General features: G+C 36.0%; 97 protein-coding genes (2 of these 97 only partly in view). 55 read left to right on the top strand and 42 right to left on the bottom strand.

Annotated features, from left to right (window positions below):
• Nucleotides 1-819, top strand: the 3' portion of a protein-coding gene (locus tag ACAM30_RS16280; protein ID WP_369615639.1) for a restriction endonuclease. Its footprint begins 1,416 nt before the window's first position; 819 of the gene's 2,235 nt are visible here — the last part of the coding sequence; its start codon lies beyond the left edge, outside the window; its stop codon occupies nt 817-819.
• A 160-nt stretch (nt 820-979) separates the two neighbouring features.
• Here ACAM30_RS16280 and ACAM30_RS16275 read toward each other — a convergent pair whose 3' ends face one another.
• A complete protein-coding gene (locus ACAM30_RS16275) occupies nt 980-1,450 on the bottom strand; it encodes a JAB domain-containing protein (protein ID WP_369615638.1) in 471 nt (156 codons plus the stop codon).
• 161 nt (nt 1,451-1,611) lie between these two features.
• Between ACAM30_RS16275 and ACAM30_RS16270 the strand changes: the two genes are divergently transcribed.
• From ACAM30_RS16270 to ACAM30_RS16250, 5 genes are all read left to right on the top strand, one after another.
• The gene (locus ACAM30_RS16270; protein WP_369618659.1) at nt 1,612-1,803 is read left to right on the top strand and encodes a helix-turn-helix transcriptional regulator; all 192 of its coding nucleotides are present in this window, start codon (nt 1,612-1,614) and stop codon (nt 1,801-1,803) included.
• 23 nt (nt 1,804-1,826) lie between these two features.
• Nucleotides 1,827-2,393, top strand: coding sequence for a hypothetical protein (locus ACAM30_RS16265; protein ID WP_369615637.1), 567 nt, complete (start codon nt 1,827-1,829; stop codon nt 2,391-2,393).
• A gap of 86 nt (nt 2,394-2,479) precedes the next feature.
• On the top strand, nt 2,480-4,012 hold the full coding sequence (locus ACAM30_RS16260) for a S10 family peptidase (RefSeq protein ID WP_369615636.1): 1,533 nt from the start codon (nt 2,480-2,482) through the stop codon (nt 4,010-4,012).
• A gap of 149 nt (nt 4,013-4,161) precedes the next feature.
• A complete protein-coding gene (locus tag ACAM30_RS16255) occupies nt 4,162-4,668 on the top strand; it encodes a GNAT family N-acetyltransferase (protein WP_369615635.1) in 507 nt (168 codons plus the stop codon).
• Nucleotides 4,669-4,908: 240 nt separating this feature from the next.
• Nucleotides 4,909-5,457 (top strand): HutD family protein, encoded by a 549-nt coding sequence (locus tag ACAM30_RS16250; RefSeq protein ID WP_369615634.1) that lies wholly within the window; start codon nt 4,909-4,911, stop codon nt 5,455-5,457.
• 172 nt (nt 5,458-5,629) lie between these two features.
• Here ACAM30_RS16250 and ACAM30_RS16245 read toward each other — a convergent pair whose 3' ends face one another.
• Entirely contained in the window at nt 5,630-6,199 is a 570-nt protein-coding gene (locus tag ACAM30_RS16245) for a Crp/Fnr family transcriptional regulator (protein WP_369615633.1), read from the bottom strand.
• Between the two features lie 218 nt (nt 6,200-6,417).
• Here ACAM30_RS16245 and ACAM30_RS16240 point away from each other — a divergent pair, with 218 nt between their 5' ends.
• Nucleotides 6,418-7,530, top strand: a complete 1,113-nt coding sequence (locus ACAM30_RS16240) for a polysaccharide lyase family 1 protein (RefSeq protein ID WP_369615632.1) — start codon at nt 6,418-6,420, stop codon at nt 7,528-7,530.
• A gap of 237 nt (nt 7,531-7,767) precedes the next feature.
• Here the strand turns inward: ACAM30_RS16240 and ACAM30_RS16235 are convergent, their stop codons facing one another.
• The 3 genes from ACAM30_RS16235 to ACAM30_RS16225 all read right to left on the bottom strand — a co-directional run bounded on the left by ACAM30_RS16235 (nt 7,768) and on the right by ACAM30_RS16225 (nt 10,042).
• Nucleotides 7,768-8,151: a DUF3037 domain-containing protein gene (locus tag ACAM30_RS16235; RefSeq protein WP_017498237.1), complete on the bottom strand. Its 384-nt coding sequence runs from the start codon at nt 8,149-8,151 to the stop codon at nt 7,768-7,770.
• Nucleotides 8,141-8,923: a HipA family kinase gene (locus ACAM30_RS16230; RefSeq protein WP_263360477.1), complete on the bottom strand. Its 783-nt coding sequence runs from the start codon at nt 8,921-8,923 to the stop codon at nt 8,141-8,143. The genes ACAM30_RS16235 and ACAM30_RS16230 overlap by 11 nt, the downstream gene beginning before the upstream one ends.
• Before the next feature lie 273 nt (nt 8,924-9,196).
• Nucleotides 9,197-10,042 (bottom strand): NAD(P)H-hydrate dehydratase, encoded by an 846-nt coding sequence (locus ACAM30_RS16225; RefSeq protein WP_369615631.1) that lies wholly within the window; start codon nt 10,040-10,042, stop codon nt 9,197-9,199.
• A 259-nt stretch (nt 10,043-10,301) separates the two neighbouring features.
• Here ACAM30_RS16225 and gcvT point away from each other — a divergent pair, with 259 nt between their 5' ends.
• The 15 genes from gcvT (at nt 10,302) to ACAM30_RS16150 (ending at nt 41,652) form a co-directional block, all read left to right on the top strand.
• Nucleotides 10,302-11,384 carry a glycine cleavage system aminomethyltransferase GcvT gene (gene gcvT / locus ACAM30_RS16220; protein WP_369615630.1) on the top strand — a complete coding sequence of 361 codons (1,083 nt, stop codon included), beginning with the start codon at nt 10,302-10,304 and terminating at the stop codon, nt 11,382-11,384.
• A gap of 237 nt (nt 11,385-11,621) precedes the next feature.
• Nucleotides 11,622-13,652, top strand: a complete 2,031-nt coding sequence (locus tag ACAM30_RS16215; protein WP_369615629.1) for a S41 family peptidase — start codon at nt 11,622-11,624, stop codon at nt 13,650-13,652.
• Between the two features lie 150 nt (nt 13,653-13,802).
• The gene (locus ACAM30_RS16210; RefSeq protein WP_180909594.1) at nt 13,803-14,516 is read left to right on the top strand and encodes a YebC/PmpR family DNA-binding transcriptional regulator; all 714 of its coding nucleotides are present in this window, start codon (nt 13,803-13,805) and stop codon (nt 14,514-14,516) included.
• 333 nt (nt 14,517-14,849) lie between these two features.
• Nucleotides 14,850-19,574, top strand: a complete 4,725-nt coding sequence (locus tag ACAM30_RS16205) for a hypothetical protein (protein ID WP_369615628.1) — start codon at nt 14,850-14,852, stop codon at nt 19,572-19,574.
• A gap of 1 nt (nt 19,575) precedes the next feature.
• On the top strand, nt 19,576-21,657 hold the full coding sequence (locus tag ACAM30_RS16200) for a fibronectin type III domain-containing protein (RefSeq protein ID WP_369615627.1): 2,082 nt from the start codon (nt 19,576-19,578) through the stop codon (nt 21,655-21,657).
• A gap of 4 nt (nt 21,658-21,661) precedes the next feature.
• Complete coding sequence (locus tag ACAM30_RS16195; protein ID WP_369615626.1) at nt 21,662-22,981, top strand: hypothetical protein; 1,320 nt, start codon at nt 21,662-21,664, stop codon at nt 22,979-22,981.
• Nucleotides 22,982-23,017: 36 nt separating this feature from the next.
• Nucleotides 23,018-24,265: a hypothetical protein gene (locus ACAM30_RS16190; RefSeq protein ID WP_369615625.1), complete on the top strand. Its 1,248-nt coding sequence runs from the start codon at nt 23,018-23,020 to the stop codon at nt 24,263-24,265.
• A gap of 4 nt (nt 24,266-24,269) precedes the next feature.
• The gene (locus ACAM30_RS16185) at nt 24,270-25,433 is read left to right on the top strand and encodes a hypothetical protein (protein WP_369615624.1); all 1,164 of its coding nucleotides are present in this window, start codon (nt 24,270-24,272) and stop codon (nt 25,431-25,433) included.
• Between the two features lie 4 nt (nt 25,434-25,437).
• On the top strand, nt 25,438-26,643 hold the full coding sequence (locus ACAM30_RS16180) for a hypothetical protein (RefSeq protein ID WP_369615623.1): 1,206 nt from the start codon (nt 25,438-25,440) through the stop codon (nt 26,641-26,643).
• 22 nt (nt 26,644-26,665) lie between these two features.
• Nucleotides 26,666-33,238, top strand: coding sequence for a T9SS type A sorting domain-containing protein (locus tag ACAM30_RS16175; protein ID WP_369615622.1), 6,573 nt, complete (start codon nt 26,666-26,668; stop codon nt 33,236-33,238).
• 88 nt (nt 33,239-33,326) lie between these two features.
• Complete coding sequence (locus ACAM30_RS16170; RefSeq protein WP_369615621.1) at nt 33,327-35,777, top strand: hypothetical protein; 2,451 nt, start codon at nt 33,327-33,329, stop codon at nt 35,775-35,777.
• Between the two features lie 35 nt (nt 35,778-35,812).
• The gene (locus ACAM30_RS16165) at nt 35,813-39,070 is read left to right on the top strand and encodes a fibronectin type III domain-containing protein (protein ID WP_369615620.1); all 3,258 of its coding nucleotides are present in this window, start codon (nt 35,813-35,815) and stop codon (nt 39,068-39,070) included.
• 3 nt (nt 39,071-39,073) lie between these two features.
• Nucleotides 39,074-39,535 (top strand): hypothetical protein, encoded by a 462-nt coding sequence (locus ACAM30_RS16160; RefSeq protein WP_369615619.1) that lies wholly within the window; start codon nt 39,074-39,076, stop codon nt 39,533-39,535.
• Nucleotides 39,536-39,542: 7 nt separating this feature from the next.
• Nucleotides 39,543-40,781: a hypothetical protein gene (locus tag ACAM30_RS16155; protein WP_369615618.1), complete on the top strand. Its 1,239-nt coding sequence runs from the start codon at nt 39,543-39,545 to the stop codon at nt 40,779-40,781.
• Nucleotides 40,782-41,100: 319 nt separating this feature from the next.
• On the top strand, nt 41,101-41,652 hold the full coding sequence (locus ACAM30_RS16150) for a hypothetical protein (RefSeq protein ID WP_369615617.1): 552 nt from the start codon (nt 41,101-41,103) through the stop codon (nt 41,650-41,652).
• Nucleotides 41,653-41,764: 112 nt separating this feature from the next.
• On the opposite strand, the gene ACAM30_RS16145 is transcribed toward ACAM30_RS16150, so the two are convergent.
• Complete coding sequence (locus ACAM30_RS16145; RefSeq protein ID WP_369615616.1) at nt 41,765-42,505, bottom strand: hypothetical protein; 741 nt, start codon at nt 42,503-42,505, stop codon at nt 41,765-41,767.
• A gap of 240 nt (nt 42,506-42,745) precedes the next feature.
• On the opposite strand from ACAM30_RS16145, the gene ACAM30_RS16140 reads away from it, so the two are divergent.
• Nucleotides 42,746-42,937, top strand: a complete 192-nt coding sequence (locus ACAM30_RS16140) for a hypothetical protein (RefSeq protein WP_369615615.1) — start codon at nt 42,746-42,748, stop codon at nt 42,935-42,937.
• 452 nt (nt 42,938-43,389) lie between these two features.
• Entirely contained in the window at nt 43,390-45,009 is a 1,620-nt protein-coding gene (locus ACAM30_RS16135; protein WP_369615614.1) for an alkaline phosphatase family protein, read from the top strand.
• A 188-nt stretch (nt 45,010-45,197) separates the two neighbouring features.
• On the opposite strand, the gene ACAM30_RS16130 is transcribed toward ACAM30_RS16135, so the two are convergent.
• Together ACAM30_RS16130 and ACAM30_RS16125 are read right to left on the bottom strand one after the other, a co-directional pair.
• Nucleotides 45,198-46,238 carry a PLP-dependent cysteine synthase family protein gene (locus ACAM30_RS16130; RefSeq protein ID WP_369615613.1) on the bottom strand — a complete coding sequence of 347 codons (1,041 nt, stop codon included), beginning with the start codon at nt 46,236-46,238 and terminating at the stop codon, nt 45,198-45,200.
• Nucleotides 46,239-46,308: 70 nt separating this feature from the next.
• On the bottom strand, nt 46,309-48,369 hold the full coding sequence (locus ACAM30_RS16125) for a S9 family peptidase (RefSeq protein WP_369615612.1): 2,061 nt from the start codon (nt 48,367-48,369) through the stop codon (nt 46,309-46,311).
• Between the two features lie 142 nt (nt 48,370-48,511).
• Between ACAM30_RS16125 and ACAM30_RS16120 the strand changes: the two genes are divergently transcribed.
• Entirely contained in the window at nt 48,512-48,832 is a 321-nt protein-coding gene (locus ACAM30_RS16120; RefSeq protein WP_017498214.1) for a YbaB/EbfC family nucleoid-associated protein, read from the top strand.
• Nucleotides 48,833-48,959: 127 nt separating this feature from the next.
• Here ACAM30_RS16120 and ACAM30_RS16115 read toward each other — a convergent pair whose 3' ends face one another.
• Complete coding sequence (locus tag ACAM30_RS16115) at nt 48,960-49,979, bottom strand: low specificity L-threonine aldolase (protein WP_369615611.1); 1,020 nt, start codon at nt 49,977-49,979, stop codon at nt 48,960-48,962.
• Between the two features lie 151 nt (nt 49,980-50,130).
• On the opposite strand from ACAM30_RS16115, the gene prfB reads away from it, so the two are divergent.
• From prfB to hemN, 8 genes are all read left to right on the top strand, one after another.
• A protein-coding gene (gene prfB, locus ACAM30_RS16110) for a peptide chain release factor 2 (RefSeq protein ID WP_202704231.1) occupies nt 50,131-51,229 on the top strand; the annotation gives its coding sequence in 2 pieces (ribosomal slippage) (nt 50,131-50,193 and nt 50,195-51,229; 1,098 coding nt in all).
• A gap of 97 nt (nt 51,230-51,326) precedes the next feature.
• On the top strand, nt 51,327-51,773 hold the full coding sequence (msrB, locus tag ACAM30_RS16105; protein WP_369615610.1) for a peptide-methionine (R)-S-oxide reductase MsrB: 447 nt from the start codon (nt 51,327-51,329) through the stop codon (nt 51,771-51,773).
• A gap of 355 nt (nt 51,774-52,128) precedes the next feature.
• Entirely contained in the window at nt 52,129-53,127 is a 999-nt protein-coding gene (gene lpxD / locus ACAM30_RS16100) for a UDP-3-O-(3-hydroxymyristoyl)glucosamine N-acyltransferase (RefSeq protein WP_369615609.1), read from the top strand.
• 204 nt (nt 53,128-53,331) lie between these two features.
• Nucleotides 53,332-54,960: an acyl-CoA carboxylase subunit beta gene (locus ACAM30_RS16095; protein ID WP_369615608.1), complete on the top strand. Its 1,629-nt coding sequence runs from the start codon at nt 53,332-53,334 to the stop codon at nt 54,958-54,960.
• Nucleotides 54,961-55,083: 123 nt separating this feature from the next.
• Nucleotides 55,084-55,506, top strand: coding sequence for a DoxX family protein (locus tag ACAM30_RS16090; RefSeq protein WP_017498342.1), 423 nt, complete (start codon nt 55,084-55,086; stop codon nt 55,504-55,506).
• 121 nt (nt 55,507-55,627) lie between these two features.
• Nucleotides 55,628-55,975 carry a hypothetical protein gene (locus ACAM30_RS16085; RefSeq protein WP_369615607.1) on the top strand — a complete coding sequence of 116 codons (348 nt, stop codon included), beginning with the start codon at nt 55,628-55,630 and terminating at the stop codon, nt 55,973-55,975.
• Between the two features lie 111 nt (nt 55,976-56,086).
• Nucleotides 56,087-56,557, top strand: a complete 471-nt coding sequence (locus ACAM30_RS16080; RefSeq protein WP_369615606.1) for a hypothetical protein — start codon at nt 56,087-56,089, stop codon at nt 56,555-56,557.
• A 264-nt stretch (nt 56,558-56,821) separates the two neighbouring features.
• Nucleotides 56,822-58,186 carry an oxygen-independent coproporphyrinogen III oxidase gene (hemN, locus tag ACAM30_RS16075; RefSeq protein ID WP_369615605.1) on the top strand — a complete coding sequence of 455 codons (1,365 nt, stop codon included), beginning with the start codon at nt 56,822-56,824 and terminating at the stop codon, nt 58,184-58,186.
• Between the two features lie 292 nt (nt 58,187-58,478).
• On the opposite strand, the gene ACAM30_RS16070 is transcribed toward hemN, so the two are convergent.
• The 8 genes from ACAM30_RS16070 to ACAM30_RS16035 all read right to left on the bottom strand — a co-directional run bounded on the left by ACAM30_RS16070 (nt 58,479) and on the right by ACAM30_RS16035 (nt 67,206).
• Nucleotides 58,479-59,180: a sulfite exporter TauE/SafE family protein gene (locus ACAM30_RS16070; protein ID WP_369615604.1), complete on the bottom strand. Its 702-nt coding sequence runs from the start codon at nt 59,178-59,180 to the stop codon at nt 58,479-58,481.
• Between the two features lie 108 nt (nt 59,181-59,288).
• Complete coding sequence (locus tag ACAM30_RS16065) at nt 59,289-59,738, bottom strand: FixH family protein (protein WP_369615603.1); 450 nt, start codon at nt 59,736-59,738, stop codon at nt 59,289-59,291.
• 12 nt (nt 59,739-59,750) lie between these two features.
• Nucleotides 59,751-61,169: a cytochrome c oxidase accessory protein CcoG gene (ccoG, locus tag ACAM30_RS16060; protein WP_369615602.1), complete on the bottom strand. Its 1,419-nt coding sequence runs from the start codon at nt 61,167-61,169 to the stop codon at nt 59,751-59,753.
• Nucleotides 61,170-61,176: 7 nt separating this feature from the next.
• Nucleotides 61,177-62,118, bottom strand: a complete 942-nt coding sequence (locus tag ACAM30_RS16055) for a cbb3-type cytochrome c oxidase N-terminal domain-containing protein (protein WP_369615601.1) — start codon at nt 62,116-62,118, stop codon at nt 61,177-61,179.
• A gap of 2 nt (nt 62,119-62,120) precedes the next feature.
• A complete protein-coding gene (locus ACAM30_RS16050; protein WP_369615600.1) occupies nt 62,121-62,315 on the bottom strand; it encodes a CcoQ/FixQ family Cbb3-type cytochrome c oxidase assembly chaperone in 195 nt (64 codons plus the stop codon).
• A 7-nt stretch (nt 62,316-62,322) separates the two neighbouring features.
• The gene (ccoN, locus tag ACAM30_RS16045) at nt 62,323-64,509 is read right to left on the bottom strand and encodes a cytochrome-c oxidase, cbb3-type subunit I (protein ID WP_369615599.1); all 2,187 of its coding nucleotides are present in this window, start codon (nt 64,507-64,509) and stop codon (nt 62,323-62,325) included.
• Nucleotides 64,510-64,511: 2 nt separating this feature from the next.
• Nucleotides 64,512-64,703 (bottom strand): cbb3-type cytochrome oxidase assembly protein CcoS, encoded by a 192-nt coding sequence (ccoS, locus tag ACAM30_RS16040; protein ID WP_017498331.1) that lies wholly within the window; start codon nt 64,701-64,703, stop codon nt 64,512-64,514.
• Nucleotides 64,704-64,821: 118 nt separating this feature from the next.
• The gene (locus ACAM30_RS16035; RefSeq protein WP_369615598.1) at nt 64,822-67,206 is read right to left on the bottom strand and encodes a heavy metal translocating P-type ATPase metal-binding domain-containing protein; all 2,385 of its coding nucleotides are present in this window, start codon (nt 67,204-67,206) and stop codon (nt 64,822-64,824) included.
• Between the two features lie 203 nt (nt 67,207-67,409).
• Here ACAM30_RS16035 and ACAM30_RS16030 point away from each other — a divergent pair, with 203 nt between their 5' ends.
• Nucleotides 67,410-68,090 (top strand): Crp/Fnr family transcriptional regulator, encoded by a 681-nt coding sequence (locus tag ACAM30_RS16030; protein ID WP_369615597.1) that lies wholly within the window; start codon nt 67,410-67,412, stop codon nt 68,088-68,090.
• Here ACAM30_RS16030 and mazG read toward each other — a convergent pair whose 3' ends face one another.
• The 3 genes from mazG to def all read right to left on the bottom strand — a co-directional run bounded on the left by mazG (nt 68,091) and on the right by def (nt 70,203).
• Nucleotides 68,091-68,861 (bottom strand): nucleoside triphosphate pyrophosphohydrolase, encoded by a 771-nt coding sequence (gene mazG / locus ACAM30_RS16025; RefSeq protein ID WP_369615596.1) that lies wholly within the window; start codon nt 68,859-68,861, stop codon nt 68,091-68,093. It abuts the gene before it with no gap.
• 195 nt (nt 68,862-69,056) lie between these two features.
• Nucleotides 69,057-69,542 (bottom strand): DUF5606 domain-containing protein, encoded by a 486-nt coding sequence (locus ACAM30_RS16020; RefSeq protein ID WP_369615595.1) that lies wholly within the window; start codon nt 69,540-69,542, stop codon nt 69,057-69,059.
• A 70-nt stretch (nt 69,543-69,612) separates the two neighbouring features.
• Nucleotides 69,613-70,203, bottom strand: coding sequence for a peptide deformylase (def, locus tag ACAM30_RS16015; protein ID WP_369615594.1), 591 nt, complete (start codon nt 70,201-70,203; stop codon nt 69,613-69,615).
• Between the two features lie 201 nt (nt 70,204-70,404).
• On the opposite strand from def, the gene ACAM30_RS16010 reads away from it, so the two are divergent.
• A complete protein-coding gene (locus ACAM30_RS16010) occupies nt 70,405-72,627 on the top strand; it encodes an FUSC family membrane protein (protein WP_369615593.1) in 2,223 nt (740 codons plus the stop codon).
• Between the two features lie 36 nt (nt 72,628-72,663).
• Here the strand turns inward: ACAM30_RS16010 and ACAM30_RS16005 are convergent, their stop codons facing one another.
• The 3 genes from ACAM30_RS16005 to ACAM30_RS15995 form a co-directional block, all read right to left on the bottom strand.
• A complete protein-coding gene (locus ACAM30_RS16005; RefSeq protein WP_369615592.1) occupies nt 72,664-74,163 on the bottom strand; it encodes a malate:quinone oxidoreductase in 1,500 nt (499 codons plus the stop codon).
• A gap of 112 nt (nt 74,164-74,275) precedes the next feature.
• Nucleotides 74,276-74,692, bottom strand: coding sequence for a Holliday junction resolvase RuvX (gene ruvX / locus ACAM30_RS16000; protein WP_369615591.1), 417 nt, complete (start codon nt 74,690-74,692; stop codon nt 74,276-74,278).
• Between the two features lie 221 nt (nt 74,693-74,913).
• Nucleotides 74,914-75,543: a PAS domain-containing protein gene (locus ACAM30_RS15995; protein WP_070906724.1), complete on the bottom strand. Its 630-nt coding sequence runs from the start codon at nt 75,541-75,543 to the stop codon at nt 74,914-74,916.
• A gap of 287 nt (nt 75,544-75,830) precedes the next feature.
• Here ACAM30_RS15995 and ACAM30_RS15990 point away from each other — a divergent pair, with 287 nt between their 5' ends.
• Entirely contained in the window at nt 75,831-76,646 is an 816-nt protein-coding gene (locus ACAM30_RS15990; protein ID WP_369615590.1) for a 2,3,4,5-tetrahydropyridine-2,6-dicarboxylate N-succinyltransferase, read from the top strand.
• A gap of 70 nt (nt 76,647-76,716) precedes the next feature.
• Here the strand turns inward: ACAM30_RS15990 and ACAM30_RS15985 are convergent, their stop codons facing one another.
• The 3 genes from ACAM30_RS15985 to ACAM30_RS15975 all read right to left on the bottom strand — a co-directional run bounded on the left by ACAM30_RS15985 (nt 76,717) and on the right by ACAM30_RS15975 (nt 79,253).
• Nucleotides 76,717-77,466 (bottom strand): glycosyltransferase family 2 protein, encoded by a 750-nt coding sequence (locus tag ACAM30_RS15985; RefSeq protein WP_369615589.1) that lies wholly within the window; start codon nt 77,464-77,466, stop codon nt 76,717-76,719.
• Nucleotides 77,467-77,474: 8 nt separating this feature from the next.
• Nucleotides 77,475-78,188, bottom strand: coding sequence for a polysaccharide deacetylase family protein (locus ACAM30_RS15980; RefSeq protein ID WP_369615588.1), 714 nt, complete (start codon nt 78,186-78,188; stop codon nt 77,475-77,477).
• Between the two features lie 315 nt (nt 78,189-78,503).
• The gene (locus tag ACAM30_RS15975; protein WP_369615587.1) at nt 78,504-79,253 is read right to left on the bottom strand and encodes a glycosyltransferase family 2 protein; all 750 of its coding nucleotides are present in this window, start codon (nt 79,251-79,253) and stop codon (nt 78,504-78,506) included.
• A gap of 126 nt (nt 79,254-79,379) precedes the next feature.
• Here ACAM30_RS15975 and ACAM30_RS15970 point away from each other — a divergent pair, with 126 nt between their 5' ends.
• Nucleotides 79,380-80,444, top strand: a complete 1,065-nt coding sequence (locus tag ACAM30_RS15970) for a glycosyltransferase family 9 protein (protein WP_369615586.1) — start codon at nt 79,380-79,382, stop codon at nt 80,442-80,444.
• 2 nt (nt 80,445-80,446) lie between these two features.
• The gene (locus tag ACAM30_RS15965) at nt 80,447-81,235 is read left to right on the top strand and encodes a glycosyltransferase family 2 protein (protein WP_369615585.1); all 789 of its coding nucleotides are present in this window, start codon (nt 80,447-80,449) and stop codon (nt 81,233-81,235) included.
• Here ACAM30_RS15965 and ACAM30_RS15960 read toward each other — a convergent pair.
• Nucleotides 81,216-81,986 (bottom strand): Kdo domain containing protein, encoded by a 771-nt coding sequence (locus ACAM30_RS15960; protein WP_369615584.1) that lies wholly within the window; start codon nt 81,984-81,986, stop codon nt 81,216-81,218. The two genes, ACAM30_RS15965 and ACAM30_RS15960, sit on opposite strands and share 20 nt — an antisense overlap.
• Nucleotides 81,987-82,170: 184 nt before the next feature.
• A complete protein-coding gene (locus tag ACAM30_RS15955) occupies nt 82,171-83,049 on the bottom strand; it encodes a hypothetical protein (RefSeq protein ID WP_369615583.1) in 879 nt (292 codons plus the stop codon).
• 52 nt (nt 83,050-83,101) lie between these two features.
• Between ACAM30_RS15955 and glf the strand changes: the two genes are divergently transcribed.
• Genes glf through ACAM30_RS15940 form a run of 3 tightly spaced genes read left to right on the top strand, consistent with a single transcriptional unit; the run spans nt 83,102 to nt 85,533 of the window.
• Nucleotides 83,102-84,214, top strand: a complete 1,113-nt coding sequence (glf, locus tag ACAM30_RS15950; RefSeq protein WP_369615582.1) for a UDP-galactopyranose mutase — start codon at nt 83,102-83,104, stop codon at nt 84,212-84,214.
• Entirely contained in the window at nt 84,207-84,971 is a 765-nt protein-coding gene (locus ACAM30_RS15945; protein WP_369615581.1) for a DUF4422 domain-containing protein, read from the top strand. The genes glf and ACAM30_RS15945 overlap by 8 nt, the downstream gene beginning before the upstream one ends.
• 1 nt (nt 84,972) lies before the next feature.
• Nucleotides 84,973-85,533 (top strand): L-threonylcarbamoyladenylate synthase, encoded by a 561-nt coding sequence (locus ACAM30_RS15940; RefSeq protein ID WP_369615580.1) that lies wholly within the window; start codon nt 84,973-84,975, stop codon nt 85,531-85,533.
• Between the two features lie 57 nt (nt 85,534-85,590).
• On the opposite strand, the gene ACAM30_RS15935 is transcribed toward ACAM30_RS15940, so the two are convergent.
• The gene (locus ACAM30_RS15935) at nt 85,591-86,715 is read right to left on the bottom strand and encodes a cysteine desulfurase family protein (protein WP_369615579.1); all 1,125 of its coding nucleotides are present in this window, start codon (nt 86,713-86,715) and stop codon (nt 85,591-85,593) included.
• An 87-nt stretch (nt 86,716-86,802) separates the two neighbouring features.
• Between ACAM30_RS15935 and ACAM30_RS15930 the strand changes: the two genes are divergently transcribed.
• Nucleotides 86,803-87,783, top strand: a complete 981-nt coding sequence (locus tag ACAM30_RS15930) for a hypothetical protein (RefSeq protein WP_369615578.1) — start codon at nt 86,803-86,805, stop codon at nt 87,781-87,783.
• A gap of 144 nt (nt 87,784-87,927) precedes the next feature.
• Here ACAM30_RS15930 and ACAM30_RS15925 read toward each other — a convergent pair whose 3' ends face one another.
• The 3 genes from ACAM30_RS15925 to ACAM30_RS15915 all read right to left on the bottom strand — a co-directional run bounded on the left by ACAM30_RS15925 (nt 87,928) and on the right by ACAM30_RS15915 (nt 89,739).
• Complete coding sequence (locus ACAM30_RS15925) at nt 87,928-88,479, bottom strand: Smr/MutS family protein (protein WP_369615577.1); 552 nt, start codon at nt 88,477-88,479, stop codon at nt 87,928-87,930.
• Nucleotides 88,469-88,654 (bottom strand): hypothetical protein, encoded by a 186-nt coding sequence (locus tag ACAM30_RS15920; protein WP_017498305.1) that lies wholly within the window; start codon nt 88,652-88,654, stop codon nt 88,469-88,471. The genes ACAM30_RS15925 and ACAM30_RS15920 overlap by 11 nt, the downstream gene beginning before the upstream one ends.
• 383 nt (nt 88,655-89,037) lie before the next feature.
• Complete coding sequence (locus ACAM30_RS15915) at nt 89,038-89,739, bottom strand: DUF1003 domain-containing protein (protein ID WP_369615576.1); 702 nt, start codon at nt 89,737-89,739, stop codon at nt 89,038-89,040.
• A 190-nt stretch (nt 89,740-89,929) separates the two neighbouring features.
• Here ACAM30_RS15915 and ACAM30_RS15910 point away from each other — a divergent pair, with 190 nt between their 5' ends.
• Both ACAM30_RS15910 and cysM read left to right on the top strand, forming a co-directional pair.
• A complete protein-coding gene (locus tag ACAM30_RS15910; protein ID WP_369615575.1) occupies nt 89,930-90,721 on the top strand; it encodes a serine O-acetyltransferase in 792 nt (263 codons plus the stop codon).
• A 1-nt stretch (nt 90,722) separates the two neighbouring features.
• Entirely contained in the window at nt 90,723-91,610 is an 888-nt protein-coding gene (cysM, locus tag ACAM30_RS15905) for a cysteine synthase CysM (RefSeq protein WP_369615574.1), read from the top strand.
• A gap of 303 nt (nt 91,611-91,913) precedes the next feature.
• Here cysM and ACAM30_RS15900 read toward each other — a convergent pair whose 3' ends face one another.
• Nucleotides 91,914-92,963 (bottom strand): sensor histidine kinase, encoded by a 1,050-nt coding sequence (locus ACAM30_RS15900; protein ID WP_369615573.1) that lies wholly within the window; start codon nt 92,961-92,963, stop codon nt 91,914-91,916.
• A 162-nt stretch (nt 92,964-93,125) separates the two neighbouring features.
• Here ACAM30_RS15900 and rlmD point away from each other — a divergent pair, with 162 nt between their 5' ends.
• The 3 genes from rlmD to ACAM30_RS15885 are packed head-to-tail and all read left to right on the top strand — an operon-like array spanning nt 93,126 to nt 95,883.
• Complete coding sequence (gene rlmD, locus ACAM30_RS15895) at nt 93,126-94,538, top strand: 23S rRNA (uracil(1939)-C(5))-methyltransferase RlmD (RefSeq protein ID WP_369615572.1); 1,413 nt, start codon at nt 93,126-93,128, stop codon at nt 94,536-94,538.
• 12 nt (nt 94,539-94,550) lie between these two features.
• On the top strand, nt 94,551-95,096 hold the full coding sequence (locus ACAM30_RS15890) for a DUF6452 family protein (protein WP_089078323.1): 546 nt from the start codon (nt 94,551-94,553) through the stop codon (nt 95,094-95,096).
• Entirely contained in the window at nt 95,068-95,883 is an 816-nt protein-coding gene (locus ACAM30_RS15885) for a DUF6048 family protein (protein WP_369615571.1), read from the top strand. The genes ACAM30_RS15890 and ACAM30_RS15885 overlap by 29 nt, the downstream gene beginning before the upstream one ends.
• Nucleotides 95,884-96,167: 284 nt before the next feature.
• Here the strand turns inward: ACAM30_RS15885 and ACAM30_RS15880 are convergent, their stop codons facing one another.
• From ACAM30_RS15880 to ACAM30_RS15870, 3 genes are all read right to left on the bottom strand, one after another.
• On the bottom strand, nt 96,168-96,860 hold the full coding sequence (locus ACAM30_RS15880; protein ID WP_369615570.1) for an aspartate/glutamate racemase family protein: 693 nt from the start codon (nt 96,858-96,860) through the stop codon (nt 96,168-96,170).
• 15 nt (nt 96,861-96,875) lie between these two features.
• Nucleotides 96,876-97,112: a hypothetical protein gene (locus ACAM30_RS15875; protein WP_369615569.1), complete on the bottom strand. Its 237-nt coding sequence runs from the start codon at nt 97,110-97,112 to the stop codon at nt 96,876-96,878.
• Between the two features lie 245 nt (nt 97,113-97,357).
• On the bottom strand, nt 97,358-98,515 hold the full coding sequence (locus ACAM30_RS15870; RefSeq protein ID WP_369615568.1) for a class I SAM-dependent RNA methyltransferase: 1,158 nt from the start codon (nt 98,513-98,515) through the stop codon (nt 97,358-97,360).
• A 168-nt stretch (nt 98,516-98,683) separates the two neighbouring features.
• Between ACAM30_RS15870 and ACAM30_RS15865 the strand changes: the two genes are divergently transcribed.
• Nucleotides 98,684-99,448, top strand: a complete 765-nt coding sequence (locus tag ACAM30_RS15865) for a class I SAM-dependent methyltransferase (RefSeq protein ID WP_369615567.1) — start codon at nt 98,684-98,686, stop codon at nt 99,446-99,448.
• A gap of 127 nt (nt 99,449-99,575) precedes the next feature.
• Nucleotides 99,576-100,244 (top strand): ZIP family metal transporter, encoded by a 669-nt coding sequence (locus tag ACAM30_RS15860; RefSeq protein WP_369615566.1) that lies wholly within the window; start codon nt 99,576-99,578, stop codon nt 100,242-100,244.
• Nucleotides 100,245-100,601: 357 nt separating this feature from the next.
• On the opposite strand, the gene ACAM30_RS15855 is transcribed toward ACAM30_RS15860, so the two are convergent.
• Together ACAM30_RS15855 and ACAM30_RS15850 are read right to left on the bottom strand one after the other, a co-directional pair.
• On the bottom strand, nt 100,602-102,989 hold the full coding sequence (locus ACAM30_RS15855) for a TonB-dependent receptor (protein ID WP_369615565.1): 2,388 nt from the start codon (nt 102,987-102,989) through the stop codon (nt 100,602-100,604).
• Nucleotides 102,990-103,143: 154 nt separating this feature from the next.
• Nucleotides 103,144-104,292 carry a helix-turn-helix domain-containing protein gene (locus tag ACAM30_RS15850; protein ID WP_369615564.1) on the bottom strand — a complete coding sequence of 383 codons (1,149 nt, stop codon included), beginning with the start codon at nt 104,290-104,292 and terminating at the stop codon, nt 103,144-103,146.
• A 183-nt stretch (nt 104,293-104,475) separates the two neighbouring features.
• Here ACAM30_RS15850 and murQ point away from each other — a divergent pair, with 183 nt between their 5' ends.
• The 6 genes from murQ (at nt 104,476) to ACAM30_RS15820 (ending at nt 108,231) form a co-directional block, all read left to right on the top strand.
• The gene (murQ, locus tag ACAM30_RS15845; RefSeq protein WP_369615563.1) at nt 104,476-105,288 is read left to right on the top strand and encodes an N-acetylmuramic acid 6-phosphate etherase; all 813 of its coding nucleotides are present in this window, start codon (nt 104,476-104,478) and stop codon (nt 105,286-105,288) included.
• A gap of 134 nt (nt 105,289-105,422) precedes the next feature.
• Nucleotides 105,423-105,644 (top strand): DUF6095 family protein, encoded by a 222-nt coding sequence (locus ACAM30_RS15840; protein WP_017498392.1) that lies wholly within the window; start codon nt 105,423-105,425, stop codon nt 105,642-105,644.
• 45 nt (nt 105,645-105,689) lie between these two features.
• Nucleotides 105,690-106,262 (top strand): pentapeptide repeat-containing protein, encoded by a 573-nt coding sequence (locus ACAM30_RS15835; RefSeq protein ID WP_369615562.1) that lies wholly within the window; start codon nt 105,690-105,692, stop codon nt 106,260-106,262.
• Nucleotides 106,263-106,325: 63 nt separating this feature from the next.
• On the top strand, nt 106,326-106,898 hold the full coding sequence (locus tag ACAM30_RS15830; RefSeq protein ID WP_369615561.1) for a DUF1572 domain-containing protein: 573 nt from the start codon (nt 106,326-106,328) through the stop codon (nt 106,896-106,898).
• A gap of 148 nt (nt 106,899-107,046) precedes the next feature.
• Entirely contained in the window at nt 107,047-107,418 is a 372-nt protein-coding gene (locus ACAM30_RS15825) for a DNA topoisomerase IV (protein ID WP_070907134.1), read from the top strand.
• A gap of 33 nt (nt 107,419-107,451) precedes the next feature.
• Nucleotides 107,452-108,231 (top strand): TerC family protein, encoded by a 780-nt coding sequence (locus tag ACAM30_RS15820; protein ID WP_369615560.1) that lies wholly within the window; start codon nt 107,452-107,454, stop codon nt 108,229-108,231.
• 252 nt (nt 108,232-108,483) lie between these two features.
• Here ACAM30_RS15820 and ACAM30_RS15815 read toward each other — a convergent pair whose 3' ends face one another.
• The 4 genes from ACAM30_RS15815 to pncB all read right to left on the bottom strand — a co-directional run.
• Nucleotides 108,484-111,201 carry a DNA gyrase/topoisomerase IV subunit A gene (locus ACAM30_RS15815; protein WP_369615559.1) on the bottom strand — a complete coding sequence of 906 codons (2,718 nt, stop codon included), beginning with the start codon at nt 111,199-111,201 and terminating at the stop codon, nt 108,484-108,486.
• 23 nt (nt 111,202-111,224) lie between these two features.
• Nucleotides 111,225-112,304 carry a YhcG family protein gene (locus ACAM30_RS15810; RefSeq protein WP_369618658.1) on the bottom strand — a complete coding sequence of 360 codons (1,080 nt, stop codon included), beginning with the start codon at nt 112,302-112,304 and terminating at the stop codon, nt 111,225-111,227.
• 44 nt (nt 112,305-112,348) lie between these two features.
• Nucleotides 112,349-114,220, bottom strand: coding sequence for a DNA topoisomerase IV subunit B (locus ACAM30_RS15805; protein WP_369615558.1), 1,872 nt, complete (start codon nt 114,218-114,220; stop codon nt 112,349-112,351).
• 162 nt (nt 114,221-114,382) lie between these two features.
• A protein-coding gene (pncB, locus tag ACAM30_RS15800) for a nicotinate phosphoribosyltransferase (protein ID WP_369615557.1) crosses the window boundary here: on the bottom strand, nt 114,383-115,343 show its 3' portion. It continues 215 nt past the right edge of the window; 961 of the gene's 1,176 nt are visible here — the last part of the coding sequence; the start codon falls outside the window, past its right edge — the gene reads right to left on this strand; it ends in the stop codon at nt 114,383-114,385.

The following is a 115,343-nucleotide window of genomic DNA, read 5'->3' as shown; positions in this document are numbered from 1 at the left end:
TCCATTAAAGACTTCATGTTAGTGCCTATACAGGCAGATAAAACAATCGTACTCTATCTCATTGAAAATTGCATTTTTTTAAATCAGCTTATCTACACTATTCGATATCTTGCGAAAAATTTTCATAATGATGAAGATGTACTGACAAAAATAGATTCAAAAATCTTATCCTTATTCGACAACTTAACACCACAAAGTAATTTATATCTAACTTTAGAGCATAAAACCACACCAAATAATATAACAAAAATCGACGGTCTAAAATTCTATTTATCCATAACAAAAAGTAAAATTTTAAAACGATTTTTCTTTGAAAAATTCAAAGAAGTTGATCTTCAATACATAAATTATTACAACGAAAGGCAATACATTGAATTTTATATTGAATTTAAAGCAGAACTAGAATTAAAATACGAAGATATCCTCACCCAATTTATTTCAAATATAAGTTACTTCGAAAGTGTTGAAAATATAATTTTTTTAAAATCAGTAGACGAAGAATCTTTCGAAGAAGTATTAAATGACAATTTTGAGCTGTTTAACGATAAGGTCTCTGATTCTATACAACGTGAAATCGAATTAATAGACTCAGAAAATAATCTTCACTATTTTAAAGACGTTAGATTGGCTGAATTAAATTTATCCAATTATAGTATATCTTTAGAATATTTTGAGGATCAATTCATTGAAAAAGAAAGTAAGATTCGCGAAAAGGAAATATCGGATAAAATTGAAGCGCTTCCTATTAAAGTGGAGGAAATGGAGTCAAACTTAGATTTTAATGAAGACGAATTGTTTAGAATTGAAATGTTTGACTAACTACAGCTGGTAACACACCCTACAAGCCCTCCGCTAGCGCGAGCGTCCCGCTCGTGAACTTAAAGAAATTCAAAAGCCAATTGAAACGCGCACGAGCGAGACACTCGCGCTAGCGATAGCAATGGTAATTTTATACTCAAATACGGAACTTTCGGACTGTTCACATAATACCATTATCTGCAAAAGAATAATAGCTCTCCCGGGTAATGATCAAATGATCTACTACTTCAATGTCCAAAATAGTACCTGCATCTTTAACTTTTTTAGTCATCACTTTATCGGCAGTAGAAGGAAATGCTTTGCCTGATGGATGATTGTGAAGCATAATAAGAGCAGTTGCTTTTGCTTTAAGTGCCGCAGTAAACAATAATCTAAGGTCAACGGTAGTTGCTGTTATACCTCCTGTTGATGCTTCATAAATTCCCAGCACTCTATTGGCCTTGTTGAGCAAAAGAACTTTAAACTGCTCTAAAAACTCAATTTTATTTGGATTCCACGATTGCAAAGCCAACTTGTAAGTTGCTTTAGACGAAGTGATCTGAGGTCGTTCTGAGGCTTTTACTTTGGTTTTGTAAATCAGTTCAATTTCTGATACAATTCTCCAATCTTGCTTTCCTTTCTTCGTTTTCATAAAAAATATATCAAATTTTAATACAAATATATACTAAATTACAATATTTTACAATACATTTTTATATCATAATTTAACACTCTAATAGAAAAGCTATCAATAAGCAATAACTTTCTATGTTAAATAACATTATACGCAATAGATTAATGGCTGATATCAAAATGAACAGGATTAAAGAAGTACTTAAAGAACAAGGAAGAACACAAACATGGTTAGCCGAAAAAATTGAAAAGAGTTATGTGGTAGTAACAAACTATTGCAATAATAACACACAACCAAGTGTTGAGGTTCTAAGAAAAATTGCAGAGGTACTAGATGTGGATGTTAGAGAATTGTTGGTTCCAACAAAGTAGACAAAAAATAGCAGCTTAGCAGTATGAACAAAAAGCTAAAAATCTTTTTTATTATTCTAATAATAGTGTCTTCATTAGGGTTAGTATATTATTATGGAACCATATTTCTATGCGAAATTAGTGTTAAATGCAAAGATTGTGATCAAACTTCTCAGTCAGAAAAAGAATCAAAAGAAAATAAATTTTATTATGGGTATTATACTTGTGATGTTTCTGAGTTTAATCTAAAATACAATACCGAAAAAATAGAAATCGGAAATATCTGGATCGAAAAAGTTTGGCGTTATAATACTGATGATTGCTTTAGTGATGACTACAATATCAAGGTAATTAATAACCATGGTTATAATATTGTAGTAGATTTTAAAAAATCAGCAGATGAATTTCTATTCGATTTCATTCCTCTCATTAACAATATCAAGGACAATACAAATGGTGGAATTGAAGATAGCAGAAAAACTTTGAGATATAGAAGACTCCCACAAGAGATAAAACTTATAGTTGTTGAAAGAAATCCGGATATGAATTTTGGTTGGACGAAAGAAATAGTATCAGATACATTGACACTAAAACTAATAAAGTATGAATGAATAAAATTTTTATTTTTTTATATCTTTAAAAATTCTAAATGCAGCCACCTGTTTAGAGCATTAATTTCTATTAACACCCTATTTTTATGAAAAAAACATTACTTGTATTCCTTTTAGCCGGATCCATAATTTCATCTGCTCAGGAATCAAAACCTAAAGCAACTCCAGAAGCTCCAGCAAAAAAAGAAGAAAACTCTCCTTCTAATCTTACTTTCAATCCGGATTCAAATGTTATCACGAATCATATGGTTACCATAAAAGGACAAAAAGTTCCTTATAAAGCCACAACGGGTACGATGCCCGTTTGGGACGAAGAGGGAAAAGCCATTGCGGGATTATTCTACACCTATTATGAGCGTTCTGATGTAAAAGATCAGGCTTCGCGTCCGTTAGTTATTTCCTTTAACGGTGGTCCGGGCTCTGCTTCGGTTTGGATGCAGATTGCTTACACAGGACCGAGTCTCTTAAACATTGATGATGAAGGATATCCTGTACAGCCTTACGGAATAAAAGAAAATCCGTATTCTATTCTGGATGTTGCCGATATTGTTTTTGTAAACCCTGTGAATACGGCTTATTCCAGACCTACAAGCAAAGACATTCCTACTACAAAATTCTTTGGCGTAAATGCCGACATTAAATACCTGGCCGATTGGATCAATGGTTTTGTAACCCGCACCAATCGCTGGGCTTCTCCTAAATACCTGATTGGCGAAAGCTATGGTACTACCCGTGTTTCGGGATTGGCACTTCAATTGCAAAACAATCAATGGATGTATCTTAACGGAGTGATTTTGGTCTCTCCAACCGATTTAGGAATTACTCGCGGGGTGGTTTCGAATGCTGCTCTTAAATTGCCTTATTTTGCTGCTACTGCCTGGTACCACAAAATGCTCGGTTCTGATCTGCAAAGCAAAGATTTAACGGCCATGTTACCCGAAGTGGAGGACTTTACTGTAAACGAACTTCTTCCGGCATTAACCAAAGGAGGGTCTTTAGAAGAATCAAAAAGAAAAGAAATAGCCACTAAAATGGCGCGTTATTCCGGTATTTCGGAGAAAGTGATCCTGCAAAACAATCTGGATGTTCCGCTTGATTATTTCTGGAAAGAATTGTTAAGAGATCAAGGCTATACCATAGGAAGACTTGACTCGAGATACAAAGGAATTGACCGCAAAGCTTCCGGTGAAAGCCCTGATTTTAATGCGGAACTTACTTCGTGGCTGCATTCGTTTACACCTGCCATCAATATGTATTTGCGCAACAATCTGAATTATAAAACAGATTTCAAATACAATATGTTTGGTCCGGTGCATCCTTGGGACAGATCGAACGACAAAACAGGCGAAAACCTGAGACAAGCTATGGCTCAAAACCCCTATTTACATGTAATGGTACAATCCGGATATTATGATGGGGCCTGCGATTACTTTAATTCTAAATACGATTTATGGCAAATGGATCCTAGCGGAAAGCTAACGGATCGAATGTCATGGAAAGGTTACAGAAGCGGTCACATGATGTACCTGAGAAAAGCTGATCTGGAAACTGCCAACGAAGACATCAGAACTTTCATCAAACAATCCTTACCGAAAGCGGGACAACCTGCAAAATATTAAATTGAACCTCTTGGGGTGAATTAACAAAAAATGATTTAACACATAGAAACAAAACTTCTCACGCAGATTTAGCAGATTACTTAGATTATTTTATAGTGGTCTTAGAAAACAGTTAAATCTGCGTGAAAAAATTACAACGACAATAATTCATGATTACAAAAACTGTCTTAGAAGATATTCCGGCATTAGTAACCTTAATCAATTCAGCCTACAGAGGTGAAACCTCAAAGAAAGGCTGGACCACCGAAGCCAATTTACTGGAAGGAAAAAGAACCGACGAGCAGGAAATGACCGAAATTTTTCAGGATCCTAAAAACACCATCCTAAAATACACCGAAAAAGACCAAATTATTGGTTCGGTTTTACTGGTCGAAAAAGGGCACCAATTGTATCTGGGAATGCTAACCGTTTCACCGGAACTGCAAAACAGCGGTATCGGAAAAAAGATGCTCGCTGAAGCCGAAAATCATGCTAAATCTTTGGGTTTGTCCAGTATTATTATGACGGTGATCTCGGTTCGGGAGGAGCTTATTGCGTGGTACAAACGTCACGGCTATGTTGATACAGGAGAAAGAGAAGCTTTTCCGGAAAGTGAAATTCACGTTACTATTTCTAAAGAACCTTTGGAGTTTATTTATCTGGAGAAGGTTATTTAGGTTTGTTTGTTTCAGGTTTCAGGTTTGAGAGTAAAAACTAAAAAGAAACTTAGCAACTCAGTACCTTAGAACCTCAGTACCTCAAAAAAACCTTTGAACCTTTGCCACTTAGCCCCTCTAAACCTCCAATTTAGTTTTATTTGTTTCAAGTTTCAGAGTAAAAACTAAAAAAAACTTAGCATCTCAGCACCTAAGAACCTCAGTACCTCAAAAAACCTCTGAACCTTCAAAAATAAAAAAATGAATATAAATCTTCTACCTAAAGAAAATTGTAAAGCCGCTGTTTGGAGCGGTGGATTAACGTATGAATATCTGATTCATCCTAAAACAGCAAACTATGCAGATAGAGATTTTACATTCCGGATAAGCAGTGCTACCATAGAGCAGGAACCATCAGTATTTACCCAATTTAAAGGCTATCACCGATATCTGGTTATGCTTGACAATAGCCTGGATATTGAGATAAACCAAGAAAAAAGAATTTACGAGCAATATGAAATCATGGAATTTAACTCGAATGATAACGTGACTTCTTATACAAAAGGCATCGATTTTAATTGGATGGTTTCTGAAAAAATATCCCGTCACCAACTGATCGTAACGAATTCTAGCCAAAATTGTAATGCTCAAATCGTGCTTTTATATTCTTTAGAAACAACCGTTATTCAAATTAACGAGAAGCCGTACGATCTAAAACCTTATGATTTGTTAGTCTTTGAAAATCCTGAAAAGGAAGATATTAAACTACACTTTTCTAATACATGCCTTTTTGGAGTATTGGATTTTTAATTCCGAAATGAATTTAACCGCAACGTTCGCGAAGGGTTACGCAAAGTTTTTTATAGCTGGTATAGCATATGTTCGCAAAGACGCAAGGTCGCAAAGTCTATGCTTCTTTTTTCTTGCCTCTATTTTTCAAAATCACTATCCAAAAAACTCAGCCCCTTAGCCCCTCAGAACCTTAGCAACTCCTCTTAATCTTTGATAAAAACTCGTGAGAAACTCCCAAATAAGAGGATAAATTTCTGTTATTGATTTTATTTGCTTTGTGCGAATATCGTTTTATGAACTCCAGATACCTTTGTTTCGAAGTTTTGTTCAGAAGGTCAAGAAGTCTTTGCTGAATGGCAATATTGGCTTTCTCTACCATTATAATATGAAACTGAATCAGCTTTGGCACCTGTTCGAACAAAAGTGCTTTGTTTTTCTTACTGATCACCAAAATCTCACTTTCTTCTATTGCTTTGATGTTATAAGTCGTAGGCTTTTGATGGTAAAAACTCTCAAGGTCACAAATCCATTCGTTTTCGAAAGAGAAGAAAATGACACTTTCGGTTCCGTTATCATTTAAAATATAGGTTTTAAAAGTCCCTTTCAAAATAAAGCCTTCATAAGAACTCTTTGAATCCTGAATTTGAAGAAATTCGTTTTTCTTAAGTTTGATAAACTTTACTTTTTCAACTACAAAATTCCATTCCTCATCTGTTAACGGAATCTTGCGTTCGATACTTAATCGTAGGTCTTTGTACATATGGTATTTACTTTTTATTCTTACTCAGGGGCGTAAGTAGGTGAATGAATGAAAAATAATGCAATCGATTACACAAAAATATACTTTTTTGTAATGTAACGGCTACCGAAAACACATTTAACAGTAAATTATTTTCAAAACATTGAACTTGTTCAACTTTTTTCATCCTAATTATAAGCAGATTTGCACTATTAACTATTTAACCAAACTTAATTATTATGAAAATCAAATCAACAATTTCAGTGTTTCTATTGACACTGATTTTCGGTTTTACAGCCTGTAATACTGAAGAAATTGCTGCACCACAAAATAGTGAAAATGCCACTATCGAGACCTCTACAACATCTTCCGGTAATCTAACCGCAAAAATTGGAAACTGTGCGCAGGTTCCGGGATGGGCTTCTCAAAACGGAGGAACAACCGGCGGAGGTTCATCGGCAGAACAAGTAGTAACCACTTATGCGCAGCTTAAAACCGCCATTGAAAACAGTGCTGTAAAAGTGATTAAAGTTAGCGGTACAATCACAGTTACGACAAGATTATCACTACAAGATCAAAGCGGAAAAACGATTTACGGTGCAAGCGGTGCAAAGCTGGTTTCGACCAACCAAACGAAAGACGGTTCGGGAATCATCAACATCAAAAGATGCACGAATCTGATTATCAGAAATCTTATTTTTGAAGGCCCGGGTGCTTATGACACCGATGGCTGGGACAATGCTATTTTAGACGATTGCCAAAATGTATGGGTAGACCATTGCGAATTCAGAGATGGTGTTGACGGAAACTTCGACATTAAAAACAAATCTGATTTTATTACCGTTTCGTACACAAAATTCGGTTACTTAAAACCACCTAAGGCTGGAGGTTCCGGAGGTTCTGATGATCACAGGTATTCTAATCTAATTGGTTCCAGTGATGGTGCAACTGCCGATCGCGGAAAATTAAGAATCACTTTCGCTCGTTGCTGGTGGGCTCCTGGTTGTAAAGAAAGAATGCCTAGAGTGCGTTTTGGAAAAGTACATCTGGTAAACAACTTCTTTAACAGTACGGTAAGTAATAAATGTATTGCCGCAGGTTTTGAAGCAAGTCTAAATGTAGAAAGCAACGTTTTTGAAGGTGTAAAAACTCCTATCGATCTAATGAGCGGTTTTACTGCCGTTACAGCAACAGACAATGTTTTCACCAATACAACCGGAAATCAAGCCGGAAGCGGTACTGCTTTTACTCCACCCTATTCGATCGTAAAACTGAACAAAACTGCTGTTAAAGGGGATATCTCTGCCAATGCAGGAGCAACTTTAGGGGGTAATATCTGCGGATCGTTTTAATAAAAATACAAGTTAGTTTTATTTTGAAACCACGGATTACAGCTTTGTAATTCGTGGTTTTTTATTTAACCGCAAAGAACGCAAGATTTTCTTGTCGGTAATTACTTAATACAAACGCAAAGTTCGCAAAGCTTTATCTAAAAACTTTGCGAACTTTGCGTAATTCTTTGTGTCCTTTGCGGTTAAAAAAACCTTTGTCACTTTGAACCTTTGCATCTCTGAACCTTTGCACCAACTCTAAAGCACCAACTCTTCAAATAGCCTCTGAATTGTTTTCTCTAAATCCTGACATAAGCCCGGATGAGGTCTTGACGTTTGTATTGCCGAGCTTCGAATGGCTGTGAGCCATCGAAAACGTTCTGGAATCTCAAATTCAGCGATTGGTCCGCCGTCTTTGGCTCCATTAACAATTTTTTCTAATGATGTTAGATTACATTCTAGCTGTTCGATGTCAAAATCGGCAGAAAGGGCTTGTATTCTTTCTTTATTCAGATGAAAAAGAACCTTTATGAATTTCTTTTTTTTGCAAAACAGAATGATTCCGATATTCAGAAACTCTTCGCGTTCTACTCTTGGCACCACGCGGATTACGGCATACTCATATAAGTGATTATCTTGCATTTTGTGCCTGATTTACAAAGATTTCTGAATGATTTAATCGGGTCTGTAAAAACTGTAAATACACATTTCGCAAGGTTTCCGGCTCCTCGTCGGTATCTTCCCATTGCAGCCATTCCAGTGGAATTGTATTTACGATTTCTTCTAAAATTTCGTGCGATAAAAGGGCTTTAAATTCAGCATCAACTTCCTTTAAAAGTGAGGCCTGAGGCAATAAAACGTGGTCTTTGATTAGCGCAAACGGACTTTTGGCATGCTGTTCCCAATTGTTCCAGGAATGATGAAAATACAAGCATGCCCCGTGATCAATCAGCCATAACTCCTTATGCCAAATCAACATATTGGTGTTTTTGAAGGTACGGTCTACATTGGTAATATAAGCGTCCAGCCACACAATTTGCGAAGCCAGCTTAGCATCAACGGTAGTCACAACAGGATCGAATGTAATGGCTCCCGATAAAAAATGGAGCGCCAGATTTAGTCCCTGACTTCCCTGCAGTAAATCCTGAATTTCTTCATCCGCTTCCGTTCTTCCAAACGCTTCGTCAAGATTGGCGAAAACCAATTCCGGAAGCTGTAATTTTAAAGCTTTTGCGATTTGCCCGCCCACCAATTCGGCGATCAAAGCTTTTACACCGTGACCGGCTCCTCTAAATTTTAAGACGTATTTAAAATCGTCATCGGCTTCTGCCAAAGCAGGTAAAGAACCTCCCTCGCGCAATGGCGTTATATAACGCATGACGTTTACTGTTCTGAGATCGAAGTTGTTTTTCATGAATACAAACTTAGTAATTTAGAATTTTAGATTATTGGATTTTTAGAATATTAGACTTGCTTAGACTGTTTAGATTTTTTTTACCGCAAGGCGCGCAAAGGTTTTGTCTTTAAGATTCTTGTGAAGCCCAAAGGTTCGCTAGGCTTTGTGTAAAATCTTCGCGAAACTTTGTGTAAAACTTTGCGAACTTTGCAGTTAGGTTAATTTGTAGAGAAAGTTCACAAAACTATATACAAAACCTTTGCGTAAAACTTTGCGAACTTTGCGGTTAGGTTAGCCCAAGCTCAAAAAAGCTTTTCCCAAGTACTTAATAATAGTAGAAGCTGTAAAAGATTCATAACCTGTTTTGGGTAAGGCAATATCGGCTGTGAGTCCGTGGAGGAAAACGCCTAATTTTGCTGCGTATTTAGGTTCGTAGCCCTGAGCCAGTAAGCCTGTAATGATTCCGGTGAGGGTATCTCCGCTTCCGGCCGTAGCCAAAGCTGCATTTCCGGTAGTGTTTTCGTAGATTTCAGCTTTAATGATGATGTAAGTTGGCGCGCCTTTCATGACAATGATTACTTTGTACTTTTCTGAAAAAGCAATCGTTTTTTGAAACTTTTCCGATTCTGAATTCCACTTACCGATTAAACGCTCCAATTCTTTGGGATGAGGTGTCAGAATAGTGTTTTCAGGAACTAATTCCAGCCAGGTTAAATTTTCTGCCAAAATGTTCAAAGCATCGGCATCCAGTACTAAAGGTGATTTATTCACTCTCAAAAATTCAAAAAGCGCTTTTTGAGTACCCAGTTCCACTCCTATTCCCGGCCCAATTCCGATGGCTTGTGGTAATAACGGAAAATGAATACTGGTCAGGAAATTAGTGTTTTCATCGGTTATTACCATCACTTCCGGAATCGAGATCTGCAGAATTTGATAACCGCATTTTGGAACAAAAGCAGTTACTAATCCGCAGCCCGATTTTAAGCAGGATTTTGAAGCTAAAACGGCCGCTCCCACTTTTCCGTAACTTCCGGCAATGATAACCGCATGTCCCTGAAGTCCCTTATGTGTTACAGGATTTACGGGTTTGAGAAATTTTAAAACCTCTTCTTTTGTAATTAGAAACGGATCTTTCATCGGACTGATTTAATGACTTAAAGTTACATAAAAATTAAAAATCAGAACGCTTCATAGGACTCTAAAATTTAAACTCTGCTGTCTCCATTCTATTTCGTCCGTTTTATTCGAAAACCAAAACGTCAAAAACTATTCAAATTACAAGATATTGCTTCGTATGCATAAATCGGGCAAGAATATTGCGAATTTTAATAATTTAGTATATAAATCTTCGATATTTTTTAAATAAATTTGCGACACAATTTTATAAAACAACACAATGAAAAATACTGCGCTTACGCACATACATGAGAGTTTGGGAGCGAAAATGCTGCCTTTTGCCGGATACAATATGCCTATTACCTATGAGGGCGTAAATGCTGAACACGAAACAGTTCGCAACAGTGTGGGCGTTTTTGACGTTTCGCATATGGGAGAATTTTTGTTGACAGGTCCAAATGCTTTGGCTTTGATTCAAAAAGTAACTTCAAATGATGCTTCGACTTTGACTATCGGAAGAGCACAATATTCTTGTCTGCCAAACAACGAAGGCGGAATTGTAGATGATTTGATTGTATATAAAATGAAAGAAGAAGAGTATTTACTGGTTGTAAATGCTTCCAATATCGAAAAAGACTGGAACTGGATTTCTTCGCACAATGATTTGGGTGTTGAAATGAAAAACCTTTCTGATGAGTACTCTTTATTGGCTATTCAGGGACCAAAAGCGGTTGAAGCTATGCAGTCTTTATCTTCTATCGACCTAAGTGCTATTACCTACTACCATTTTGAAGTAGCTGATTTTGCCGGATTCAATGACGTAATTATTTCTGCAACAGGATATACCGGTTCAGGCGGATTTGAAATTTACTGCAAAAATGCCGATGCTGAAGCTATCTGGAATAAAGTTTTCGAAGCAGGTGCCGCTTTCGGAATTAAACCTATCGGATTAGCTGCCCGTGATACTTTACGTCTTGAAATGGGATTCTGCTTATACGGAAATGATATTAACGATACTACTTCTCCATTAGAGGCTGGATTAGGCTGGATTACTAAGTTTACTAAAAATTTTACCAATTCTGAAAATCTGAAAAAACAAAAAGAAGAAGGTGTTACCCGAAAACTAATTGCTTTCGAAATGCAGGAGCGTGCGGTACCAAGACATGATTACGAAATTGTAGATGCTTCAGGTGCTGTGATTGGTGTAGTGACATCAGGAACTATGTCACCTTCTATGAACAAAGGTATTGGATTAGGATATGTTACGGTAAATAATAGTGCTGTTGACAGCGATATCTTTATCAGAATCAGAAAAAATGATGTAGCTGCTAAAGTGGTTAAACTTCCTTTTTATAAGAAATAGATTTTCATCTCTATAAAATTAGAAAATGCATTGCTAATCAAGCAATGCATTTTTTTTTTGAATAGTTTTTTTGCCACAAATTCACAAATGATTGTCTGCAAAAAAGTAAATAAATTTGTGAATTCGAGGCAAAAAACGCTATAGAATAAAAATCATCCGGATGTAAGAATTTTTAGAAAAGAATAAGATTTTCTAAAAAAATAAGCGTAATTTTAGTCTGAACGAAGATTCTGATTTATGAAAAAAATAGCACTGGCGCTGATTCTAACCACAAATATTCTATTTAGTCAAAGTGGCGATCCCACCTGCGAAATAGTCAACAAAATAAATGCCGTTATTCAGGAAGAGCACATCCGACCAAAACCCGTTGATGACAGCTTGTCTATTTTTGTTTTTGATAATCTGATCAACGAATTAGATCCTTCCCGAAATATTTTTTTTAAAACAGAATACGATGAAATGGCGGAGAAATACCGCACGAACTTAGACGATTTTATTCTGAGTAATGATTGCAGTTTTTTAGCCGATATTACTTCTAAATACAAAGAGAGTCTTTTGAGAACAAAAAAGATTCTTGAAAAGATTCAGACTGAGCCTATTGATTACAATACAACGGACACTATCCGATTCTACAAAAAATCATTCCCTTTTTACCTTAAACAAGAAAATCTTGAAAAAGTATGGCTCAAAAAAATTCGCTACCAGATTTTAGATGAGATAGCTGACATAAGTGACAATTTAGATTCGGTAAAGACTAATTTTAAATCGATAGAACTCAAATCAAAGAAACTAATTTTATCCAATGAAATCTGTCGAATCAATACCCTTTTAGAGACAAATATTAAACAGGAAGAAAAGTTCTATAATTTCTTTTGTACGTACTTTGATCCTCACTCTGCCTATTTTAGTGACGATTCTAAAACAAGCTTTGTGGCTTCACTCTCTAAAGAACATTTATCTTTAGGAATGACGGTCAATTTAAATGAAAAGAATGAAATCATTGTAGCCGAAGTTGATCCTAATGGACCCGCCTATCAAACAGGTCAGATCAAAAAAGGCGATCAGATCATTTCAATATCCAATCAGAAAGAAACTTTGCAGGTTTCCTGTGCGTCACTGGAATCCATCTCAACTTTGATTTTATCAGAATCCAATAAAAGCATCACGTTAACCTTAAAACGAAATTCAGGCAAAAGCTTTGATGTTTATATCGAGAAAAAGGTGATGAAAGACGAAGAGAATTCTGTTTTTAGCTTTATTGTTGGAAAGGAAAGTAAAATTGGATACATCAAAATCCCCAGTTTTTACGCTGACTTAGAAGGCAATACTCGCAAAGGCTGCGCTGATGATGTGGCACGTGAAGTGATAAAACTGGAAAGAGACAATATAAAAGGGCTGGTAATCGACCTGATTGACAATGGCGGCGGATCGATGGAAGAAGCGATAAAACTGGCCGGAATGTTTATTGACTATGGACCACTTTCTATAGTTGTAGATCGTAATCAAGGAAAATCAATTATCAATGATCCTTATAAAGGTTTAATTTATAAAGGTCCGATCGTCATTCTGGTAAATAGCAATACGGCTTCGGCAAGTGAATTCTTTTCCTCTATATTGCAGGATTATAACCGCGCTTTAATATTAGGAAGTACTACACTTGGGAAAGCGACCATGCAGACGATTCTTTCGCTTGATGAAACTAAAAACACCGATTTTTTAAAGATTACAATTAATAAATTTTACAGAGTTACAGGCAAAAGTCATCAATATATCGGGGTAAAGCCAGATGTAATTCTTCCTGAATTCTATGAAAATGTGTATCAACGAGAAAGCAATTTCCCTACCGCTATTAAAAATGATAGTATCACACCGTCTTTGAAATTTAAGCCTTATGTAAAAAGAGCTCTGATTGACAAATTGGCCCAAACCAGTACAACACGATTGGCTGACAATTACTTTTTTAACAACATAAAAGAAATCAATAAAAAAATTGATAAAATTGTCAATACTCCAAAAGCAGAAATTCCAATGACTTTAGATGCTGTCTTCAAACAGAAAAAAGCGGTAAGTTCACTTTGGACGGAAATCAATACTTTTAATGATGAAAACAACCCTCTGGATGTGTATAATTCTACGGTAAATCAGTTTCTGCTGGGCGTATACCCTAATGACAAAACAATCAACCAATACCAGATTGACAATCTAAAAACGAATCCTTATTTAAATGAGGCCGTAAATGTTATTAATGAGTTTAATGCGTGGAAGTGAGATGTGAGATGTGGGTTATACCTAGTCTGAAACTTGAAACCTGAAACCCCATAACTCATAACTTAATACGTCACAATAAAAAAGAATACAATTGATTTTGGAAAAATAAGGAATAACCGTATTTTTGCCACACAAAACTAAAAATTAGAAATGGGAAGAGCATTCGAATTTAGAAAAGGAAGAAAAATGAAACGCTGGTCAGCAATGGCCAAAACATTTACCCGAATTGGTAAAGATATTGTTATGGCCGTTAAAGAAGGTGGTCCTAACCCGGATGCCAATTCTAGATTAAGAGCTGTAATACAAAATGCAAAAGCCGCTAACATGCCAAAGGACAATGTGGAGCGTGCGATAAAAAATGCAAGTAATAAAGACACTGCCAACTATAAAGAGATTCTGTTTGAAGGATATGCTCCTCACGGAATTGCTATTTTAATTGAAACAGCATCTGACAACAATAACAGAACAGTAGCAAACATCAGAAGTTATTTTAACAAATGTAACGGAACAATGGGAACACAGGGTTCTGTTGAGTTTATGTTTGACCATACTTGCAATTTCAGAATTGCAAAAGGTGAAATTGATGCTGAAGAATTAGAGTTAGAACTAATTGATTTTGGTGCTGAAGAAGTTTTTGAAGACGAAGACGGAATTTTAATCTATGCGCCTTTTGGAAGCTTCGGAGCTTTACAAAAAGAACTGGAAAACAGAGGTTTAGAAATCTTATCTTCAGGATTTGAGCGTATTCCGCAAATCACAAAAGAACTTACAGAAGCTCAAATCGCAGACGTAGAAAAATTAATCGAAAAAATCGAAGAAGATGATGACGTAATGAACGTTTATCACACTATGAAAGAAGAGTAAAAACCTATATTTCAACACCATACATCAGGCTCCGGATCTTTCCGGAGTTTTTTTTTGCCCTAATGTGGAAACCCGTAAAGAATATCCTTAAAGATTGCTTATGTTTGGCAAAATTTTAACAAAACCTACCTTAACAAAATGAATGTAATGAAAACAAGCCTCTGTATTTTATGGCTTTCAACTTAAAAGCTGATACTCCGAAAAGAAAGTATAGCACCAATACACTTGTCCTTTCCTGTTAAAACGATAATCTGATTAAGGGATTATGACTACTTCGGTCTGAGTTCCTGATGAAATATTATATTGCCTAATACCAACCAAACCTACTAAGACTTGAAAAAAACTACTCTTAAGTTATTTCCTTTTATTGCAAGTATTATTTTATTTTTAGTTAGCATAAACTGCTTTTCTAATACTTCTGATACCATCACCAATTCAAAGAAGGTTTTTATTTCTAAAAATCTTCCAAAAGACGAAATTGGTCTGTTAAACAATTCTCTTAGCTATTATGAGACTCCAAAAAGTGAATTCACAAATGACTTCTTAAAAAAGAACTTTCCGGTTTCACAAGAAACCAATAAAGATCGTGATTTGGCCATGTCTGTTTTTAAGGAAATTGCCAAAAACGATAACCTTACTGATTTATTAGAGCCTAAAAAATTATCTATGCTTCCTCTTGGTATAAAGAAGACCATTGGAGGCATACAATACATGCTAGGTATTAGCAGTGCCAAATTCACTCCTGAATATACGGAACTGACGGCTTTTGTAAAAATCGTAATCCCGCAAAATGATTCGCTTGGAAAACCAAAAGAATTGTTTTTTGGCGCTAACGGTATTAAACTTTCTCATAAAGGAGGATTGGTCGGGGCAACGAATTTAGTTTTACTCGGAGATGTTCCTATTAATATAAATGGTCAAAATGCCTTACTTATTTTAAAAGGAGGTATGGAGATGTCTACAGGAGTTGTGCAAAAAAAGACTTATGTAACGATTGATTGTAATGGTTTTAAGGAACTTGGAATTGCCGCGGATGTTGAATTTTCAAGAAACTTTCTCGAACCTGTCGACGATGATTACAAGCTCATCCCCGCTCCTAATCGGGTACGAGGTTCATTTCAGACCATAGTATCCAATTGGAATGATATTCTGATTGAAATATCACTTCCCAAATTTCAGTTGACTTCTTATCAGGGCAAAGGCCCTGCTTTTGAGTTAAATAATGCTGTAATTGATTTAAGTGATATTAGAAACTCTGATAAAATCGAATGGCCGGATGCGGATTATGTAAAAGATTATCTGGTTCCTGGTAACGAAAATTTATGGAGAGGTTTTTATGTCAAATCCCTAAAAGTTGTATTACCGGAACAGTTCAATAAGAGAGACGAGAACAAGAGGGTTAGATTTGAAGCGGCCAATCTCTTAATAGACAGAATGGGGGTTTCCGGAAAATTTATAGGGGACAATGTTTTTAGTCTTAAAGAAGGAAGTGCTTCAGGATGGCAGTTTTCATTAGACCATATTGAGATGGAATTCAGAGCCAACTCATTAACAGCCGCTGCCTTCAATGGTGAAATCGTTTTACCGGTTTCTTCTGAAGAAAATACACAATGTGACCCTAAATCGAGAGGAAGATTAGCTTACAATGCCATCATAAACCCTGTCGACAACGAATATATTCTTAAAGCTGATGTAACCAATAACATTTGCTTTCAGGCTTTTAAAGCGACGGCTTCTTTAGAAAAAAACTCTTATCTGGAACTAAAGGTAAAAGACGGGAAGTTTTTACCAAAAGCGGTTCTTTACGGAAGTTTGGCATTAAAAGGCAGTAATAAAAATACCACCGCAGCCGAACTTGCCGCATCTCCAATTAAATCTTCCGAAACAACTAATGCTGATGGCGAGAAAAAAGAAGCCATAAATTTTAAAGGAATCATTTTCCAGAATTTAACCTTGCAGACTGTTGTGCCTTATCTAACGGCAGACTATTTCGGTTACAAACACATTCAGGAAAAAGATGCCGCAGTAAGTAATTTTCCTGTTACCATTAACGAAATTTCTCTCGTCGCTACAGATGTATCGGCAAGTCTGAAAGTTGATGTTGCCATTAACATTATGAAAAATCAGTTTAATGGTCAGACTAAATTTTATGTCATTGGATCATTCGACAGAGAAAAAGGAATTCAGAAATGGAAATACGAACGCCTTAAGTTTGAGGAAATAAAAGTTGCTGCCGACTTAGGAGGTGTAAAATTTAAAGGAAGCATTGCCATAATGGACAATGATCCGGTTTATGGAAACGGTTTCAAGGGAAGTGTATCGGCTGATTTTACAGGAGGTATCAAGGTTGAAGCTAATGCTATTTTTGGATCTACTACATTTAGATATTGGTATGTAGATGCCATGGTAGACAACTTAAATATTCCTGCCGGCCCCATTACTTTTAAAGGTTTTGGTGGTGGTGCCTATTATCAAATGAAAAAAGACGGCTTTAGTTCTTCTTTTGTAGCGTCGAAATCCAATTATGTACCTGATGCAGATTCAGGATTAGGTGTTAAGGCAATGATTAAGTTTGCGGGTACTGCAACAGCAAATGCTTTTTGGGGAGGTGCCGGTTTCGAAATTGCTTTTAATAAACATGGTGGTCTTAACAGAATTAGCATTTATGGAGAAGGTCACTTAATGCAGCCGTTTGAAATTCCGGGGGCTGACGAACTAACAAAAGCCTTACAAACGGTTACTGAAAATGAATCTTTAATGGGGCAAATCGCAACTGAAGCCTTAAAAACATCTAATTTATCTGCCGCCGCAGAACAACTTTATCCAAACGATGTAAAAAACAGTATGGGGATCAATGCCTTTGCTGCGATCGAATACGATTTTAGAGCAAAAACACTACACGGTACCTTCGATTTATATATTGATACTCCGGGAGGTTTCATACAAGGCCGTGCTTCAGGAAACAGAGCGGGTTGGGCAGTTTTACACTTCGGACCGGATAAATGGTACATCCGTGCAGGTACTCCTACTGATCGATTGGGTATAAAACTGGCTATTGGATCTGTCGAAGTAGAGGCTGGTGGTTATTTCATGCTTGGAGATGATATCCCGGGCAGTCCACCTCCACCCGATATTGTTGCTAAACTTTTAAGAGTTGATGTTGCTAAACTGAATTATATGCGTGATGAAAACAGCATTGCTTCAGGAAAAGGATTTGCTTTTGGTTCTGACTTTAGCATCAAAACCGGAAACTTGAGTTTCTTAATGTTTTATGCCAATTTCCAGGCCGGATTTGGATTTGACATTATGGTTAAAGATTATGGAGAAGCACAATGTAAGGGCTCAGGGCAAATTGGTATCAACGGTTGGTACGCTAATGGTCAGTCGTATGCCTATATGCAAGGGGAACTTGGAATTAATATAAAACTGTTTTTTATACGAAAGAAAATATCCATTATAAAAGGTGGAGGTGCTGTTTTATTACAGGCCAAACTGCCAAATCCGGTATGGATTAGAGGTTATATGGCGGGTGAATTCAGCTTGCTTGGTGGTGCCGTAAGAGGTAGTTTCCGCTTCAAACTTGAATTTGGAGAACAGTGCGAATTTATATCAGCTAATCCGTTAGAAGGCTTAAAATCTATTGCCGATATTACTCCTGCTCAGGGAACAAAAGATGTAGATGTCTTTACCGTACCTCAGGTTGGATTTAATATGCCTGTAGATAAAAACTTCAACATTGAAGGAGATGACGGCGTTAAAACCTATCGACTCAAACTAGAAGAATATACCGTTAAAAAAGGCGGAGTTCCTGTAATTGGTACTTTAAGCTGGAATAAAACAAATGATTTGGTAAGTTTCAATTCATCTGAAATATTACCTGAAAAATCAGAATTAACCTTAACCGTAAAAGTAAGTTTCCAGGAATATACAAATGGTGCCTGGAAAACCATTATGGATCAGGGTCAGGTGGCAATGGAAACTGAAACCAGAACTTTTACTACGGGTGTAGCACCTAATAATATTCCGGTAAGCAATATTGCTTACAGTTACCCTGTTTTTGATCAAAAGTATGTTTATCAAAACGAAAGTAAAGATGCCTACATCGTACTAAAAACCGGACAGGCTTACTTATTTGATCTTAAACCGGGGCAATCTCAAAAAGCATTCTATAAAACGGGAACTAAAACATCAAATGGTTCTATAAGCTACAACGCCGATTTAAAAAAGGTAATCGTTAGTTTACCAGTTTTAGAAAACGTAAAACCTTATAGTTTATCCTTAATGACACTGGAAACTGCAAAAGATGCTAATGCTAACCTGAATGAAAGTTTTGAGAAACAGGATCTGGGGTCAAATGCTAATGTTGAAGTTAAAAACAATAAACTGGCAGAAACGCTAACAGGCGGTCAGGGTATTGAATTGCTGCAGTACAACTTCAATACAAGTGAGTACAATACTTTTCAGGAAAAAATGGCCGCTAAGAAAGCACGTAAAACTCACATAGAGATTATTGAAGCTGATATTCATGCATTACATGCAGAAAATACATCAACTGAAGCCTTTGATGAGATTGAAATCGCCGGTACTCCTAAATCAATGAACATTCCACTGGTAAGTGTTGAAGCCCTGTTAGATGATAGCTATTTTAAGAATGATATTTATCCATTGATATACCGAGGATATCCTTTAGAAGCCGATTTAACTTTAAACAGAAATACAACTCTTTTAGGAAATCCTCCTGTTAGAGGGGTGGAAATAATCACTTCTTACCTGTCTGATTTAATAAACAATCCGAAAAGTTCTTATTTAAGAGACAGGCTGCCATATCGCTACAACCAGCCTTTTTACTATAAGGACGATTTTATCAAAATTCAGTATAAAGTAGTTAATAAATATTTGAACAGTCAGAATCGGGCTATGATCGATAAGTACAATTACATCATAACAGGAAGGTTTCCAATGATAAAAGACGGCATTTACAATGTCAAATTAAACTATATACTTCCTGGTGGACAAGCTGGTACCAGTTCAATTTTTACATTCAATAAAACAAATTAGCATGAAGCTTAAATTTTTAATTCTCCTTACTTTTATAATAACCGGTACTCACTATGCACAAGAGAAAAATGATACGGGAGAAGCGAATCCAAACGAAATAAAATCGGAAATACAAGTTATAGCCAGAGTGCAAAAGGACAGAATTTTGTTAAGATGGGCTGTCAGCAATGCGATGGCCTGGAAAAAACTAAATACTTATGGCTATACTGTAGAACGTTATACCGTTACCCGTAACAATAAAACTTTACCAACCCCTGAAAAAGTAGTTCTAATTAATGCTTTGAAACCTGAGCCACTGGAAACATGGGAAAAATTAATTGAAAAGAACGACAATGCTGCCATCGTAGCACAAGCCATTTATGGCGAAAATTTCTCGGTTACCGGAACAGATAAACTAGAGAACATCATAAACCTTTCTGAAGAAAACGAGCAAAGGTTTACGTTTGCTCTGTTAACCGCTGACAGGGATTACGAAATTGCAAAAAAAGCTGGCCTTGGATTTGAAGATAAAACGGTTAAACCTAACGAAAAATATGCCTACAGGATAATCTCAAACGTGCCTGAAAAAGAGGCTGCAATTGCTTATGGCGGAATTTTCGTTGGATTAGAGGATTATCAGCCTCTTCCAAAACCAATGGATTTTACGGCTCATTTTACAGACGGCAGCACCATGTTAAGCTGGAATTTTAAAATACTTTCGCATACCTATGCCAATTATTTTGTAGAACGTTCCACCGATAAAAAAACTTTTGAGAGAATTACTGATAAGCCTTACACCAGTTTAAATCAGGAAAACACCAGTAACAGTCAAATTTTCTATGTTGATTCTATTGCGAACAATAAACCGTACAGCTACAGAATTCAGGGAATTTCACCTTTTGGTGAATTAGGCCCTTATTCACAAGTTATAACAGGAAAAGGAACCACGATCTTAAAATATGTTCCTCATCTTACTGTCAAAGAATTTAAAGATGAAAACACCGTTACGTTAACCTGGGAATTTCCGGCAGAAGGTGATAATGAAATCACTGGATTTGAATTAAACCGTTCAGATACTGATACTGACGGCTATACAAAAGTGGTGAAAAATATCCCGGCCAAAAGCCGCTCAGTTACGTACAACAAACTTTTATCGACGAATTATTTTACGATTACGGCGCTTGGAAAACAAGGCAGCAACAGAACTTCATTTCCTATGCTTGTACAGCCCGTAGACTCCATACCTCCTTCTAAACCAGTTGGCTTAAAAGGAGTTATAGACAGTTTGGGTGTTGTGAAATTAACATGGGATCCTAACAAAGAAAAAGATCTGTTAGGTTATCGTATTTACAGAGGAAATACCGCAGAAGAAGAACTTACTCAGCTGACTGTAAGCCCCAGCGAACCAAACTCTTTTCAGGACAAAGTGCTTGTTAAAAGTTTGAACAGTAAGGTTTATTACAAAGTTATTGCTGTAGATTATCATTACAATATGTCTGATTTCTCAGATGTTTTAATTATTAAAAAACCAGATGTAATCCCTCCTACTTCACCTGTTTTTACCAGCTTCAAAATCAAAGAAGGAGCTATTTTTCTGGAATGGGTAAACAGTCAGAGTGAAGATGTGGCAGTACACCAGCTGTACAGAAAAGAAAATGATCAAAAAGACTGGACACTGATTTTGGAAACCAAGAATAAGGAAGAAAAATTTCAGGATAAAACGGCGGTTGAAGGTAACACTTACCGTTATGCCATTTTTGCCAAAGACGAGAGTAATTTAGTTTCTAATCCTTCGCCGGGATTAACTTTATTTGTTCCAAAATATTCTGTAATGCCTGCTGTGAAAGGTTTTTTCGCTCAGCCCAATAAAACTTCCAATACTATTGATTTGTCCTGGGATTACGCAAACAATGAAGTTGACAGTTTCGAAATCTACAAAGCTTCAGATAAAGATCCATTGCAATTGATTCAGATTGTTCCGGGAAAAACACGCTTTTTACCAGATCCTACCATTACCATTAATACAACATACCAATACGGTATCAGAGCAACATTTAAAGATGGAAGAACCTCAAAAATGGATTTTTTCACTGTAAAGTTCTAAATACATGAAACTATTTATTACATACAAAAACATATCTCTAACCTTAAAAATGGCCTGTCTGTTTTTGACTGTTTTTGGTATGCAGCTCATTAACGGTCAGACAACGTACAAGTATAAAGTGAAGTGGGACTTAAGAAAATCACCAAGCACCAGCCGAAACGTTTACTTTTACTTAAACACTGGTGATACATATCCCTTTAACGGAACTTATGCCAATGCAAGTTCGACGGGCTCAAGCAGTTCATTTTCGTATGTTTTAAAAAATTCAGGTGCTAGTCCGATGGATGGTGTCGTTGTTTCCAATACCCCATTGCGTCTTAGTGGAGCAGTTGATAACGTATCTTCGGGATTCTTTCAGAAACATGCACCATTTATGACAGGTCCGTATTCCGGTTACTGGCAATCTAACTTTGCTTATAATTTTGATAACGTTACGGTTACACACAATACTCAGTTTGAATTCTTCTATTTGCAGACACTAGTGGAAGTAAACAATTACAATGTTTCAAATTCAGAGCTGAAACAATGTGAGACTTTTAATTTTACGGTAGCCGTAGTTGGTGAAAGTGGCTTTATGACTTTTGCCGTTGAATATTATGATCCAAACACTGCAAATTGGAAAGAGTTATTACCTTATGCCTCAAGATCGGCACAAAACATACCAATAACATTTACATCCATCCCTAATCTGCAATTGAACCAAAATTTTCAATTAAGGGCGAGATACACCAGAACCGGAAGTGGCGGTGCAAATGATTATTCTGATATTTTAACCTACAAATTTATTCCCTGCTCTCCTAAACTTAATGGTGCCCCGGTAGCTGCTAAGGTTAAATGTTATAACGAACCAAATGGCAGTGTAACTTTAAATTTCCTTTCGGACGTTCCATCGGGCCAAAAGTTGCTTCTTACTTTATATGAAAATGGTGCATTCAGAAGTCACAGGTTTGCAAAAGATACGGATATTACCAATAGAGCCTATACCTGGGAAGGACTTGCTCCCGGTTCTTATATGATAAAATACCAAACACAAAACACTTCTGATCCTAATACCACAATTGGATCCAGTCCGGTAGAAACTCCGATTTTTAAAATAGAAAATACTACGGCGTTAACTTTTAAAGCAACCGCTGTGCAGCCTCAATGCAATACTGATAAAGGTGGTGTTGAGATTTTAGTGGATGGAGGATCACCTCCTTACTACTACATTTTAGATAATGAAAGCAAAAAAGAGCTTACTAAAAATCCTGACATCATACCAATTGCAACCGATGGTGACCATAAAGTGATTGTTCTGGACCGTTTTGACTGCATGGAAAAATAACTTCAAGAAATACGATACTATTCTAAACATTCAATAATGAATATTTTACACAAAACCACTTATATTTTGATTCTAGTCGCTTTTTTTGCGGCTCAGGTCACCTATGGTCAAACCGGTAAAATACTAATTGAAACACAGTTAACGAGATACGGTCCTGACCTCAAATCCAATACGTACAGTGTAAACATCACTGCTAACGGAGCTACGGCTTTCGGTAAAGCCTATGACCTAACGAACAACGATGACGATGTCAAAACTACATATGATCTGGTGCAGTATGATGCGTCTAAATACCCTCTTAAAATTACGATCAATGGTTCATATGTTGTTAAACCAACTCAAATGGGCGGACCGGAATGCCGTCAAAATGATCAGACTACTCTGGTTGCTCCAAAAAACCTATCTATGGGAGTTTGTCATGGCCGCACCAACTTTCTGGTTTTGGACCTGCCGCAAACAAACGGCATGATTGGTAATTGTGATAATCTTACGATTTTAAAACAAATACAGCTGTCAGGTGCAGGCTATTCGTGGCAGTACAAAAAAAGTACCGATACACAATGGAAATACTTTACTTATGGCGCACAATATACCGAAAAAGGGCTAAACTTTAACTTCAAAGATGTTCCGGATTTGAAAAATTATACAGGAAACCTTTTTATTAGATTTGTTGTTGATTATGAAAATCTGAATACCAATAAAATTGAAACCTTTGAGTCAGATATTGCAACCTATTCCATAATACCCTGTTCACCAAAATTAGATCATACCTCGAGTCCAAACCTTACCACTTGCAGTTATGGCAATGGCAGTGTGACCTTTACGTTTAGCAGACCTCTGGAACCGGGCGAAAAATACATATTCAATCGTATTCCTGTAGGCAATGGGGTTCCCAGTTCTGAAACTTCAGATGGTCCTGAGGTAGAAAAAATTTCTGCACTTAGTTATAAATGGAAAAATATACCTGCAGGGGTATATGATTTTAAGTATCAGACACAGTTTGGGAACAATACCCCTTCTACTCCGTCGACAGTGACCAATTTTACCATTACTCCCAGTCCCCCCTTAACTTTTACTGCAACAGCGGTACAACCTGCCTGTAGTACAGACGAAAAAGGGATCCTAATAACGGCTAAAGGAGGGTCAAACTCTTACTATTATCTTTTAGACGGTGAATTACCAGAACAAAAACATGCCTTTACAAGTCCTCATACCATAAAAATAACAACAGATGGCGAACATAAAGTAATCGTCGTAGACGATTCTGATTGTATCGAAAAATAACACTATGAAGAAAATCATTTATCTTTTTTTAGTAACCCTAATGCTCTTATCTGTCAGTAAGAGTTATTCGCAAAAACTGTACATCGTCCGTCATAGTATGGGTACCTGTGTCAACGAATGCGCTGCATTACAGTCCTATTACTTTATGTCCGGCAACACCGTTATTACACCAGTTGCCGAATTTGGAGATTATCATGTCTTTAGTCAGAACCCAACATATGTGGAACTTATTTCGATAGCCGATACCAGTTTTGGCTGTGCCTGGCGTGATCCTATGGCCTGTTATGAACAAAGTACAATTAACATGGATAATTGTTATTGGGGAATAACCAATGCCGTTTTACCCGAACCAACCGTACTTACCAATTTATTTTGCGATAAAAAAACACTTACCGCGGTAAGCTGTCCGGGCCCCTATCGTTTTTCATGGGAATACAGCACTAACGGTGTTAATTTCACTCCTATGAACATTACTACCACACCCAATCAAAGCTTTGAATTTGTTAAAGCTAATTATCCGGCCCTAAACAATTATTCGGGAACTATAATTTTCAGGGTTTTAATTGACTCCGACCCGAGTGCACCTGATGAAAATGTTTATTCTAATGTAGTTACTTACAACATTATACCTTGTTCTCCTACACTTTCTGCTACCTCCGACCCAAATATTACCGCTTGCAGTTACAGCAATGGCAGTGTAATCTTTACTTTTAGCAGGCCATTAGAAACAGGTGAGAAATATCTTTTCAATCGCAATCCTGTAGGTAATGGTAGTGTGACTTCTGCAACTTCAAATGATCCTGAAGTAGAAAAAGTGTCCGCACTTAGTTATAAATGGAAAAATATCCCTCCTGGGCAATACCAATTTAAATTTCAAACACAGTTTGGTAATGGTACTCCTTCCACATTGTCTACTATTAGCAATTTTACAATTACCCCAAGAGCACCCTTAACTTTTACAGCAACAGCAGTACAACCAAACTGCAGTACAGACCCAAAAGGAATACTTATAACTGCTACCGGTGGATCAAACTCCTACTACTATCTTTTAGATGGCGAGCCTTTGTCACAAAAACATCCTTTCACTAATCCCCACACCATCAACATTACAACAGATGGAGATCACAAAGTAGTCGTTGTAGACGACTCTGATTGCATTGAAAAATAACATAATGAACAAAAAATTACTCTTACTCTTATTCTTTTTAACAACCCTCGTCGTTCAGGGGCAGACGGAGTATGGATTATTGATCCGATCTACAATAAATCCCAAAACACCAGGTACACAGACAACCCGATATACTATTGAAGGAAGGAGAAATGAAGGACTGGTTTTTACAACCCGTAATATACTTCCTCTCTCTCAGGAAAAAGTGCAATATGACTTTTTTTACACTACGAATATTAATGAATTATATTTCTTAGCGCTCGAACAGAAAAGCAACGGTCAGGTAAATTGTTCAAAGGAATATACCATTCCATACAATCCGGCAGTGAGCACTCAGGAAAACTTTGGGGGTTGTGTGGGTAATTCAGTAGCGTGGACCATTCATCTTACACAACCTGTTTCCAATAACCTTTGTGCCGACGACGTTGTTACTTTAACCAATGGATGGAACTGGCAATACCAATACGATGCAACGGGATGGAAACCCATGCCTTCTCAATTTCAGGGAAAAAGAGCCATTACTTTTAACCTCAAAGACATTGGCGATTACGATGGTAAATCTCAAATTTTCTTTCAGGCAGGTTATCAAACGCAATTTACAAATACAATCATTTATAATATTATCGGCTGTTCACCAGAACTGGCTGAAAAAAAACCGGAAGCAACCCCTGTTAAATGCAGCAATACAGCAACAGGCAGTGCTACTCTAAAATTTAAATCGGCGCTAAAAACAGGTAACAAACTTCTTCTGAATCTCTTCCATGCCAATCCGGTCGCTCCTGATACAGGTTTTATCTCGAGTATTTATGCCTCAGAAAATGAAGTTTCTAATAAAACGTATACCTGGAATGATATAGCCTCGGGTACTTATAAAATAAAATACCAGGCACAAAGCATATCGGATAACGGTCAAAAAGTAGGCTTAAGCGCTATTGTTACAGATGCTTTTACCATAGAAGAGAAAACACCTTTAACTTTTTGGGCAAAGGCCATGCAGCCTCTTTGCAGTGACAACAAAGGTGCAATAGAAGTACACGCTGCTGGCGGAACCACTCCGTACTATTACATTTTAGACAACCAGACTGAAATGATAAATGGTCAGCCCGTACCAAAAAAAATAGAGTTTTCCGGTTATCACCAGATCCCCATAACCACTGATGGACCTCATACCGTTAAAATCGTTGACAAATTCAATTGCGAAGAACAATAAATTCCCGAACAACCATACCATTATGAAAAAAATCTACTTACTACTACTGTTTCTTACGAGTTTATTGGGATATTCTCAGGCTCCGGACCCTCAACCGGCAGTTAACGGAGCGAGAACCATTACAATCACAACGCCAAAAACAATTACAGTTACATCTGGTACTTTGAGTTATACCAATGCGACAGAAAATGGCAGAGCCAATGGTACGTTTTCTATTATTTTTGAAGGAGGTACAGGCGACTACGTTTATTACTTTACCAAAGATGGGCAGCCTTATACCCCGGTTTCCTGGACTTCTCTGCCAGCCGGAAGCTACGTCATGTACGCGAAAGACAGAGACAGAGTTTGTACAAGTGGTAATATTCCTTTTATAATTTACGAACCCCAAGCGCTAATCGTCAGTACTCCAAAACCAGCCAATATAAAATGCCCCGGAGGAACAGGCAATCTGACAGCTTCAGCTGTTGGAGGTTATCCTTACAGCGCAACACCAATAAACCGAACTTACAATTATACCTGGTACAAATGTGACGCAGCCGGAAATAACTCCAGTAAGATTTCGGGACCAAGTACAAATCCCGATGTCTCAGGGCAAACTGCCGGTTATTATAAAGTTGAAGTTACCGATAGCAAAGGAAATCCTGCTACCGGACCTGTAGTGTTATTAGAGCCTAATCCTCAAATAGAATCAGTGGTACTTTCTAAAAAAGATGTTAGCTGTTTCGGAACAGATGATGGTGAAATTCAAATAAGCTTAAAGGGTGGAGTTGCTCCACTATCAGTGCTTTGGAATGACGGCAGCACAAGTATAAACAGAACCGGTTTAAAAGCTGGTAACTATAAGTACACGGTAACAGATGCAAATTTATGTACGTTTAGCAATAATATAACCACAGAAATTAAACCATCACCTCCTGCACTAGAAATTAAGCTTGATGCAAAAACACAACCTACATCGTCCGGAGCAACTGATGGAACAATAACAATCTCAGTAACTGGCGGGGCAGGTAACTATATTTACTCTTGGACTAAAAATGGCCAACCCTTTACCGCTAACACCAATGCCATTACAGGCTTAGGAAATGGCAGTTACCAAGTCAAAGTAGTCGATAAAAACGGATGTGATAAAACTTCCGGAATAATCGAATTAAAAGCATTGGAAGTAACTAAGCAAGATCAGACCAACATCAAATGTAAAGGCCAGCCTACGGGTAGCATAACCGTAGTAGCAAGTGGCGGAACACTAAACACTACTACCCCTAATTATAAATTTCAATGGTTGTTAAACGGAACTGAAATGCCCGGTAAAGAATCGGCAACTCTAAGCGGAATTTTTAAAGGAGACTATACTGTTAAAGTAACGGATGCTACTAATAACACCATAACTTCAATAATTTATAAGATAACAGAACCAGATGAAGTACTTAATGTAAAAAACTCAGCTGCACAACGCCGTAATGTTTCTTGTAATGGCGGAAATGATGGAGCGATAGACGTTACTGTTTCGGGAGGAACCGGTGCTTACTATTATTTATGGAGTAACGGAAGTACAGCTCCAAGACTAAGCAATGTTCCCGCTGGTACCTACTGGGTTGCCGTTACCGATGACAATGGCTGCCCTGCCCGATTAGACAATATAGTAATTACCCAGCCTGATCCAATAGTTGTTCCAACACCAGTCATTAAAAATGTCGCCATTTTTGGTCAAAATACAGGTTCCATAATATTCCCTGCTGATCCTGCAGGTGGTACTCCGATTTACAAATACAACTGGACCCGTGCCGGTGATCCTACTTTTCCGAGAACGACGAGAGATATAACCGCTCTGAAAGCAGGAACTTATCGCTTAGAAATTAGAGATGCTAGTGCTAATACTGCAGACAATGCGGGCTGTATCGTTACAAAGGACTATACGGTAACCGAATCGGACTTATTGGAAGTTCAGATCAAAGAAACCCAATTTATTAAATGTAATGGAGATTCTAACGGAAAATTGGTCGCTCTTGCTAAAGGTGGAATTGCACCTTACAAATATGTGTGGAAGAAAAATGGAATTGTACTTCCGTCTGAAACTACATCGGAAATCACAAATTATGCTGTCGGAAAGTACAGTGTTTCTGTAACCGACACGGCAAATCCTGAACCAGCGGGTCCTTTTGCAAAAGCAGAACAACTCAACTATGATTTACAACAACCGGATAAATTAACCGTAACCTTAACCAAGCAAACAGATGTTTTATGTTATGGTGCCGCAACCGGTGCTATTGATATTACGATCACAGGAGGAACTGGTCCTTACACACAGCAATGGACTAAAAACGGAGTAAATTATTCCACTTCTGATGATTTGTCAGGACTTACAATTGGTACTTATAATGTTACCGTAACTGATCGTGCCGATCACGGGTGTACAGAAACACTTACTATTCCTGTTGAAATTACACAGCCAAATGCACCATTAAAAATTGAGAGCGCTACCCCAATTGATCTAACCGGTTTTGAAACTCAAAATGGTAGCATAGCGGTAACGGTTTCAGGTGGAAAACCTAATTATACTTATGAATGGACAAAAGATGCATCGCCAACAATAATTGGTTCAACTGCCTCCATACAAAATCTGGGTATTGGAATTTACCATTTAATTGTAAAAGACGCTAATGGCTGTAGTCTTCCAAAAGCAGACTATCAAATCATCCAGCCTGATAAACTTGAAATCATTAGTATCACACAGACTCCAAATACAAATATAGCCTGTTATGGTGATTCACCTGCCGAATTTACAGCTGTAGTAACCGGGGGTGTAAAAGCCTATACATTTGAATGGCTCAACAACACAACCGGAGTAAAATATAGTCATACAGAAAATAATACAGCCAATTCAACCAGCTCAAAAGCGTCAAATCTTGGAGCCGGAAATTATACTATCACCGTAAAAGACCAGAAGAATAATATTCTTTTTGGCACCAATACTTTTACCATTTCGCAACCTGATAAACTGGCATTCACCTTTGTAAAAACAGATGTATCGTGTCATGGCGGAAGTAACGGTACTGTAAAATTAACCATCACAGGAGGTACAAAATTTGCTGACATCACCAAACCCTACACTATTGTAACAAGTGCCGGAACAGTTGATGCTCAAAACGGAATCATTTCAGGATTGTCTAACGGAAGCTACACCATATTTATAAGTGACGCTAACGGATGTCAGACACAAGCACAAACTGTTAATATTGCTGAACCTGCAAAATCTGTTTTCATCAGCAGTGAGACGGTTACCCCAACAACAGGTTTTGGCTTGTCGACCGGTAAAATTGCAATCACCGTAGAGGGCGGAACTCCGGGATATACCTATCAATGGAAAAATAGTTCGAACATGGTAGTAGGAACTAATAGTCCTGTCTTAAACAATGTTCCTGCAGGAGTTTATACCGTTTTGATAACCGATTCAAAATTATGTACAATCACCAACAATTATACAATAGAACAACCTACAAAACCTGTATTGACAGAAACTCATTTACAGGCAAAATGTAACGGTTTATCAGGTACTTTAGAAGCTATTGCAACCGGAGGAGCCACTTTTACACAAAACCAAATTGACAGAATTTACACTTATAAACTAAGAAATAAAACAACCGGAACTGTCGTAACTATCGTTCAAAACACGGCCAGTTTTAAAAACATTCCAGACGGAGACTACTCACTTACCGCTACCGATGTGGGCAATGTAGACTCTAATACGATTGACGTAACATTCAAACAGCCTACCGCCGTTGTGGTAAACTTAATCTCAAAAACTCCCGTGAGTTGTTTCGCGGGACAAGACGGAGCAATTCAAATAGCAGTTACCGGAGGAACACCTTTCATCGTAAATGGTGCTCCTGTTTATAACTATCAATGGAAAAAAAGAAACACCGCCACCAATGCATACGAGAACTTTACACCGGTAGCCTTAAACGCCCTTACTGAAGGCGATTATGCAGTAGAAGTTCGTGACGCCAATTACAATTCTGCTGATGCAACCCATTGTATCGGAATTCTGGAGAACATCATCATCACACAACCGGCAGATTTTGGATTCGATGTTGATAAAATTACCTATATCAACCCTACAGCTCTGAACGGAAATGACGGTGCACTGCATTTTGAAATTATAGGAGGAAAACCAAATTTTGAGTATAAACTCTACACTAAAGATGCACTGGCTAACATAACAGTTGTAAAAACGATTTCAAATACAGCGGCCAAAATGGTCGACTTTACTGGTTTAGTTAAAGATCACTATTATGTATCTGTTCAGGATGCAACCGGCTGTACAAAATACGCTGATTTTGATTTTACTGATAATCCGTTAACCATCACAATCAGACAAACTCAGGACATGACCTGCTTTGAATCCAACAATGCGATTCTTGAAGCAACAATAGCCGGAGGTTTTGGAACCAAAAAAATTAGCTGGTACAGAAACAATGTCTTATTGCCAAATGAGAACAACATCAAACTCATCAATGCTAAAATAGGTACTTACTACGCTGTTGTAAAAGATTCAAAAGCAATTGAAGTAACCACTGCTCCAATAATCATAACTCAGCCTGATTATATAACCTTTACCACCGTTCCTGAACCTGTAAAATGTTTAGGAGATACAAACGGAAGTATTGCTATCACAGCAGCAGGAGGAAATGGAATATTCAGATCCCGTTATTTCCAAAATGGAATATTGGTTAAAAATTGGACAAATTTCACAAACGGAGCAAAAACAGTTATTACTGATTTAGCCGATGGAGAATACACCATTCAGGTACAAGACACACAGCAATGTACAAGCACAGAGGCAACCGTAAAAATTACGTCTCCAACTGCTTTAACAATTAGTAAAATTGTATCAATTCCTGCTACAGGAAAAGGACTAAGTAACGGATCTCTTGCTATAACGGCACAGGGAGCAAACGGTGCCTACACCTATAACTGGTTCAAAAATGATGGTACCGCATTAAATCAGACCACAGCCACAGCAATAAACCTGGCTGCCGGAAACTACTACGTTATCATCAAAGATGCTAAAAACTGTAGCTTAACTTCACAACTATTAGAAGTTACAGAACCTCCTTTGCTGGAAACTAGTGTAGCAGTACAAAACGTTGTTTTATGTAATGGAGATAAAAACGGAAGTTTGAAACCAAATACAATTGGTGGATTCCTAAAACCGGGCGAAAGCTATACTTATCAATGGTTTGCAGAAAATAATGCCACCGTATTAGCAACAACGACTATTCTAACAGGTATCGGAAAAGGTTCTTATTATACAATCGCAACAGATTCAAATGGTAATAAGGCTACCAGCCAAATTTTCATCGTTACTGAGCCTCAGGTTCTGAACAATAACCTCACGGCAGACTATACTCTTTGTGGAGACTTCAACGACTGGACTATTGATACTAATCCATCAGGAGGAACACTACCGTATAGCTACAGCTGGAATACGGGTGCTCAAACCGCTAGCATAAAAAATGTCCCACCGGGTTATTATTTTGTCAAAATCACAGACAAACACGGTTGTACCATTACAAAAGATATTACCATTGTAGCGCCTGTTCATTTAGCAGCAGCCGAAACTATTAAAATACCAACCTGTTATGCCGGTTCTGATGCGACTATTACCCTGACCGCTTCAGGAGGAAAAGCGCCTTATACTTATTTATGGAATACCGGAGAAACATCAAATGTCTTAAAGAATGCTTCGGCAGGAGAATATAAAGTTGTCGTTACGGACATCAAAGGTTGTGTGATCAATCATACCTACACCATTGTCAATCCACCGAAAGATGTTATCAATATCGGAGAAGATGTGACTTTATGTTTTGATCAGACCTTAACCATTAATGCCACAATTGATGACGATAAAGCAACCTATTCATGGACTTCTGATAAAGGTTTCAAGAGCAACAAAGCGATAGTTACCGTTTCTGAACCTGCAAATTATACCGTTGTAGTTACCAATAAATTGGGTTGTGAGGCTACAGATACCATCAAAATTTCAAGTCAGAATACCCCAATTAGTGCCGAATTTGCAGTCTCTAGTCAGGTATTCAAAAACGAGAAATTCATAATCGTTGACATCAGTAATCCGGATGCCGATGAAATCGAATGGGTAATTCCTGCCGGTGCAACCGTAATCTCGAAAAACAAAGATTTTGCCGAAATCAGTTTCAGTCAGGCTGGTGAATACGACATTACATTAAACACCAAAAAAGGAAACTGTACTGCTTTTCAAACCAAGTCAGTCTTAGTAACTGAAGGGGAATACGAAGAAAACAATCCGGACGATCAGACTTTCAAAAAATTCGATCTGAAAATCTATCCAAATCCGTCAAAAGGAGCTTTTACTGTAGATGTATTGCTGGATAAAGTAATGCCGGCACATGTTAAGGTTTATAATTTGAATAACAACTTACTGATAGATTCAAAAACACAGGAAGGTAAAGACAATTACCTGTTCAACTTTAGTTTAACCGGGCTTCCATCAGGAATCTATTTCGTGTTATTCGAGTCACAGCAAGGAAGTAAATTGAGAAAAATCATTATTCAGTAAACTCTAACTTATCCAGCAAGCAAAATTATAAATTTCAAATACTAATGGAAATCAAGAAAACGGTCTTGATTTCCATGGCCCATAAAGAATGATTTTAAAAAGAATAATTTTAATTACACTACTGCTATTCACCGGTACCTTTGCTTTTTCGCAAAACTTTAATGTACAGGAGCTCGGCAAAGCCAAACTTATAAATGTTAGTGGTGGTGCATCAGCCAATACGGTATTCTATTCCGGTAATGCCACACGAGAGCCTTTCAGTTATTTTTTGAACGGAAACATCAATTTCAATATTGCTAATCTGTACAACATACCGCTTTCATTTTCTTATACCAATCAAAAATTCGGGTACAACAAACCTGTTTTAATGAATCGTCTGAGCATACATCCTTCTTATAAATGGATTACTGCCCATATTGGAGACGTCAGCATGACCTTCTCCCCTTACACACTGAGCGGTCATCAGTTTACCGGTTTTGGAGTAGATTTGACTCCACAGGGAAAATTTAAAATCAGTGCGATGTATGGACGCTTATTAAAAAGCAACGAATTTGATTCAGCCTATCCTGATATTCTTCCTGCTTACAAAAGATTTGGATATGGATTTAAAACCGCTTATTCCCTGGAGAAAATAAACCTGGGACTTACTTTGTTTAAAGCAAGAGATCAGATCAATTCTTTAAACAACCCCGTACCCTTTGAACTGGATGTCGCTCCAAAGGAAAATGCTGCCATTAGTTTTGAAACTAATTTTAAACTTTTTCAAAAACTACAAGTCTCTACCGAATATGCCAGCAGCAGTATAACCGAAGATTTAAGAGTTGTAGCAGGTGGAAAAGCAAAAGGGGTTTCTTCTTTTCTATTGGGCAGAAACAGTACTACCACTAGTTATAATGCTTTCAAAGGACAATTGGCTTACCCGGCCGGAAAAGGAACTTTAGGATTAGGTTACGAACGAATTGACCCCAACTACAGAACCTTCGGAGGGTACTATTTTAATAACGATTTAGAAAACGTAACCGTTAATGCGACCCAAAATCTGTATAAAGATAAAGTGTCGATTGCCTTAAACTTAGGACTTCAGAAAGACAATTTAGAAAAGCAGAAAGAAAGCCAAATGAAACGTTTGGTAACCTCAGCTAATGTCGATTTGAGACCCAATCAAAAATTAAACCTGAACCTGAACTATTCTAACTTTCAATCGTTCACCAACAGCCGTAATCAGTTTGACTACATCAATCAGGTTTCCAATTACGAGTATTTAGATACATTAAACTTCAGGCAAGTCAACCAAAATTTAGGTCTGACAGTAAATTATCTGTTAAGAAATGACAAACAGTTAAAAAAAGCAATTAGTGCCAATTTCTCCATGCAGGATGCTGTAAACCAACAGCAAGGAAAAACAATTGCAGGCGGAGCATCGACCTATTACAACTCAGCCCTTACCTATTCTCTTGGGTATCCTCAAAAAGAGCTCAGCTTCAACGGTTCTATAAACAATACCTATGGACAAACGGATGGTGGGAAGAGTTTTATTATCGGACCAACAATTGGAGCTTCCAAACTGTTTTTCGATAAAAAAATGAATGCCAATGCCTCGACAAGTTACAATACTAGCTATGCCAATGGTCAGAAACAAAACGACATCTTCAATTTCAGATTGAACGGGTCTTACATTTATCTTGAAAAACACAATTTCAACATGAGTGTCATCACATTATTCAGTAAAACGGCCACCGGTAAAAACAATGATATGACGGCTACACTGTCTTATTCCTATTCCTTTGACAAAATCAAAATGCGTCCGAAGAAAGAACCAAAAACAGAAGAAGACATGAACCTTACTTCTATTCTGAAAATAAACCTTAACGGAAAAGCTTTTGAAGGAACACGGGATCAGATTACAGCTCAATTAAAAGAAATGCAATTGGCACTAAACCCATTACCGGAAAAAGAAAGCACAAATTTAGAGCATTTACTCACTCTGGCTTCGCTTACACCGGATGACAAACAGTTTAAAGAGAAAGTATTAGATTATCTTGAAGCTTACAATATCGAAGCAGAAAACGTAAAAAAATACAAAGATTATGTTCTCGAAGCTGCCAAAAAATTAGAAACAGAGATGAAAGACAAAGATGCAAGTCTTGAAAATGCTTATGTTTCGGCTTTAGGAAGAGTAAACAGCCACAAACTGCATGGTGTGAATGAAGAAAACGTTACCGATAAAACCGCTTACAAATCCTATCAGAAATTGGTAGAACGAAGTAACAAAAATCGCGATCAACTCACACGTCACCGATGGATGCTCAAAGAAATTTCGGCATTAACCAAACTTCCAGCTGCCGAAATACAGCAAAATCCGGCTGCAGTAGTTTTTAGTGCAGAAGAAATGGAAGAAGCTTTTAAATCGATAAAAGAAAAAAAATCCGGTCCTGAAATAATAGCGGCTATCGAAGTCAAAATGATACCGTTTTATCACGATCTCGCACTTAAAAATGCAAACATTGATGAAATCGATCTTAACCATATTCAAAAATAAAAGGAGTCAATACTTCCCTGCTAACCTGACAAAAAATGGATAAAATTCAATTACCCAAAATGCTGAAAAACTTACACCTGTACCTGCTGCTGCTCTGCGCCTTAATAGGATTTGAAGGCTTTGCACAAACGTTCCCGATTTCGGTTACGACTCAAATTGCGCAGCCATCACCTATTTATTTAAGCAAATATGCCGATGCGACTACGATAAACAGTCCCATTAAAATTCAACTACTGCTTAACGATTTGACCATCTCCAATCGTCAGGTTCGATTAAAAATATACTTTCAGGGCAACGGAGTTGCGTTCAGCAACAACGATTTTGTTGTAGGAGCAAAACCACTGTATCTTGAAGGAGGGTTTCCATTGCAATTAACTAATGTTGATCTGGCGCCCTACTTTCAGTATCAAAACCTGTTGGGCTTAAATCCGAATCAATATGCGCAGCCTTTACCCGAAGGAATCAGTAACTTTTATGTAGAGGTATATGATTTTGCTACAGGAAAAAAACTGTCTCGAAAAACGGGTACAACTACCGTTATTTTTCAAAATGAACCTCCCTTCCTGAACCTGCCTTTGAACAATGCTTCAATCATGCAGCAAAACCTGCAAAACATTGTTTTCAGCTGGACACCGCGAAGCATCAACGTTAGTAATGTCGAGTATGAATTTTCATTGGTCGAAATCTGGGACAATTACACCCCGGTACAAAATGCATTTGCTTACTCACCTCCGTTGTATACCACCACTACCAAAATGACCACGCTGCAATATGGCATGAGTGAACCTCAACTGATTCCCGGTAAAAAATACGCCTGGCGCATTAAAGCAAAAGCTATTCAGGGGGCTGAAGAAATTGGAGTTTTTAAAAACAACGGTTATACCGAAATCTTTGCTTTTACCTATGAAGTATTCTGTACCTCTCCCCTTGCCATTAAAACCGAAAGTATCGGCCAGGATCAGGCTAAGATAAACTGGAGCGGTAACGTCGATAATTTTGACTATCAGGTAAACTATCGTGAGAAAAATTCCGGTTCGGAATGGTACAAAGCGGTAACGCCAAGAGAAAATATTACGCTAAGCAATTTAAAGCCTAACACTACCTACGAATATACCGTAGGGTCGTCCTGCGATGTGGGTAAATATATTCACAGTTCCATATATGAATTCACTACCATTGCCAGAGACGAAATTGTATTTCAGGGCTGTGGTATCAAACCGGATCCAAAAGATCTCACCAACCAAACACCACTTCCGGAACTTTTCCCGAATGATGTCATTTCAGCGGGAGATTTTCCTATCGTAGTTTTAAAAGCAACCGGAAGTAATGGTAATTTCTCGGGAGAAGGTTATGTAACCCTTCCCTTCTTAGAAAAATTCAGGAAACTTATTGATGCTGCTGAAGCCCTAAGCCCAAAAGATGGTGAAGGCAACTCAAAATGGAACTTAAGCGAAAATACCCGTATCAAAATTACCTTTGATAATATCGGGCTTAATACCGATTTCAAATTAATTTCGGGAGAAATTGTAGCCGGTTATGATGCTGGTAACTGGGATAAATTCCTGGATGTTGATAAATTGATGAATGATATTTCAGAAGAATATGATCCAATTATGGAATCTATTTTCGGGCCAAAACCAACACAAGAAGAAGTAGATGCTGCTGAAAAAGAAGAAGCTGTTGAGCCTAATAATCCAACACCTCCTTCGGAAACTCCGATTGAATATAACCCTATTACTGTTGTGGATGTAGACGAGCCTGAACCTACACCTCCTCCAATAAAAGAAACGACTCCTGTAAAAAATGAAACTAGAGAACCGTCAACAACAACCGCAAGTAATGGAACCGTTACTGAGAATGGTTATTTTATAGAATACAAAGGACAAAAATATTATGATGGCGGCAGGATCAAAATACCATATAGACGTCATATGGAAGAAACCTTTGAAATGAAAACGGTACCTAAGGACGCCATAGTAAGCTATAGTATATACAAACCAGGCGAATCAGAAATGGTACGTGGATATGACAGTAAAACCAGTAAGAGTACCTTACCTATTGAAGATATTAAAACTACTAATAACCTATTAAAACAAGATTTACAAGCTGAAGCAAATAGCATTGAAGGTAGTCCAAAAGTACGGGTAGAGGTTGAAAAAATTGTGGAAAAATTTACACAAAATGGATTGACAGCTACTCATATTCCAAATTCAGTTAAATTAAAAAAGAGGGTTGCAAATGCTGGAGAAACACTGTATTATGTAAATAAACCAAGAAAAACAGATCATAGAAATACAGAAATAAAAGCAATTTTAAGTCAAACAAATCTTAACAAAATTCCAAAAGACTATATAAAATGGAAAATTAATGGTATTGATGATGAAAACAAGAATGGAACTACTCAAATTAAAATTCGTCTAGCTGATGATAATAAAGTTTTAAATTCTACCTTCACGAACATTTCAGGTTCACCTGAAATCACAACGAAAGATGTAAGTATTAAATGGGTTGATGAAGGTTATTACAAAAACTCTCTTTCATTAGCCAGCGGGAACTTTAAAAATAAACTAATAGAAAAAGCTTTTGAAGCAACTAAAATGGTTGAGAAAGCAACAAAGTTTTTTGATAAAATACCTTTTATCAAAAAAGTGCAAAATAAAGGTTTATTGAAAGAATCAGGAATTCAGTATTATTATAATATAATTCCTTTTGAAAAAGAATTTAGAAATGTTGAAGATCCTGATTCCAGATTGTACTTTGGAGAAACTAAAACTGGAGGTGGATTTGAATTAGGTATTGAAGGGAAGGCAACTATTTGGTCATTGCCAATATCATTTGAAAGACTTCCTTTACCTGAATGGGTAATCCAAAAAATTAAAAAAGTAGTTACAGCAAAAATAGACATTGTAGCTTCTGCCAAATCTTTTGGTGAAGTTAAGGCTGCAGTAGAAGAACGTTTGTATGTAGAGTCCAAAACTAAAAAAATTGTAAAAAGTGGAGTTGATCCGGCAATCTTAAAATTAGAAATGGCTTTTGGAGTAGAATCGGAATTTAGTCTTGGTGGTGACAATGATTATCTATCAGGAGGAATTGAAGCTTCCGGACTTACTAAAGCTGAATTAATAAGAATTGGTTATTATACAGATGATAATGGAGGTAAATTTGATTATGGTTTGTTACACGACGGAGTTTATTTAGAATTAAAAGCATCTGGATATATAAATACGCTGGGAAAAAAATGGGAAACCGAAAAATATAATGAAAAAATAATGCTAATAAAAGAGAATAAGTAAATTATGAAAACATTTTGTTTAATACTAATATTTTTAGGAGTATCAATAACTGGAATTGAAGTAGCAAATGATTTTACTAAAACCAAGATTTTTTACGCCTCATTTAATCCTCAAAAATATTATCATAAAGATACATTAGTGGTAAGAGAAAAAATACCTCCAATGAGTAGTAGCAGTAATAAAACTTCTTGGATATTTTATGGATATTGCAAATCTGACAAATTAAAGAGTGGCATTACAATTTCTCAAAGCATAATCGAAAATCAAAATACAACTGAAATTCCGATTTGGAGAATAAGCTCTGTAAAAAATAAAATTATATATAGAAGAAAAAATAACATAATAAACAGCCCATTTTCTTATGAAATGCGTGACTATTGGTTTACTCCAATATTTATGTTAGCAGCGATACCCGCCTTATTTTATTACATTAACATCAAAAGGAAAGAACGAAAAAAACTATAAAATTGACATGAGAAACTTAATAATAACTATAATTATCTTTTTTTTTAAAACAGCCTTCTTCGCCCAAGTCAATGTGAAAGAAGGTATTCCTTTAGAATATAATGATATAAAAGAAATCAATTTTAAAATTTTCAACCCGGCACTTAGAATTAATAAAGCGGATTCTCCTTCTGAGATAGATTATACAAGAGTTGAAGGCTTAATACAATCTTATTTTTCTGCAAATGACTCCATTTGGGATAAAAGTGATTATCATGATAAAGAGCATAAATCTGTTAAGGATCAAGAGCACTACAATTTGGTAAAAAAATCAAACAAAGAAAAAGAGTATGTTGAAATTGAATCTATCTACGAGTTTAGTGAAAAAGGAAAAAAGGTGAATTTTGTAAAATATGCAATAACAATAGATGGCTTGCCTTTTCAAATTATAGCAGTAATGTCTTGCGTAGAAATTAATAACCGTTGGTATATTTATGATATGTTTAATCAGGGTAATATTCTAACTTTAATTAAAAGCCTTGATTCCAATAAACTTAATTTTATCTTTCAGAAAAGTAACGAAAGTAATAATCTCTTAAAAGATATAAAAAGAAAAATATCAATAAATAATATTATCGATATTAATACATTCTATACTTATTATAAAACTTGGTACAAAGAAAATAATTCACAATATTTAAAAGAAATAAGGGATGAAAGAAACTGGGTTGAAAATTATCATTATGCAAAAGCAGAATTTGGTATTTCCCCTAAAACAACTAATTTTCAAATCAGTATGCCATTTAGTTTGGATAATTCTATTTTCCATGTCTACAAAAAAGGAGAAGATGCCTTAATTAATAGTCCTGAAAGCCTTGAAAAATATAAAAATTCAGTAGAAAAATTCCTAATTCCATCTACAAATGAGAGCATCAGATTAATCCATAAATTTAAGTTCTCACTAGATGACTCCGTATATTATATTATCAAACACGAAAAAAACGGTAAATTTTACACAGAAACTTTTTTGGAAAACAAAGGAAAGGTAGACAATACTTCCCCTCTGTTTAACACTCTTAATAATCTCCTACTGAAACTGAAATCCAATACTTTTATAGATTTAAACTCGACTGATCCGATTCAAAAAGATCTGGAAAATATTAGATTGCAAGCACAAAATCAGACACAAAAAATGATTAATTTGACCGTTCTAAATCAATTAATAGAGAAAAACAAAGCTTCTCTTTCCAAATATCTCGATCAATAACAGTTCAAAATATAAGCAAAAACTATAAAAAACAAGTGTTCTTTATAAACACCAAAAGCTCTGGAAATCCCAGAGCTTTTTCTATTCAAAAAAACAACAAATCAATCCATTCTCTTGAATCACTTTTTTTCTTCATATAATTAAAAGTGATATTTTAATTATAAATATTTTCATTGAAATAAAATAGTCGGTATTTTCGGATTTTATAGACTAATTTAGATTGAGATACAAGCGAGATGCTCGCACCAGCGACGGAAGTATTAAAACAATTTAATAAAGGTATAATCGAATTTAAATTCATTAAAGAAATTATAAAGTAATGACAGTAGTAGAAAAAATTAAAGATGTAATGGATAGGTATTATATCAAAAAGGAAATAAAAAGTAAAGATCACCTTATTGAAATATTAAACATCGAACTTACGGTAAATCAGTTCAATGAAGCTATAGAACACTCAATGTTAACAAATGATTATAAACTAGTTAACTATGTTTTATATACAGGTTTTTTAATGAAATATTTTAATGCCGAAAATGAACCTACTTTAAGAAAGATACTATTATTAAATTTTCATAAATCACATGAAGATATAGTAAGTCTCTTTCAGTTAAACTATAATAATACTAAAGAAAATATTCCTTCATTACTAAATGCAATCAAAATTATCCCTGATTATTTAAGTCCTTCTGATTTTAAGTATCCATATATTAGAAAAATCATCTATGCTATCGGCGCACAACCAGAACCTGATAATGTTCAAGCATTAGAAATACTTTCACAATCAGACGATGAAGAGATAAAAAAAATAGCTCTGCATCAAATTGAAAAAAGAAAAAAACTTGGCCGATGGGAAGCTGAGGAGAATGAATAATTTTAAAAGCGAAAACTATAAAAAAACTAATTCTTCTATAAAAACCAAAAGCTCTGGAACCTCCAGAGCTTTTTTCATTTAAAAAAACAACAAATCAATCCATTCTCTTGAATCACTTTTTTTGAGAATAATTAATACCTAACCCTCCGGCGATATATACCTTCATCAATTCCTCGGTGTTTATCTTTATGTTTTGATGAAGAACATTTCCTTTCACTTTTTTAATGTCAAAAGGGATCGTTTTCGATAAAAAATAATCTCCGCCAGTGATAGTAATGATAAGGGCTTCACCTTTTTTAGAAACCAGGGACGTAATCGAAAAATCACCCGTTTTCGGATCTATTTTCATAGGAGGCTGTGAATCGTTTACACTAAGTGTTAGATTCGGATAGACTTTACCGTTTAAAGGTCTGTTTGTTTTTGCATCTAACAACTTCCCTTTGAGGATTATCGAAATTTCTTCCTGAACGGTTTGATTAACCGCTATTTTCCCCATAATATTACTTTTAGGTACTGATTCATTTATTTCAGTTTGAACCGGAGTTTTTTCCTGTCCTGTAACATTTGAAGCCAACAGTATAGAGGCTGCTACTGCCGCATACTTCAGATTATTCATTTTAGAGGTTTCCTGCTGTACAAACTCCTCCTCTAGCTGAGTTATTTTCAATCGGGCACAAATGTTTTGGTCCTTATTGTCTGCGATGAATCTGGCTACTTCGGAGTTCGTTTTTCGGCTTAAATCAATTACATTCTTTGCACAGGAACTGCAAAAGGAACCTTGTGAATTAGGAATCATACTATCAAAATTTTCAGAACAAGGGTCGGCTATTTCTAAAGTGAATTTCTTTTTCATACTATACTGTTTTTAGTTTAAATCGTTCAAAGACGATTATACTTCTATAGAGTGTATTTTAAAGGAAAAGGTTGGGAAGAACTAAAAATATTTTTCCTTTTATCATAATTTACCCTTATTGCGAGTATACATATTACCCCTCATCGTTCTATTTATTTTGCAGAAATGATTAAAATTCTTTCAAAGAAGGAATTACAAAACTCATACAGTTTAATATATTTGCAGCTAAAAAAACAAATAATGAAAACATCAAAATATACCAAATTTGCAGTAATTCTTTTGGTTATTGTCTTTTTACTTCTTAGTATCATAAGCTGTAGTGTACATACACACAGTACTCCTTCCGGGAAAATTCCACCCGGGCAGGCTAAAAAAATCTCCGGAAGCAAAAGTGCTAAAGCTTATGCACCGGGTCAGCAAAAAAAACAATAATAAAAAATCAAAAAGCCTTCTAAAGTTATTTTTAGAAGGCTTTTTTACATTCAAAAATCTGCTACAAACTGTCCGGTGGCAATAGCTTTTCACAAGCTCTTTAATTTCATAAATTAGCTGCTCAAAAGCTAATCATCAATTATCCCCTATTCAATTTTCGTTTTAAAAAACAAACAACATTCTGTTATTCAATAAAATATGATTTTTATCATATTTAAATTTCTCTTTACTGCCGAACTTGCACCAAATTTACAACCCCATTCTAAACCTGAAATATGCATCAGAAATGAGTAGTCAATTTGGACTGAAAATCCTGCTGTACAGCTTTAAAAAATTACCAATACAAAAAGTGTGCGGTCAAGATTCAGTCTGTTCCAAAGTTTCTTATGTGTTTCGGGTAAAACAAATATCTAAAACAATTTAAAAGAAAATGAAAAGAAAATGAAAAGAAAATGAAAAGAAAAAACCTACTGAGCTTTGTCATGATTCTGACGGCACTATTTTTAATCACTTCCTGTTCTAAAGACAACTCTGAGCATGAGTCTGAATCTTCTACCCCAAAAACGAAAAAATTGCTTCTTATTGGGATAGACGGCTGCAGAGGTGATGCTTTAATGAGTTCAAATACTCCAAATGTTAAAAGTTTACTCAACAATTCTGTTTACAGCTTTGATGCATTGACCAACTCTCCAACCTGGAGCGGAAACGGCTGGTCTACCATGCTTACAGGAGTATCGTCTTCAAAACACGGAGTTACTGACAATTCTTTTTCGACGCCAAACTTTACCCTTTATCCCAGCTTTTTAAAGCGTTTGGAAATTGGTAATCCGGCACTAAAAACTATATCTATCGTACACTGGTCTCCTATTAATGACGATATTATCGACGGGATTGATGTCGAAAAAAACGTAACAGCTGATCTCGATGTAAAAAACGAGGCCGTAAACGCTCTTAAAAATGATAATCCTGATGCTTTATTTCTTCAGTTCGATGATGTCGATCATGCCGGACACTCCTCCGGATTTTCGGGAAGTGTCCCTCAATATAAAGCCGCCATCGAAACAACAGATTCTTATATCGGAGAGATTTTAAACGCTTTAAAAAGCAGGCCAACGTACAATGATGAAGACTGGCTTATTATTGTTTCTACAGATCATGGAGGCGTAGGTACTTCTCACGGCGGCTCCTCTTATCAGGAAAGAAATATTTTTACTATTTTCTACAATAAAGATTTCCCTACTCAGCAAGCCGATCCGGAAACCTCTATTACCGGAACATTTGTAAATTTTAACAACAATAAAATTTATACCTCAACCACTAATTCGCTTTACAATTTTGGCACCACGAGTTTTACTGTCGAATGCAGAGTTAAAACATCAGGGTTCTCAGATGATCCGGCTATTGTTTCAAACAAAAATTGGGCATCCGGTTCAAACTCCGGTTTTGTTATTGCCGGAAAAGACAGTAGCTGGAAGGTTAATATTGGAGACGGTTCGGGGCGTTTAGACTTATCAGCAAGTAATCCTATTAGCGATGGAAAATGGCACCATCTGGCGATGGTAGTAGACCGTACAGCCAAATTACTAAAAATTTATCAGGATGGTATCTTTGTAGACCAGACAACTATAAATAGTGATTTTGGAAGTTTATCCTCAGGACTGCCTTTTGCAATTGGTCAGGACGGAACTTTGTCTTACGGACCAACTATCAACGGAAATATTGCCGAAGTACGTATATGGAACAAAGCATTGCCGGAAACATCTATCCTAAACAACAGCTGTTCGTCTGTAACCAATGCTCATCCGGATTACAATAGTCTTATTGGATACTGGAAAGGTAACAACGGATCCGGGAATACTTTTACAGATTCAAGTCCAAGTAATGTTTCGCTATCCTTTGTTACTACTCCTACCTGGGTTTCAGGTAACGCTCCTTTAAAATGTGGAAGAACAATCTCGGGAGACGTTCCTAAAATGACAGATATTGCTTATTCATCGCTTAAATGGTTTGGTGTAGACATTGCTTTTGGCTGGTCGCTGGAAGGCCGCTCTCTATTGCCTGCCGGAAAATAATAAACTTATCTGAGGGAATTTGCGCTTTGGCAACCTCAACTTTCAGGCACATTCAAAAATATAGTACTTTTGAATGTGCTTGTTTTTTTAAATCCCTCCAAAATTAGCTATCTAAAACAATTTAGGCATAAAAAAACTCCATCCGTAATACGAATAGAGTCTTATATCTAAAAAAGCAGTTTACTATACTACTTTACAAATTCAATTTTTTGAACTTCCTCTTCATTAACACTGTCAAAGAAGCCTTGCTCGTTCATCCAGTCATCGCTGAATACTTTACTCATATAGCGAGAACCGTGATCTGGAAAAATAGCAATAATATTACTTTCTTTAGTAAATTCTCCTTCTTCTGCATATTGCTTAATAGCCTGCATCACAGCTCCTGACGTATATCCTACAAATAAACCTTCCTTTCTGGTGATCTCTCTTGCAGAATGAGCACTTTCTTCATCCGTCACTTTCATGAACTTATCGATGATATCAAAATCTGTAGCCGAAGGAATTAAATTTTTACCTAAACCTTCAATACGGTACGGATAAATCTCTTTGTTATCGAACTCTTTCGTTTCGTGGTATTTTTTTAATACCGATCCAAAAGCATCAACGCCTAAAATTCTGATATTTGGATTTTTCTCTTTTAAGAATTTTGCAGTTCCTGAGATCGTTCCTCCTGTTCCGCTGCACGCAATAAGATGTGTAATTTTTCCTTTAGTCTGTTCCCAGATTTCTGGTCCGGTAGAGTTATAATGTGCATCAATATTCAACTGATTAAAGTATTGATTAATGTACACAGAACCTTTTGTTTCTTCGTGTAAACGTTTCGCTACATTATAGTATGATCTTTCATCATCTGCCGAAACGTGAGCCGGGCATACGTAAACTTTCGCACCTAAACTCCTCAACATGTCAATTTTATCTTTCGATGACTTTGAACTTACTGCCAAAATACAATTATAACCTTTTATAATGCTCACCATAGCCAAACTAAAACCTGTATTACCGGATGTCGTTTCGATGATGGTATCACCTGGCGATAGAATACCTCTTTTTTCGGCCTCTTCAAGAATGTATAACGCTATTCTATCTTTTGAGGAATGTCCTGGATTAAAAGCTTCAACCTTTGCGTAGAAATTACCTTCTAACTCTTCGGTGATTTTATTTAGTTTAATAAGAGGGGTATTACCTATTAATTCTAAAACATTATTATAAGCGTTTATTTCTTCTTTCATAAAAAAATAGTTAATCAAAGGCATTTTAAAATAACCTTGATAGGTTGCAAATTTAACAAAAAAAATCTAATTAGCTTTTAATTTTTTCTAAATCTAATAAAAAACTAAATTCCTTTGCTAAGTCTTTTAAAGCCTCAAAACGTCCTGAAGCCCCGCCATGTCCGGCATCCATATTGGTGTCTAAAAACAATAAATTGTTATTTGTTTTTAGGTTTCTCAATTTGGCTACCCATTTGGCAGGTTCCCAATACTGCACCTGCGAATCGTGTAATCCGGTAGAGACATACATATTAGGATAATTTTGAGCTTTTACATTATCATACGGCGAGTACGACAACATATAATCGTAATATTTTTTATTGTTGGGATTTCCCCATTCATCATATTCTCCTGTTGTTAACGGAATACTGTCGTCCAGCATTGTGGTAATAACATCTACAAAAGGTACCTGAGCAATTACTCCGTTGTACAGTTCCGGTGCTTCGTTTGAGATAACCCCCATCAAAAGTCCTCCGGCTGATCCTCCTTCTGCGTACAAATGTTTAGAAGAAGTAAATTTTTCGTTAATAACAAATTTAGAGCAATCGATGAAATCTGTAAAGGTATTTTTCTTTTTTAACAGTTTTCCATCTTCATACCATTGTCTGCCTAAATCTTCTCCTCCTCTGATGTGGGCAATTGCATAAACAAAACCACGATCCAGTAATGAAAGTCTTGTAGAAGAAAAATAAGTATCCATTGTGATTCCGTAAGAACCATAAGCATAAAGAAGTAACGGATTTTTACCGTTTCTTTCCAACCCTTTTCTGTAAATCATCGAAATAGGCACTTTAACACCATCTCTGGCTGTTGCCCAAACACGCTCTTCGATGTAATTTTCTTTATCGAATTTCCCTCCTAAAACTTCTTGTTCTTTTAGAACTTCTTTGGTTTTAGTCTTCATATTGAAATCGATCACAGAAGATGGCGTTGCCAGTGATTGGTAACTGTAACGCAAAATATCCGTATCAAAATCAACATTTGTTGTGGTATATGCATTATACGTTTCACTGCCAAAAGGCAAATAATAATCAGGCTCACCATTCCACGGCATAATACGAATGTGATTCAAACCATTTGAGCGTTCTTCAACCACTAAATAATTCTTAAAAATCTCAATATCTTCCAATAAAACATCTTCACGATGCGGAATAAGATCTACCCAATTTCTTTTTCCTGTTTTGTTTTCAGGAGTTTTCATCAGCTTGAAATTGGTCGCCTTGTCTTTATTGGTTAAAATATAAAACGAATCTTCATAATGCGAAATACTGTACTCCAGCCCACGAACACGGGTCTGAAACACTTCAAACTCCCCGTCCGGGTTATCAGAATTCAAAATCCTATATTCTGTAGTTAAGGTACTTCCGGAACCAATTACGATATATTTTCTTGATTTCTCTTTGCTGACAGAAACGTTAAAGGTGTCATCAGTTTCATTAAAAACCAAAACATCCTTTGTAGCATCTGTATGCAATTTGTGTCTGAAAATTTTATCCGCTCTTAAAGTAACTTCGTCTTGTTTGGTATAAAAAACAGTTTTATTATCATTGGCCCAAACCGACCCTCCGGTTGCATTTTCAATTCTATCGGGTAAAATTTCTCCCGTTTCTAAGTTTTTAAACTGAATCGTGTAAATTCTTCTTCCTACAATATCAACTCCAAAACTTGCGAATTTATTATCAGGGCTTATGCTTAAGCCTCCTAATTTAAAATAAGCATGTCCTTTTGCCAGCTCATTACAGTTGAATAAAATTTCTTCTTCTGCCGAAAGGCTCCCTTTTTTTCTGGCAAAAATTGGATAATCCTCTCCTGTCTCAAAACGGGTGATGTAATAATATCCGTTGTAAAAATAAGGAACAGAGGAATCGTCTTCTTTTATTCTTCCTTTCATTTCTTCATACAGGTCTTCCTGAAGGCCTTTGGTATGCAAAGTCATACTTTGGTAATAAGCATTTTCCTGATTCAGATAATCAATTACCTCAGGGTTTTCGCGATCATTTAACCAGAAATAATTATCGACTCTGGTTTCTTTATGTTTTTTTAGTGATTTTGGAACTTCTTTGGCTATTGGGGCCACTATATCGTTTTGCATTGATTGAGCATTAGTTTTTAAATACGAAGCAGCAAAAATACTATAAACGCAACAGAACCAAATTAATTTTTTCATAAAATATATGTTGCTTTCATACAGCAATATACTAATTTTGTACGGAATAATTTAAAAATCAACAAAAATGGATTTAATGGGAATGATGGGTAAACTTAAAGAAACCCAACAAAAAATTGAAGATACAAAAAAACGTTTAGACACCGTTTTGATTGATGAACAAAGCGCTGACGGATTATTAAAAATAACATTAACAGCCAATAGAAAAGTAAAATCAATCAGCATTGATGATTCTTTACTGGAAGATAAAGAACAACTTGAAGACTACCTTATTGTAACTCTGAATAAAGCAATAGAAAAAGCAACAAGTGTAAACGAAAGAGAATTGGATGCCGTTGCCAAAATGGATATGCCAATGATTCCGGGAATGGATAATCTTTTTAAATAGAGAGACTAAGGCTCTAAGATTCTGAGTCAAAGATGTATAAAAAAAGCTATCCTTTACGGATAGCTTTTTTTATACAAGCTGCCTTTAAATCAAGACCTTTGTACCTTTGCAACTTAGAACCTTTCCCCTAAAATTTCTGCAGTGTTTCAATCACATAAGTATGCATTACTTCTTTATAATCTAAATGGGTAACAATTCTAAGTTTATTATGCCCCATCGAGCTTATTAAGATATTTTTTTGTTTAAGCTTTTCAATCAAAAGCAGATCGCTATACCCTTCTGCCAGGGAGAAAATCAAAATATTCGTTTCAACCGGTTCTATTGCGGAAACCCAGGATTTCGTACTTAATACAGCTGCGATTTCTTTAGCTCTTCTGTGATCTTCTGCCAGTCTTTCGATATTATGTGCCAAAGCGAACAATCCCGCTGCTGCCAAATACCCTACCTGACGCATTCCTCCGCCAAGTATCTTCCTTATTCTCAACGCCCTACGAATATCTTCTTTCGTTCCAAGCAATACAGAACCTATTGGAGCACCTAATCCTTTAGACAAACAAACCGATATCGTATCGAAAATTGCTCCAAATTCTTTCGGGTTTTGTCTTTTAGCCACCAATGCATTCCAAATTCTGGCTCCATCCAAATGGAATTTCAGATTATTAGCATCACAAACTTTTTTTATCTCTCTTAAATCTTCTAATTCATAACAAGCCCCGCCCCCCTTATTGGTGGTATTCTCGACACAAACCAAACTGGTTAACGGACTGTGATAAAACTCAGGATCATTGATTGCCGCAGCTACCTGACTGGCATTTATCATCCCTCTATTTCCATCTAACAAACAACAGGATACACCACTGTTAAACGAAACTCCTCCTCCTTCATAATGATAGACGTGAGCATATTTATCTGCAATCAATTGTTCTCCGGGCTGCGTATGTAATTTAATTGCGGTTTGATTTGCCATAGTTCCAGACGGAAAAAAAAGCCCGGCTTCCATACCAAAAAACTCAGCAACTCTAGTCTCTAATTCGATAACTGTAGGATCTTGCCTGTATACGTCATCCCCAACATGAGCATTAAACATATACTGCAACATTTCATATGTTGGTTTAGTAATGGTATCGCTAATTAAATTTATTTCCATATTCTAAAAACTATATCTTATTTTTGTACAGCAAAATTACATATTACTGTTAGTTAATTTTGGTAAGTTTCAGTAAATTTTAACTTCCCGATAACGATAGAACCAAATTAACGTAATATTTGTAAAAAACATATAAAACTACTATTAATTTATGACAACGACCGAACAAATAAAAGGTATTGTGGAGCGCCTTGGTGCGTTGAGGAGGTATCTTTGACGTTGATGCCAAACTAATCGAAATTGCAAACGAGGAAGAAAAGACTTTTGCACCTGATTTTTGGAACAATGCAAAAGAAGCCGAAGCTATCGTAAAAAACCTTCGAAACAAGAAAAAATGGATCGAAGATTACAACAAAGCAATCGAACTTACTGATGAACTGCAGCTTGCCTATGATTTTTACAAAGAGGGCGAACTTTCTGCAGCCGAGCTAGACGAACATTACAACACTACTCAGGCTCATATTGAAAACATCGAATTTAAAAACATGCTTTCGGATGAAGGAGACAGTTTAAGTGCCGTAGTACAAATTACAGCGGGAGCCGGAGGAACTGAAAGCTGTGACTGGGCCGGAATGCTAATGCGCATGTACATGATGTGGGGAGAAAGTTACGGTTACAAAATCAAAGAACTTAACTTTCAGGAAGGTGATGTAGCCGGAATTAAAACCGTAACTTTAGAATTCGAAGGAGATTATTCTTTCGGTTACCTAAAGGGTGAAAACGGAGTGCATCGTTTGGTGCGAATCTCTCCTTTTGACAGTAATGCCAAACGTCATACTTCGTTTGTATCTGTTTATGTGTATCCGCTTGTCGACGACAGTATCGAAATTGACATTAATCCTGCCGATATCGAAATTACAACTTCCCGTTCCAGCGGTGCCGGAGGGCAAAACGTAAATAAGGTCGAAACCAAAGTACAATTGGTACACAAGCCAACCGGAATTCAGATCCAATGTTCTGAAACAAGATCTCAACAGGACAACAGACAGCGTGCTATGCAGATGTTACGTTCTCAATTGTATGAAATCGAGTTAAAAAAACAACAAGCGCAACGTGCCGATATCGAAGCTGGAAAAATGAAAATCGAATGGGGTTCGCAAATACGTAATTACGTAATGCAGCCTTATAAATTAGTGAAAGACGTCCGTACAGGCTACGAGACCAGTGATGTTGATGGCGTTATGAATGGAAATATAGATCCGTTCCTGAAAGCCTACTTAATGATGATGGGACAGAAAGAGGAAGAATAAATTAGTGATCAGTTTTCAGTCGCAGTTTTCAGTTCACTGAGACCGACAACTGAGACCTAATACTGGGACTGAGACAGAAAACTTAAAAGAGAAAGTTATGATAAAATGGGCAGATGTAATTCATTTTACAAATAAAGGAAATCCGATACCGGAAAAAAGAGTAGAAAAAACGGAGGAAGAATGGAAACAGCTTTTAACTCCTGAAGAATTTCAGGTAACCCGATTGAAAGGCACCGAAAGATCCTTCAGTTCTGAACTTTGCAGTTTGTTTGATCCCGGAATTTATGAGTGTAAATGCTGTGGAACTTTATTATTTGATGCTTCTGAGAAGTTTGAGTCAGGAACAGGATGGCCCTCATTTACTCAGCCTTTAAAAGAAAATGCGATTGCATACCATGCTGACAGATCATACGGAATGGTTCGGGTTGAAGTCGTTTGCAATACCTGCGACGCTCATTTAGGACATGTCTTTCCAGATGGTCCCGAACCCAGCGGTTTACGATATTGTATTAATGCCGTTTCCCTTTCTAAAATAAAAAATTAAAAAAAATAAAATCGATTCCTTTCACCAAAAGCGAATCGATTTTTTTTTTATTCCAAGCTTTTTTTCAAATGTTTTATATTACATTTGTAAGCCACTACTTATCAATAAATTAATTATTGATTTTCCATTTCAATTCAAATCGAATCCCCCTCATTTATATCAAAAAAAACAGCAGTACTAACTTAAATACAAACTAAAAAACTATTAACAAACAAACCATTAAAATGTTAATATTGTAATATTTAAGCTATTATTCTAAACATATTTCAATAAACTCATAAATAATATTAGGTAATTAAAATCTAATTGATTTTATTTGGAAAAAATTAACCCTATAATCTATTACATTCATTAAATGAAATCCTATTCCATTCAAGAAATTAACGAAGTAATCAATGGCGTAATTTACGGCACTACTTCGCAAAGCATAACTGCCACCGAGCAACTAGAAAAAGCGACAACTTCAGAAATTTCGTTTATAGGAAACAAAAAATATGAGAAATACTGGTCAACTTCAAATGCATCGATTGCAGTAGTTAACGAAGATATTTCAATAGAACCGGGAGAAAACCGTGCCTTCATCAAAGTAAAAAACGCCGATTTGGCCATGTCTCAAATTCTGGCTCTTTTTGCCCCTCCTGCCCCAATTTTTCATACTAATATTCACAAAACCGCTACTGTAGATGAAACGGCCATTATCGGTGAAGGTGCCAAAATTGGTGCCGGCTGTTACATCGGACCAAAAGTAGAAATTGGATCCAATACCACTATTTATCCAAACGTAACCATACTAGACGAATGTACCGTTGGTAATAATACCGTTATCTGGTCCGGAACAGTTATCCGTGAGCGTTGTCATATTGGCAACGATTGTATCATTCATCCTAATGCGACAATTGGCGCTGATGGTTTTGGATTTCGTCCATGTAGCGAAAAAGGACTAGTAAAAATTCCACAAATTGGAAACGTAATTATTGGTAACGGAGTTGAGATTGGTGCGAATACCTGCGTAGACCGTGGAAAATTTAGCTCTACTATTCTTGGAGATGGCTGTAAAATTGACAATTTAGTACAAATAGGTCACAACAGTAAACTTGGTAAATTTTGCATTATGGCAGGAAACAGTGGCTTAGCCGGCTCTGTAACTTTAGGAAATGGTGTTATCATTGGCGGAAGCGCTTCCATCAAAGACCATACAACTATTGGCGATGGTGCCGTAGTTGGAGCAGGTTCAGGAGTTATTTGTGATGTTGCTGCCGGAAAAACCATGTTAGGTTATCCTGCTGTAGAAGCCAGAGATGCTTTAAAGCAATGGGCTCTTCTAAAACGAATGGTTTGTGATATTAAAAAATAATCTAAAAATCAATAATAAGAAAAACCGGAAGTTCGCTTCCGGTTTTTTTATGTCTTAAACAGGCACTTTTCGTCTTCTAAAAAATAGTAAAAATTTAACGATCAGAATCGTAATTTTATTTCATAACAGCACAACATTTATTATGTGGGTTTCAATTGATTTTGTAAATTAGCCAACACTATTTTGTTAAAACATTAATATATTATGGATTTAAACTTCAATAAAAACGAAGATCACAATAAATTACTACTTTCTGAACTAAAACAAAAATTTGCTAAAGTAAAATTAGGAGGAGGCGAAAAACGTATTGAAAAACTACATGCCGAAGGCAAAATGACCGCACGCGAACGTATTGACTACTTATTAGATGAAAATTCTAAAAGTATTGAAATCGGAGCTTTTGTTGGTGAAGGAATGTATGCCGAACATGGTGGCTGTCCGTCTGGAGGCGTTGTCATTAAAATAGGATACATCAGAGGAAAGCAATGCATAGTGGTAGCCAATGATGCTACCGTAAAAGCCGGTGCCTGGTTTCCGATTACCGGAAAGAAAAACCTGCGCGCACAAGAAATTGCTATGGAAAACCGACTGCCAATCATCTATCTCGTAGACAGTGCCGGCGTTTATCTGCCAATGCAGGATGAAATTTTCCCTGACAAAGAACACTTCGGAAGAATCTTTAGAAACAATGCACAAATGAGCAGTATGGGAATCACCCAAATCGCTGCCGTAATGGGAAGTTGTGTTGCCGGTGGCGCTTATCTGCCTATTATGAGTGATGAGGCTCTAATTGTAGACAAAACGGGAAGTATTTTCCTTGCGGGAAGCTATTTGGTAAAAGCCGCAATTGGAGAAACTATCGACAATGAAACTTTAGGAGGAGCTACAACACATTGTGAAATCTCAGGTGTTACCGATTACAAAGCCAAAGACGACAAAGATGCTTTAGAAAAAATAAAAAACATCGTAGACAAAATTGGTGATTTTGACAAGGCTGGCTATAGCCGTATCAAAGCCGAAAAACCCGCTCTGGAACCGAAAGATATTTACGGAATCCTGCCAAAAGCCAGAAACGAGCAATATGACATGATGGAAATCATCAATCGTTTGGTTGATAATTCAGAATTTGAAGCTTACAAAGAAGGTTACGGTCAATCTCTAATTACAGGATACGCCAGAATCGACGGCTGGGCGGTTGGAATTATAGCCAATCAAAGAAAGGTTGTAAAAACTAAAAAAGGTGAAATGCAATTTGGAGGGGTTATCTACTCGGATAGTGCCGATAAAGCGACTCGTTTTATTGCCAATTGTAATCAGAAGAAAATACCTTTAGTTTTTTTACAGGACGTTACCGGTTTTATGGTAGGATCAAAGTCAGAGCATGGCGGAATTATAAAAGACGGTGCTAAAATGGTAAATGCCGTAAGTAATTCGGTTGTTCCGAAGTTTACCGTTATCGTTGGAAACTCTTATGGTGCAGGAAACTACGCAATGTGCGGAAAAGCTTATGATCCAAGATTAATTTTTGCCTGGCCAAGTGCTGAACTTGCCGTTATGGGAGGAACTCAGGCCGCAAAAGTACTTGCTCAAATCGAAGCTTCTTCACTAAAAGCAAAAGGAGAAGTTGTTGACGAAGAAAAAGAAACAGAACTCTTCAACAAAATAAAAGCGCGTTATGATGCACAAACCTCACCTTACTACGCTGCTTCAAGATTGTGGACAGATGCCATTATTGATCCTCTTGACACCCGTACCTGGATTTCAATGGGAATAGAAGCTGCCAACCACGCTCCTATTCAAAAATCCTTTAATTTAGGAGTGATTCAGGTTTAAGTTTTAAAACATTCCCATAAACGCGTTAAATAAAAAGTAAAAAACTTATTTTCAGTTACTTAAAAATAAATATATCATTAAAAATCAGTAACTTTAGTGAGTAATTTTTAATCACGTAGTATCATGGAAAATGTAAAAAGCTTAAATAAATGGGCCAATTCGCACACTTATTTACCTGTAGATTTAGTACGTATTGTATTGGGTGTTTTTTTATTTATGAAAGGAGTTTCATTTGTAACGAATGTTCAGTATCTGCATGATTTGATTTCTCCTATTGATAAATTTGGCGGTGGAATGTTTCTGTTACATTACATCGCACCGGCTCACATGATTGGAGGTATCATGATTGTTTTCGGGCTGCTTACCCGTTGGGCAATAGCTGCTCAATTGCCCATACTTTTCGGGGCCGTTCTGATTAATTTTATGGGACACATGCATTCTGAAAGCTTGATTCTTGCAATTGTAGTTTTATTGGTTTGTGTGTTCTTTTTATTCTATGGAAGCGGAAAACACTCAGCTGACTATTATTTCAAAATGCAACAATAACTTTGTTTTATCCTCAACTCTACCAATTAAAAGTTGAGGATAAAATAATTAGCCCCTTTTGAAACGTTAATTAATGACGTAAAATTTCTTTAATTGTCTTTTAAGAGTTAAATTCGCGACCATGAATTGGATTCGTAAGACTATTGCTTTTATATCACTTTTGATCATCACCTTTTTTGCCGCTCAGGCAAACGAGTCTGTTGTTGACAAAATTGAAAGCAAAAAGGCAGATACTACTTTTTCTATCGACTATACTGATTCTTTGGCTTTTATTCAGCCACAAACAGGTTATCATCTGGTAGGGAATATCAAAACCAATTCTTCCGGTTTAATCAAATGGTTTGACTCTTTATTGGTTGCTGTTCCTCAGCATCAGGCGATAAATACTGCTTCAAACTTTGCCAATCAATTCAGTACTCAGAGCAAAAAGGTTCTTTTAATGCTCTACCCCTTCCATTTTTTCTGGTAGATTACTTTATGATTTTTTAGTCGAGAAGATCTTTCTTTTCCCAATTATTAAGCCGTTTTCAATCTGAAAACTGTTTACTATTTCATATCAATTTATCAAATTTTAATACAAATGGAAACAAGTGTAACCATAATTGGTATTGTGATCGCCATCATAGTAGCCATTCCTGTTTATTTTTCAGCACGTTCAAACGCTGCAAACAAATCTAAAATCCTAAACATCAAAAAGAGATTCAATCCGACACATCCGGAAGACTTTGATCTGACCGAATCTCAAAGCAATAAAACACTGACGATTGATCAAAAGAATAAAAAATTCATACTGATGAATTTCAATCCCAATCAGGAAGAATCTACTTATGTTGATTTGAAAAATGTCTCTTCCTGCAAATTGGTACTAACAACCGACGGAAACTCGGATACGATACTAAAAATCGATTTTGAATTTCTGGACAAAGAAACTTCTAAAAAAAATACAATTGCTTTCTATGATTTTGACGATGACCGAATCAAACAAATAAGCGCTTATCAGGATCATATATTTGCAAAAAAATGGCTTAAAATCATTCAGGATTCTATTTAAATGTTAGTTATTTAATTCAGTAAAAAGAGGCTCAAAATGGGCTACCATGTGAACACAAATTCCACGAATTTGCACAAATTTTATTAGAACCATGTTAGTGAAATTAATTTCACTAACAAATTGGTGACAATTAGTGCAATTCGTGTTACTTTCTATACTTATGTCCACATCGTAGCCCATTTTGAGTCTCTTTTTTTTACATGATATTTGTCATTTTATTTTCGGCAACAGTGCTCTAATTTTGAGGATCCAAAATCCTCTTTTATGAAAATTTCATTAACACAGAAATACAACGTTCCCGGTCCAAGATATACCAGTTATCCTACGGTTCCTTATTGGAATGAAACTAATTTTAATGAACAGAAATGGATTGCATCATTCCAAAGGGCTTTTTCAGAGAGCAATTCGCAAAACGGAATCAGTTTGTATATTCACCTGCCATTCTGTGAAAGTTTATGTACCTTTTGCGGTTGTAACAAACGAATTACTAAAAATCACAATGTTGAAGAAACTTATATAAAAGCGCTTCTGAAAGAATGGAACCTCTATTGCAATTTACTTCCGGAAAAGCCAATTATAAAAGAGATCCATTTAGGTGGCGGAACTCCAACTTTCTTTTCTGTAAACAATTTGGAACAGCTTATCAATGGTATTTTTAAAAATGCCCACAAAGCCGAAAACCACGAATTTAGTTTTGAAGGCCATCCAAACAACACTACTTACGAACAGCTTAAAAGCTTATACCATTTAGGTTTTCGCAGGGTAAGTTTTGGTGTTCAGGATTATGCCGAAAAGGTTCAAAAAGCAATTCACAGGATTCAGCCTTTTCATAATGTAGCCAAAGTTACCTTTTGGGCCAAAGAAATAGGATATACTTCTATCGGTCATGACATTATATTTGGTCTGCCTTTTCAAACGATCGAAAATGTTATTGATACTGTTGAAAAAACGAACTCATTAAAACCGGATCGTCTGGCATTTTACAGTTATGCTCATGTGCCCTGGATCAAAGGCAATGGCCAGCGTGGATTTAATGAAGAAAACATTCCGAAAGATGCCGAGAAAAGAAAACTATATGAAGTCGGCAAACAATTGCTGGGACAAAATGGTTATCATGAAATTGGAATGGATCATTTTGCCTTTGCCTCTGACAGTTTATACAAGGCAGCGCAAAATAAAGAGCTACACCGAAACTTTATGGGTTACAGCGCCTCAAAAACACAGCTTATGATAGGTTTAGGGGTTTCTTCCATTAGCGATAGCTGGTATAGTTTTGCACAAAATACCAAAACTATAGAGGAATATTACCAAATGTTGGAATCAGACCAATTACCGGTAGTGAAAGGTCATATTCTCGATGAGGAAGATCTCATCATCCGAAAACACATTTTAAATTTAACTTGTGAATTTGAAACTTCCTGGAGTGATGAGTCTTTATGTTTCAAAGAAATCCCAATAGTTCTATCCGATTTAAAAGAAATGGAAAACGATCAATTAGTTGTAATTGAAGAAAATAAAATTACAATTACCGAAGCAGGAAGACCTTTTGTACGTAACATTTGTATGGCCTTTGATCTGCATTTAAAAAGAAAATCTCCGGAAACAAACCTGTTTTCTATGACGGTTTAGATTACTCTGAAAAAGCTTTTACGATAACATTTCTGGAGTACTACAAATGATCAGGATAATTGTTTATGCTCTGAAAGAGTAAAAACTCAATCTTGACAAAAAATATCCCATTTTCTATGAAATCCTCTAAAAATTGTATGGTTGTTATTTAAATCAATATAATTCCTAGAGGCTCCAGCCCTTTCAGGGCAATTCTATATCATAATCTAACTCATAGTGCGCTGCACTATGAACTAAATTAAACGCGAGTATTGCCCTGAAAGGGCAAAAGCAATTTCCGCATGATTCCTGTTTAATGACAGTTTGGAGTCGACTGAACAAACAAACTCATATTAGATGGAGAAATGTAAGGAATTCCAAGACCTAATCCTCTCAGGATAAATAATACTCCGATAATAACAGCAACATAAGGAATTGCTTTCTGAATCTTATTTCGGAAGGGAAGTTTGATTAGTGAGTTAACATATACTACGACGGTCATTAGCGGTATAGTTCCTACACCGAACAAGAGCATGTACAGCACTCCTAAACTGGCGCTTTGCATGGCTATAGCTCCAAATAAGGCTACATAAACCATTCCGCAAGGCAAGAAGCCATTCAACAATCCGATTGTAAAGAGAGATTTGTAGCTTCTGTCTTTAAATTGATTCCCCAAGCTAGATTTTACCCGGGAGATCATTTTATAGACCGGTTTGGAAAAGTTGTATTTAGAAAAAACCTTTTCAGGAATTAGAACAATGACTATCATCGCCAAACCAATAAAAATAGACATTTTTTGCTGAAGTCCAGCTAAGAAGAATCCTCTCCCTAATAAACCAAAAATAAGCCCAATGGTTGCATATGCAGTCAATCGGCCTAAATGATAGGTAATGATCTGAGTTACCTTTTTTGCTTCATTTTGTCGGTCGACGGGCAGCATCATGGCAATTGGACCACACATTCCAATACAGTGTAAACTACTGATTAATCCAAATATGAAAGCGGAATACAACATCTTCTTTGTTTTTTGATACAGCCTACTTTAACTGATAAGTAAAAAGCTGTTCGAATAAAAACCAATCCATTAAAAGAAAATCTTTTCAATGGATTGGTCTCTAAAATATTAATTTACATATATTACCTCCTTAGACAGGTACTTTTTTCCTCCGTACTGCCATTCCATATTGACATCCCAACGTCCTTTTACTAGTTTGTTTTTCGGAATTAACAACGCTGAGTTTGTTAAAGCAATCTGGGTATTAAAATCAAATTTCTTATTTGACGGACGGTACAACAATACGTTACCTTTTACCTTATCATTTTCGAAAACGGCAGGAAAAACTATTTTCACTCCATCTTCGTGATAAGCAATTGAAGGTTTTTGCTGTAAATCCTGAGCATTTTGAATACGTGCCATTTCTTCCTGAAAATGTGAATCATGCTTATAGTATTCTTCAACAACCAAATCATTGTCGTATTTACTATTCGATTGTACTTCAAAAACGAAATATAAAATGAAACTCATAAACAATGCAAATGCAATGACAATTCCGGTACCCCAATTTATTTTCATGATCGTATACTTTTAATTAAAACTTCGCGGACCCAAAAAATTAGTCGTAGTGGTTTCCAGCAATTCTTTGCCATTATAAACCCCTATTTTAACTTTTGTTTTATCGCTTTCCAGAAGTACTTCTTCAATTTCTATGAACAATGTTCCTTGAGAAATACCTTCTTTAACTACTTTAAAATGCGTTTTCCCCACATTTTTAATTTCACCTTTTTGATCGATTAACTCAAAATGAATGTCCTCATAATCCTTCATCGTTTTATTGACAATTTTATAGGTATACACATTACTGATTTTATCTCCTTTGTGCTGAAAAAGCTGCCCTGGTAAACGCAGAATAATCGCCTGAACATCGGTTCTTAAAAACAACATTCCAACAAATACACTCAACAGAATAAACAAAACGGCTGTATACCCTTTCATCCTTGTGGTGAACTTAAAAGGTGCTTTTTTCTCGATCTCGTCTTCGGATGCGTAGCGAATAAGTCCTTTAGGCAAACCAACATTTTCCATGATGGAATCACATTCATCAATACAGGCTGTACAGTTTGTACATTCGAGCTGTGTTCCGTTTCTAATGTCAATCCCCATTGGGCAAACGTGTACGCATTGATGACAATCGATACAATCTCCTTTTCCGGTTAAGGCTCTGTCTTCTTTTTTACTGAATTTAGCTCGGCCTTCCTCTTTTTCTCCACGCACAAAATCATACGCCACATTGATTGACTTATTATCCAGCAATACTCCCTGCAAACGCCCGTAAGGACAGGCAATAATACAAACCTGCTCGCGGAACCAGACAAACACAAAATAGAAGACTCCTGTAAAAATAAGCAAGGCGATAAAATTACTGGCTTGCTGAATGGGCCCCTGTTCTACCATCAGAAAAAGTTCGTCACTTCCTACCAGATAGGCTAAAAACACATTGGCAATTCCGAAAGAAATCAGGAAAAAGAGAGTCCATTTAATGACTCTTTTACGAATTTTCTCCGCGTTCCATTCTTGTTTTGCGAGTCGCACTTGTGCACCGCGATCTCCATCGATCCAATATTCGATTCGTCTGAAAACCATCTCGAGAAAAATAGTCTGTGGACAAATCCATCCGCAAAAAATTCTTCCAAAAACGACTGTAAACAAGATGATGAATACAACACCCACCAACATTGAGATCACGAAGAGATAAAAATCCTGTGGCCAGAATGGAAATCCGAATATATTGAAACGTCGTTCGATAATGTTGAACATCATAAACTGGTTTCCATTTATTTTTATAAACGGATTCGCAATTAAAATGGCCAGCAAAACATAACTAACGATCTTTCGGTATTCGTAGAATTTACCAGAAGGCTTTTTAGGAAAAATAAACTTCCTCTTACCGCCTTCATCAATAGTTCCAATGGTATCTCTAAAAGCTTCGTCTGGTAAATTTGACATGGTGGTATTATTTTTTAACTTCTGTACTATCTTTTGTTTTATCTGCTGTGTCGCCTTTTTTAGGGGTGCTTTGGTCTACCCAAACTTCTCCTTCCGGTTCTTTTGGATCTTTTGGATCACTGCCTTGCAAAGACAAAATGTAACTTGCTACTTTTTGAATTTCCTTTGGCTTCATCCCGTTGGTTTTCCAGGACACCATTCCTTTTCCGTCACGTCCTCCGTTCGTAATGGTATGGAAGATTTCTTTAATCCCACCACCTAAAATCCAGTGATCATCGGTCAGGTTTGGTCCAATTTGTCCACCACCGTCTGCTCTGTGACAGGCTGCACAATTGGTCATGAAGATCTCTTTACCGGCAGCTAAACTGGCATCATCTGTCAATAAGACAACTGTTTTTTCATCCATCAAATCAGGAGCCGTTTTCAGATACTCCTCCACATCAATCTTAGCCTGAGCCATTTCTTTTCTAAGCTCTGTTTCCTGATCATCACCACCAAAAACATCGTAACGGGCCACATAGATTACACCAAAAATGATACAGATGTAGAAGAGGTATACCCACCAGGGTGGTAAGTTATTATCCAACTCTTTGATGCCGTCATAATTATGATCCATCAACAACTCACCTTCTTTTTCAATGGGTTCTGTTTGAGTTAGTCTATGCATCAACTCTTTGTACCAGGTACTTTCGGTCAGGCTTAAACTCTTTTCATGATCAGCTTTTGCTTTTTCTTCCGGTGACATTAATTCGTACATTACCCTATTAACGGCATTCAGTGTTATTTCAATTGCAATCAGAATAAACAGAAAAACAAAGAGAAAAACGGAAACCATCGGATATTTGATAAAAGCCGGTCTGTCGCCTGAATCTATAAAATATTCCATGAGAGCAAAGACAATGAAAAAAATCAATGGCACTCTTACATATACTGGGAAAAATCTTTTCATTTTTATTTATCTTTTGAAATTATAATAAGTCCTTCATCTAAAGGGATTGCACTCATCTCCTCAATTTTTTCTTTTCTATAAGAGAATACCCAGAATCCCAGACCTACAAAGAAGAAAAAGAAAATCAGCAGAGAAAGTATCGGGTAAATTTCTATACCCGAGATGTTCTCCATATTGTGTTTTATTTGTTCAAACATGATGCTGTTATTTAGAAGGTTGTTTTACTTTTATATCCGTTCCAAGTCTTTGTATGTAAGCAATTAAAGCGACAATTTCTCTCTCGTTCATCGGAACAAATTTTTCACCTTTTGCCATTGCTTTTTTCTTACTGTCCTCATAACTTTTTACATAATCAGGGTCATTTTCCAGACTTTTTTCAATCGCCATTGCCTGTGTTCTTAATGTTTGAGGAGCATTTTTAATTTCTTCCTCCGTATAAGGAACACCAAGCGAAACCATTGCTTGCATTTTCTTCTGCGTCAGAGAAACATCCATCGCTTCATTATCAAAAAGCCATTTGTAACCCGGCATAATAGAACCTGCCGAAGTACTTTGAGGATTCCAAAAGTGATTGAAATGCCAGTTGTCATTATATTTTCCACCTACTCTCAACAAATCAGGACCTGTACGTTTTGAACCCCATAAAAATGGATGATCGTATACAAACTCTCCTGCTTTTGATTGTGGTCCGTAACGCTCTACTTCACTTCTGAAAGGACGAACAGACTGAGAATGACATCCCACACAACCTTCTCTGATATATAAATCACGTCCTTCAAGTTCTAAAGGTGTATAAGGTTTCACACTAGAGATCGTCGGAATATTAGATTTTACCATAATAGTGGGTACAATCTGAATGATACCTCCAATTAAAATAGCAATCGTAGCCAGAATGGTTAACTGAATTGGTTTTCTCTCCAACCAGGTATGGAATTTCTCTCCATTAAGTCTTCCACTGCTGATTCTTTGTAAGGCTGGAGCCTGAGCTAATTCATCTTCAATTGTATCTCCTGCTTTAACTGTCATGATGATGTTATACACTAACGTCAGCATACCTACTAAGTATAAGGTACCTCCAATGGCTCTCATCCAGTACATTGGCATAATCTGCGTTACGGTTTCAAGGAAGTTTCCGTAAGTCAAAGTACCGTCAGGATTAAACTGTTTCCACATTGATGCCTGAAGAAAGCCGGCCACGTACATTGGTAAAGCATATAAAATAATCCCCAGTGTTCCGATCCAGAAATGGAAATTGGCTAGTTTTTTAGAAAACAAATTACTTTTTGTCATTCTCGGGATCAGCCAGTAAATAATACCGAATGACATGAATCCGTTCCAGGCCAAAGCTCCTACGTGAACGTGCGCAACGATCCAGTCTGTATAGTGCGCAATAGCATTTACATTTTTTAAAGAAAGCATTGGGCCTTCAAAAGTGGCCATTCCGTAACCTGTAATGGCTACTACAAAGAATTTTAAAACCGGTTCTTCACGAACTTTGTCCCACGCTCCTCTCAATGTCAATAATCCATTGATCATACCTCCCCAGGATGGTGCAATAAGCATTACTGAAAATGCAACTCCTAAATTTTGTGCCCAGTTTGGTAAAGCAGAATACAATAAGTGGTGTGGTCCTGCCCAGATATAAATAAAAATCAGTGACCAGAAATGGATAATTGACAATCTATAAGAGTATACCGGACGATTGGCTACTTTAGGAACAAAGTAATACATCAGTCCTAAAAACGGCGTTGTAAGGAAAAATGCAACCGCATTGTGGCCATACCACCACTGAACTAAAGCATCCTGAACCCCCGCGTAAACAGAGTAGCTTTTTAAACCTGAAACCGGAATCTCAATATTGTTAAAAATGTGCAGCACTGCTACGGTTACAAATGTCGCCAGATAAAACCAAATAGCTACATATAAATGACGTTCTCTACGACGCAGCATGGTACCAATCATATTAATCCCCATTACTACCCAAATAAGCGCAATCGCAATATCTATTGGCCATTCTAATTCAGCATATTCTTTTGAAGAAGTATACCCTAAAGGTAAGGTAATTGCTGCGGCGACAATGATAAGCTGCCAACCCCAAAAGTGCAGATTACTTAAAAAGTCGCTGAACATTCTGGCTTTTAGCAAACGCTGCAGCGAATAATACATTCCTGCAAAAAAGGCATTCCCAACGAAGGCAAAAATAACTGCATTGGTGTGCAAAGGCCGTAGTCGGCCATAACTAAGCCAGGAGATCCCATCTGTTATGTTGGGAAAAAGGTACATCACCGCAAGGGTAAGCCCTACTAACATCCCCACTACTCCAAAGAGGATAGTGGCGTAAATGAACTTTTTAACAATTTTGTTGTCGTAATAAAACTGTTCCATTTCCATAATTATACTTGTTTTTCTTTTATTGATGAATTGTTCTTTTGGCTGGTAATTTTGGTCTCATCATCAAAAAGCATTCTGACTGAGGGTGTATAATCGTCATCGTATTGTCCTGATTTGACAGCTACAATAAAAGCAACAAAGAATCCAATTGCTACGAAAATACTTACTGAAATTAATAGATAAATAACACTCATACCTTACGTTTTATACTAACAAAATTACTCGGTTATTGACTGGTAAAATATGATAATTATCATAGGTGAAGCTCTATGTTAAAAATATAAAAAATAACTTCAGAATTATTTATAATGATTACAAATTATTGTTACTGAAATAGTTAGACATAATCGTAACAAAACTTACAATCGTAATTGTGCTTAAAGGCATTATAATAGCCGCAACCAATGGCAACAGATTTCCTGTAATTGCAAAGGATAGCCCAACAACATTATACAGCAGTGACAAGACAAAACTCATTTTAATAATTGTAATAGACTTGTGTGATAATTTTAAAAAATAATTCAGTCTCGAGAATTCATTTGCATCCAATATAGCATCACAGGCGGGAGAGAAAACATTGACATTTTCAGAGATCGAAATTCCAACATTACTTTGTGCCAAAGCACCTGCATCGTTTAAACCGTCCCCAACCATCATCACATTACAGCCTTCATCCTGCAGTTTTTTGATAAATTCTAACTTTTGCTCCGGCTTCTGATTAAAAATCAGTTCTGTATTTTCAGGTAAAATAGCTTCCAGAGTAGCACGTTCTCCGTCATTATCACCTGAAAGTACCTTTATTTGGTACTCCCGACTCAATGTTGAGAAAAGTTTTTCTAAACCATCCCTATATTTATTCTGGAATGTAAATTTTCCATAATAAGTACCATTGATCCTGATATGCAGACTCGTTTTTTCAATTTCGGATAATTCCGTTGCAGGACTATCAACAAAGGCCGCAGATCCAATTTGAATTGTAGCATTCTCTGTAGAAGCCTGAATTCCTTTTCCGGTAATTTCCTGAAAATCATTAATTTTTATTCTATCTGAATCCGGCAGGAAATCATACAACATTCGGCTCAAAGGGTGATTAGAAGCACGAAGCACATTTTTAATAAGTATATAGTTCTCTTCGGAAAGCAAATCTCCTTCATACACAATATTTGATTTCTTATTAGTAGTAATCGTTCCGGTTTTATCAAAAACAATCGTATCTACTTTTGCCAACTGCTCAATTACCAACGCATTTTTGAGATACATTTTTTGTTTACCCATAATTCGCAGTATGTTACCAAACGTAAACGGTGCAGTAAGTGCCAATGCACAAGGACAGGCGACAATTAAAACCGCAGTAAAGACATTAAAAGCGGTATTGGCATCAATAAAAATCCAATAACCAAAACCCGCAAAAGCAATTAACAATAGTAGCGGTGTAAAATAACGACTGATCGTATCGGTTATCGTTTTGTGTTTTTGAAGCACTTTTTTCTGGAAGATTTCATTACTCCATAATTGTGTCAGATAACTTTGTGACACCGAATGTAAAACCTCCATTTCGATCACTTTACCAATATGTTTCCCTCCGGCGAAAACTTTATCTCCTGATTTTTTAGTGATCGGAACTGCTTCTCCCGTTACAAAACTATAGTCGATCTCTGCTTTTTCACTAATCAGAATTCCATCAACAGGAATAAGCTCCTGATTTCGAATGAGCAGTCTGTTTCCTTTTAAAACATCATAAACAGGAATACTTTCTTCTGAAGTATCCGGATTAATTCTGGTCACAGCAATTGGAAAATAGGATTTGAAGTCTCTTTCAAAACTTAAAAAACTGTAGGTTTTAATCTGAAACATCTTTCCTAACAACATGAAGAAAACCAATCCAGTCAAGCTATCAAAGAAACCCGAACCATAATTCATGACGATATCAAAAGTACTTCGAACAAACATTACAATGATTCCCAATGCAATTGGAATATCAATGTTCAGCATCCCCGATTTGATACTCTTGTAAGCAGAAACATAATAACCACTTGCCGAGTACAAAAAGCTAGGCAAAGCCAAAATAAAAATCAGGATTCTGAAAAAGGGTTTGTAATTGTCCAGCCAGAATTCTTTTATTTCGAAATATTCCGGAAACGACAATAACATAATGTTTCCGAAGCAAAAAAAGGCAACACCTAATTTATACGTTAAGCTTCTGTCGACATTATTTTTACCCGATTCATAATTTTCCAGACTGATATAAGGTTCATAGCCTATAGAACTAAGCATATAAACGATAGTTTTCAAAGAAACGGTATCTGAATTAAAAGTAATCCGAACCCTTTTTTCCGGAAAGTTCACCTGAGACAGGTTTATACCGGGCTGCATTTTGTTTAAATTCTCCAAAATCCAAATACAGGAACTGCAATGAATATAAGGAATGTTTAAAGAAACAATGGCGGTATTTCCTTCCTGAAACTCTAATACTTTCGAAAGGATAGCTTCATTATCTAAAAAGTCATATTTACCTGTGATATCCTGTGGAGTAGCGCCGGGTGCATTTTCAAAATCGTAATAACCGGTTAAATCATGAAGACTAAAAATTTCGTAGACCGTTTTACAACCGGCACAGCAAAACTTCTTTTCATCAAAATTGATTACTTCATTTTTAGGAATCGTAAGTCCGCAATGAAAACAACTTTGTTCACTCATAATTTGTTTTTTTTTGATACCACAAATATTCAAAATAAGAGGCGACTTTAAATATGACATTTATCATACTACAAAGAAATCCGTTTCTAATTTAATGAAATAAATCCTTCAAACAGTGATGTCAGATTTTTTATGTATTTTTTCGGCCCGAACACTAGCTGCGAAAGCGAATATTGGTTAATTTTGTAATAAATATTTTTGCTATGAATAAATGTGACCAATGTATCGTAAGACAGCTTTCTTCTCTAAAAGCGCTCAATAAAGACGAAGTTGTGAAACTGGCGAATAGCAAAACAACTTACACGATTAAAAAAGGCGATGCACTTTTTGAAGAAGGTGAAGTTACCAACGGAGTTTATTGTGTAAAAGACGGTGTTGGAAAGCTCTCTAAATTAAGTGCCAACGGAAAAGATCAAATTGTAAAACTGGTAAAATCAGGAGAGCTTTTAGGTCAGCGTTCTATGATCAGCAATGAACCAGCCAACTTAACCGCCAAAGCAGTTGCGGATATGGAAGTATGCTTTATTCCAAAAGCTGAAATTCTACACTTTTTCAATAACAACAATCAGTTCTCGATGAATTTGATGCAATCAGTTTGTGAAGATTTGAAAGAATCTGAAAACGATAAAATTGCATTGGTACAAAAAACGGTAAAACAGCGTTTAGCGGAAACTTTACTGCAGTTGCATGACGAATTTGGTGAGAATGCAGATAACACTCTGAAAGTTCAGCTTACGAGAGAAGAGCTGGCGGGTATTATTGGTACAGCAACAGAAAGCTGTATCCGATTGTTATCGGATTTTAACAAACTGAATTTGATTGAATTAGTGGGTAAAAAAATCAAACTTCAGGACATCAAAGCCCTGAAAAGACTCGCAGAATAATTATTGCTTTTTAGCTTCGTTCCAAAAAACATCCATTTCGGCCAACGTCATATCCATCAAAGGTTTTCCCATCTCTGCTGCTTTGCTTTCCAGATACTGAAAACGCTTGATGAATTTTTTATTAGTACGTTCCAAAGCATCTTCGGGATTTACATTTAAAAAACGGGCGTAATTGATCATAGAGAATAAAACATCTCCAAATTCGGCCTCTATTTTATCCTGATCACCTGCTTTTACTTCAACTTGCAATTCTTCCAGTTCTTCCTGAACTTTGTCCCAAACCTGATGCGATTCTTCCCAATCAAAACCAACTCCTTTTACTTTGTCCTGAATTCGGCTGGCTTTTACTAATGCCGGTAAACTTCTCGGAACTCCTTCTAAAACTGATTTTTTACCTTCTTTCAGCTTTAACTTTTCCCAGTTTTGTTTTACTTCTTCTTCGTCTTTGACTTTGATATCGCTGTAGATATGAGGATGACGGTGAATGAGTTTATCACAAATTTCGTTACACACATCTGCCATGTCAAAATCGTTGGTTTCAGAGCCTATTTTCGCATAAAAAACAATATGCAAAAGCAAATCACCCAGTTCTTTTTTTACCTCGTTCAAATCATTGTCTAAAATGGCGTCTCCCAGCTCATAGGTTTCTTCAATGGTAAGATGCCTAAGTGTTTGCAAAGTTTGTTTTTTATCCCACGGACATTGCTCACGGAGTTCATCCATAATAATTAATAGTCTTTCGAAGGCCTTAAGCTGAAGTTCTTTGCTCATTATTGAAGTTTTATCCGGGTTGTAACGATTGGTGTAAAAGTAAAAAATCCTGTCAAGAAAATGTCTTAACAGGATTAATATATTTTGAAATATTTAGGTTCTGAACTTCTAAGATGCTGAGCTTAATCTTTTTTAACAATCTAAAAAAACTTAGTCACTCAGAAACTTAGTACCTTAAAAGAATGCTATGAACTACTATTCTTCTTTTTTAGCTTTTGCTTTTTTAGCAGCAGGTGCTTTTTTTGGTTTTTCTTCAGCAACCGGAGCTTCTTCTGCAGCTTCAACAGCAGCAGGAGCTAAATCTGTTACTAAACCTTTAGCCTGAAGCGTATTGTACCAGTTTAATACTTTTTTAATATCTGAAGGATAAACTCTTTCTTCATCATATTCAGGTAAAATTTCTTTAAAGTAAGCCAATAATGTAGCATTGTCTTCTTTGTGTGAAATAGCCTGTCCTTTATTTTCTTTAGTTGCAATGCGCTGCATTACTTCTGTTAATGGTTTTTCGCCTTCGTAAGTATAAATTGAAATCTCAGATAATAAACTTACATTACTTTTTAAGTTTACTGTGATTTTTTTTCCATCTGTTAATGATTCTGCCACAAAACCTGTACGAGTTTGCACTTTCAATACATATAAACCTGGTTTCCCAGAAATGGCTAAAATTTTCTCTAAATTCATGTTTATTAAAATTAGTATTAAGAATTTGATTTATTATATCTCTTTGATTCTAAATTCACACTTTAGAATACTATCTTCCTTTTTTTGCGGCAGCAAATTTCATTCTGTACTCCTGAAATGTTTTACCTTCAGTAATATTTTTTAGTTTTTTCTGGATCAGACGTTTCTTTAGAGAAGAGATTTTATCTGTAAACAAAATTCCTTCAATATGATCGTATTCGTGCTGGATTACTCTGGCTACCAACCCGTCAAAAACTTCTGTTTTCATTACGAAATCTTCCTCACAATATTCAATTGTAACGGTAGGTTTTCTGTACACATCTTCACGAACGTCCGGAATACTCAAACAACCTTCATTAAAACTCCATTCTTCACCTTCTTCTTTTAAAATCTTAGCATTGATAAACGTTTTTTTGAAACCTTTTACATTTTCCTGCTCATTTGAAGAGAGGTCCTCATCATCGCTAAAAGGAGTTGTATCAATAACAAACAAACGAATAGGCACGCCTACCTGAGGCGCGGCAAGTCCAACCCCTAAAGCGTTGTACATGGTTTCATACATGTTAGCTATTGTTTCTTTTAGGTTTGGATAATCTGGCGTAATTGCCTCACCTACTTTTCTTAAAACAGGATCACCATATCCTACAATTGGTAAAATCATTTGTATTATTTTAATGTATTATCTACTGAAAAACACTGAATTCAATTCTCTTAATTCAGCTGGCAAAAATAGTAAAAAATAGTCAATGAATAATTCGAAAGGGCTATTATATGTCATTTTTTGCAATCTCACCAAAAACTCAGCTATAATTATGCCAAATTAATTCGTACAATTCTTACCTTTGTTTGTAAACCTTCATATATGTTTGATCGCATCTCGAAATTTACCAACAGTACTTCTTTTTTAAACGCCTCAAAAGTAACTATTGCTTCAGTTGTTCCTGTCTTAATTTTGAACTTCCTAGGGCATTTCGAAATAGGTTTTACTATCGCTTTGGGGGCTTTTTATACCTATCCCAGTGATATTGCCAGTTCGCTAAGCCATAAAATAAAAGGACTTATAGTAGCTTCTTTTATCGTTTCGGGAGTGAACTTATTAGTAAATCTGGCTTATCCTTACCCGTTTCTATTTTATCCTTTCTTAGGTTTTTTACTGTTTTTATGTTCAATGATTTCAGTATATGGTCAGCGTGCCACTCTGGTTTCGTTTTCTGCTTTATTGTCAATTTCCCTGTCGTTTGGTCATTTGCATGAAGGTTGGGAAGCTTTTGAATATTCGGGCTTTATTTTTATAGGTGGAATTTTATATCTGATTGTATCACTTGTTTTTCACTTTGTACAGCCATACAAATATGTTGAACTTCAAATCGCCGAAGGAATAAAACTAACGGCCAAATATCTAAAACTCAGAGGAGATTTATGGAGTCCTGAAGCCAACCGAACAGCGATAATCGAAAAACAATTAAGCGTTCAGGTAGAACTCAACCTGATTCATGAGGATCTGAGAAAAATGCTTATTGGCAATCAGAATACTTCGGGAGCTACGAGTCAAAATCGGAAAATGCTACTGGTTTTTATCACTTTGGTAGAAATTCAGGAACTGGCTTTATATACTTCATTCGACCACAACAAAATTCATGAAAAATTTTCCGCGCATCCGGATGTACTGCGAACCTATCAAAATGTAGCTTATAAATTAGCCTCTACCTTAAAGAAATTATCTAAAAACGTACACAATATAAGTGTATATGTAGACAAAAATGATTTAAAGAATGAACTGGATGCTTTGGAGTTTGCGATTTTTGACTATGAAAAAACTTTAGGCAAAGAAGAAGCTGCCGAAGGTGTTTTGATGTTGACGAATATGCTGAAGTATGCTAAAAATCAGGTGGGAAAAATCAAAACCATTCAGCGTGCTTTTTCACTTGCGATGCAATCTTATAAATTAAAAGACAAGGATAAGGAACTGGAGAAGTTTCTAACACCTCAATATTACCCGTTACGCACGCTAATTGAGAATCTCTCCTATTCTTCTTCTATTTTCAGGCATTCAATACGACTAACGACGACTATTTTAATTGGTTTTGTGATTGGAAAGTTTCTTCCGTTTCAAAACGTTTACTGGATTTTACTGACCATTGTCGTAATCATGCGTCCGGGTTACGGCTTAACGAAAGAACGCTCCTATAATCGAATTTTCGGTACTATTTTAGGCGGATTAATAGCCTTTGGAATCGTTTCTTTGGTACAAAACCACGTTGTATTGAGTATATTCTCTATTGTTTGTATGCTTCTTGGTATTTCGTTTACCCAGATTAACTACAAGATCAGCGCAACATTTGTTACGATGTATGTGGTTTTTATCTATGGAATTTTAGCCCCGAATGTGGTTGAAGTGATTCAGTTTAGAATTCTCGATTCACTTGCGGGAGCTATTTTAGCATTTTTAGCGAATCAGTTTTTATGGCCGGCCTGGGAATTTATCAATACTCCTATTCACATTGAAAATTCGATTCGGGCCAATCGAAATTATCTGAAGGAGATTGCCGATTTCTACAACAAGAAAGGCGAAGTTCCTACTTCATACCGACTGTCCAGAAAAAATGCTTTTGTTGAGGTTGGAAATTTAATGACTTCCTTTCAGCGAATGATGCAGGAGCCTAAATCGAAACAAAAAACACTTCCATTGGTTAACAAACTGGTGGTGCTTAACCATTCGATATTATCAGCCTTAGCATCGTTATCGACTTATATCCAGTCGCACCAAACTACTTCTGCTTCAGAATCTTTTAATTACATCATAAAAACAATTCTTTCCAATCTGAATCACGCCATTGCTGTGTTAAGGAATGAAAAAATAATAAATGACACTTATTTTGATAAGGAGGACGTGACTTTACAATTTGAAGAACTTAAACGTGTCAACTTTAAGCGTCTGGCTGCCGATGATGATTTGGATAAAGAAACACGACAAGCCAAAATGCAGGAAGCTCAAATGGTTATCGAGCAATTAATTTGGATGAGCAATCTTGCTGAGAAGATTTTAAAGATTACAAAGGAATTTAAAGCAACAAATCCAGATTAATTCATCTGGATTTGTCATTTATTGTAGGTTCTGAGCTTAACTATTTTTTAGTCCTAAAACTTCAGAAGTATGTTTTCTAAGCTCTGCTAAAAGTTCCGGTTTATCATTTAAAGTCTGACAGTAAGAAGGAATCATTGTTTTCATTTTTGACTGCCATTCCGGTGTTTTCACCTGATTGGTAAAACATCTGCTGATCAAATCAATCATAATACCTACTGCAGTTGATGCTCCCGGAGAAGCTCCCAATAACACCGCCAGGCTTCCATCGTGTGTACTAATTACTTCAGTACCGAACTCTAAAACTCCACCTCCGTTTTCATCTTTTTTGATGACCTGAACACGTTGTCCAGCTCTTTCCAGTTTCCAGTCTTTAGAACGTGCTGTTGGCAAATACTCACGTAAGGCTTTCATTCTGTCTTTAGGAGACTGACGTACCTGCTCAATCAAATATTTAGTTAAAGGAATATTATGATATCCTGCAGACAACATCGGGATTAAGTTGTTCGGTTTTATAGATAATGGTAAATCTAAGTAAGAACCATTTTTCAGGAAGCGTGTTGAAAATCCTGCAAACGGACCAAAAAGCAATGCTTTCTCGCCATCAATCACACGGGTATCAATATGTGGTACAGACATTGGAGGTGCCCCAACGCTTGCTTTTCCGTAAACTTTTGCCTGATGTTTTGCAATTACCTCCGGATTGGTACATTTTAACCATTGTCCGCTTACCGGAAAACCTCCGTAACCGTTTCCTTCAGGTACATTTGCCTTTTCTAGCAAAGGTAACGAACCTCCACCAGCTCCGATAAATACAAACTTAGTATAGGCTTTTCTCACATCACCGGTAGCAAGATCGGTGATTTTGATACGCCATGATTTATCTTCACGTTGTTTTAGTTTTTTAACTTCATGATTAAAGTGCAGTGAAACACCATCAAGTGTGGCTAAATAATTGAACATGCTTCTGGTTAAAGCCCCAAAATTCACGTCAGTACCTATTTCCATGTAAGTAGCTGCCAGTTTTTCATTAGCATCTCTGCCTTCCATGACAAGCGGCATCCATTTTTTTAATTGCTCAAAATCAGAACTGAATTCCATTTGAGAAAAAATAGGGTTATTTTGTAATGCTTCAAATCTGTTTTTAAGATACTCCACATTTTTATCTCCCCAAACAAAACTCATATGGGGAACACTTTTAATAAAATTATCAGGAGATGGTACCTTTTTCTGTTCTACTAAATAGGACCAGAATTGGCGTGAAATCTCAAAAGATTCTGCAATACTTATTGCTTTTTTCGGGTCAATACTTCCGTCAGCCTTTTCAGGAGTGTAATTTAATTCACAAAAGGCAGAGTGCCCTGTTCCTGCATTATTCCATGCATCTGAACTTTCAGCAGCAGCAACATCTAATCTTTCGTAAATTTCAATTTTTATATCAGGTTGTAATTCTTTCAAAATTACTCCAAGAGTGGCACTCATAATTCCCGCTCCAATAAGCACTACTTCACTATTAGAACGTATTGTTTTGTCAGACATAACAGTATTATTTTTAAAGTGCAAAGGTACTTTTTATAATTGCAAAAAAAAACTAAAATTGCATGATAAAAGTTATGTTTTTCTAAAAAATAAAAAGCTAAAAGATTGGGTGTTAAAAACGTTTGGACGAAAGATAGTCCTGAAGCATAATCGTAGCCGAAATTTCATCGATTAAACCTTTATTCTGGCGCTGTTTTTTACTAAGTCCGCTATCGATCATCGTTTGAAAGGCCATTTTTGACGTAAAACGTTCGTCGACACGAATGACTTTCATGTCAGGAAAAATATTCGTAAAATGAGTTACAAACCCTTTAATAACCGAAGCGCTCTCTGATGGCTGACCATTCATTTGCTTAGGCTCACCAATTAAAACGGCTTCTACCTTTTCTTTTGCAAAATAATCTTTCAGAAAATCAATTAGGGTATTGGTCGGTATTGTTGTTAAACCTGAAGCAATAATCTGCATTTCGTCAGTAACAGCAATTCCGGTACGTTTTTGTCCGTAGTCTATAGAAAGAATTCTTGGCATTTTTGAATTTTCAACAAAGATAGAAAGGAAAAATTATAAATCTAAAGAGAATCTCAGTATTTTATAAAACCGAACACTGGAACCATTTCTCTATCAAATTCATAAAATTCAACATCCTTAAAAACAATCAATATTCATTTTACCTAATAAAAAATCCGTTTTGAGCTTTTTTTTCAAAACGGATTTTTTTCCAAATATTCAAAACCTAAAAAAAATAACTTCTATCTGTTAAACAGTCTTCTAAAAAAACCTCTTTCCTCCTCTTCATCATTTTCCTGTACTTCATACTGAGCAAATTTTGCCTGCGATTTCTCATGCTCGTAAATTAACTCCTTAATATATTCAACATAAGTCCTCTTCTTTTCCTCCAGAAATCCAATTAGATACTTTTCACTAAACTCCATACCACTCGCTGCCTCGATTTGAAGCAGTTTTTTGTACAACGGCTCAATATGCAAGGCTATTACCTCTTGTGGTACTGCTTGTCGTCTTCCAAAATAATTTACAATAACTCCGTTTTCGTCTTTTGCAATCTCAAAATCGGTAATAACCCAATAGTAACGTCCTGACTTCGCAAGGTTTTTAACAATCGCATGGAAGTTCTTTCCGTTTTTAAGATTTTCCCAAAGTACCTTAAAAATAACCTTTGGCATATCCGGATGACGTATAATATTGTGTGGTTGCCCCATTAACTCATAATCTTCATAACCGCATACATCTACAAATACTTCATTAGCATATTCAATAATGCCAAAAGCATTTGTTTTACTCATAATCACTTGTGTTTTATCCCACGTGACTTCTTTATCGATTACTGTAACAGGCGTTCGGAGTTGATTTTCTTGATTCATTTCTTACTGATTAAATATTTTTGTTTTGGAATGGTATATCTCAATTCCTCTCTATTCTTTCGGGAATTATACCGCGAAATTAACCAGAAGTAAAAACGCAAAATCTGATTTTTATCATGTTTTCCTATCAAAAAAAAGCGTTTATAGATTAACCGCATTCCTGCATTATTTTACGCTTAAATTTATTTATCAAAATACAAACAAAAAGTTACACCTATAACATTTTACGATAGCTTTACTTTTCTGCTTTTCCGCAAATACCTTATCTTTGCCAAAAATTAAAACTTATGAATTCTTTACAGACTATAATAGAACAAGCTTGGGAAAACAGAGCTTTATTGCAAGAAACGACTACAACTGATGCTATCAGAGAAGTTATTGAATTGATTGATGCAGGAAAATTACGTTGCGCTGAACCGGTTGGTGACAAGTGGCAGGTAAACGAATGGGTTAAGAAAGCTGTTGTAATGTATTTCCCTATTCAAAAAATGGAAACATGGGAATCCGGTATTTTTGAATACCACGACAAAATGTTGCTGAAAAAAGGTTATGCTGAAAAAGGAATTCGTGTAGTACCTAATGCTGTAGCCCGTTATGGAGCTTATATTTCAAGCGGTGTAATTTTGATGCCAAGTTATGTAAACATTGGTGCTTATGTTGACGAAGGTACTATGGTTGATACATGGGCGACAGTTGGAAGCTGTGCACAGATTGGTAAAAATGTCCACTTAAGCGGTGGTGTTGGTATTGGCGGTGTTTTAGAACCTTTACAAGCTGCTCCGGTTATTATTGAAGACGGTGCTTTTATTGGTTCTCGTTGTATTGTAGTAGAAGGAGTTCATGTAGGAAAAGAAGCTGTTCTTGGTGCTAACGTTTGTTTGACTGCTTCTACAAAAATTATTGATGTAACGGGTGACGAACCTGTTGAAATGAAAGGTTTTGTTCCTGCTCGTTCTGTTGTGATTCCGGGAAGTTACACTAAAAAATTCGCTGCAGGTGAATACCAGGTACCATGTGCTTTAATCATTGGTACTCGTAAACCATCAACTGATTTAAAAACTTCATTAAACAATGCACTTCGTGAGTACGATGTTGCTGTTTAATTTACAGTCTCTATAAAAAAGCAAAGCGGAATGAGTGATCATTCCGCTTTGCTTTTTTATAGATTATTTTTTACTTGTTCTGTTTTTGAAGTTTCAAAAGCTTAGCATACTTCATATACGAAAAAAAAGCCTGAGTCGCCGAAAATGTAAAACCGTCTAATCCATGCAAAAAACCTTTTTTAAAGAAATAACATCTAATAAAAGAAACTGTGCCATTTAACAAAGGCTTAAAACTGTTTACTCTTTTATTCTGATCGTAAAGCTGCTGAGCATGCCAGGTCGAGTATAAATTTTTCTTACTGATAAATTGTCCGAAACAGTCCCAGGCATAATGATGAATATGAACTTTTAAATGGGTCTTATTATTACCCAAAACTTTTTGATGAACACTATCTTTTGAAGGAGAAGCAGTTTGTTTGTTAAAAAATCGTGAAGTTTTATCCGGGTACCAACCTGCGAAATTAATCAGCTTACAGCCCATATAATTATACAGAGAAAAGGCATACACATCAAAATTTTGTTTTTCATATTGACCTGATAATATAAATTTCTCCGCATCTTCGGCCAAAATCTCATCCGCATCTAAATTTAAAATCCAGTCATTTTTACAATAAGGAAGACCGTGAATTCTCTGAGGTCCGTCACCTAAAAAGCTCTGCAAAACAACCTTAGCCCCTTTTTCTTCGGCAATTTTCACTGTATTATCTGTACTTAACGAATCTACAACAATTACTTCGTTACAAACCCTGAACAGCGCATCAATACATTTACCAATGTTTTTTTCTTCATTATACGTTATTACCAATCCACTAATTTCCATAGCATTTTTTAAAATAATTTAAGCTTACCTATTTTCAATTTTAATTTAAATCTAAACAAACTATCTTCACCTTTTATGTCTATTCTCTTTACCAAATAGTTATTTTTAAAGGGAAAATTATTTACTCTGTTGCCTATTCTCAAACCGTACTTAATACCGTTATCACGCATCATATTTTCAAAAACAGCAAACTCAGAATGTTTCTTGGCATAATTCCCGAAAGGATATGCCAGGACAGGTTTTATATCTAATTGATTATCCAAAATAAAGGCATTAGATTTCGCAAAATCAGCTTCTAACTCTTCTTTAGACAACGAACTGTATCTTTTATGTTCAAAAGAGTGATACCCTAGTTCAATAAGATCAGGGTTTAATCCTTTTAACTGTTCGACACTCATAATTTTTTCTTTTCCTTCGATCCAGTAATCGAAATTACCAACATAAGAAAATGGTATAAAAAAAGAGGCTTTTAATTGGTATTTTTCAAGCAAAGGCACCGCATACAACAGTTGGCACACGGTAACATCGTCAAAAGTGATTATAACGCTTTTGGTAGGAAGTTCTTTTAAATTTTTTAAATCTTTAAAATGAAATGTCGTGTAATTGTTATCGTGTAAAAATTTAAATTGTGATTCTAACTTTGCTATAGAAACACTTAGATTTACAGACTTTGCTTCGTCTTCTACAACATTATGATACATTAAAATGGGCAGCTTTGACATTCTCTTTTTTTTTAGCAAATCTATCATTAATAGTATTATTTTTCACAAAAAAAACACTTTTAAGTAAAAAAAAAAGAAATGAAACAAAAAACCTCATTATTGTTAAATAAAACCTGATCTTGCTCGCTTGTAAATATAAGAAAAAAACCACTTATTATAATTTTTAAAGCAAATTTACCCCTAGATATATTGCAGAAAATATATCTGACACATGCAACAATCGAAAAACCAAGTAACAACACAGCGTGAAGGACTGTGCTAGTATCTTAAAAAACAGTACTGTAATTGAAATTGTACCTCCGTTTTTATCAAATTTTATTTTAGCCTCTTTTGAAGTTTTAAAAGCTTAGCATATTTCATATAAGAAAAGAAACTCTGAATCATGGCTATCGACAAACCGTCTATACCATTAAAAATACCTTTCTTAAAAAAGTAACATCTGATAAACGCAACTGCTCCATTGATAACTGGCTTAATTGCCGATATTCTTTCCCCCTGGTCAAACAATTGCTGTGCATGCCAACCGGAATATTGATTCTTTTTTGCAATAATTTGATCTAAAGAATCCCAACCGTAGTGCAGGATGTGCACGGCAACTTTCTTCTCGTTTTGAGTGATTATTTTCTGATGCACCTTAGAATCAGAAGGATGCGCTGTCTGTTTATTGAAAAAACGAACTTTATGGTCCGGATACCATCCTGAAAAATTGATAAGTTTATCGGCTAAAAAGTTTTTTACTCTGAAACTAAAAGCATCATAATTTCCCTCAAGGTACTTTTTATCTGTTATAAATTTTTCTGCATCTTTATCCAGAAACTCATCAGCATCAAGATTTAAAATCCAGTCATTTTTGCAATATGGCAAACCATGAGTGCGTTGCGGACCATCACCTAAAAAAGCTTGTTCTACAACAATTGCTCCTTTTTCTTTGGCAATTTCAACAGTTCGGTCTTTACTGAACGAATCTACTACAATTACTTCATCACACACTTTTAGTAAAGCATCTATACATTTACCGATATTTTTCTCTTCATTGAAAGTAATAACAAGACCACTTATCTGCATTTTCTTGGGGGAATTTGTTTTTTTACAAAAATAGAACTTTTTATTGTAGTTACCTTATCTTAATCATACGTTTGCACACTTTATAAAATTATTACTAATTTAGCCCACAAATTGAATTTTAAATAAATGAGAATATTAGTCATTCAGCAAAAAAGAATTGGAGATGTATTAACGAGCACTATAATCTGTAATAATCTAAAAACCAAATATCCGGATTCGGTTATCGATTATATGTGTTATCCAAATTCTGTGGATGTACTAAAAGAGAACAAGAATATTGATAACGTTATTCCTTTATCCAACAAGGTTCGAAAATCAACTCCTTCTCTGTTTAAATTTATTTTTCAAATTCGACGTAATAAATACGATGCCGTTATTGATGTTTATTCTAAGCTGGAAACTAATCTAATTACGTTGTTTTCGGGTGCAAAATATAAGGTTTCGTATCGTAAATGGTACACCAAAATATTCTACAATTACACTTATGAACGCTTAGATGCCGTAGAATCAGAACACGGATTGGCTATCGAAAATCGTTTGATGCTTCTAAAACCGTTCATTTCTGAAAAGATTACGGATGTAAAACCAAAAATCTTTTTAAAAGAATCTGAAATTGATGATGCAAAAAAGCTTCTAAAAAGCTATCAGGTCGATACGGAAAAGCCATTAATCATGTTTGGAATTCTGGGAAGCGAAGTTTATAAGACATATCCTTTGGAAGGAATGGCCAAAATTATCGATTTCACAGTTGCTAAAACCAATGCTACTATTATTTTCAATTATATCCCGGATCAAAAAGAACAGGCTCTCGAAGTATACAACCATTGCAGTGCCGAAACTAAAAAACACATCGTTTTTGATTTGTACTGTACTGAACTAAGACCTTTTCTGGCTTTACTTTCACAATGCGAAATGCTGATTGGAAATGAAGGCGGAGCTGTAAATATGGCTAAAGCACTTGAAATTCCAACCTTCTCCATATTCACACCATCTGTTAGAAAAGAGACCTGGCAAATATTTGAAAATGAAGCCAAAAACTTCTCCATTCACTTAAAAGATCTAAAACCGGAAATATACAAGCAACACACCGAACAATATATAAAGGAGCATACTTTTCAATACTACGATGAGTATCCTTTACCTTTAATGCTTGAAAAACTGGATACTTATTTTCAGGAGTATAAAAATTGAAAATGAGTGAAGAACTTATGAATACTGCTGACAGGGAAAAATTGTCCGTTTTGATTATTACGCTTAATGAAGAACAGCATATAAAATCATTACTGGAAGATATCGATTTTGCCGATGAAATCATTGTGGTAGATTCATACAGTACCGATCGAACGCTGAGCATAATTGAATCTTTCAAAAATGTAAAAGTAATCCAGAATCCGTTCGTCAATTACACTTCACAACGTAATTTTGCAATTGATCAGGCAAAAAACGACTGGATCTTATTCATCGATGCTGATGAAAGATTAACTCCGGAACTAAAGCTGGAAATTGCAGCCACCATCAATCAAAAAGATACGGCAAGTGCCTATTTCATTTACAGAACTTTCATGTTCAAAAACCGTAAACTTCATTTTAGCGGCTGGCAAACGGATAAAATTTTCAGACTTTTTAATAAAACGCACTGTCGATACAATCAGGACAGAATGGTACACGAAAAACTGATCGTGAACGGGCCGATTGCAACTTTAAAAAATAAGATCATTCATTTCTCGTACACTTCTTATGCTGACTACAAAGCAAAAATGTACAGTTACGGAGTTTTAAAGGCCAATGAAAAACAAAAAAAAGGACAGAAACCATCACGTTTATTGATGATTTTCCATCCTGTTTATACTTTTTTGTATCAGTTTTTAGTTCGTTTGGGCATTTTAGACGGAGCCAAAGGAATCACGATATGTTATCTAAATGCTTACAGCGTTTTTGTTCGCTATAAAGAGCTTTTCCGAATTACTTCTTCCAGAACTTAAGCTTCTTTTTTAAGCGCTTTTTTCTGTAAAACTTCTCTTGAAAATCAGCAGTATATTTCCACAAAGTTTCAAATATTTTTTGCTCGGATTCTTCTTTATAAAACTTTGCATATTCGTTACTCATCACCGCCACCATATCTTTTACCGGAGTCAGACGGCACAGGTTTTTCATACGCATTTCAAAAGGCATTGATTCATGAAATTCCATTCGGTTTAAATCGACCAAAAAGAATTCATAATTTCCGTCCTGTTTCTTTTTAATCAATGTGTTTCCCGGTGAGTGATCCAAAAATTCAATTCCTTTTTCATGAAGGCCAAAACTAAATCGGGTAAACTGTCTCAGTATATTATCATGATCGGGATAGTCCGGAATTTCTACAAGTTCTCTATACGTTAAATCAGTTGTCAGATGCTCACTTGCATAGTAACTGTCTCTCAGACCTACAAAATTAAAATTTTCCAAAAACGCTATGGGCTGTGGAGTTCCAATGCCTCTTTCCAACAAAATTGTAGCGTATTCGTACGAACGTCTTGCCTTTGATTTTCTAAAATAGCGGTAAGCTACTTTGTTAATTAAATTCGGAATTTTAAAGGATTTAATGTTGACTTTTTTTCCCTCGAGATCAAACAACTTAATAACATTTCGGTCTCCATTTCCAAACAACTCGCCTGAAGTATTAAAATCTTTGATAAAAGTCAGAATGTCTCTGGAACTTTTTACCGCTGTTGAAAATCTAAATTTTGAGATCATTAACTATAACTTTGATATTAATTTATTATCCATTTCCAATGCTCAACCGTTTATTCTATTCAAACCAAAGCATCGAAAAGCAGTTCAATAGTCTGCAATTCCAGGAGGAAATGGAAGGAAGCAAAAATAACCTTAATAATTAAGAAAAATCAATTATGAGAGCAAAAACGAAATAAAAATTACCTTATGCCTTCTTTTTCTTCAGTGAATATTTCAGCCACTGTCCGAAATTTTTAAAATAGAGATTGAACTTCGATACATTCAGTCTTTTTTCTTTCTCAATGATCTCTTTTATCTGAGGGATGCTTTTAGTCGAGAAAAATCCTAATTTCTTCCATCTTTTAGGCTGTAAATAGTAAAAATCTTTATATTCTTTATAATTGTTTTCATTTACCACAAGCCATTTGTCCAAAAATCCTTTATCTACATCTACATTATGTCCCCAGTTTTCGAGTTTGAAACGCAAATCAGCCTCAGTTCTTGACAACGATTCATGCAAAACAATATTATTGGTATAAATCTGACGCTCTTTGATTCTGCGTCCGCTTTTATAATTAGGATAGTTTGTCGCAAAAATTGCTTTCAGCGGTTTATCTACATATAAAATACCCTGATCTGTATACTTATAAAGCATAACCCAGAAAGCACATATTTGAATAGGATGTTTTTCGGGATTCATAAGATAGGAATCGTATCGTCTTAAATCTGAGACAAACTTTTTAAAATCAACAAAATACTCGTCGCAATCTACCTGAACAATCCAGTTGCCAATGCCCATTTTTTCAGCAAGCATTTTTCGCTCTCTGATTTCACATTCCATTGTAGTTAAAGCCGGAACATAAAAATCATCTTCGTAAATCACTACCTTCTTATCAACGTCAAAATCCTTAATCCATTCAAAAAAAGAAGCGTCGATCGTAAAGCTTCCTCCGTTCCAGGTATTTCTATTTTTATCAATGGCGACAAAAACTTCATCTGCATCGTTATACACTGTTGGAAGTGATGTTTTTAATAACTCATAATCATACGAAACCAGATATCCTACTTGTATTTTTCCTGCCATTTTTACTTTTGTAATTTGTTGCAATTTACTAATTAATCTCTACTTTTGCATCATGAAAAAGCAATATGACTATTTAATAATTGGATCAGGTCTTTACGGCAGTGTGTTCGCTCATGAAGCAAAAAAAGCAGGCAAAAAATGTCTGGTAATTGACAAAAGAGACCATATAGGAGGAAATATATATTGTGAAAATATCGAAGGGATTAATGTTCATAAATATGGTGCACATATTTTTCATACCAACGATAAAGCGATATGGGATTATGTGAATCAATTTGTTGAATTCAATAACTTTACCAACTCTCCGATGTCACTCTCTAAAGGTAAAATGTACAATTTACCTTTTAACATGAATACTTTCTACCAGCTTTGGGGAACAAAAACACCTCAGGAAGCCAAAGCAAAAATAGAAGAACAAGTAGCAGCTTACGGAGTAAAAGACCCGAAAAATCTGGAAGAACAAGCATTAAGTCTTGTCGGTAAAGACATCTACGATTATTTTATAAAAGAATATACTGAAAAACAGTGGGGAAGAAAAGCCACTGAATTACCTGCTTTTATCATCAAAAGACTTCCGGTTAGATTCACTTTTGACAATAACTATTTTAACGACACTTATCAGGGAATCCCTATTGGCGGTTACAATAAATTAATTGACAAATTATTAGACGGAATTGAAGTGGTAACCAATACCAATTACTTTTCAGACCGGGCGAAATTTGACGGACTTGCTGATAAAATTGTGTATTCCGGAAAGATTGACGAATATTTCGATTACAAATTAGGGGTTCTGGAATACAGATCTCTACAATTTGAAAATGAAGTTCTCGATACAGACAATTTCCAAGGAAATGCTGTTGTTAATTACAACGACGCCAGTTACCCTTTTACCAGAATAATTGAGCACAAACATTTTGAATTTGGCAAACAAAGCAAAACTGTTATTACAAAAGAATATCCATGCGAATGGAACCCTTCTAATGAAGCGTTTTATCCTATAAACGATGCTAAAAACCAAGCCTTGTTTGAAGAGTACAAAAAACTGTCTTTAGAAGAAAAGAATGTAATATTTGGAGGAAGATTATCAGAATACAGATATTACGACATGCATCAAATAATCGCAATAGCTTTAAAAAGATCTAAAACAGAACTGAATAATGATTAAGATTTTTATCGTAACTCATAAAGAAAACCCTGTATTATCTAATGATGTTTTGGTTCCGATTCAGGTGGGAACAAATCCATCAATCACTGATACTATCTTAAGAGACAATACACAGGACAATATTGGAAACAAAAACAGTAATTACTGTGAATTGACAGCTGCTTACTGGATTTGGAAAAACGAAAAAGAAGCTGATTACGTAGGGATTTGTCATTACAGAAGATATCTCAACTTTTACAACGACTGGTACAATTTAAAACCTTCGGCACAGAAAAAAATCAAAAACGAAGATTTCAAAAAGACCAAGCTATTCAATACCTCTTCTGAAAAACTGGAAAAAAAAATAGCTTCTATTCTTTCAGAATACGACGTAATTCTATGCCGTCCTTATAAGTTCAAAAAAGGATCTTTGACTGATAACTACTGTGAGGAACACCGAAAAGAGGACTGGGATCTAACCAAACAGATCATTTTGGAGAAATATCCGGAATATAAAGACAGTATTACCCAATTTTTGGATGAAGGAACCCTTTTCCACATGGGAAATATGATGGTTAGCTCAAAAGAAAAATTCGACAGCTATTATGCCTGGCTTTTCTCCATTTTATTTGAATTAGAATCCCGAATTACGATCCCGGAAGATGCTTATCAGGCCCGAATTTTTGGTTTTATTTCAGAAAGACTAATCAATCTTTACATGTATCACCATAAGTTTAAAATCAAAGGAATTCCATCATACAGAATAATTGACTTGTAATATGAACGAAGAAATAATCAAAGCGTACGAGGTCATAAAAGAAGGAGGAATCATTCTCTACCCTACTGATACGGTTTGGGGAATTGGCTGTGACGCAACAAATCCTGAGGCTGTTGCCAAAATATACAAACTCAAACAGCGTGCTGAAACACAAAGCATGATTGTATTGATGAATGGTGAAAAAATGATGTACAATGTATTTAAAAACATCCCTGAAGTAGCCTGGCAAATTTTAGACTTATCCGAAAAACCAACCACCTTAATTTTGGATGAACCACGCAATGTTGCTCCAAATATCATCGCTGCCGACAATTCGCTTGCTGTTCGTCTGGTAAAAGAACCATTCTGTTTTAAATTATTGGAACGAATGAAAAAACCATTAGTTTCGACTTCAGCTAATATTTCTGGACAACCTACTCCTATTGGCTTCAAAGACATCAATCCGGAAATTGTAAATGGTGTAGACTATGTAGTAAACCTGTATCACGACAGAATTGCCGGAAAACCATCAACCATTATAAAGCTCACTAATGATTCACAGGTAAAAGTGATTCGTAAATAATTTTTTTGTTTCAGGTTTCAGGTTTCAAGTTCTACACGAAACCTGAAACTTAAAACTTTAAACACCTTTTAAACTCTCAATCAACCAGTCAATATCTTCCTTGGTATTGAAATGACTAAATGAAATTCGGAGATTTGGTAGTTTTAAATCAGCCTCCGAAAGCATTTCTTTCAAGACATGTGATGGTTTCACACTCCCGGACTGACAGGCACTGCCTCTGGAAACTGCAATTCCTTTCATGTCTAAACTAAATAAAAGCATCGAAGTTTTATCTGCTGAAAACGGCAGAATAACATTGATGATGTTATAAAAATCATCCTTTTTCCCATTGATTCTGAAACCCGGAAAATGAGTTTCCAGCTGCTCAATAAGATAACTTCTCAAGCCTGAAATATAGTTTCTTTCAGCGTCTAAATTCTCATATGAAAGAGACAAAGCTTTCGCCATTCCGGCAATCTGATGCACGGCTTCTGTACCGGCACGCAGACCTTTTTCCTGCTCTCCTCCAAAAATCAAAGGCTGTAATCCTGAATTTTTTCGAACAAATGCAAACCCGACTCCTTTTGGACCGTGAAATTTATGCGCACTTGCTACAATAAAATCAACGGGGATTTTTTGCAGATCGATCTCAGTTTTCCCAACAGACTGAACAGTATCCGAATGAAACAATGCATTATACTGCTTACAAATTACACCAACTCTTTCCAGATCCAAAACAGCTCCGGTTTCGTTGTTTACATGCATCAGACTGACAATTGTCTTTTTGTCTTCAGCTAGTAAATTCGACAGATGAGTTAAATCGATACTTCCGTCGGGATTTACATTTACGTAATCTAACTGAACATTGTATTCTGACTCCAGAACCTGTGCAGTATGCAACACTGCATGATGCTCAATTCTGGTTGTAATAATGCGTTCTGCTTTAAGATCTTCCACTGCCGAACGAAGGATCCAATTGTCAGCCTCAGTTCCTCCTGAGGTGAAAATAATCTCCTGTGCTGTACAATTTAAATACTTCGCAATACTCTTTCTGGAAAGCTCTAAAATAGTCTTTCCATTTCTTCCAAAACTGTGTGTAGAAGACGGATTTCCAAAATCTTCGGTCATCACTTTTATCATTTCCTGAATCACTTCAGGGCGCATTGCGGTTGTAGAGGCGTTATCGAGGTATACTTTTTTCATCTCTGCAAAGTTAAGAAATATCAATTGTCAAATCTTGAATATCATTTGCCAAATTTTTCACTATTTTTGACCTCAAATAAAATTACGATGAAAAAATATGCAAGCCTTCTCTTCTTTGCGCTTTTATTAAACGGCTGTGACGATGGAGATTTAGTGGTTGATACGATTGACTTTAGTGATCCTAGTATCACAGCAGCAACCTGCAATACTACAACCAACAGCCTTATATACAAACTTAAAAAACAGGAATCACTGTTAATTCAATTGCCTCCTAATACCCTTACGAATGACGCAACGGTACCCGGCAAACCATTGACTTACGACATTAATAATACCACGACACGTGTCGTATACAGAGCTTATAATGGTCTGGTAGCTGTTGACAATATCTGCGGCGCAATACCACCAACGACACCAGCTGTAACAGAAGAGTGGCAGGCTACTGCCGGAAAAATTGTCGATATCAGTACGGCAGCAATCACAGATAATCCTGATGGAAGTTCTACTATCACAGGTTATAATCATAATCTCGTTTTTCAAAACATTACTTTCTTAAAACCCTCAGGTCCACAAGTAGAAGTTGAGTACCCTTTTGGTACTTTCAAAACTACTTACAACTCTCCAAATGCTACTTTTCTGGGAGTAGTCAGACAATGCACAACATCAAAACAACTGTACAACTTTAGCGCCTCAACTGCGATAACAATTGACAGTATTGATCCTAAGTTACTCGAAAACGTAGTTACACCTTCTAACCAGCCTAAAAAAGGTTTGATCAGTGCCACACTAAACAAAGTTTTACTGCGTACTTACAACGACGGCTCCTTAACTCAAGATTATTTCTGTGCTTCACCCTTACCTACGAAACCGACTGTAAACGAAATATGGATCGCAGATAACGGTGTAGAAAATGTAAGTGGAATTATCGAAGTCAGTACAACTCTTGTTGGAAGTACTTATTTCCACAAGATTGTTCTTAAAGGTGTAAAACTCACAAGAGCCAACAGTAGTTTTAAATTACCAACTATTTACAATTATGGAATTCTTGAGGTTCCAGCTACACCATAAAAGGCAATTTTCAAACAGGTTTACACCTGTTTAATTTCCTACAAAAAACGTCCGTTTTCCGAACTGATTTCATAAGAAATCTGGAGAGAAAAACGGACGCTTTTTTTTGCCCAAAATCTAATGTTTTACGATCGAAACAAGTTCCTATTTCTGATTTTGTCTAAAATAAACTTCTGTCGCACCTAAGCCGTATTTTTGATAATTAGCATCCTGAAAATCTATTCCGTCGTAACGACCCAATAAAAAATCAAGTTCCGCTTTTAGAATTCCTTCACCAACGCCATGAATAAAAACAATTTTAGGAATACGATTTCTGATCGCAAATTCAATATGTCTTTTTGCTGTTTCCGTCTGTAAAGTCAAAATATCATAGTTAGACATTCCGCGTTTATTTGGAACCAGTTTTTCGATATGTAAATCAAACTCAGGAGCCGAAATCTCACGTTTATCTTTCTTTTCTTTCACAAAACTTCGCGGTTTTGGCTCGGTTTTCTCTTTTGTAATCTCATCTAAATCAATTCTTTTAATTGAATTCATTAAATTACTGGAATCTTGCACTTTAAGTAATTCATTGACAAAAAATGTCATCATAAATCCATCCTCAGTTTCGATCAAAACTTCCTTGTTTTTCACCGAAACTACTGTCCCGTTTATCGCTTCGTCTAAGACCGAAACCTTATCTCCTTTAGTCAACATCCTGCTCTTCTTTATCTTGATTTTTACTAGGTGTTTTTGCACTCAACTGCATCATTCCATACATGAAAACCGCGATGGCAATTACCATAATATAGATATTTTTTTCTGCTGAAACCTGCTCGTATAACGCAACCGAAATAGCAAGAATCATTATTAAAATTTTAAACGCTTTCATTTTTTTATAAGTATTGAAAGTCCAAAAGTAGGAAACTTTAAAATAGCAACACTACCCCTTTCCAACTGTCTTTATTAATTCTTGCCTGATTTTAGAAAAAAGAAAACTTTTAATTTGGAAAAACCGGTGTCATCGAAGTGTATTAAATTGTATTTCTTTTGTAACAGTATTCAAAAGATCCCCCCTGTTTTATTCTTACTTTTTCGAAATTATATTTTCGATCAAATGCAAAATAGAATTCAATCCAAAAGCCACTCCTTTCCTCCCCTTCTTTGCATCAAAAAAAAGCAAAATCCAACATTCTAAGTACCCTAATTTTCTTCAACCAGAAAATGCTCTTTTTAACCTTTTCGGATCTTTTACCCCCTCTCATTTTGTAAGAATCATTTCTTGATCTTATCTAAAATATCATTCATCATTTCGATTTGAACTTTTTGAATTTCGATCAATTCCTGTTGCTGATGCATGATCAAATGATCGATTTTATCATGAATCATTCTGATCTCTAATTCCGATTTAAGGTTGATCATATAATCTTTTTTAGCTCGATTTCGATCCTTCTCTTCCTGGCGATTCTGACTCATCATAATGACCGGCGCCTGCAATGCAGCAATACAAGACAAAATCAAATTGAGCAAAATAAACGGATAAGGGTCAAAACCTTTGTTGACCAAAATATAAACATTCGTGCCGATCCACACGATAATAAAAATCATAAAAGAAATAATAAACGTCCAGCTTCCGCCAAAATCTGCCACCTGATCTGCTACCTTCTGACCTAAATTTCTGGTTTCCGGCTCGTCTTCCGCAATACTAACAATTGATTTGTCTTCTTTTAACGAAGAAAGAACGCTTTGTTCGAGATCTGAAAGCACTCCGATTTCCGTTGACAAATAGTTCGATATATATCTTTGACGGTATTCATTCAATTCTTTCACAGCAATACAATCCTCATCGCTAAAAGAGGGATGATCTTTAATAATCAATCCTAAAATAGGGTCATGTATCGATTTTCCATAAATTTTATCGCTTTCAGGAAAGGAAATATCAGAAATAGCGCTTTTAAAAGTGGAGTTATTTTTCATTTTTACAATTTTTAACTGCTAATTTACACATTTAACTGCTTAAGAATGACATAAAAAAGAGCGGCTTACATTTCTTTTATTTATCACAAATACCACTTCCAAAAGAAAATTTCTTTGTAGAATTCATGCCTTTATTTACAAAAAACACCTTACTTTTAGCGTTTCTAAGTATTCATTCAATTTTACCATTTTGACAAAAGATTCCATCATACAAAACCTAAAAGCTTTAAAAAGTCATTCAAGCATAAATTATGGCATCAAAACCAAAACAGAAGATTTTACCGAAAAGCTTTTTTACACTCTCTTTGATTCAAATGCAGCTTTAGACGAAAGTATCAAAGAACTGGAGATTCGTTTTAAAGAAATTGCTGTTCTGGCCTGCAAAAAATCTGAAAATTCGTGTGATGCGATGTGGGATCGCTTTTTGGAAAAATTGCCCGGAGTTCTGGAAAAACTAAATCAGGACGCCGAATACATTCTTGAAAACGATCCGGCATCGAACAGCATCGACGAAGTTTATTTGGGATATCCCGGATTTTACGCGATCGCCATTTACCGATTAAGTCACGAATTGTATCGTCTGGATCTCTTACTTTTCTCAAGATTGATGAGTGAGTACGCGCATCGAATTACCGGAACTGACATTCATGCCGGGGCTGAGATTGCCTCTCCCTTTTTTATCGATCACGCTACAGGGATTGTAATTGGAGAAACTACTGTGATTAAAAAACACGTGAAAATCTATCAAGGTGTTACTTTAGGCGCTCTGAGCGTTAGCAAAGAAATGAAAAACGCCAAAAGACATCCGACTGTAGAAGCAAACGTTTGTATTTATGCCAATGCTACGATTTTGGGAGGTGAAACTATCATTGGTAAAAACAGTATTGTAGGCGGAAATGCATGGATCACTAAATCTATCCCCGAAGATTCAATCGTTTTAAACACCACTACAACTGAAGTTAAAATAAAAGAAAAAAAATAAAATGGGTCCACAGAAATTACTTAACCTAATTGGGAACACTCCATTGATGGAAACTGTCAATTTGGTTAAAAATAAAAATGTAAAGCTTTTACTGAAACTTGAAGGTAATAATCCCGGAGGAAGTGTAAAAGACAGAGCGGCATACAACATGATTGCTTCGGCTATTGAAAGAGGTGATATTAAAAAAGGTGACAAACTAATTGAAGCTACCAGCGGAAATACGGGAATTGCTCTGGCAATGATCGCACAATTGTTTCAAATTGAAATCGAATTGGTTTTACCTGAAGATTCTACAAAAGAGCGAACTCAAACGATGCGTGCTTATGGCGCCACAGTCATTTTAACGCCCGCTAGTGAAGGAATTATTGGCTCAAGGGACTATGCCGACAAAAAAGTTGCTCAGGGCGGTTATTTGATGCTAAATCAGTTCGCTAATGATGACAACTGGAAAGCGCATTACAAAACCACAGGTCCGGAAATCTGGAACGATACGGAAGGAACAGTAACTCATTTCGTTTCGGCAATGGGAACTACAGGAACTATTATCGGAACTTCTACTTATTTAAAAGAAAAAAACTCCAATATTCAAATCATCGGGGCTCAGCCTAGTGACGGATCTCAAATTCCGGGAATTAGAAAATGGCCGCAGGAATATTTACCTAAAATTTTTGATGCTTCGAAAGTAGATACTGTTATTGATGTGAGCGAAGAGGAAGCCAGAAAAATGACAAAAAGACTTGCTCTTGAAGAAGGTATCTTTGCCGGAATGAGCAGTGGAGGATCTGTAGCCGTTGCCTTAAAAATTGCTGAGCAATTGGAATCAGGAGTTATTGTTGCTGTGATTTGTGATCGTGGCGATCGTTATTTGTCTTCTGATTTATTTGACTAAAACAGCTTTATGGTTCTGAATTGATTTTTATTCAACAATTAAGATTCATTCAGAGCCATAAACTCGACATAAGAACTTCTCACATTTTTAACGCGGATTAGACGGATTCGCTAAAGCGAAAACACGAATTGACGCGAATTTATCATTTCACGAAAAAGTTTTCTGAATTGAGCTCCGAAGGAGCAAAATAAATATGGCACAATTATCCCCTGAAAAGAAAGAGCTCCAACGGAGCGCTACATTTCAGAATATTAAACAGTATCTAAAAATCTCAATAACAAGCAATAAACAATAAACCAAAATTTACAATTCAAACTCGATTCTAAATTCAGCGCCTTTGTTTCTACCTTCACTGGTTGCGGTTAATTTACCTTTATTTTTCTCAATTATTTTTTTACAGAGATACAGACCAATTCCGGTCGAAGATTCATTAGCGGTACCCAATCGGCTCATTTTTGTGAATTTTTTAAAGAGCTCATCAATTTGATTTTTGTCAAAACCAATTCCATTATCCGTAACTGTTACAATGAATTTTCCATCTTCAGTATAAATTCTCACTTTAACTTCGCTATCAAAATAAGAGAATTTAACGGCGTTACTAATCAAATTCACTAAAACCTGAACCAGTAAACCTTCGTCAATTCTTAGTTTTGCTTCAACCAGTTCTAAATTCAGACTTAATTTAATATTCTTATCGATCAGACGCTGTTCAACCTGTTCATTGATAAAAGGTAAGATATTAGGAAAGGTTATCATTCTGATCTCCAAATTCCCTTTCGCTACCCGATCCTGTTCCTGCAATAATTTAATAAAGTTTTCAATGTATCGAAACTGTAAATTGGTAGATTCGCAAATCAATTCTGCCAATTGGCGGACTGATTCTGATGGTTTTTCACTTATAATCAATCGCGCCAGTCCCTGCGGATTTCCGGCAAAATTTTTCAGATCGTGAGAAAGCATATAAATCAAATCCTGTTTTTCATTGATAAAACTTTCTGATTCATAAATCGATTCCTGAATGTTACACAAAAGTAAACCTGCCTCATCGCTATATTCTGTAGGCAAAATAGATAATCTTCTATTGTGTCGGTAATCGTCTAAGGCTTTCGAGGCTATTGAAATGGGTTTTATTAAGTGATTCAAAACCAAAAGCGTCACTAATGTCGCTAATAAGGTCATAACCAAAGAAAAAATCAAAATTGAGGTAGCCGAAACACTGTGATTGTAATACAGTACAAAGAATAAAATTCCTATCAGAGGGATATGAATACCAATAAACGCAACAAACAAAAATTTGAAAGCATAACTTTTCTTTAAAAAGCCAATTTGAGACAGATTATGGTACAACTTCATATAAGGACAACAATACTAATAGGTTATAAAAATGCAGTATTCGGGGCGATTGTTATAAACAAAGTTAACTTTTAAACTTGATTAAACCACTAAATTAGGCAATTTGATAAAATATTTTAAAAATTAAATTTATAAAAGTTTACAAACCCTTATTTTTGCGCTATGGGAAGAAAAAATACAGACAAAATTGTCTTTCATCAAATTCAGGTTCTTGATGCAGGAGCAAAAGGAGTATCAGTAGCAAAGGCTCCTGACGGAAAAGTAATCTTTATTCCGAATGTCGTTCCTGGCGATGTGGTAGACGTACAAACCTTTAAGAAAAGAAAAGCCTATTATGAAGGCAAAGCCGTAAAATTTCATGAATTATCAGAGCATCGTATCGAACCAATCTGCGATCATTTTGGTGTTTGTGGAGGATGTAAATGGCAAAATATGAAATACAGCCAGCAGCTGTATTACAAACAAAATGAGGTAAAAAATCACTTACAGCGTATCGGAAAAGTAGAACTTCCTGAGTTTGAAACCATTTTGGGTTCTGAAAAACAGTTTTTCTACAGAAACAAAATGGAATTTTCATTTTCTAACAGTCGTTGGTTAACTGAGAAAGAAATTGGAAGTACGGAAGATTTAGGAAACCGAAATGCTTTAGGATTCCATATCCCGAAAATGTGGGACAAAATTCTGGACATTCAAAAATGTCATTTACAGGAAGATCCTTCAAATGCCATCAGAAATGAGATCAGAGCTTTTGCGAACGAGCACAATATGGCTTTCTTCAATCCAAGAGAGCATTCCGGTTTATTGAGAACGGTAATGATTCGTACGGTATCTACAGGTGAAATTATGGTTTTGATCCAGTTTTTTGAAGACGATCAAAAAAACCGCGAATTGATTCTGGATCACCTTTACGAGAAGTTTCCACAGATTACCTCATTACAATACGTGATAAACGGGAAACAAAACGATACCATTTACGATCAGGATATCAAACTTTATAAAGGAAGAGACTATATACTGGAAGAAATGGAAGGTTTAAAATTCAGCATCAATGCTAAATCTTTCTACCAGACTAATTCAGATCAAGCCTACGAACTATACAAAATAACACGCGATTTCGCAGGTCTTACCGGAAACGAAACGGTATATGATTTGTATACCGGAACGGGAACTATTGCGCAATTTGTCTCAAAAAAGGCGAAAAAAGTAATTGGTGTAGAAAGTGTTCCTGAAGCGATTTTAGACGCTAAAGCAAATGCAGAGCGCAATAATATTACCAATTGTGAGTTTTTTGTTGGTGACATGAAAGTTGTTTTCAATGAAGCTTTTATCGCTCAGCACGGAAAACCGGATGTGATCATTACAGATCCACCAAGAGACGGTATGCATGCTGCGGTTGTTGATCAAATTTTGAAGATTGCTCCTAAAAAAGTCGTTTATGTGAGCTGTAATTCAGCAACTCAGGCACGTGATTTAGCTTTAATGGACGAAAAATACAAAGTAACCCGTGTTAGACCGGTTGATATGTTTCCGCAAACACACCATGTCGAAAATGTTGTACTTTTAGAACTTCGATAACAAAATATCTAAATGAAAAAAATAATCTCTCTTTTACTAATTTTCACCTTTGGTCTGTCCAGCTGTGAAAAAGATGACATCTGCGATGCCAACACGCCTACTACCCCACGGCTGGTGATTACATTTTATAAAGATGCCGAGCCTACTGTAAAAGAAAATGTAATAAATCTAAAAGTAACCGGAGAAGGAGAAAGTAAAGGAATTGTTTTCAACAAAAGCATAACTGACGAAACGAATCCTTTAAGATATGTAACCAATTCGAATACAATCTCAATACCCTTGAGAACAGACAAAAACACCACCACTTATGATCTTGTTTATAACTCTGAGAGCACCAATCCTGCTGCAAGAAACACTGATCGTATAACATTTAACTATACACATCAGGATGTTTATGTGTCAAGAGCCTGTGGTTTCAAAACCATTTTTACTCTTCCTGAAATAGGTCCTTTTGTACGTACTGATTCCGGAGGTGACGGATTATGGATAAAACAAATTTTTGTAAAGAAGTTTAATATCGAACTTGAAAATGAAACACACATTGAAATATATCTATAGTTTTTGTCTCCTGTTTTCAATATTCCTGAGTCAGGCTCAGGAAACATCGGACACAGCTGTACCTAAAGAGATCGAAAAAACAAAACCGAAAGCTCAGGCCGCTAAACCTGCTGTTAAGGAAACTAAACTGGATAGCATCAAAACGGATCGTTACGGACTTCGTGTGGGTGTAGATTTGTACAAATTAACTCGTGGATTGTACGACAATAACTACAAAGGTATTGAAGTTACCGGTGATTTTCGTCTGACCAAAAAATACTATCTGGCTGCCGAACTTGGTTTTGAAGACAAAACTACCGACGATGACCGATTAAACACTACCACTACCGGAACTTATATCAAAGGAGGTTTTGATTACAATTTATACCAAAACTGGCTGGATATGGAAAATTTAATCACCATTGGACTTCGAGGCGGTTTCAGTACTTTTAGCCAACAATTGAATACCTATAAAATTTACAACCCAAATCCTTACTGGGGAGAACAGCCGGCAATTGTTTCCGGTCAGAAATACAATGGTCTTACTGCAGGCTGGCTTGAAGTAGCATTGGGTGTAAAAGCAAAAGTTTTTAATAATGTATTTGTTGGTTTTGGAGTTCAGCTTAAACTATTGGCGGCCAATCAAAAACCTTCCGGATTTGATAACCTTTATATTCCGGGTTTCAACAGAACGTATGATGGTAGTTTCGGAATTGGTTTTAACTATACTGTTTCTTATTTCATTCCGCTTTACAAGAAAAAGACAATTATTCCTGAACTAATAAAAAAGGAAACTATTAAAAAATAATAAATTCCAATATTTAAAAAATTCCAAATTCCAAACGGTACAATTAGGTAGTGTTTGGAATTTGTTTTTTTTACCTAAATCTGATCCATAAAAGCGTGTCTTGCTGAACGGAGTCGAAAGCATCTGCCTGAGCGGAGTCGAAAGTGTCTGTCTGAGCGGAGTCGAAGACTGACACTACAGGATTAAAAAACAGAAAGTACTAAAAAAGATAAATTCCAAATAATACATATAATACTATTTAGAATTTATCTTTTTTTTTTTAATATTGGAATTTCTCCTAACTTTTATGACAATTGAAACTGAACTGCCGCCATAGAGTGAATTAAAGTGGTATCAAAAACCGGTACAGCAACATCTTCTGGTTTTATCACCAAAGGAATCTCGGTACAGCCTAAAATAATCCCCTCAGCGCCTTCTGCTATCAATTGATTGGCAATTTCTAAATAGCGCTTTTTTGTTGGCTCCGTTACCAAACCTCTTCCCAATTCCTCAAAGATTGTAGTATGCATAAAATCGCGGTCGGCATCACTCTTCGGAATAATCGTTTCGATTCCATTTTCGGTTAATTTGTCTTTAAAAAAGTCAAGTTCCATAGTAAACTTCGTTCCCATCAAACCTACTTTTTTGACTTCCTTTTTCTGAATCGCTGATGCGGTTACGGTCGCAATGTGAATAATTGGCAAATCGATCGCTTTCTCCAATCGGTCAGCAATCAAATGCATGGTATTCGCACACAAAACAATAGCTTCTGCCCCGCTCTGCTTAAGAAACTGACATCCTTTTAAAAGCAAATTAAAAGTTGCGTCCCAATCATTGGCATCATTGTTCTTTTTAATGTCGGCATAATTGAACGAATAAATCAGACACTCTGAGAAATTAAGTCCTCCCAGCTCATTATTAATTCCTTCGTTTATAAGTTTGTAATAATCTGCTGTAGAAACCCAGCTAATTCCGCCTATAAGTCCAATTATCCTCATATAAAAATCAATTAATTATCCAATTTCTCTGATTCCTTTTATAAAAATCCATTTCATGAAAAGCTTTTCTCCATCTTTAGTCTTTACAGACTGAAACTTAGGAGAAATCAATGTAGCGACAATAAAAGCGGTCATCGGAATCCAAAATCCCGTTAATCCGGTATAAGAAGCTACTAAAAATCTAAATAAAATAAATAGAATTGCGAAACATCCCAATTGGTATAAAAAAGCTCTTACTTGTAGTTTAGTCATTTTTTTTAAGTTGCTAAGGTTCTGAGGGGCTAAGGCTCTAAGTTTATACTTTGTGCATTCCTTTGCCTTTTTTTTTTAGACCTTAAATTATTATTATTTTTTAAAGATCCTGAGGTTCTGAGGGGCTAAGGTTCTAAGTTTATATTTTGTGCATTCCTTCTCCTTTTTTTTAAAAACCTAAATTCTTTTTAAGGTCCTAAGATACTACGATTCTTAGAGTCTTAGAAACTTAGTATCTTAGAAGCTTAGACCTGAAATTTCGTTCTCTTACTTCCCTCGTACATCTCGTATTTTACCAGACGTGCTTCAAGACTTCCGTTGAAAAGTTTAATTTTTCGGGATGGTTTTAAGCCTACAAATTTCAGAGCCTCAAGATTGGCGGTAATAAACCAGGCGTTTGTACCCGGGTAGCTTTTCTTTAGAGTATCTCCTATGTTTTTATAGAATTTTTCCATGTGAATGTCCAGACGCTCATCGTAAGGCGGATTGAAAACCATGTGCAACTTTCCTTCTACCGCTTTTTCAGTATCAAAAAAGTTATCCTCACTTACCGTAACGTAATCTTCCAAATTAGCGTTTCGGATATTGTCTTTGGCTTTGTTTACAGCACTTGGCGCTTTATCAAACCCTTTTATGGTATAATGAAACTCTTTTGTTTTCTTCATCAGGCTGTTTACAATCTGATCAAAAAGATCGTTGTCCCAGTCTTTCCATTTTTCGAAGGCAAACTCTTTACGATTGATATTCGCCGGAATATTGCAGGCAATCATAGCGGCCTCTGCCAGAAAAGTTCCGGAACCACACATTGGATCCACAAAATGACTTTGTCCTTCCCATCCTGATAACAATAGTACTCCGGCAGCCAAAACTTCGTTGATTGGCGCAATATTAGTCGCAGTTCGGTAACCTCTCTGATGCAATGAATTCCCTGAAGTATCCAACGCAACCGAAACCTGGTCTTTATCGATATGCACATTAATTCTTAAATCCGGAAAAGCTTTATCGATACTCGGACGCTGCCCGGTTCTTTCTCTAAACTGATCTACGATAGCATCTTTACACTTTTGAGAAACAAATTCAGAGTGATTGAAATAAGTGGAGTGTACGGTCGCGTCAATCACAAAAGTCTGATTGGCATTTAATAATTTGGACCAGTTTACACCCGAAATTCCTTTGTACAGTGCCTGCTCATTATTAGCTCTGAACGAATAAATAGGTTTTAGAATTTTAAGTGCAGTACGAAGCGATAAATTAGCTTTATACATGAAACCTTTATCTCCTTTAAAACTCACCATTCGCACTCCTTTCTCGACATTCTGAGCGCCAAGAGTACGCAATTCATTTTCTAATATTTCTTCAAAACCAAAAAAACATTTGGCTATCATTCTAAAATTTTCTTCCATCTTTATTTTTGAATTATTTCAAATGTACTGCTGTTGATCTCTGCATCTGCATATTCGTACACCTGCTGCATTTCCGCAAGGATTCATAGAGGTATCGTTGCGAAATAGTTATTTTTCGGCAAAAATACACTAAATTTGCCGGACTTTGAATTAATTGAAATAGAATAAATGTCTGAAGCAGCAAACTCATCCTCACCAAATCAGGAACGTAATACCGAAAATTGGTTTACTTCATGGTTTGATACTCCATATTACCATATTCTTTATAAAGACCGAAATTATCGCGAAGCTCAGATTTTCATGGACAATTTAACCCATTATCTGAATTTGCCTGAAAAAGCAAAAGTACTTGATCTGGCTTGCGGAAAAGGTCGTCACTCTATCTACTTAAACCAGCTTGGATTTAACGTCTTAGGTGCTGATTTGTCTGAAAACAGCATTGCCGAAGCTACAAAAAACAGTAACGAAACACTGCATTTTAAAGTGCACGATATGCGTGAACCTTTTGAAGAAAAGTTTGATGCTATCTTTAATTTGTTTACCAGTTTTGGGTATTTTGAAAGTGACGACGATAATTTAACCACGCTTAAAGCCATTAAAGAAAGTTTATCTGAATACGGTTTTGCGGTAATCGACTTTATGAACGTTACTCAGGTTATCGAAACCTTGGTACCTGAAGAGGTAAAAAATGTGGACGGAATTGATTTCAAAATCAAAAGGTATGTAGAAGACGGACATATTTTTAAAGAAATAGATTTTGAGGATCAGGGAAGAAATTACCATTTCACAGAAAAAGTAAAAGCCTTAACTTTAAAAGATTTTGAAGAGTTAATGGCCGAAGCCGGGATTTTCCTGTTGGATATTTTTGGAGATTATAAACTCAAAAAATTCCACAAAACCGAAAGCGAACGATTAATCATGATTTTTAAATAGATTTCTTCGTTAATTTGTTTAATCGTTAATTTGTTTAACTGGCCAATAAAAAAGTCTGGCACTTACACATCGATTTAACAAATCAACGATTAAACGGTTAAACAAAAAAACGGTTAAAAAATAAAAAATGAATTATCTACTACCTTTATTTTCTGTACTTTTAGGTTATATGGTCGCTTTGTTTTTAAAACCAAAGAGCAAAACCAATCTAAAACTGCTGCTTGCATTTAGCGGTTCATTTTTATTATCCTTAACCGTAATGCATCTGCTACCGGAAGTTTACGAAACCCATAAACACAATATTGGTATCTTTATCATGCTTGGAATTTTATTCCAGATCATACTGGAATTTTTCTCTAAGGGAGCCGAACATGGGCACGTTCATGGGCACGCTAAGATGTCACAGATTCCGTGGCTGCTCTTTACCAGCTTGTGTATTCATGCTTTTCTGGAAGGTTTCCCCGTCAGCCATCACCATGGTCTGGCGCTTGGAATTGCCATTCATCATTTACCAATTGCCGTAATTCTGACAACCTTTTTTATCAATGCAGAGCTGAATAAAAAAGCTATTTTTGCCTTTATGCTTGCTTTTGCGGTTATGACACCGCTGGGCACCGTTGCCTCTGAATATTTACCGATTCTAAGCAAATATTACACTGAAATCACCGCCATCGTTATCGGAATTCTGTTTCACATTTCCTCCACCATCATCTTCGAAAGCAGTGAAGGACATAAATTCAATGTTGCCAAAGTTTCGATGATTGTTCTGGGAATTCTTCTGGCTTTTATATTGTAGTTTTTATACCTAGAAACATAGTTTTTTTGTGTACAGGAGTGACATTTCATCTGTTCTATTATAAGCTTACGCCCTTTCAGGGCTTAAACAATAATCATTATCTTTCATAGCGCTCCGCACTATGCTTCGGCTAAAGCTCTTTCAGAGCAAAATGTTTCGGGCGGGTATTTACACACATAAAACCAAACTCGCCATATCCTTTTACAAATGAATCCTTAGAAAAACAAAACTTCCACCTCTATCTGTCACACCCCATCTTTCACATTTTACACCTCACATCTTACATCTTACATCTTACATCTTACATCTTACATCTTACATCTTACATCTCACAACTCACATCACACATTCCACTCCCTAATTCCCTGTTCTGTTTTTCTCCTCCTGATTTCCAAAATCACGCTGTTTCACATTAATTTTTTTGTTCCCAAAATTGTAGATCACCGATAAGCGTACAAATCGATTTGAAAAATTCTGACTGTATACCTGCTTTACACCATTTACAACCGAAACTAAATCTTTTAAATAAGAGGTATTGAAAATATCATTGGCTAAAAAAGCAATCTGTAGCGTTTTATTCAGCATATCCTGTTTAAAACCAATATCAAAACTCGACATATACCCTGTTTTGTACAAACCACTTCGGGAAGGTGTATTGTAATTAAAATCAATTTGAAGTTTAGAGTTTTTACCTAATGAAAAAGTATTGTTCGTTGAAAAATTAATTTCAAGACTATTGGATGGCGTGGCATTAATAGCTGTAATAAACTTCGTTTTTGATCCTAAGAAATATAACGTGTTTTCACTTTGCCACCAGTCTGCAAAATTAGCCGAATAACTCTCTCCAACTCCATATTTCAGGTCCCTGAAATAATTCTCTCTGGTTACAATTTGCGTATTGGTTTCGGGAATTGAGGTAAAAATCACGCCATAACCGTCATTGATCACATTCAAGAAAACATTGGTTCGCAAAACTCCTTTATACGAATGAGTAAGCTCAAAATTATCACTAAAAGAAGGTCTTAAAAACGGATTTCCTTCTGAATAACTGTTGCTGTTAATATAGTTACGAAATGGATTCAACAGATCAAACTGAGGTCGGCTGATTCTTTTACCATAATTGAAGCTAAAATTATTATTCTCATTTTCTTTGTACGAAACATAAACCGTCGGAAATAATCTCAGATAATTATTTTTTGTTTCCTCGTTTAAGGTTTCTGAAAAACCACTCGTTTGGGTATTTTCAAGGCGCAATCCCAATTGAAGATTCCATTTATCATTGATTTTTTTATCTCCGTTAACGTACACTGACTGATTGTTCTCCGTATAGCTGAATCGGTTGGACTGATTAGGATCCAGTTCCGGCGTTCCTGTAATCGTGTTGTAGTAAAGTACATAACTCTTACTGTTGGTAAAACTCATTTTTGTACCATACGACAAATTAAATGCAGTGAGCGGATGTTCCATATCAGCCTTAAAGCTCCAGTTATCAATATCCTGATCGGAAATATTTCTTGCCGACTGGTTAATACCTGCAAATGAATTATCTGGTCTGTAATTGTAGGCGATTGCATTTCGGTCGAATTTTGAATTGTAATTAAAATAATCCACATCAAAAGACAATTTTCTGCCTAAAGAATCCAATTTGGCAATCAAATGCCCGTGATAAGTCTGATTGCCGGACTTTTTGTCTACAAAACTATTGTTCAGGATATAATTGTCTAACTCCTTTTTAGTATTGTAATTATTAATTCTGATATCCGACTTAAAATCCGGATTACTTCTGTCTTTTAAAACCTGAAATCCCACGGTTATGCGATCTGAAAAATCATAATCCAAAGCTATTTTTCCGGACAGACTTTCATCGGTAAATTTTGTATTGATAATCATCTCAGAAAGTCCATCAGGGAAGTACATATCCAGAAATTCGTCAGCAAATCTGTGTCCTTTCTTTCCATTAATACTGGCAGAAAATCTGAACTTATTTTTGTTGTAAAAGAAATTATCTCTTAAAGTCAAAGCGCCATATTTATTCTGATCATAAGTTGCTGTGGAAGTGTTTTTCCAGGAATTTCGGGTACCTTTTTTCAGTACAATATTAATAAGTCCTCCCGTACCTTCGGCTTCATATTTTGAGGGAGGTGTACTAATAATTTCAATGTTTTTAATATCTGCCGCCGATATCGATTTTAAATAGTTATTCAATTCCTCTCCGGTTAATTCAACGATACGTCCGTCAATCATCACACGGGAGGTCCCTTTGCCTAATATACTGATCGTCTCTTTTTGAACCACAACACCAGGCGCTGTATTGATCGCGCTTAAAGCATCGCCGCCAACATTTATCACATTATTTTCGAGATTATAAACCAAACGGTCTGTTTTTTGTTCGATGGTGTTCTTTTTAGTTTTAATGACCACTTCTCCCAGCCGGGTAGTATTCTCTTTCATAACTATGGTTTCTAAATCGGTATCTTTTTCAATCACGATCTGCTTTTCGTAGTCTACAAATCCCAACAAACTTATTCCAATTTTGTAAAGGCCTTCTTTTAAGTTAAGTTCAAAAGAACCGTCCGGCTTGCTGGTTGTTCCTTCTATAATTTTTCCTTCTGAATTGAATACGGAAACATCTGCCCATTCTAATGCAGTTGTTTCACTGGCAATTTTTCCTTTTAATTTTGCAGTAGTTTGTGCTAAACCTAACACCGGTAATACTAAAATAATAAGGAGATACACTTTTTTCATGATTTCTGGTTTTAACTTGTTCGATTAATTATGAAGCAAAGTTGTTGCAGAAATTTTCGGAATTCGACCGACAAAAAAAAGTCGAACTCATTTTCTCAACAGAAATGAGTTCGACTTTTTTCGTCACGAAGTAGTACTTTATGCAAAGCCTTTATTATGAGGCATTCCGATAAGCTGTAGGGGTTAAATTCGTATATTTTTTAAAAGAGGTATTAAACGAAGATTTGGAATTAAAACCTACTTCATACAAAATTTCCAAAACCGTAAGCTGACTTTTGGACTGGTCTTTCAGGATATTCATTGCTTTTTGAATGCGATATTCGTTTACAAAATCAAAAAAATGCTGATCGATATGATGATTAATTAATACGGATAAATCCCGAACCGGAATATTGATTTGATTCGAAAGCTCCTGAATGGTAAGCGACGGATCCAGAAAAGGTTCTTTTTCGGTCATATAAAGTTTCAACGCCGCGATCTGACCGGAAATCGCTTCGTTCTGATGCTCTTTCTCTTCAGCAGCAGTATTATTTTTTGCCGGAAGAATATCTTTGGCCAATTGCAGTTTAGAATCAATCCCTCTAAAAAGTTCCGGTTCATTCAGGGCTTTTAGTACAAACCAACAAGTTATCACTAATACCATCAGCTGTAAGAGCACGTTGGTCCAAATCCATAACGAATCAAAATTTACATACCTCAAAGCATTCTTTATGATACACAAATAATACAGGACAAAGAATATAGCCGCTATCTGAAGCAGCCATTTAAAAGCAGAGCTTTTGGGATTGGTATAATTTTCCTCATATATTGCTTTGTATCTTTTTAAGGCCAAAGCGACTCCAATACTGTAAAATACAATCTGCAAGGCCAAAGCAAGAAACAAGAAGAACATTTCCGGCGATTGATCACGCTGGCTGTAAAACACTATTTTTTTGGCGTTCGTTAAAAAGTAAAGTCTGAACAGATAAAACACATTCAGGAGTGCAAATGGAATTGCATGCAGTAAATGTTTCGGTTTCAATCTAAAATCCGCGAAACAAACAGATAAAACATACAGATAGAAAAAAGGCAAAACCAGAGAACAAGCCGTCCATCTTAAAAATTCTAAACTAAAATGGGCTTTAATAAATCCATCGTCAATAAAAATTCCGCTATTATCAAGGGCAAAAAATATTAAATAAAAAGCAAACAGACGATTTGCTAATTTGTTCTTTGTTTGTACAGTGAGTAAAAAAAAGGCCAGTAAAAAGGAAACAAAGACTGATATTTTTGCGATACTCGTTAAAAAGCTAATTATATCCATTCCAAATTTTTAATTATTTAACAAATATAATGTTTTAGTTGTTTTAATAAAGGTTCAATCTAGCAATCATTTCATCAGAAATTACAACAAAAAAATATTCTAAATCTTCATGACTTTACGTTCCAAATTTCGGGATTGCAAGAAAAAAGATTAATTTTGACCCAGTTCAATTAACACGAAAAAATGGCCTTTACAAAAACTACAGAACAGTCTTCAAAATACGAACATTTAGAAAAAATGTCAGTTCAAGAACTTCTGGTTAACATCAATCAGGAAGACAAAACTGTTCCTGATGCAGTCGAAAAAGCGATTCCGCAAATTGAAACTTTAGTGGCACAAGTAGTTTCTAAATTAAAATCAGGAGGCCGATTGTTTTATATCGGTGCCGGAACATCCGGACGCTTAGGTGTTGTTGATGCTTCTGAATGTCCTCCAACTTTTGGTGTTCCTTTTGATTTAGTAAACGGAATTATTGCCGGTGGTGATACTGCCATCCGTCGTGCCGTTGAAAATGCCGAAGATAACGCAACTCAAGCCTGGATTGATTTACAGTCCAATCATATTGACCAAAATGATGTAGTAATTGGTATTGCAGCTTCAGGAACTACGCCTTATGTGATTGGCGGTTTAGAAAGCTGTAATCAAAATGGTATACTTACAGGCTGTATCACTAACAATGCCGGAAGTCCTCTGGCACTTACCGCTCAGTTTCCGGTTGAAGTGGTTGTAGGCCCTGAATTCGTTACCGGAAGCTCCCGAATGAAAGCTGGAACCGCTCAAAAATTAGTACTGAATATGATTTCGACTGCCGCAATGATTCAGCTTGGAAAAGTAAAAGGCAATAAAATGGTTGACATGCAGCTGAGTAACATCAAATTGGTAGATCGTGGTGTTAAAATGATTATGGGAGAAATTCCTGTTTCCTATGAACAAGCCAGCGAATTATTAAAAAAATATGGCAGCGTTAGAAATGCTGTGGACAATTATAATCTTTAATGGGAGATGTTTCTTGTAAGATGTGAGATGTGAGATGTGAGATGTGAGATGAAAATTAGATTATGCATATCTAATCGTAAATTTCGAAAACCTGAAACCTGAAACTTGAAACTCCCCCCCTTAAAACAAAAAAAATGGCAACAAATAAAGAATTATTAGGAAAAGGAATTAAATATTTATCAGGTTCATTGCCTTTATTGTTTATTGGGCCATCGCTAATTTATAACGCTTTTATGAATCAGCATACCAACTGGCATTATCTGGTTCTGGGAATTGGAATTGTGGCTTGTTTAAGCGCTATGTTTTTGATCTTTTACGGATTAAAAATCATTATGAAAGGTTTATTTAACGACTAATTCCCCCCTTCTCGTACCTAACTCACGAAACTCTAATAAACACTCATGGAAAGCTTAATTCACATTCAAAAAACCTTCGAAAAAGTTACTTATATCGACAAGAAAATAAACAATCGGGAGTTCGAAGATTGTGTTTTTAAGAATTGTGATTTCTCAAACAGCAATTTTGCTTACAATACTTTTTTAGACTGCCAATTTATCGATTGTAATTTGTCGATGACGAGTTTGTCCGGCACCAGTTTGAAAAATGTTACATTCAAAAATTGCAAGCTTCTTGGAATTGCTTTTAACGAATGTGATGATTTTCTATTCCAGGTTTATTTTGAAGAAAGCACGTTAGATTATGCTGCTTTTTCGAACAAAAAAATGCCAAAAACTAAATTTATCAACTGCTCTGTGCGCGAAGTTTCTTTTATAGGATGCAATCTAACCGGTTCTTTATTTGACAATTCCAATCTCGACGGGGCTATTTTTAACGATACACAACTGGCAGGCGTCGACTTTAGAACTGCCTACAATTATAAAATTGATCCCGAGTTTAATCCCATGCGAAAAGCACAGTTTTCAACTCAGGGTATCGTGGGGCTATTAGACAAATATGATATCAAAATTGTATAGTTTTTTGTCGTGAATTCATAGCAAAAAATAAAAACTTATTTCCGCTAAACCAAATGTATCATTATGAAAGCAACTGATTCCTATTTAGAAAGCGTTAAAAAACAGTTTTTGTACTATAAAATGCTAGGCGAGAAAGCCATGGCACAATTAGAACCCGAACAACTCTTTGTCTCCTTAAATGAAGACACCAACAGCATTGCTACAATTGTAAAACACGTTTCAGGTAATATGCTCTCACGCTGGACCGATTTTTTAACGTCTGATGGTGAAAAAGAGTGGCGCAATCGTGATTCGGAATTTGAAAATGATCTGCAATCCAAAGAAGAAGTCCTGTTGATCTGGGGCAAAGGCTGGGATTGTTTGATGAATGCCTTAAACAGTTTAAACCCGGAACAGCTTTCAGAAATCATTTATATCCGAAACGAAGGTCATACCGTTATTGAAGCGATCAACAGACAACTGGCACATTATCCTTATCATATCGGACAGATCGTTTTTTATGCCAAACAATTAAAAAAAGATGACTGGGACAGCTTATCGATTCCGAAAAATAAATCCGGAAATTACAACGCTGAAAAGTTTGCCAAAGAAAAAGAAATCAAGAACTTTACAGATGATGAATTAAAGAGATTTTAGACTTTTGATTTTTGATCAACGATTTCAGATTTACATGCTGGAATCTAAAATCCAGAACCTTAATACCAAGCTGAGTGAAGTCATCAGGCTGAGCGAAGTCGAAGCCCCTCCCTCACTTATTCTCCATAAAAACAATTAAAATTTAAAAATGAAAAAAATTATATTCTTACTTCCATTATTAGGTTTAATGTCATGTTACAACGCAGAACACAACTGCAAAGATTTTAAAAACGGAAAATTCAAATTTGAGTTTGAAGTAAATGGTGTCAAAAAAACTACTGTTTTTGAACGTAAAGACAATATCGAAATCGAAACCTTTGAAGGCAAAACTGATACTTCAACCATTAGATGGGTAAGTGATTGCGAATACATCTTACAAAAAAAACATCCTAAAAATATGGCGGAAGAAAAAGCCATCAGCATGAAAATTCTAACCACTTCTAAGGATTCTTATACTTTTGAATTTGGAATGGTGGGCTCTGACCAAAAACAACGCGGTACAGTGGTAAGAGTTGAGTAAATAATCTATTACATGTTTTAAAACAGCTTTAGTATGGAAGTTTTTCTAAACCCCGATGCCTGGATTGCCTTACTGACATTGACTTTTCTGGAAATTGTACTGGGAATTGATAATATCATTTTCATCTCTATCGTCACGGGAAAACTCCCTGAAGAAGATCGAAAGAGAGCCACCCGAATTGGTCTGTTTTTAGCCATGTTTATGCGTATCGCCCTGCTGATGGGAATTTCGTATCTGATTGCCATGAAAGCAACTCTTTTCAGCATTCAATGGGGTTGGTTTGAAGGGGATTTTACCGGTCAGGCGGTCATATTATTTCTGGGTGGTTTGTTTCTGATTTATAAGAGTACCAAAGAAATCAGTGAAAAAGTAGACCATCATGCCGAGGAGGAAAAAACACTTAAAACTGTTGCCAAAAAATCATTCTCAAATGTTATCATGCAAATTCTGTTGATCGATTTGATATTCTCTGTCGACTCAATTTTAACAGCTGTTGGTATGACAAATGGTGTTCATGGAGCTTTAACGATCATGATTACTGCGGTGGTTATTTCGGTATTGGTTATGATGTTGTTTGCAGTACCTGTTGGAAATTTTGTCAATAAGAATCCGTCTATTCAAATATTAGGGCTTTCGTTTTTAATCCTTATCGGTTTTATGCTGATTACGGAAAGTATGCACTTATCGAATGCGGCGCTGGCGGGTGAACATATCGGTGCGGTACCGAAAGGATATTTGTACTTCGCCATTTCGTTTTCGCTTGCTGTCGAATTTATCAATATGAGAATCCGAAAAAAACATTCATCAAATTAAATGAGTTTCTCTCTTTGACGCTTAGCTTTCGCCCTTACAGGGCTAAAACAACAACTCCTTTTTATTATTCATAGTGCTTTGCACTATGCTGTTACTGAAGCTCTTTCAGAACTGCCTGTTTACGTCAATTTCGTTCCGAAAATGACTTTTTAACAGAATATTTACGACAAGAGAATTAAATAGAAAACTATGATCTTATACACATAAAAACAAAAGGAAGTTCCAAAATTTGAAACTTCCTTTTTTTTTCTATTATTCGAGAACGAGGCCTATTTGGCCATCATCGTCTAATTCTGTTTCAACGGCGTCATCCTCGTCTCCTATTACCCTTTCCGGAACTTCTTCAACCGGTTCTTCGTAAGGTAATGGCTCTAACAGATTTACTTGTTTCAGCTTTTCAGTCGTCAGTTGATTTCCTAGCGCTTTAAAACCTTTTACGGCAATAAAATCTTCAACATCAATATGCAAATCTTCTTTCTGAACTCCTTTTACTTTTGCAAAAACCAACTGGGCTACCGGACGATAATCTGTCGATACAATTTCTAATTGCGAATTTGGATGGTCTGTAATAAAACTTTCTTCTTTACCTTCGTTTTCCACAAGGAAACGTTTTAAGAAATAACGTTCTTTTTCCCCATCGTAGTAAATTGCTGAAATTGGCTTTTTAGGCTTCCATTTTTCCAGAACAATCATATCTTCCTCAAAATGAGTCGATAATTCCGGAATAATAACCTTCAACTTACCAGCCTGACTTATAATCAGAATTTTATCGCTTGGTTTAAACTCTCCCAGCAATTCTCCTCTGGCATCAACATTTAAACGCTTAACAGTATCATCAAACCAGACTTTTCTTGGCAATAAAGTCGAAATTCCTTTTTCTTTTAATTCAATTTTCTTGATTGGATATTTGGTTACCAAATTTCCTTTTGATCCACGGCCTTTGATAGCCAGTTTAGCGAAATCAATATCGAATTTCAGTTTTTTAATGGTTCCTATCTGACGTAGTAAAATAGTAACAACCTCAGCTTCTCCATTTGGATTATGCGAAAAATAAACCACCTGCGAACCATTTGTTCCGTTAGTCAGATCATATGCTTTATCACGTGTAACTCCGGTAACATTAAAACGTTTTATATAGGAAGGTCCGGATTTACCATCACGATACATCATGTTGTAAATCGTACGTTTATCGCTCTTATCAAAAACGGCGACGTGTATAATATCTTTTCCTATAAATGTTTTGGCATCTACTTTTGAAATCATCATTGTACCATCACGCAGGAACACAATAACATCATCAATATCCGAACAATCGCCCACATATTCGTCTTTCTTTAAACTGGTTCCGACAAATCCTTCTTCACGATTTACGTATAACTTAGTATTACGCAAAACAACTTTTGTAGCCTCAACATTGTCAAAAACACGAAGTTCGGTCTGGCGCTCGCGGCCTTTTCCGTATTTCTCTTTTAGTTTAGTGAAGTAGGCAATTGCAAAATCCGTTAAATTCTCCAGATTATATTCTACTTCCTTCATTTCATCTTCTAACTTCGCGATAAAATCATCGGCCTTGTCAGAGTCAAAACGGGTAATACGGATCATCGGTATTTGAGTCAGTCGTTGTAAATCTTCATCGTTGATTTCTCTGACGAATGATTTTTTGAACGGCTCAAAACGATCGTATAAATATTTATAAAGTGATTCTCTATCCGAATACAATTTGAAGTCAATGTACATTTCTTCACGAATGAAGATTTTTTCTAAAGTCGAGAAGTGCCATTTATTTCTTAATTCCTCTAATTGAATTTCCAGCTCCTGACGAAGTAAATCAACGGTTCTGTGAGTTGATATTTTCAACATTTCAGAAACCCCGATAAACAATGGCTTATTATCTTCAATCACACAGCCTAAAGGTGCCACCGAAGTCTCACAAGCTGTAAAAGCAAACAACGCATCTATAGTTTTATCCGGAGAAACACCCGGGAAAAGATGAATTAAAATCTCAACATCCGCCGCGGTATTGTCTTCAATTTTCTTGATTTTGATTTTACCTTTTTCGTTGGCTTTCAAAATACTGTCAATCAAACTCGATGTATTGGTCGAAAACGGAATTTGCGTAATCACCAATGTATTTTTGTCCAACTGAGCAATTTTCGCACGCACACGTACACGTCCGCCACGCATACCGTCGTTATAATTCGATACGTCGGCAATACCCTGCGTCATAAAATCAGGATACAGCGTAAAAGCTCTACCCTTTAAGATTTTGATCGAAGCATCAATTAACTCATTGAAGTTGTGAGGTAAAACTTTTGTCGAAAGTCCTACTGCAATTCCTTCCGCTCCCTGCGCTAAAAGCAACGGAAACTTTACCGGAAGATTGTTCGGTTCTGCACGACGACCATCGTAGGAAACGCCCCAATCGGTAATTTTAGGAGAATACAAAACCTCTAAAGCAAATTTAGACAAACGTGCTTCAATATAACGGGGAGCTGCAGCACCATCACCTGTTAGAATATTACCCCAGTTACCCTGACAGTCGATCAATAAGTCTTTTTGTCCAATCTGCACCATAGCATCACCAATACTCGCATCTCCGTGTGGGTGATACTGCATGGTGTGCCCCACAACATTGGCAACTTTGTTATAACGGCCATCATCCAGCTCTTTCAAAGAGTGCATAATACGACGCTGAACAGGTTTAAATCCGTCCTCGATAGCAGGAACGGCACGTTCCAGAATTACATACGAAGCATAGTCCAAAAACCAGTCTTTGTACATTCCGGTAACTTTGGTAATTACGTCTTCACCTTCTTGCTCCTGATTTTCGTAAAAATGCGCTCCTTCAAAATGTTTGGCATCTACGTCGATAATTTCATCATCATCTCTCTCCTGAATGTTATCCAGGTTTTCTTCTGAATTATTCTCGTCGTCGCCAGGGATGATGTTATCGTCTTCTTCGTCTTTCATTTAATTATCTTGTAATTATAATTCTATTTGTTTTCAAGAAGTTCCTTTAAAACCTCTACACTTGGCAATACTGTTTTATATTTACTGGCAAAAATTTGTTCGTTGTTTTCCGGTAAAGTATATTTTACTACAGCTTCGCTTTTATTCTGGCAAAGTACAATTCCAATCGTTTTGTTCTCGTCTTCCAAACGCATTTCCCTGTCATAGTAATTAACATACATTTGCATTTGTCCTAAATCCTGATGTTTTAGCTCTCCTATTTTTAAATCAATAAGGACAAAACATCTTAATATTCGATTATAAAAAACCAAATCAATTCTGAAATGTTTATCATCAAAAGTGATTCTTTCCTGCCTTGCGACAAAAGTAAAGCCATGTCCCAATTCCAGTAAAAAGTGTTCCAGCTTATTAATAATCTCCTCTTCTAATTGTGATTCTGAATACTGATTTAACTCAGGTAACCCCAGAAATTCCAATATATAAGGATCTTTAATAATATCTTTCGGTTTTTCAATAATCTGACCTTGTTCTGAAAGTTTTAATATTCCTTCTTTATCACGGCTTAAAGCTAATCTGGTATAAAGTGCTGTATCATATTGACGTTTTAATTCACGAACACTCCAATTGTATTTTTCAGATTCAATTTCATAAAAACGTCTTTCCTTTTCATCTTCAATTCGCATTAAGAAAATATAGTGAGTCCAAGTTAATTTGAAAAACGAAGCCAATGACTGCGCTTTTTGAGATTGAAATTCCTCAGTAACTGACTGTGATTTCTTTGTTTTCAATTCCCCAGTCAGTGACTGGGAAATTCTATTTTGCAATTTCGTCATCGGTGATGACGAAATTGAATAAATTTGATAAAATTTCCGCATACGATCCAAACTTTCAACCGAAAAACCCTTACCAAATTCCTCTGTCAATTGTTTAGAAAGCCCCTTTAAAAGCTGTTTTCCGTATTCAGCTCTATCCTTTCCACTCTGTTCTTCTTCAACAATGATTCTTCCAATTTCAAAATAGGTAATTGTCATGGTAGAATTTACAGTACGTAAAACTTGTTGTCGCGCATTTTGAAGCAACTCGACTACTTGTTGAAAAATCACTTTATTTTGAAGACCGTCTGACAATAGTATCTTTTATTTAAATCTTAAACTTCTTCTTCAATCGTATCCAGCTCTACCTTCAGATTCTTGATAATAAACTCTTGTCTGTCCGGAGTATTTTTACCCATATAGAAAGACAACAACTGTTCGATCGACGTATGTTTGTCCATCATGACCGGATCAAGACGAATGGTGTCTCCGATGAAATTTTTAAACTCATCAGGAGAAATCTCTCCCAAACCTTTAAATCGGGTGATTTCCGGTTTAGGTTTTAGCTTTTCGATGGCGTCTTTTCGTTCTTCTTCAGAATAACAATAGATGGTTTCTTTCTTGTTACGAACCCTGAAAAGCGGTGTCTGCAAAATGTACAAATGCCCTTCTTTGATTAACTCAGGGAAGAACTGAAGAAAAAATGTAATCAAAAGCAAACGAATGTGCATACCGTCGACATCGGCATCGGTTGCAATTACGATATTGTTGTAACGCAATTTCTCCAGTCCGTCTTCGATATCAAGTGCCGCCTGCAGCAAGTTAAATTCTTCATTTTCATAAACAATTTTCTTGCTCATTCCATAAGAGTTCAAAGGCTTACCACGTAAACTGAAAACCGCCTGTGTATTCACATCACGCGATTTGGTGATCGATCCGGAAGCCGAATCTCCCTCGGTAATGAAAAGGGTACTTTCCAGGTTTCTTGGATTTTTTGTATCCGGAAGATGCGCTCGGCAATCTCTTAATTTCTTATTGTGAAGATTGGCTTTTTTAGCACGATCTGTAGCAAGCTTTCTAATTCCGGACAATTCTTTTCGCTCGCGCTCTGCCTGCAAGATTTTTCGCAATAAGGCTTCTGCGGTCGTTGGATTTTTATGCAGGTAATTGTCTAACTTGGTTTTGATAAAATCGTTCACAAAGGTACGAACCGAAACCGGGGGTGTCCCGTCATCAGAACCCATATCGGTAGAACCTAATTTGGTTTTAGTCTGAGACTCAAAAACCGGCTCCATAACCTTAATACTAATGGCACTCACAATCGATTTACGAACGTCAGATGCTTCGAAGTTTTTATTGTAAAACTCACGAATGGTTTTTACAATTGCTTCTCTGTAAGCTGCTAAGTGTGTTCCTCCCTGTGTCGTATTTTGTCCGTTGACAAAAGAGTGATATTCTTCACTGTATTGCGTTTTACTGTGCGTTAACGCTACTTCAATATCATGCTCTTTTAAATGGATAATCGGGTATTCTAAATCCTCTTCGTTGATGGTTTCTTCCAGTAAGTCACGAAGTCCGTTCTCGGAATAGTATTTTTCACCGTTGAAAATAATGGTCAGTCCATTGTTCAGGTAACAATAGTTCTTAACCATTCTGATCACATATTCTAAACGGAATTTATAATTTTTAAAAATCGATTCATCCGGCGTAAAAGTTACTTTTGTTCCTTTTCGCTTGGTAGTATCAATTACATCTTCTTCAAGAACCAAATTTCCCGCTGAAAATTCTGCCGCTTTTTGTTTATCATCACGAACCGATTCTACACGAAAATAGTTCGACAAGGCATTTACTGCTTTCGTTCCGACACCATTCAGACCAACCGATTTCTGGAAAGCTTTTGAATCGTACTTTCCTCCCGTATTCATTTTTGAAACAACATCCACTACTTTCCCTAACGGAATTCCACGTCCGTAATCACGAACCGAAACCGTTTTATCTCTGATAGTCACTTCAATAGTTTTTCCTGAGCCCATTACAAACTCATCAATACAGTTGTCCAGTACCTCTTTTAGAAGGATATAAATACCATCGTCAGGCGAAGATCCGTCTCCCAATTTCCCGATATACATTCCGGGACGCATACGGATATGTTCTTTCCAATCGAGTGATCGGATATTATCTTCGGTATATTGATTTTGCTCTGGCATAAAGTAAATTGGATTTTTGGCTAAAATACCATTTATAGTCAAAAAATGAAAGCGTATTATTTTTTTTGTTACGAATAATAACAACTACAAACCCTATTTAAATTAATTTTAAAATAACCTCTGGTTTGAAAATATATAAAATGAACTTTTCGGTAAAAAATACTATTTGATTCCCAGCACTTCTTTTGCCAAAGCAATCATTTCAGGTGTTCCCGTATTTTTATTTTTTTCGTCAGAAAGTTTTACCACACCTTGCCACTCGTTATTATTCAATTTCACTTCTGTAAGTTTTATCACCATATTCATCGAAGGCAAACCTGCATCGTTAGTAAAATTGGTTCCGACACCAAAGGACATTTTGATTTTATCTCTGCAAAAATCTGCTATTCTTTTTACCTTCTCGTAATTCAACGAATCCGAAAAAACAATCACTTTCGATTTCGGATCAATTCCCATTTGGGTATAATGAGAAATTACTTTTTCAGCAAATTCAATAGGATCCCCGCTATCGTGACGTACCCCGTCAAAAAGTTTCGAGTACTTTTTATCAAATTGCTCAAAAAATACAGCTGTAGTATAGGTATCCGTCAGGGCAATTCCGAGGTCGCCATCGTACACCTGTGTCCAATGTCCCAAGCCCATCATATTAGCCATTTTAAAACCGTATTGGGCAGCATGAAACATGAACCATTCGTGGGCGTGAGTACCCAATGGCCGCATATTGTTTGTCATTGCAAAATGAACATTACTGGTTCCTATAAAACTATTCGAACCAAATTTTCGGAGTGTCTCATTCACCAGGGCATGAACCTCATACGAATGGCGTCGTCGGGTTCCAAACTCCAAAATCGAAACTCCAATTTTATTGTAATTATCAATCTTGTCTTTGGTCACTCTTTTTAAAGCCTCATCGTCCAGTCGAACGGATTGACCAGTCTTATAGAAGAGTTCAGAAATTAAGCCCATCAGGGGCACTTCCCATAAAATAGTGCGATACCAATAGCCTTCAACGGTTACTTTCAGCTCAGAACCTGTTTGAGTAATCTGGACCTCAGACGGGTCAAAGTTATAGCCTTGTAAAAAATCAAAATAAGTGGGATCCAGATAAGAACAATGCTGCCAC

The sequence above is a fragment of the Flavobacterium sp. CFS9 genome (genome assembly GCF_041154745.1).
Classification (GTDB): Bacteria; Bacteroidota; Bacteroidia; order Flavobacteriales; family Flavobacteriaceae; genus Flavobacterium.
This window is presented reverse-complemented; position numbering and strand designations above follow the sequence as displayed.

Bases quoted from the DNA above. Each gene is read 5' to 3' on its own strand.
- ACAM30_RS16010 (WP_369615593.1), top strand. From the start codon at position 70,405: ATGTTTGATCGCATCTCGAAATTTACCAACAGTACTTCTTTTTTAAAC.
- ACAM30_RS15915 (WP_369615576.1), bottom strand. From the start codon at position 89,739: ATGAAAAATAACTCCACTTTTAAAAGCGCTATTTCTGATATTTCCTTT.
- ACAM30_RS15860 (WP_369615566.1), top strand. From the start codon at position 99,576: ATGAATTATCTACTACCTTTATTTTCTGTACTTTTAGGTTATATGGTC.
- ACAM30_RS16155 (WP_369615618.1), top strand. From the start codon at position 39,543: ATGAGAAACTTAATAATAACTATAATTATCTTTTTTTTTAAAACAGCC.
- ACAM30_RS16095 (WP_369615608.1), top strand. From the start codon at position 53,332: ATGGATTTAAACTTCAATAAAAACGAAGATCACAATAAATTACTACTT.
- ACAM30_RS16210 (WP_180909594.1), top strand. From the start codon at position 13,803: ATGGGAAGAGCATTCGAATTTAGAAAAGGAAGAAAAATGAAACGCTGG.
- ACAM30_RS16005 (WP_369615592.1), bottom strand. From the start codon at position 74,163: ATGTCTGACAAAACAATACGTTCTAATAGTGAAGTAGTGCTTATTGGA.
- ACAM30_RS16135 (WP_369615614.1), top strand. From the start codon at position 43,390: ATGAAAAGAAAAAACCTACTGAGCTTTGTCATGATTCTGACGGCACTA.
- ACAM30_RS16070 (WP_369615604.1), bottom strand. From the start codon at position 59,180: ATGTTGTATTCCGCTTTCATATTTGGATTAATCAGTAGTTTACACTGT.
- def (WP_369615594.1), bottom strand. From the start codon at position 70,203: ATGATTTTACCAATTGTAGGATATGGTGATCCTGTTTTAAGAAAAGTA.
- ACAM30_RS16180 (WP_369615623.1), top strand. From the start codon at position 25,438: ATGAACAAAAAATTACTCTTACTCTTATTCTTTTTAACAACCCTCGTC.
- lpxD (WP_369615609.1), top strand. From the start codon at position 52,129: ATGAAATCCTATTCCATTCAAGAAATTAACGAAGTAATCAATGGCGTA.
- ACAM30_RS15975 (WP_369615587.1), bottom strand. From the start codon at position 79,253: ATGCAGATAAGTGGTCTTGTTATTACTTTCAATGAAGAGAAAAATATC.
- ACAM30_RS15935 (WP_369615579.1), bottom strand. From the start codon at position 86,715: ATGAAAAAAGTATACCTCGATAACGCCTCTACAACCGCAATGCGCCCT.
- ACAM30_RS16245 (WP_369615633.1), bottom strand. From the start codon at position 6,199: ATGTACAAAGACCTACGATTAAGTATCGAACGCAAGATTCCGTTAACA.
- ACAM30_RS15985 (WP_369615589.1), bottom strand. From the start codon at position 77,466: ATGGAAATTAGTGGATTGGTAATAACGTATAATGAAGAAAAAAACATT.
- ACAM30_RS16145 (WP_369615616.1), bottom strand. From the start codon at position 42,505: ATGAAAAAGAAATTCACTTTAGAAATAGCCGACCCTTGTTCTGAAAAT.
- ACAM30_RS16035 (WP_369615598.1), bottom strand. From the start codon at position 67,206: ATGAGTGAACAAAGTTGTTTTCATTGCGGACTTACGATTCCTAAAAAT.
- ACAM30_RS16235 (WP_017498237.1), bottom strand. From the start codon at position 8,151: ATGCAAGATAATCACTTATATGAGTATGCCGTAATCCGCGTGGTGCCA.
- ACAM30_RS15930 (WP_369615578.1), top strand. From the start codon at position 86,803: ATGAAAAAATATGCAAGCCTTCTCTTCTTTGCGCTTTTATTAAACGGC.
- ruvX (WP_369615591.1), bottom strand. From the start codon at position 74,692: ATGCCAAGAATTCTTTCTATAGACTACGGACAAAAACGTACCGGAATT.
- cysM (WP_369615574.1), top strand. From the start codon at position 90,723: ATGGGTCCACAGAAATTACTTAACCTAATTGGGAACACTCCATTGATG.
- ACAM30_RS16185 (WP_369615624.1), top strand. From the start codon at position 24,270: ATGAAGAAAATCATTTATCTTTTTTTAGTAACCCTAATGCTCTTATCT.
- ACAM30_RS16140 (WP_369615615.1), top strand. From the start codon at position 42,746: ATGAAAACATCAAAATATACCAAATTTGCAGTAATTCTTTTGGTTATT.
- ACAM30_RS15995 (WP_070906724.1), bottom strand. From the start codon at position 75,543: ATGAATCAAGAAAATCAACTCCGAACGCCTGTTACAGTAATCGATAAA.
- ACAM30_RS15875 (WP_369615569.1), bottom strand. From the start codon at position 97,112: ATGACTAAACTACAAGTAAGAGCTTTTTTATACCAATTGGGATGTTTC.
- mazG (WP_369615596.1), bottom strand. From the start codon at position 68,861: ATGAGCAAAGAACTTCAGCTTAAGGCCTTCGAAAGACTATTAATTATT.
- ACAM30_RS16215 (WP_369615629.1), top strand. From the start codon at position 11,622: ATGAAAAAAATAGCACTGGCGCTGATTCTAACCACAAATATTCTATTT.
- ACAM30_RS15955 (WP_369615583.1), bottom strand. From the start codon at position 83,049: ATGGCAGGAAAAATACAAGTAGGATATCTGGTTTCGTATGATTATGAG.
- ACAM30_RS16190 (WP_369615625.1), top strand. From the start codon at position 23,018: ATGAATATTTTACACAAAACCACTTATATTTTGATTCTAGTCGCTTTT.
- ACAM30_RS16265 (WP_369615637.1), top strand. From the start codon at position 1,827: ATGAACAAAAAGCTAAAAATCTTTTTTATTATTCTAATAATAGTGTCT.
- glf (WP_369615582.1), top strand. From the start codon at position 83,102: ATGAAAAAGCAATATGACTATTTAATAATTGGATCAGGTCTTTACGGC.
- ACAM30_RS16120 (WP_017498214.1), top strand. From the start codon at position 48,512: ATGGATTTAATGGGAATGATGGGTAAACTTAAAGAAACCCAACAAAAA.
- ACAM30_RS15945 (WP_369615581.1), top strand. From the start codon at position 84,207: ATGATTAAGATTTTTATCGTAACTCATAAAGAAAACCCTGTATTATCT.
- ACAM30_RS16115 (WP_369615611.1), bottom strand. From the start codon at position 49,979: ATGGAAATAAATTTAATTAGCGATACCATTACTAAACCAACATATGAA.
- gcvT (WP_369615630.1), top strand. From the start codon at position 10,302: ATGAAAAATACTGCGCTTACGCACATACATGAGAGTTTGGGAGCGAAA.
- ACAM30_RS16055 (WP_369615601.1), bottom strand. From the start codon at position 62,118: ATGAAAAGATTTTTCCCAGTATATGTAAGAGTGCCATTGATTTTTTTC.
- ACAM30_RS15970 (WP_369615586.1), top strand. From the start codon at position 79,380: ATGAGAATATTAGTCATTCAGCAAAAAAGAATTGGAGATGTATTAACG.
- ACAM30_RS15865 (WP_369615567.1), top strand. From the start codon at position 98,684: ATGTCTGAAGCAGCAAACTCATCCTCACCAAATCAGGAACGTAATACC.
- ACAM30_RS16275 (WP_369615638.1), bottom strand. From the start codon at position 1,450: ATGAAAACGAAGAAAGGAAAGCAAGATTGGAGAATTGTATCAGAAATT.
- ACAM30_RS15840 (WP_017498392.1), top strand. From the start codon at position 105,423: ATGGCAACAAATAAAGAATTATTAGGAAAAGGAATTAAATATTTATCA.
- ACAM30_RS15855 (WP_369615565.1), bottom strand. From the start codon at position 102,989: ATGAAAAAAGTGTATCTCCTTATTATTTTAGTATTACCGGTGTTAGGT.
- ccoG (WP_369615602.1), bottom strand. From the start codon at position 61,169: ATGTCAAATTTACCAGACGAAGCTTTTAGAGATACCATTGGAACTATT.
- ACAM30_RS16150 (WP_369615617.1), top strand. From the start codon at position 41,101: ATGACAGTAGTAGAAAAAATTAAAGATGTAATGGATAGGTATTATATC.
- ACAM30_RS16080 (WP_369615606.1), top strand. From the start codon at position 56,087: ATGGAAACAAGTGTAACCATAATTGGTATTGTGATCGCCATCATAGTA.
- ACAM30_RS16130 (WP_369615613.1), bottom strand. From the start codon at position 46,238: ATGAAAGAAGAAATAAACGCTTATAATAATGTTTTAGAATTAATAGGT.
- ACAM30_RS15850 (WP_369615564.1), bottom strand. From the start codon at position 104,292: ATGGATATAATTAGCTTTTTAACGAGTATCGCAAAAATATCAGTCTTT.
- ACAM30_RS15890 (WP_089078323.1), top strand. From the start codon at position 94,551: ATGAAAAAAATAATCTCTCTTTTACTAATTTTCACCTTTGGTCTGTCC.
- ACAM30_RS16085 (WP_369615607.1), top strand. From the start codon at position 55,628: ATGAATTGGATTCGTAAGACTATTGCTTTTATATCACTTTTGATCATC.
- ACAM30_RS16020 (WP_369615595.1), bottom strand. From the start codon at position 69,542: ATGAATTTAGAGAAAATTTTAGCCATTTCTGGGAAACCAGGTTTATAT.
- ACAM30_RS15835 (WP_369615562.1), top strand. From the start codon at position 105,690: ATGGAAAGCTTAATTCACATTCAAAAAACCTTCGAAAAAGTTACTTAT.
- ACAM30_RS15900 (WP_369615573.1), bottom strand. From the start codon at position 92,963: ATGAAGTTGTACCATAATCTGTCTCAAATTGGCTTTTTAAAGAAAAGT.
- ACAM30_RS16225 (WP_369615631.1), bottom strand. From the start codon at position 10,042: ATGAAAGATCCGTTTCTAATTACAAAAGAAGAGGTTTTAAAATTTCTC.
- ACAM30_RS15830 (WP_369615561.1), top strand. From the start codon at position 106,326: ATGAAAGCAACTGATTCCTATTTAGAAAGCGTTAAAAAACAGTTTTTG.
- ACAM30_RS16050 (WP_369615600.1), bottom strand. From the start codon at position 62,315: ATGTTTGAACAAATAAAACACAATATGGAGAACATCTCGGGTATAGAA.
- ACAM30_RS16170 (WP_369615621.1), top strand. From the start codon at position 33,327: ATGATTTTAAAAAGAATAATTTTAATTACACTACTGCTATTCACCGGT.
- ACAM30_RS16090 (WP_017498342.1), top strand. From the start codon at position 55,084: ATGGAAAATGTAAAAAGCTTAAATAAATGGGCCAATTCGCACACTTAT.
- ACAM30_RS15805 (WP_369615558.1), bottom strand. From the start codon at position 114,220: ATGCCAGAGCAAAATCAATATACCGAAGATAATATCCGATCACTCGAT.
- hemN (WP_369615605.1), top strand. From the start codon at position 56,822: ATGAAAATTTCATTAACACAGAAATACAACGTTCCCGGTCCAAGATAT.
- ACAM30_RS15960 (WP_369615584.1), bottom strand. From the start codon at position 81,986: ATGATCTCAAAATTTAGATTTTCAACAGCGGTAAAAAGTTCCAGAGAC.
- ACAM30_RS15825 (WP_070907134.1), top strand. From the start codon at position 107,047: ATGAAAAAAATTATATTCTTACTTCCATTATTAGGTTTAATGTCATGT.
- ACAM30_RS15815 (WP_369615559.1), bottom strand. From the start codon at position 111,201: ATGAAAGACGAAGAAGACGATAACATCATCCCTGGCGACGACGAGAAT.
- ACAM30_RS15940 (WP_369615580.1), top strand. From the start codon at position 84,973: ATGAACGAAGAAATAATCAAAGCGTACGAGGTCATAAAAGAAGGAGGA.
- ACAM30_RS16270 (WP_369618659.1), top strand. From the start codon at position 1,612: ATGAACAGGATTAAAGAAGTACTTAAAGAACAAGGAAGAACACAAACA.
- ACAM30_RS16165 (WP_369615620.1), top strand. From the start codon at position 35,813: ATGGATAAAATTCAATTACCCAAAATGCTGAAAAACTTACACCTGTAC.
- ACAM30_RS16260 (WP_369615636.1), top strand. From the start codon at position 2,480: ATGAAAAAAACATTACTTGTATTCCTTTTAGCCGGATCCATAATTTCA.
- ACAM30_RS15870 (WP_369615568.1), bottom strand. From the start codon at position 98,515: ATGGAAGAAAATTTTAGAATGATAGCCAAATGTTTTTTTGGTTTTGAA.
- ccoN (WP_369615599.1), bottom strand. From the start codon at position 64,509: ATGGAAATGGAACAGTTTTATTACGACAACAAAATTGTTAAAAAGTTC.
- rlmD (WP_369615572.1), top strand. From the start codon at position 93,126: ATGGGAAGAAAAAATACAGACAAAATTGTCTTTCATCAAATTCAGGTT.
- msrB (WP_369615610.1), top strand. From the start codon at position 51,327: ATGATAAAATGGGCAGATGTAATTCATTTTACAAATAAAGGAAATCCG.
- ACAM30_RS15920 (WP_017498305.1), bottom strand. From the start codon at position 88,654: ATGAAAGCGTTTAAAATTTTAATAATGATTCTTGCTATTTCGGTTGCG.
- ACAM30_RS16240 (WP_369615632.1), top strand. From the start codon at position 6,418: ATGAAAATCAAATCAACAATTTCAGTGTTTCTATTGACACTGATTTTC.
- ACAM30_RS16230 (WP_263360477.1), bottom strand. From the start codon at position 8,923: ATGAAAAACAACTTCGATCTCAGAACAGTAAACGTCATGCGTTATATA.
- ACAM30_RS15980 (WP_369615588.1), bottom strand. From the start codon at position 78,188: ATGTCAAAGCTGCCCATTTTAATGTATCATAATGTTGTAGAAGACGAA.
- ACAM30_RS16250 (WP_369615634.1), top strand. From the start codon at position 4,909: ATGAATATAAATCTTCTACCTAAAGAAAATTGTAAAGCCGCTGTTTGG.
- ACAM30_RS15925 (WP_369615577.1), bottom strand. From the start codon at position 88,479: ATGTTGACTAAAGGAGATAAGGTTTCGGTCTTAGACGAAGCGATAAAC.
- ACAM30_RS15990 (WP_369615590.1), top strand. From the start codon at position 75,831: ATGAATTCTTTACAGACTATAATAGAACAAGCTTGGGAAAACAGAGCT.
- ACAM30_RS16125 (WP_369615612.1), bottom strand. From the start codon at position 48,369: ATGCAAAACGATATAGTGGCCCCAATAGCCAAAGAAGTTCCAAAATCA.
- ACAM30_RS16030 (WP_369615597.1), top strand. From the start codon at position 67,410: ATGAATAAATGTGACCAATGTATCGTAAGACAGCTTTCTTCTCTAAAA.
- ACAM30_RS15885 (WP_369615571.1), top strand. From the start codon at position 95,068: ATGAAACACACATTGAAATATATCTATAGTTTTTGTCTCCTGTTTTCA.
- ACAM30_RS16195 (WP_369615626.1), top strand. From the start codon at position 21,662: ATGAAACTATTTATTACATACAAAAACATATCTCTAACCTTAAAAATG.
- ACAM30_RS16065 (WP_369615603.1), bottom strand. From the start codon at position 59,738: ATGAAAATAAATTGGGGTACCGGAATTGTCATTGCATTTGCATTGTTT.
- ACAM30_RS16160 (WP_369615619.1), top strand. From the start codon at position 39,074: ATGAAAACATTTTGTTTAATACTAATATTTTTAGGAGTATCAATAACT.
- ACAM30_RS15880 (WP_369615570.1), bottom strand. From the start codon at position 96,860: ATGAGGATAATTGGACTTATAGGCGGAATTAGCTGGGTTTCTACAGCA.
- ACAM30_RS16200 (WP_369615627.1), top strand. From the start codon at position 19,576: ATGAAGCTTAAATTTTTAATTCTCCTTACTTTTATAATAACCGGTACT.
- ACAM30_RS16175 (WP_369615622.1), top strand. From the start codon at position 26,666: ATGAAAAAAATCTACTTACTACTACTGTTTCTTACGAGTTTATTGGGA.
- ccoS (WP_017498331.1), bottom strand. From the start codon at position 64,703: ATGAGTGTTATTTATCTATTAATTTCAGTAAGTATTTTCGTAGCAATT.
- ACAM30_RS16255 (WP_369615635.1), top strand. From the start codon at position 4,162: ATGATTACAAAAACTGTCTTAGAAGATATTCCGGCATTAGTAACCTTA.
- murQ (WP_369615563.1), top strand. From the start codon at position 104,476: ATGGCCTTTACAAAAACTACAGAACAGTCTTCAAAATACGAACATTTA.
- ACAM30_RS15820 (WP_369615560.1), top strand. From the start codon at position 107,452: ATGGAAGTTTTTCTAAACCCCGATGCCTGGATTGCCTTACTGACATTG.
- ACAM30_RS15965 (WP_369615585.1), top strand. From the start codon at position 80,447: ATGAGTGAAGAACTTATGAATACTGCTGACAGGGAAAAATTGTCCGTT.